The sequence below is a fragment of the Pseudomonas sp. GCM10022186 genome (assembly GCF_042656385.1).
Classification (GTDB): Bacteria; Pseudomonadota; Gammaproteobacteria; order Pseudomonadales; family Pseudomonadaceae; genus Metapseudomonas.
In genome coordinates, this window is sequence record NZ_JBHSOU010000044.1 from 1 (window position 1) to 115,343 (window position 115,343).

Sequence of the window (115,343 nt, forward strand, 5' to 3'; positions counted from 1 at the left end):
TGCATCATGGCCTTGACGTAGGCCTGCACGTCTTCCTTGAGCACACGACCGTGCGGGCCGGTGGCCGGAACGGCGGTCAGGTCGACGCCGAACTCACGGGCCAGTTGGCGGACCGCCGGACCGGCATGGACCTTGGCGCCGCTGGAGCGCTCCGGCACGCCGGGGCTGCCGGCGGCAGCGGCGGACAGTGCGGCAATGGCCTTGACCTCGGCGGCGGCGATCGGGTGGGCGCCTTCCGGGATGCGATGCACAGGCTGCTCTGCGGCGGGGGCGGCAGCCGGGGCAGCGGCCGGAGCACCGCCCGCCACCTTGAGCTTGAGGATCAGGTCGCCGGTGCCGACTTCGGCGTCCAGCTTGACCTCGACGCTCTCCACCACGCCGGCGGCGGGGGAGGGGATCTCCATGCTGGCCTTGTCGGATTCCAGGGTGATCAGCGACTGTTCGGCTTCGACGGTGTCGCCGGCCTTGACCAGTACTTCGATGACCTTGGCCTTGCCGGCCGAGCCGATGTCCGGAACCCGGACGTCCTGCACCGAAGCGGCAGCCGCGGGGGCAGGGGCCGCAGCGGGTGCGGCGGGTGCGGCGGGTGCGGCGGCGGAGGGCGGAGCGGCAGCGGGCGCGGCGGCCTGGGCGGCCGGAGCGGCGCCCGCGACGCGCAGCTTGAGGATCAGGTCGCCGGTGCCGACATCGGCATCCAGCTTGACCTCGACGCTCTCCACCACGCCGGCGGCGGGGGAGGGGATCTCCATGCTGGCCTTGTCCGACTCCAGGGTGATCAGCGACTGCTCGGCTTCGACAGTGTCGCCGGCCTTGACCAGTACTTCGATGACCTTGGCGGTACCGTCCGAGCCGATATCAGGCACGCGGATTTCCTGCACGCTGGAGGCCGCGGCCGCCGGGGCGGCAGCGGGAGCCGGCGCAGCGGCGGGCTTTTCTTCGGCCTTCGGCGCGGGAGCGGCGGCAGCAGCAGGGGCCGCAGCAGCGGCACCCTCGACGTCCAGTTCCAGCAGCTCGTCGCCTTCCTTCAGGTGGTCGCCCAGCTTGACCTTCAGGCTCTTGATCACACCGGCCATGGGCGCGGGGATCTCCATGCTGGCCTTGTCCGATTCCAGGGTCAGCAGGCTCTGGTCGGCCTCGATACGGTCGCCAACCTTGACGAACAGCTCGATCACTTCACCTTCGCCGCTGCCGATGTCGGGTACGCGAATCAATTCACTCACAATGCGTCTCCTTAGCAGTCCAGCGGGTTGCGTTTTTCAGGGTCGATACCGAACTTGGCGATGGCTTCCGCCACGACCTTGGGTTCGATCTCGCCGCGGTCCGCCAGGGCTTCCAGGGTCGCCAGGACTACCCAGTAACGGTCCACCTCGAAGAAGTGACGCAGTTTCTTGCGGGTGTCGCTGCGGCCGAAGCCGTCGGTGCCGAGGACCTTGTACTCCTTGCTCGGCACCCACTGGCGGATCTGGTCGGCGAACAGCTTGATGTAGTCGGTGGACGCCACGACCGGGCCCTTGCGACCGGCCAGGCACTGCTCGATGTAGGTCTGCTTGGGCTTCTGCTCCGGGTGCAGGCGGTTGTGACGCTCGACCGCCAGGCCTTCGCGGCGCAGTTCGTTGAAGCTGGTGACGCTCCAGACGTCGGCGCCGACGTTGAACTCCTCGCGGAGGATCTTCGCCGCTTCGCGGACTTCGCGCAGGATGGTGCCCGAGCCCAGCAGTTGCACGTGGTGCGCGGCTTCCTTCTTGTCCTCCTCGAGGAGGTACATGCCCTTGATGATGCCTTCCTCGGCACCGATCGGCAGGGCCGGCTGCTGGTAGGCCTCGTTCATCACGGTGATGTAGTAGAAGATGTTCTGCTGTTCTTCGGCCATCTGGCGGATGCCTTCACGCACGATCACCGCCAGCTCGTAGCCGTAGGTGGGGTCGTAGGTGCGGCAGTTGGGGATGGTGGCCGCCATGATGTGGCTGTGGCCGTCCTCGTGCTGCAGGCCTTCGCCGTTCAGGGTGGTACGGCCGGAGGTGCCGCCGATCAGGAAGCCGCGGGCACGGCTGTCGCCGGCCGCCCAGGCCAGGTCGCCGATTCGCTGGAAGCCGAACATCGAATAGAAGATGTAGAACGGCAGCATCGGCTGGTTGTGGTTGCTGTAGGAGGTGCCGGCGGCGATGAAGGAGGACATGGCGCCCGCTTCGTTGATGCCTTCCTCGAGGATCTGGCCCTTCTTGTCCTCGCGGTAGAACATCACCTGGTCCTTGTCGACGGGCTCGTAGAGCTGGCCGACCGAGGAGTAGATGCCGAGCTGGCGGAACATGCCTTCCATACCGAAGGTACGGGCCTCGTCCGGGATGATCGGGACGATGCGCTGGCCCAGTTCCTTGTCCTTGACCAGCTGCGCCAGGATGCGCACGAAGGCCATGGTGGTGGAGATTTCACGGTCGCCCGAGCCGTCGAGGATGGCTTTCAGGGTGTCCAGCGGCGGGGTCGGGATGCTGAAGCTGTTGGCGCGGCGCTGCGGCACGTAACCGCCCAGGGCGGCGCGGCGCTCGTGCAGGTACTTGTGCTCGGCGCTGCCCGGCTCGGGACGGTAGAACGGTAGTTTTTCCAGGTCTTCGTCCTTGACCGGGATGTCGAAGCGGTCGCGGAACTGCTTCAGGCTTTCAACGTCGACCTTCTTGACGTTGTGGGCGATGTTCTTCGCTTCGCCGGCGCCGGTGCCATAGCCCTTGATGGTCTTGGCCAGGACGACGGTGGGCTGGCCCTTGTGGTTGACCGCCTGGTGGTAGGCCGCATAGACCTTGTAGGGGTCGTGGCCGCCACGGTTGAGCTTCCAGATCTCGTCGTCGGAAAGGTCCTTGACCATTTCCTTGAGCTCCGGGCTGTTGAAGAAGTTCTCGCGGACGTACGCGCCGTCCTTGGCCTTGTAGTTCTGGTACTCGCCGTCGACTGCCTCGTCCATGCGGCGTTGCAGGGCGCCGTTGTTGTCCTTGGCGAACAGCGGATCCCAGAAACGGCCCCAGACCACCTTGTTGACGTTCCACTGGGCGCCGCGGAACACGCCTTCCAGTTCCTGGATGATCTTGCCGTTGCCGCGCACCGGGCCGTCGAGGCGCTGCAGGTTGCAGTTGATGACGAAGATCAGGTTGTCCAGCTTCTCGCGGCCGGCCAGGGAGATGGCGCCGAGGGATTCCGGCTCGTCGCACTCGCCGTCGCCCATGAAGCACCAGACCTTCTGCTTGCCGGCGGGGATGAAGCCGCGGCTTTCCAGGTACTTCATGAAGCGTGCCTGGTAGATGGCCTGGATCGGGCCGAGGCCCATGGACACGGTGGGGAACTGCCAGAAGTCCGGCATCAGCCAGGGGTGCGGATAGGAGGACAGGCCCTTGCCGTCCACTTCCTGGCGGAAGTTGGTCATCTGCTCTTCGCTGATGCGGCCTTCGAGGTAGGCGCGGGCGTAGATGCCGGGGGAAGCGTGGCCCTGGTAGAAGATCAGGTCGCCGCCGTGCTCCTCGGTGGGAGCCTGGAAGAAGTAGTTGAAGCCGATGTCGTAGAGGGTGGCCGAGGACGCGAAGCTGGAGATGTGGCCGCCCAGGTCCGGGTCGTGCAGGTTGGTGCGCATCACCATGGCCAGGGCGTTCCAGCGCACCATGGAGCGAATGCGGCGTTCCATGAACAGGTCGCCGGGCATGCGTGCTTCGTGGGTCACCGGGATGCTGTTGCGATACGGCGTGGTGATGGCGTAGGGCAGTTGGGTGCCGCTGCGGGTGGCCAGTTCACCCATGCGGGTCAGCAGGTAGTGCGCGCGGTCTTCGCCTTCTTTGTCGAGTACGGACTCCAGGGCGTCCAGCCATTCCTGGGTTTCGACGGTATCGAGGTCTTGCATGGCTTGCTCCAGGGCGGAAAGGCTTCCAGAATCGGATGCCAGTGGTCACGGCCGGCCTTATGGGGCGGCCGCGGCGAAATTCTTGTTACCGGGGGTAGAGCCGGGCTCGTGTAGTTTTACTACAAATCGACGAAGGTTTCAGCACTCTGGATACAATCTTTCGTAGTAAAACTACATACTGCGCGGCACAGTCGGCTGAAAGCCCCGTGTTAGAGCTGTTCCGCCACCGCTGTGCCAGCTGCGGACCCAGCCTTGGCCCGCAGCCCAGAAAGGATAGACCATGAGCCTGCCGCCGCTGGCCGCCCTGCCGGCCAACCTTCAGCCCAGCGCCGATAAGGCGCTGTCCGTCTTCCGCACCATCCTTGCCGAACGGATCCAGGACTTCGCCGCCTGGCCCGACGAACGGCAACGGGCCTTCGCCTGCGTCGCCGCCGCCAGCGATTTCGTCGCCGAACAGTCCCGGCGCGACCCGGCCATGCTGCTGGCGCTGGCCGCCACCGGTGAGCTGGAGCGCAGCCTGGCACCCGGCGAGCTGCGGGCGCAGGTCGCGGAGTTGCTCGAGGACTGTACCGAAGAAGACGATCTCGGCCGACGCCTGCGCCGTTACCGCAACCGCCAGCAGCTGCGCATCATCTGGCGCGACCTGACCCGGCAGGCCGATCTGGCGGAAACCTGCCGCGACCTCTCGGACCTGGCCGACGCCTGCATCGACCTGGCCTATCACTGGCTCTACAGCCGTCATTGCGCCCAGTTCGGCACGCCCATCGGCCGGCGTTCCGGCCAGCCGCAGCACCTGGTGGTGCTGGGCATGGGCAAGCTGGGCGCCTTCGAGCTGAACCTGTCCTCGGACATCGACCTGATCTTCGGTTACCCCGAAGGCGGCGAAACCGAAGGCGCCAAGCGTGCCCTGGACAACCAGGAATTCTTCACCCGCCTCGGCCAGCGGCTGATCAAGGCGCTGGACGCCATCACCGTGGACGGCTTCGTCTTCCGCGTGGACATGCGCCTGCGCCCTTATGGTTCCTCCGGCCCGCTGGTGTTCAGCTTCAACGCCCTGGAGCAGTACTACCAGGACCAGGGACGCGACTGGGAACGCTACGCCATGATCAAGGCGCGAGTGGTGGGCGGCGACCAGGCCGCCGGCGCCCAGTTGTTGCAGATGCTGCGTCCCTTCGTCTACCGCCGTTACCTGGACTTCTCCGCCATCGAGGCGTTGCGTTCGATGAAGCAACTGATCCAGCAGGAGGTGCGGCGCAAGGGCATGACCGAGAACGTCAAGCTCGGCTCCGGCGGCATTCGCGAAGTGGAGTTCATCGCCCAGGCCTTCCAGCTGATCCATGGCGGCCGCGACCTCAGCCTGCAGCAGCGGCCGCTGCTGACCGTCCTGGACACCCTCGAAGGCCAGGGCTACCTGCCGTCGCCGGTGGTGGCGGAACTGAAGGAGGGCTATGAGTTCCTTCGTTACACCGAGCACGCCCTGCAGGCCATCGCCGACCGCCAGACCCAGATGCTGCCGGACGGCGACCAGGACCGCGCCCGCGTGGCCTTCATCATGGGCTTCGCTGATTGGTCCTCCTTCCATGAGCGGCTGATGTACTGGCGCGGACGCGTCGAGTGGCACTTCCGGCAAGTGATCGCCGATCCGGACGAAGAGGAGGGCGGCGATGGCGAACGCTGCATCGGTGCCGAATGGCTGCCGCTCTGGGAAGAGGCCCTGGACGAGGAGAGCGCCTGCCGCCAGTTGGGCGAGGCCGGCTTTGTCGAGCCCGCCACCGCCTGGCGCCGGATCACCGACCTGCGCAACGGCCCCCAGGTGCGGGCCATGCAGCGCCTCGGGCGCGAGCGCCTGGATACTTTCATTCCGCGCCTCTTGAACATGACCGTGGAGCACGGCAACCCCGACCTGGTGCTGGAGCGGGTGCTGCCCATGGTGGAGAAGGTGGCGCGTCGTTCCGCCTACCTGGTGCTGCTGACCGAGAACCCCGGCGCCCTGCAGCGGCTGGTCGAGCTCTGTGCGGCCAGCCCCTGGATCGCCGAACAGATCACCCGCTTCCCGCTGCTGCTGGACGAGCTGCTCAACGAGGGGCGCCTCTACCGGCCGCCGCTGGCCCCCGAGCTGGCCGCCGAGCTGCGCGAGCGCCTCACCCGCATTCCCGAGGACGACCTGGAACAGCAGATGGAGGCCCTGCGCCACTTCAAGCTGGCCCACAGCCTGCGGGTGGCGGCTTCGGAGATCGCCGGTACCCTGCCGCTGATGAAGGTCAGCGACTACCTGACCTGGCTGGCCGAAGCCATCCTGGAGCAGGTGCTGGCGTTGTCCTGGCGCTACAACGTGGCCAAGTTCGGCACGCCGAAGCGCGCCGACGGTAGTCTCTGCGACCCGGATTTCATCATCGTCGGCTATGGCAAGGTGGGTGGCCTGGAGTTCGGCCATGGTTCGGACCTGGACCTGGTGTTCATCCATGACGGCGACCCCCAGGCCGAGACCGACGGCGCCAAGCCCATCGACGGCGCGCAGTTCTTCACCCGCCTGGGCCAGCGCATCATCCACTTGCTGACCACCCAGACCACTTCCGGTGCCCTCTACGAGGTGGACATGCGCCTGCGACCCTCGGGCGCCGCCGGCCTGCTGGTCAGCTCCCTGGGCGCCTTCCAGCGCTACCAGGAAAACGAAGCCTGGACCTGGGAGCACCAGGCGCTGGTGCGCGCACGGGTGCTGGTGGGCTCGCCGCGGGTCGCCAGCGCCTTCGAGCAGGTGCGCCTGGCGGTGCTGGGGCGCGAGCGCGACCTGCCCAAGCTGCGCGCCGAAGTGAGCGAGATGCGCGCCAAGATGCGCGACAACCTCGGCACCCGCGAAACCGCCGCCGGCACCGCGGCGAATGCCTTCGAGGCCGCGGCCTCCTTCGATCTGAAGCAGGATGCCGGCGGTATCGTCGATATCGAATTTATGGTGCAATATGCGGCCCTGGCCTGGTCGCGACAGCACCCCGAACTGGTGCGTTACACCGATAACATCCGCATTCTGGATGGCCTGGAGCAGGCGGGCCTGCTGTCCGGCGACGAGGTTCGCCTGCTGCAGGAAGCCTACAAAGCCTATCGTTCAGCGGCTCACCGCCAGGCCCTGCAGAAGCAGCCCGGGGTAGTGGGCGGGGACCAGTTCCACGCGGAGCGCCACGGCGTGCTGCGAATCTGGCGCGAGTTGGGCCTGAACTGACTCGACTGACTGAACCAATCGAATTCTTGAGGAGCTGGCAATATGTCGATGGCCGATCGTGATGGCGTGATCTGGTATGACGGCGAACTGGTGCCGTGGCGCGAGGCGAACACCCACGTCCTGACCCACACCCTGCATTACGGCATGGGCGTGTTCGAAGGCGTGCGCGCCTACAACACCCCGGACGGCACCGCCATCTTCCGCCTGCAGGCCCACACCGACCGCCTGTTCGACTCCGCCCACATCTTCAACATGGAGATCCCCTTCACCAAGGAGGAGATCAACGAGGCCCAGCGCGCCGCAGTGCGCGAGAACGGCCTGGAAAGCGCCTACCTGCGCCCGATGGTGTTCTTCGGCAGCGAGGGCATGGGCCTGCGTGCCTCCGGCCTGAAGGTCCACGTGATTGTCGCTGCCTGGCACTGGGGCGCCTACATGGGCGACGAAGCGCTGGAAGCCGGCATCAAGGTGCGCACCAGTTCCTTCACCCGGCACCACGTCAACATCTCCATGACCCGCGCCAAGGCCAACGGCAACTACATCAACTCGATGCTGGCCCTGCAGGAAGCCATTTCCGGCGGCGCCGACGAGGCCATGCTGCTGGATCCGGAAGGCTACGTGGCCGAGGGTTCGGGCGAAAACATCTTCCTGGTCAAGGACGGCGTGGTGTACACCCCGGAAGTGACGTCCTGCCTCAATGGCATCACCCGTAGCACCATCCTGACCCTGGCCGGCGAGCTGGGCATCAAGGTGGTGGAAAAGCGCATCACCCGTGACGAGGTGTACATCGCCGACGAGGCCTTCTTCACCGGCACCGCCGCCGAAGTCACCCCGATCCGCGAAGTGGACGGCCGCAAGATCGGCCTGGGCCGTCGCGGCCCGGTGACCGAGAAGCTGCAGCAAGCCTACTTCGACCTGGTGACCGGCAAGACCTCGGCCCACGCCGAGTGGCGCACCCTGGTCAAATAACCGCAGCCCGAAGCTGGAAGCTTGAGGCTGGAAGTGATGTCCGTCTTTGCTTCCAGCTTCCCGCTTCGAGCCTCCAGCTAAATGAAGATTCTGATCGTAGGACCCTCCTGGGTCGGCGACATGGTGATGGCGCAGACACTCTTCCAGTGCCTGAAAGCCCGCCATCCCGACTGCGAGATCGACGTGCTGGCGCCCGAGTGGAGCCGGCCGATCCTCGAACGCATGCCGGAAGTCCGCCAGGCGTTGAGTTTCCCCATCGGCCACGGCGTGCTGGATATCGCCACCCGGCGCAAGATCGGCAAGTCCCTGCTGGGGCGCTACGACCAGGCCATTCTCCTGCCCAACTCGCTGAAGTCGGCACTGGTGCCCTGGTTCGCGGATATCCCCAGGCGCACCGGCTGGAAAGGCGAGATGCGCTATGGCCTGCTGAACGACATCCGCATCCTCGACAAGCAGCGCTACCCGCTGATGATCGAGCGCTTCATGGCCCTGGCCTTCGAGCCCGGCGCCGAGTTGCCCGAGCCCTATCCGCGCCCCGCGCTGCGGATCGACCCGGCCAGCCGCGACGCCGCCCTGGCCAAGTTCGGTCTCGACCTGGACCGCCCGGTGCTGGCGCTGTGCCCCGGCGCCGAGTTCGGCGAGGCCAAGCGCTGGCCGGCCGAACACTACGCCAAGGTGGCGGAGATCAAGATCCGCGCGGGCTGGCAGGTCTGGCTGTTCGGCTCGAAGAACGACCATCCCGGTGGCGAAGACATCCGCTCGCGGCTGATTCCCGGCCTGCGCGAGGAGGTGACCAACCTCGCCGGCGAAACCAGCCTGGCCGAGGCCATCGACCTGCTGTCCTGCGCCAGCGCGGTGGTGTCCAACGACTCCGGCCTGATGCACGTGGCGGCCGCCCTGGCTCGCCCCCTGGTGGCGGTCTACGGCTCCACCTCGCCGCAGTTCACCCCGCCGCTGGCCGAACAGGTGGAGATCGTCCGCCTGGGCCTGGAGTGCAGCCCCTGCTTCGAGCGCACCTGCCGCTTCGGTCATTACAACTGCCTGCGCGAGCTCGAGCCGCGCCCGGTGATCGACGCCCTGGACCGCCTGGTGCCGGACCCGCTCGAACTGGTGGAGACTGATTGAGTGCGGGTACTGCTGATCAAGACTTCCTCCCTGGGCGATGTCATCCATACTCTGCCGGCGCTGACCGATGCCGCGCGGGCGATTCCCGGCATCCAGTTCGACTGGGTGGTGGAAGAGGGTTTCGCCGAGATCCCTGCCTGGCATCCGGCGGTGGCCCGGGTCATCCCGGTGGCCATCCGCCGCTGGCGCAAGAACCTCTGGCAGACCCTCAGGAACGGTGAGTGGCGCCGTTTCAAGCGGCGCTTGCGGGAAACCCGCTACGACCTGGTGATAGACGCCCAGGGCCTGTTGAAGAGTGCCCTGCTGACCCGTTACGCCAGGGCGCCGGTCGCTGGCCTGGATCGGGATTCGGCCCGCGAACCGCTGGCCAGCCGCTTCTACGACCGCCGCTACAAGGTGGCCTGGGGGCAGCACGCCGTCGAGCGGGTGCGCCAGTTGTTCGCCCAGGCCCTGGACTACCGCGTGCCCGAGGGCGTGGGGAATTACGGCCTGAACCGCGCCCAGTTGGCCGACAGCCAGGGTGGGGCGCCCTACCTGCTGTTCCTCCATGGCACCACCTGGGATACCAAGCACTGGCCGGAGAAGTACTGGCGCGAACTCACCGAGCGCGCCTGCGAGCACGGCTGGCACGTGCGCCTGCCTTGGGGCAACCCGGCGGAAAAGGCGCGGGCCGAACGCATCGCCGAGGGCTTGGAAAACGCCGCGGTGCTCCCCAGGTTATCCCTGGCAGGGATGGCCAAGGTGGTAGCCGGCGCCCGCGCCTGCGTGGCCGTGGATACCGGCCTCGGCCACCTGGCCGCCGCCCTGGATGTGCCCACCCTGTCGCTCTACGGGCCGACCAATCCGGGTTTCACCGGCGCCTATGGGCGGTCGCAGATCCACCTGGGCAGCGACTTCCCCTGCGCGCCCTGCCTGAAGAAGACCTGCGCCTACAAGCCGACGGCGGAGGATCGCCGCCTGTTCGACCTGGAACGCGAACAGCCGCTCTGTTTCACCCGGCTGAATCCGCAGCGTGTGGCGACCCAGTTGGAAGCCCTGCTGCTGACCGAGGATATCCACTGATGCAACTGGCATTCGTGCTCTACAAGTACTTCCCCTTCGGCGGCCTGCAGCGTGATTTCATGCGCATCGCCCTGGAGTGCCAGCGCCGTGGGCATGCCATTCGCGTCTACACCATGATCTGGGAAGGCGACATCCCGGAGGGGTTCGAAGTGCTGATCGCGCCGGTCAAGGCGCTGTTCAATCACAAGCGCAACGAGAAGTTCACCGCCTGGGTCGAGGCGGACCTGGCGCGTCGCCCGGTTGAGCGGGTGATCGGTTTCAACAAGATGCCCGGCCTGGACGTCTACTACGCCGCCGACCCGTGCTTCGAGGACAAGGCGCAAACCTTGCGCAACGGCCTGTACCGGCGCTGGGGCCGCTACAAGCATTTCTCCGACTACGAGCGCGCCGTGTTCGCCCCGGAATCTGCAACCTCGGTGCTGATGATTTCCGAGGTGCAGCAGCCCCTGTTCGTCAAGCACTACGCGACGCCAGAGCGGCGCTTCCACCTGCTGCCGCCGGGCATCGCCGCCGACCGCCGCGCCCCGGCCAATGCCGCGGAGATCCGCGCCGAGTTCCGCCGCGAATTCAAGCTGGGCGAGAACGAGCTGCTGCTGGTGCAGATCGGCTCCGGCTTCAAGACCAAGGGCCTGGATCGCAGCCTCAAGGCGGTGGCCGCGCTGCCCCGCGAGCTGAAGAAACGCACCCGGCTGATCGTCATCGGCCAGGACGACCCCAAGCCCTTCCTGCTGCAGATGAAGGCATTGGGCATTTCCGACCAGGTGGACATCCTCAAGGGCCGCAGCGATATCCCGCGGTTCCTGCTGGGCGCCGACCTGCTGATCCATCCTGCCTACAACGAGAACACCGGCACCGTACTGCTGGAAGCCCTGGTGGCGGGCCTGCCGGTGCTGGTCACCGATGTCTGCGGCTACGCCCACTACATCGCCGAAGCCGACAGCGGCCGCGTGGTGCCGAGCCCGTTCGACCAGGATGGGCTCAACCGCATGCTCGCGGAGATGCTCGCCGATCCGGCCAGCCGCTCCCGCTGGAGCGCCAACGGCCTGGCCTTCGCCGACAGCGCCGACCTTTACAGCATGCCGCAGCGCGCGGCCGACGTGATTCTCGCGGAGCGCCCATGAAACTCGTGCTGAAGGAACCCTTCGAGCGCCTCTGGGCCGGGCGTGATGCCTTCGCCGAGGTGGAGGCGCTGCAGGGCCAGGTGTATCGAGAGCTGGAGGGTCGCCGCACCTTGCGCACCGAAGTGGCGGGCCGGGGCTTTTTCGTCAAGATCCACCGTGGCATCGGCTGGGGCGAGATCGTCAAGAACCTGGTCACCGCCAAGGCGCCGGTGCTGGGAGCCGGCCAGGAATGGGCGGCCATCCAGCGCCTGCATCAGGCCGGCGTGCCGACCATGACGGCGGTGGCCTTCGGCGAGCGGGGCAGCAATCCCGCGCGCCAGCATTCCTTTATCGTCACCGAAGAACTGGCACCGACCATCAGCCTCGAGGACTTCTGCCTCGACTGGCCGCGCAACCCGCCGCCGGTACGCCTGAAGTGGGCGCTGATCGACGAGGTGGCGCGGATGACCGGGACCATGCACCGGGCCGGGGTCAACCATCGCGACTGCTACATCTGCCATTTCCTGCTGCACACCGCGCGACCGGTGAGCGCCGATGACTTCAAGCTGTCGCTGATCGACCTGCATCGCGCGCAGACCCGCGCGCACACGCCGAAGCGCTGGCGCGACAAGGACCTGGCCGGCCTCTACTTCTCGGCCCTGAACATAGGTCTGACCCGGCGCGACAAGCTGCGCTTCCTCAAGGCCTATTTCCGCCAGCCGCTGCGCCAGGTGCTGCACGAGGAAATCGGCCTGCTGGCCTGGCTGGAGCAGAAGGCCGCGCGGCTGATGTCGCGCTACGAGCGCAAGTACGCCGGGGGAGGGGAGGCGTGAGCCACTGGAAGCTGGCCGAAGGGCTGGATGCTGAAATCGCCGAGCTGTTCGGCGACCTCGACAAGGTGTTCGCGCTGCAGGGCGACTGGATCACCAGCGATCCGCTCTCCGAAGTGCTGCGGGTCGAGCACCGTGGCGTGCGCTACTACGTCAAGCGCTACTGGGCCGCGGGCAAGGGCTTGCGCCGCTGGCTCGGCCGGCCGCGGGTCAAGGCCGAGTGGCAGAACCTCAAGCATTTCGCCAAGTGGGGCATTCCCACCGCCCCCCTGGTGGGCTGGGGCCAGGAGCGCCGCGCCGGCGCCTTCCATCGCGGCGCACTGATCACCCGGGAACTCGAGGGCACGGTCGACCTGGCGGAAATGGCCAGGCAGGGCGATCCGCGCCTGGCCGACCCGCGTTGGGTCGACCGCGTCAGCCGGCAACTGGCGAAGGCCACCCGGCAGCTGCACCAGCACCACTTCGCCCATAACGACCTGAAGTGGCGCAACCTCCTGGTGGACGAAGCGGGTGCCCTGTTCCTGATCGACTGCCCGACCGGCACCTTCTGGTGGGGGCCTTTCCTGCACTACCGGGTGATCAAGGACCTGGCCTGCCTGGACAAGGTGGCCAAGTACCACCTCAGCCGCAGCCAGCGCCTGCGCTTCTACCTGCAATACCGGGATCGATCGCGCCTGCACGCCGGCGACAAGCGCCAGCTGCGGCAGATCCTGAAGTTCTTCGAGGGACGCGAATGAGCGACTTCATTGCCGAGGCGGATCGCGACATCCTCGCCCGCCACGGCCTGGACAGCTTCGACGCGCTCTGGGCCTTGCGCCTGGAAGCGGTGGATGAGCCCAATACCGGGCGTGGCGGCTGGAGCAGCGTGTTCCGCCTGGAGCTGGGCGAGGCCGCCTACTATCTCAAGCGGCAGAGCAACTTCCTCAGCCGCAGTCCGCTGCGGCCATTGGGCGAGCCCACCTTCGCCCGCGAGTTCCGCAATATCCGCCGCTATCAGGCGCTCGGGGTTCCCGCCCTGGAAGCGGCGTTCTTCGGGACTCGCCAGGTCGACGGCGAGCGCCGTGCCATCCTGGTGTCGCGGGCGCTGGACGGCTGGCGCGAGCTGGCTGGCTGGCTGGAAGGCTGGGCCGATCTGTCCGCCCGCTCGTGCTCGGCCATCATAGTCGCAGTCGCCGGCCTTGCCCGGCGCCTCCACGAAGCGGGCCAGGTGCATGGCTGCTTCTATCCCAAGCACGTTTTCCTGCGGGAAGGCGGCGTCGGCTTCGAGGCCTGCCTGATCGACCTGGAGAAGACCCGGCCCCTGCTGCTGGGGCGGCGCGACCGGGTCAAGGACCTGGAGGCCCTGGTGCGTCGCGCCGACGCCTGGGGCGAGGCCGAGGTGCGTGAACTGCTGGCCGCCTACCTGGAGCGCTCGCGCGATTCGGCCGAGGTGAACGACTGGCTGGCGCACCTGGTGCGTCGCCGTCGCAACAAGGAACGCAATCAATGACCCTGGCGGAACTGGCCCGGGCGGGCCGCAGCCCGCAACTGCCCATTCGACTGGATATCGCCGGCGGCCTCGAACTGCACAGCCTGCTGCGGGTGCTGCCCGGCCAGCGCTATGTGGGCGTAGCCCTTTGGCAGGGTCGCAAGGTCCTGGCCAAGCTGCTGGTGGGCGGCAAGGCCGAGCGGCATTTCCAGCGCGAACTGTCCGGCACCCGTGCCTTGCACGAGCAGGGCATCGCTTCCCCGGCGCTTCTGGCCGAGGGCAAGCTGGACGGGCAGGGTGGCTGGTTGCTGTTCGATTTCCTCGAAGGCGCCGAGAGCCTGTGGGACGCCTGGCGTCAGGTGGAGCGCGAGGCACCGCTGTCCGACGGGCAGCAGAGCGTGCTGGGCGAGGCCCTGGGGGCGATCGCCCGCCTGCACCTGGCGGGTCTGGCGCAGGAGGATCTGCATCTGGACAACCTGCTGCGCCACGGCGGCAGTCTGCAAGTGATCGACGGCGGTGGCATCCGCGCCGAAAGCCCGGGCAGGCCACTGTCGCGGGACAAGGTCATGGCCAATCTCGGCGTGTTCTTCGCCCAGCTGCCGGCGGAGTTGGACCCTTTCCTGGAAGAGCTGCTGGTGCATTACCTGCTGGTCAATGGCGAGCATGCCCTGCCGCTGGAGGCCCTGGAGAAGGAAATCGCCCGGGTGCGGCGCTGGCGCCTGGGCGATTACATGAAGAAGATCGCCCGCGACTGCAGCCTGTTCAGTGTCGTTCATGGGGCATTCGGCCTGCGTGCCGTGCGCCGGGATGCCGAAGCCGGGTTGGAAACTCTGCTGCAGGCGCCGGATACCGCCCTGGAAGGGGGGCGCTATCTGAAGCAGGGTGCTACCGCCACTGTGGCCGAAGTCACGGTCGCCGGCCGCCAGCTGCTGCTCAAACGCTACAACATCAAGGGCCTGCGCCACTGGCTGACGCGCTTCTGGCGCCCCAGCCGCGCCTGGCACAGCTGGTGCGAGGGCAATCGCCTGGAGTTCCTCGGCATCGCCACGCCGCGGCCGCTGGCCGTGCTGGAGCGGCGCTTCCTCTGGCTGCGCGGCCATGCCTACCTGATTACCGAATATCTCTCCGGGCAAGATATAATCGCGCGTTTTAAACCCTATCTGGACGACCCGGACGGGGCTGGAGCTCCACCGGAAGCCGAACTGCAGGCCCTCGACCGGCTGTTCGCCGCGCTGATCCGCGAGCGCATCAGCCATGGCGATCTCAAGGGCTTCAACCTGTTCTGGCAGGACGGCCGCTGGACCCTGATCGACCTCGATGCCGTGTGCCAGCATCGCAGCCGGCGCAGCTTCGCCCGGGCCTACGCCCGCGACCGCGCGCGCTTCCTGCGGAACTGGCCGGCCGAGTCGGCGCTGCACCAGCTACTGGATAAACGTTTACCGAAAGACAGCTTGAAGCCGGAAGCTTGAAGCTGGAAAAGAAAGCCCGCCGGGCTATGAACTGGACCACTGCTGTGGCTTAAAGCTTCGAGCTTCAAGCCTTCAGCTGCTTTTAAGAGGCTATATCTGTGGCATTGACGATTCTCGGCCTTTCCGGCGCCCTCAGCCATGATCCCTCCGCCGCGCTCTATATCGACGGCAAGCTGATCGCGGCCGCCGAAGAAGAGCGCTTCGTGCGCGACAAGCACGCGAAGAATCGCATGCCGTACGAGGCGGCCAAGTTCTGTCTGGAACAGGCCGGCATCAAGCCGTCCGACGTCGACGTGGTGGCCATTCCCTTCGCCCCCATCAGCCTGTTCGGCAAGGCCCGCTGGCAATACGCCAAGCGCTACTGGTACGCCCCGGACCGCGCCCTCGATGCCATCCTCATGGGCAACCGCCGCTACAAGCGCTACCGCAAGAAGATCGTCTGGTGCCTGGAGCAACTGGGCTTCGACGCCAAGAAGGTGAAGATCGAGCCGGTGGAACACCACCTGGCCCACGCCTCCAGCGCCTACCATTGCTCGGGCTTCAAGGAAAAGACCGCGATCCTCGGCATCGACGGCAAGGGCGAATACGCCACCACCTTCTTCGGCTGGGGCGAGAACGGCAAGATCCACAAGATCAAGGAATTCTACGATCCGGACTCCCTGGGCGGCCTCTACGGCGCCATCACCGAGTACCTCGGCTTCGAGATGCTCGACGGCGAGTTCAAGGTCATGGGCATGGCGCCCTACGGCGATGCCGCCAAGTACGATTTCTCGCGCCTGGCCAGGTTCGAGAACGGCGAGCTGATCATCAATACCGACTATGCCAACGTCATCGGCTTCCGCCGCTACAAGGAAAACGGCAAGGGCTACTACTTCTCGCCCAAGCTGATCGAGTGGCTGGGCCCGAAGCGCCAGGGCGATATCGCCGACGATCCGTACATCCACTATGCCGCCAGCATGCAGGCGCTGTTCGAGAAGTTGGCGCTGGAGATGATGGACTACTACCTCGGCGACATCATCCGCGAGACCGGCAAGATCGCCTTCGCCGGCGGCTGCGCGCTGAACGTCAAGCTGAACCAGAAGATCATCGCCCGCCCGGAAGTGAAGGAACTGTTCGTCCAGCCCGCCTCCGGCGACGCCGGTACCTCGGTGGGCGCCGCCGCTTACGTCTCGCACAAGCGCGGCGTGCCGGTGGAGAAGATGGAGCACGTCTACCTCGGCCCGTCCTTCAGCAACGAGGATGTGGTCGCCGCCTGCGCCAGGCACCCGAAGAAGCCGGTGTTCAAGCGCATCGACAATACCCCGCAGCGCATCGCCAGGATCATGGTCGACGGCAACCCGGTGGCCTGGTTCCAGGGCCGCATGGAGTTCGGTCCGCGCGCCCTCGGCGGCCGTTCCATCATCGGCTGCCCGAGCGTGGCCGGCGTGGCCGACCGCATCAACGAGCAGATCAAGTTCCGCGAGCGCTGGCGCCCCTTCTGCCCGTCGATGCTCGACACCGTGGCGCCGCAGATGCTCAAGGTCGATCACCCGTCGCCCTTCATGACCTTCACCTTCGAGGTCAACGAAGAGTGGAAGAACCGTGTGGGAGAAGTGGTGCACGAGGACGGTACCTCCCGCGCCCAGGTGCTGGAGCGCCGGCACAATCCACGCTGGTACGACCTGATGAAGGAGCTGGAGAACCTCACCGGCAACGGCGTATCGCTGAACACCTCGCTGAACCGCCGCGGCGAGCCGATGATCTGCTCGCCCACCGATGCCCTGAACATGTTCTACGGCTCGGACCTGCAGTACCTGATCATGGAAGACATCCTCGTCGTCAAGGAAGGCAAGGACTGGTATGACAATGTCGGCTAAGCCGCTGCTTAGCGTCGTCATCCCCACCTACAACTACGCGGGCGTGCTCCCGCGTGCCGTGGAGTCGGTGCTGGCCCAGGCCACCCCGGAGGTCGAACTCTGGGTGGTGGACGACGGTTCCACCGACGATACCCCGGCGGTCTTCGTTGCCCTGAGCCAGCGTTACGGCGATGCCTTCCAGGGCGTGCGCCAGGCCAACGCCGGCCCCTCGGCCGCGCGCAACAACGGCGTGCAGCTGGCCCAGGGGCGCTACGTGCTGCTGCTGGACGCCGACGACGAACTGGCCCCCGGCGTGCTGCCCGAGCTCTGCCAGCGCCTGCGCCAGCAACCGGATGTCGGCCTCTGGCTGGCCGGCCATGTGGCGGTCCAGCCCGACGGCCGCGAGCGCGGGCATCCCGCCAGCGCCGTGCCTGGCGAGCCCCTCCGGCGCCTGAAGGATTACCTGCTGGACAAGAAGATCGCCTTGAGCCACGGCGCCTGCGTCTTCCTGCGCGAGCTGCTGCTGGAGCGGCCCTATCCCGAACACCTGCGCCACAGCGAGGACATCCCGGTCTTCGCCTATTGCCTGACCCAGGGCGAGGTGGAAGTCCTCGACCTGATGCTGGCGCGCATCCACAAGCATCCCGGCAGCCTGCGGCATAACGCCGAAGCCGCCCGCAAGGTAGGCCTTGCCCTGGTGGATGAGGTCTTCCGCAAGCTGCCGGCCGGCCTGCAATCGCTCAAGTCCGCCTATCGTGCCCAGCGCTGCCTGTCGCTGTTCCGCACTTGCCTGCTGGCCGGCGAGCAGGACAGTGCCCGCGGTTACTACCGCGAGGCGCTGCGCACGGATTGGAAGGTGCTGTTCAAACTGTCCTACAGCCGCAAGGCCCTCAGGCTGTGGCTGAGCTGAAGCCGATGAAGGTACTGGCGCTCAGCTCCGCTGGGCGGGAACCCGACCTGTCCTGCGTCTACGAGCAGCTCGGCCAGGTCGTCGAGCTCGAGCTGCGGATCCTCGACAAGGAGCAGCAGCGCAACCTGCGCCGCTATCTGGCCGGGGTGGACCTGAGGCGCTACGACCGCCTGCTGCTCGACCTGCACTTCAAGAACATCCACCGCCAGGCCGCCTTCCTGCGCGGGGTCCCGGGGCTGCTGATCTACGAAGAGGATGCCTGCCAGAACTACCTGGACAACTCCCGCTGGCGCGGAAGATTCAGCCGCTTCTACCGGGCCCTGCCCAATGCCCGGGTGGTGGTGACCGGTGCCAGTGTCGCCGAGCGTCTGCGCCAGGAGGGCTTCAACGTCCACTTCGTGCCCAAGGGCTACGATCCGCGGACGATCTACTTCGAGGCCGCCGAGCGCGACATCGAGCTGGGATTCATCGGCCGGACCGCCAGTGCCGCCTACGCGGGACGGAAACAGCTGCTGGACCGGCTGGCAGCAGAGGAGCCCTTGCAGGTGCTGCGTACGGCACCTGGCGATCCCTACCGCGAAATGCTCAACCGCATCCGCTATTTCGTCAGTGCCGACGTGGGCCTCGGGGAATACATGGCCAAGAATTTCGAGGCCATGGCCTGTGGTTGTGTCCTGCTGGCCTGGCGTCAGGGCAGCGAGGAGCCGGCCATTGGCCTGGAGGACGGCACCCACCTCCTGCTGTATTCCAGCATCGACGAGTTGCGCGCGCACCTGGCCCGTCTTCGGGACGAGCCCGCACAGGCCAGTGCGATCGCCGAACGGGGCCGACGCTTCGTCGAAGAGCGCCTGGCCCATACGCGCCTCGCGGAGCGGTTGGTGGAGGTGCTGGAACAACCCTGGCCATCGGCGCCGGCGCCTTCCGCCTGGCGGGCGCTCTGGTCGCGGTTCTACCCATTCTGAGTAAAGGTCCATGACGTCGACGAGCAATCCCCAGCAGCCGCTGGTCAGCGTGATCATCGCTTCCTACAACCACGCCCCCTATATCGAGGCGAGCATCCTCAGCGTCCTGCAGCAGAGTTACCCCAACATCGAACTGCTGGTGGTGGATGACGGCTCCCGCGATGACAGCGTCGCCCGCATCGAGGCGCTGCAGAAGGTCCATGGCTTCGACTTCCGCGCGCAGGCCAACAAGGGGCTGTCGCGGACCCTGAACGAGACCATCGAGCGGGCCAGGGGCAGCCTGATCGCCCCCTTCGGCTCGGACGACATCATGCTGCCGGAGCGTATCGCCAGGCAGGTCGCCTACATGGAGGGCAAGCCCGAGGTGGGCATCTGCGCGGGGGATATCCAGACCATCGATGGGGATGGCAAACCCAGCGGCGACCCCCGTGGCCTTCCCTTGCGGCGCCTGGACTTCGAGGACGTGTTCCTCGATCGCAAGCCCGGCGCGCCGGCGCCCACGCTGCTGTTCCGCCGGGAGGCGCTGGAACGTGTCGGCGGGTTCGAGCCCGATGTCCGTCTGGAAGACCTGATGATCGAGCTGAAGATCACTCGCGCGGGCTACTTCATCGATATCCTGGGGGAGCCCCTGGCGCTCTACAGGGTGCATGAGAGCAACACCTACAAGAACTACCGTTTCATGGTGGACAACGTGCTGAAGACCTATGCGCGCTTCAGCGACCACCCCGCCTACCCCGAGGTCTGCGCGCGTTTCCGCAATTCGATGTTGCTCAAGTGTGCCCGCAAGGACAAGGAACTCGCCCGCGAGCTACTCGCTGGCCTGCCCATGAGCGCCTGGAACCGCAAGACCTTGCGGGCACTCTGGCGTCTGCTACTGCCCGCGTGAGCGGGCATAGTTCAGGAAGGACTGAAGGTCGTCGCTGCAGAGCTTACCGACAATCTGCCTGATTTCCGCTTCTGGCCATTCCCACCACTCTGTTTCCAGGAGTGCGCTTCTCGTATCCTCATCGAAGCGCCAACGGATATGCCGGGCCGGGTTGCCTGCCACCACAGAATAGGGAGGTACGTCGCGGCTGACCACGGCGCCGGCGGCAATTACCGCGCCATGCCCCACAGTCACGCCGGAGAGGATTGTACAGTTGGAGCAGAGCCAGACGTCGCTGCCGATCTCCACGTCTCCACGGGTCCCGCCAAAGTCACTGATATGGGACGCTTCCGGCAAGTAGGCAGGGAAGGGATAGCTGCTCACCCAGTCGACCCGGTGGCCGCCTCCGAGGAAGATCTGCACGTTGTCGGCAATGGAGCAGTAGCTGCCTATGCGCAGGGTGCTGCCTTCGTTCCAGTCATGCACCATGGGCATGCCGTAGGTTCCCAGCCCGATCTGGTAGCCAGGGTAGCGTTCCCGGAAGCGCATCTGGGGTCGATAGAAACGCGGTAGCTCAGGCTTGCCGCGCCAGTTCTTCCAGGCCTTGCGCAGCTTCTTCTCAAACCTTTTCAACCAGCTCATGGGGCTGCTTCTCGGTCTTTTTCTTGATTTCGGCCGCGAACATGAGGGCCATGGGAATCCAGATCAGGAACCAGTGCTCCTTCGGACGCGAAATGAAGGAGCCGCCTTCGGTCATGCTTGCCGCCAGACCGAATACCAGCAGACTAGAGATGATAGCGACCAGGGGATCCTTGCGGTTGCGCCAGGCGAAGCCGAACGCGAGACCGTAGAGTAGCAGCCAGAGGACCAGACCGATGGCTCCGCAGTAATAGAGCACCGCCAGCAGCATGTTGTGTGGATCAGCCATGGTGTAGTTGAGCGTGGCAATCCATATTTTCAATGGTGCGTCATAGCCGTGTCCCAACCAGGGCGCGTCGAGGATCAGTTGCCAGCTCTTCTCCCAGATTTCCGGTCGTGCAGACATCCCTCGAGAGGTGATCGCTTCGGGGTACAAGGCTAGCAGCAGGCCACCGGCCAGGATTCCAGTCACCAGTAGGGCCAGGCTGCGCTTGTTCCAGGTGACAATCATCAGCCACGCGCTGCACGCTACCAGCGCCATAAGGGGTGTTCGTGAGCCGGTCGCAATTGTCAGGGCACCGAGAACAGCCAGGGACAACAGGGCAGGCGGATCGAAGGGATTCCTGTTCACTATCCAACTCGCCACCCAGAATGCCATGAATACGCCGTACACGTGGGCGGTGAGCAGTGGATTGTACAAGGCGCCGTAGCCTGAGAACCGTAGGTAGGCGTATTCGCCTCTATGCAGGTAGAGCCCTAGAGATATCAGCGCAGCAAGCGCGGCAATGTATGCGCTGACTCGTAGGCTGATCATCAGCCGTTCAGGAGCCCGCAGTGCCAGCAGGCCGGCGGAGACGAAAAGGAGCAGCACGTAGAGTGGGCGTTTGACCAGGGAACCGAAGGGATCATCGGTGCTGGACCAGGCCAGTGTGGTGAGGGTGTAGACGCTGAACAGTGCAAAGACGACGAGCAGTGGCGAGCTGAACATCGTTCTCAAGTACCGGGGATGCAGCACCACCGCCAGGAGGGCCGGAGCGGCCAGCAGCGTGTAGTACAGCTTATGATAGTGCGGTCGTTCGCCAACCCAGAACATGCCGGTGAGCAGGACGAGCCAGCCCAGTGGCAGAACGTTCCTGATCAGCCAGTCCGAGGTGCGCTGCAGGCGGCCCGGTAGGTTGCTGATGGGAGCAGGGCGATTGCCGGGCAAGGCGGTCATAGAGCCTTCAGTCGCAGGGAAAAAGAGTTGCTTGCGCGCAGTTGCGAGGTGGCCAGATAAGCGTCGAAGAAATCCTGGCATTGGTCGGCGAGGAGCCAGTCTCGATCCTCGGCATAGCGGAGCAGGTGCTTGAAATTGCGCAGACGCTTGTTCTTGCCCAGGGCTGTTCCTTGGCCTTTCAGGTCAGCGATATCGATCAGGCCCAATTGGTCATCGGGAGTCAGCACGATGTTTCCCAGATGGAGGGAACGAAAGTAGATGCCCTGATCGTGAAGTCCTGCGACGAATGCCCCCAGGCGTTTGCGCAGCCCCTGCAGTTCGGGGTTGTCACTATTGCGGTAGAGGTGGCGCAGGGTTTCTCCAGGCAGGGGGGCATAGTGCACCAGGTCCCTGGACAAGCTGCTGACGCGGTAGACCCCGAGTACGCTTGGGCAGGGAACTTTGCGTGATTTGAGCAGATGGGCGTTGTCTGCGAAGCGCTGGGCATACGGGTAAAGCATGGCCGAGGAGAGGACACGTTTACGTCGGAAAAGCTTGAAGAAGCTGCCGTCTTTCAGTCGGAGCACCTTGTCTCCGTACTTGTCACGTTCCAGTACGGCGGCACTCGCGCTCAGCTTCAGATACATCTCGTGATCGAGTTCTTGCATCAATGGGCCTCGTGAATAGGCCGCGTATAGTACCCCACCTTGCCCGCCTGAATGGGGCAATTGGACGTTGTGTTACACTTCGCGCTCATTTTTGAGCACTGACCTCCATGAGTCCCAACGACCAGTCCCGGCCCTCCAGCCTCAAGATCTACTTCCGCCTGTTGGGCTACGTCAGACCCTATGTCGGCCTGTTCCTGATCAGCATCAGCGGCTACATCATCTTCGCCTCCACCCAGCCGATGCTGGCCGGCATCCTCAAGTATTTCGTCGACGGCCTGAGCAATCCGGATGCTGTCCTCTTCCCTGACGTTCCCTACCTGCGCGACCTGAAGCTGCTTCAGGCGGTACCGCTGCTGATCATCCTGATCGCCGCCTGGCAGGGACTGGGGTCCTACCTCGGCAACTACTTCCTGGCCAAGGTATCGCTGGGGTTGGTGCACGACCTGCGGCTCGCCCTCTTCGACAGCTTGCTGAGACTGCCCAACCGCTATTTCGACAGCCACAACTCGGGCCACCTGATCTCGCGCATCACCTTCAACGTGACCATGGTCACCGGCGCCGCGACCGACGCCATCAAGGTGGTGATACGCGAAGGCCTGACCGTGATCTTCCTGTTTGGCTACCTGTTGTGGATGAACTGGAAACTGACCCTGGTGATGGTGGCCATTCTGCCGCTGATCGCGCTGATGGTGAGCAGCGCCAGCAGGAAGTTCCGCAAACAGAGCAAGAAGATCCAGGTGGCCATGGGTGACGTGACCCACGTGGCTTCCGAAACCATCCAGGGCTATCGCGTGGTACGCAGCTTCGGCGGTGAGCCCTACGAGTCCGGTCGGTTCCAGACCGCCAGCCAGGACAACACCCGCAAGCAGCTGCGCATGACCAAGACCTCGGCCGTCTATACCCCGATGCTGCAGCTGGTGATCTACACCGCCATGGCCGCGCTGATGTTCCTGGTGCTGTTCCTGCGGGGCGACGCCAGTGCCGGCGACCTGGTGGCCTACATCACCGCCGCGGGTCTGTTGCCCAAGCCGATCCGCCAGTTGTCCGAGGTCAGCTCCACGGTGCAGCGCGGTGTGGCGGGTGCGGAAAGCATCTTCGAGCAGCTCGATGAAGCGCCTGAGGTGGATCATGGCACCCTCGAACGGGAGCGAGTGAGCGGGCGCCTGCAGGTGCGCAACCTGAGCTTCCAGTATCCCGGCACCGACAAGCCCGTTCTGCAGGACATCAGTTTCGAGGCCGAGCCGGGCCAGATGGTCGCCCTGGTGGGACGTTCCGGTAGCGGCAAGTCCACGCTGGCCAACCTGATTCCGCGCTTCTACCACCACGATCAGGGGCAGATCCTGCTGGATGGCGTGGATGTCGAGCAATATCGCCTGCGTAACCTGCGCCGCCATATCGCCCTGGTGACCCAGCAGGTGACCCTGTTCAACGATTCGGTGGCCAACAACATCGCCTATGGCGACCTCGCCGGCGCGCCGCGGGAAGACATCGAGAAGGCTGCCGAGGCCGCCTACGCCAAGGAGTTCGTCGACCGTCTGCCGCAAGGTTTCGACACCGAGGTGGGCGAGAACGGTGTGCTGCTGTCCGGTGGCCAGCGTCAGCGCCTCGCCATTGCCCGCGCGCTGTTGAAGAACGCCCCGGTACTGGTGCTGGACGAGGCCACCTCGGCACTCGATACCGAGTCCGAGCGGCACATCCAGGCGGCGCTGGATCGTGTGATGGATGGACGCACCACCCTGGTCATCGCCCACCGCCTCTCCACCATCGAGAAGGCGGACCTGATCCTGGTGATGGATCAGGGGCGGATCGTCGAGCGCGGCAGCCATGTCGAACTGCTGGCCATGAACGGCTACTACGCCCGACTCCACGCCAGCCAGTTCGAGGAGGAGGCCCAGCCGCAAGAGCTCTGAGCAGGGCTGGGCGCAGAGGGCCAACAAGGAAGGGCCGGGTATTGCCCCCGGCAGGGTAAGGATTTGCTCAACAGATTCAGGCTGTACCGTGAGCGTGGATGGGAGTCGATAGACGCCGCTTGTTATGCCGACGCCTGGGCGCGCTTCGGTGGCAGCGTCATCACCCACCCGCAGGTGGTCGAGCGGCTGTCCGCGCTGGCGGGAATACCGGTGCGCTATCTCGGCTACCGGGTGGCCGGTGAGATCCGGGCCGCCATTCCGACCTGGGGCAGGAGCCTGGCGCTGTCCCGCCGGGTGCTCAAGCGCAAGGGTATGCGCAATCTCTTCGACCTGGGCAATGCCGAAGTCATCCTGCCGGTTGCACCTGGGGCCGCGGTTCCGCTGCGCCATGAGGTGCGCTATCTCTCCGAGCTGAATCGGACCGGGTTCAGCGGCCAGCGCTTGCAGCGGGAACAGCTGGCGCTGGCCCGCCCGCCCGAGGAGCTGTCCAGGAAGTTCCGCTACAACCAGCGTCGCGAAGTGCGCCTGTTCGAGGAGGCGGGCGGCAAGGTCCGGCCGGTGGCGGACTATGCGCCCGACGAGCTGGCGATTGTCTACACGGAGCTGTTCGAGCGTCGCTGGGGCTTCGATGTGCCGGGCAAGCACAGGTTGGGCGAAGTCTTCGCGCTGCTGCGTGAGTTCCTCGGCGGCTCGCTGCTGCTGCTCGACGGTGCCCCTGTCGCCGTTCAGGTGCTGTTCAGGGTCGAGTCGCCAGAATGGCTCAGTTACGAGTACATCAACGGCGGAGTCGACCCGCGCGCGCATCACCTCAGTCCGGGCAGCGTACTCAGTTTCATCAATACCCAGGCTGCCTGGGAGGAAGCCCGAGCCGGGGGCAAGGCCCTGCGCTACTCCTTCGGTCGCGCCGACCGTGAATACAAGGATCGTTGGTGCAACAGAGTCGCTGCATTCCGGGTTTAAGTGGATGGAAACACGCAAACGGCAATTGCTGCGTCGGCACCGGCGCGGCAAGCGTCTGTTCATGCTCATGGCGCTGCTGGTCCTGGCCGCGCTCGACTGGTTCGGCAACTGGAACAGCCTGCCGGTACTGCTGGTGCTGGCCTGGATCGCCCATGAGGCCTGGTTCGCCGACCACCTCTTCTATTCGCCGCGGGCAGATTACCGCTATGCCTTCCCTGAATCCGCGCGCCCGATGTCGGGCGAACTCCGCGAGGGCCGGTTGCAACTCGACACCGCTGCGCCGGCGGAGGCTGCCGACACCCTGATCCTCGAAGTGGAAATCCGCAGCACCTGGCTGGGACGCTGGCTGGACCCCCATGTGCTGATCCGGGACGGCCAGCACCTCGATCGCCAGGATTTCGAGCGCGGCCTGCGCGGTCGGCGCTATCTCAATCTGTCAGGTCTGCTGCCCGCTGTGCGGGAGGGGCGCCTGCAGCTGTCCGGCCGATTCTGTCGGCTGCTGCCGGAGGTCCGCTTGCATGCCTTCGCCAACCCGGATTACGCGGCGCGGCGTGTCATGGTCATCGCGCCCCACGCGGACGATGCCGAACTGGCTGCCTTCGGCCTGTACAGCCGTTGCGCCCAGGCCTGCATCGTCACCCTGACCCAGGGCGAGATCGAGGCGTGGAATTACCGTCGGATGGGGCTCGACAGGGCGTCTGCCGCGCGCCTGAAGGGCCGGCTGCGTAGCTGGAGCAGCCTGGCCGTGCCGCTCTGGGGCGGAGTGCCGGCGACGCGTTGCGTGCAGCTGGGCTACTACTGCATGCGATTGACGGCCATGGCGGCCGAACCGGACAAGGCCTTCGCTTCGCTGGAGTCCGGCGATGCGGATATCCGCAGCGTGCGCCGCTTCAATCCCCTGCTCCTGCCGGGCGACCTCGACGGCGTGCCGAGCTGGAACAACCTGGTGGAGGACCTCGCCGCGCTGCTTCAACGCTGCCGCCCCGAGGTGGTGGTGCTGCCACATCCCGAGCTGGATCCGCACCCTGACCACGTCCAGGCCAGCAGGGCCCTGGCCGAGGCCGTCGAGCGAAGCGGCTGGCGGCCCGAGGTCCAGTTGCTCTATGCCAACCACCTCTACGACAACGACCGCTGGCCCATGGGGCCGGCGGGCAATGGCGTCGCCCTGCCGCCGTGTCTGGAGCCGCTCCCGGCCGACGGGTTGTGGAGTCCGCTGCTGAGCGAGTCCGCGCGCATGGACAAGGCCCAGGCGCTGGCCATGCAGCACGACCTGCAGGAGCCGCTGCCATTTCGGAAGCGCCTGCGCCGCATGATCCAGTGGCTGCTGGCCGGGCGGCGCTGGCCCGGGGTCGGCCAGGACGACTTCTTCCGCAAGGCGGTGCGTCGTCACGAGTTGTTCTGGGTACGTCCCGCGTCCGATCGGGAGCCTCGGGCCCACTGAGCTGCTATGGTATGATCCGCGCCGTTTTTGACGTCCGGAGACTCCATGAAGCTGTCCATGCCCCGATTCGATCAGGCCCCCGTTCTGGTGGTGGGCGACGTCATGCTCGACCGTTACTGGCATGGCGGGACCTCGCGCATTTCGCCCGAGGCACCGGTGCCCGTGGTCAAGGTGGAGCAGATCGAGGACCGTCCCGGCGGTGCCGCCAACGTGGCGCTGAACATCGCCGCCCTGGGCGCGCCGGCGAAGCTGGTGGGCATCACCGGTATCGACGAAGCGGCCGACAGCCTCACCGAACGCCTCAATGCCGCCGGCGTCGAGGTGCACTTCCAGCGTCTCGCCCAGCAGCCGACCATCGTCAAGCTGCGGGTCCTGAGCCGCCACCAGCAGTTGCTGCGCATGGACTTCGAGGAAGCCTTCGACACCGACGCCGCAGCCGTGGCCAAGGAAGTCGAGCGGCTGCTGTCCGGGGTCAAGGTGCTGGTGCTGTCCGATTACGGCAAGGGTGCGCTGAAGAACCACCAGGTGCTGATCCAGGCTGCCCGTCGCCGTGGCGTGCCGGTACTGGCCGATCCCAAGGGCCGGGATTTCAGCATCTATCGCGGCGCCAGCCTGATCACCCCGAACCTCAGCGAATTCGAGGCCATAGTCGGCCGCTGCGCCGACGAAGCCGAACTGGTGGCCAAGGGTGCCACCCTGATGCAGGAGCTGGAGCTGGGCGCGCTGCTGGTCACCCGCGGCGAACACGGCATGACCCTGCTGCGTCCCGGCCACCAGGCCCTTCACCTGCCCGCCCGCGCCCGCGAGGTATTCGACGTCACCGGTGCCGGTGATACCGTGATTTCCACCCTGGCCGCCGCCCTGGCCGCGGGCGAGGAGCTGCCCCAGTCCGTGGCCCTGGCCAACCTCGCCGCGGGCATCGTCGTCGGCAAGCTGGGCACCGCCGCCATCAGCGCTCCGGAACTGCGCCGCGCGGTGCAGCGCGAGCAGGGCTCCGAGCGCGGCGTGCTGAGCCTCGACCAGTTGCTGCTGGCCATCGAGGACGCCCGCGCCCATGGCGAGAAGATCGTCTTCACCAACGGCTGCTTCGATATCCTCCACGCCGGCCATGTGACCTACCTGGAGCAGGCGCGCGCCCAGGGCGACCGCCTGGTGCTGGCGGTCAACGACGACGCCTCGGTCAGCCGCCTGAAGGGGCCGGGCCGCCCGATCAACAGCGTCGAGCGACGCATGGCCGTGCTGGCCGGCCTGGGCGCCGTGGACTGGGTCGTCAGCTTCGCCGAGGACACGCCGGAGCGCCTGCTGTCCCAGGTCAAGCCCGATGTGCTGGTCAAGGGCGGCGACTACGGTATCGACCAGGTGGTCGGCGCCGATATCGTCCGCGCCTATGGCGGCGAGGTGAAGGTGCTCGGCCTGGTGGAGAACAGCTCCACCACGGCGATAGTCGAGAAGATCCGCAGCAAGTGATCCCCCCGCACTGGCAGCGCTGCCAGTCGCGCTTGTCGGCCCGGTCATAGGCGACCGGGCCGGCGCCGACCATCATCCCGGCATCCTCATCCTGCAGGAGTGCGATGCCGATGATCCCCAACGCACAGGGCCGCGCCCTGGCCGTGCTGAACCGCGTGGCGCAGGCCCATTGGCCCGATCGCCTGAAACTGCGCAAGGCCTTCGAGAAACTGCTCTACAGCGGTACCCGCGCCGGCTTTCGGCTGGCCGCACGGCGAGCGCGCAAGGCGTCGCGCCCTGGCCGAGCGGACGACCTGTTCGACCTTTCCCTCTCCGACGAGCAGCGGATGCTGGTGGACATGCTGGAATCCTTCGCCCTGGATACCCTGCGTCCGGCCGCCCATGAGGCGGATGCCCGAGGCGCGGTGCCCGCCGCGCTGCTCAACCAGGCCCATGGACTGGGGTTGGCCCATTATGGTGTCGGCGAGCGCCTCGGCGGCCTGGCCGGTGATCGCACCATCCTCACCAACGCGCTGATGGCCGAGGCCCTGGCCAAAGGGGACCTGAGCCTCGCCGCCGCCTTGCTGGCGCCGCTTTCGGCCGCCAACTGCATCCGCCGCTGGGCCTCGCCGGAGCAGCAGGCCGCCTGGCTACCCGCCTTCCTCGCCGCGGAGCCCGCACCACCCATGGCCATCGCCGTAAGCGAGCCGGCTCTGCTCTTCGATCCCCTCAAGCTGGACACTCGCGCGCGTCGCAAGGGACGTCACTACCTGCTGAACGGCGAGAAGTGCCTGGTCGTGAATGGCCTGGACGCCAGCCGCCTGCTCCTGGCTGCCGAGACCGGCGACGGACCGGCCCTGTTCATGGTCGAAGCTGGCAGCCAAGGCCTCGAGCTGCGTCCGGAGCCGGCCATGGGCCTGAAGGCCTGCGCCACGGCGCGAATCAGCCTGAGGGGCGTGAAAGTCTCGGCGGAGCATCGGCTGGCCGCCGTTGATTTCGACTACCAGGCATTCCTCGACCTCAGCCACCTGGCCTGGTGCGCCCTGGCCCTGGGCACGGCCCAGGCCGCGCTCGACCAGGTGATCGCCTACTGCAACCAGCGCACGGCCTTCGGCGAGCCCATCAGCCACCGCCAGGGCGTGGCTTTCCCGATCGCGGACATGGCCATCGAACTGGACGCCATGCGCCTGATGGTCTGGCGCGCCTGTTCCCGCGCCGACCGGGGCGAGGCGTTCCTGCGCGAAGCCTACCTGGCGCGCCTGTTCTGCGCCGAGAAGGCGATGAAGATCGGCACCGATGCCGTGCAATTGCTCGGCGGCCATGGTTTCACCCAGGAGCATCCGGTCGAACGCTGGTACCGCGACCTGCGCGCCATCGCCCTGGTCAGCGGTGGATTGCAACTCTGAGGAGAACGGCATGAACCTGGAAATCCCGAAGAAACTCCGCCTCCTGGGCGAACAGGCCCATCAGGTGGCCGCTCAGTACTTCCGACCGCTGTCGCGCAAGTACGACAAGGCCGAGCATGCCTATCCGCGCGAGCTGGACCTGCTCGCCGCCTTGCTGGATGGCATGAACGCCGGCTCCCCGGAAGCCGTCGGTGCCGGTTCGGCGAGCAAGCGCGGCCATGGGGCGGAGGAAGCTGTGCGCAACGGCGGCAACCTGTCGGCGCTGATCGGGGTGATGGAGCTCTGCTGGGGCGATGTCGGCCTGCTGCTGGCCATGCCGCGCCAGGGCCTGGGCAATGCCGCCATCGCCGCGGTGGCCAATGAAGAGCAGCTCGAGCGCCTTGGCGGCACCTGGGCCGCCATGGCCATCACCGAGCCCGGCTGCGGTTCCGACTCGGCGGCCATCCGCACCACGGCGGTGAAGGACGGTGACCACTACGTGCTCAACGGCGAGAAGATCTTCGTCACTTCCGGCGAACGCGCCGATGCGGTGGTGGTCTGGGCCACCCTGGATCGGGGCCTGGGGCGCGCCGCCATCAAGTCCTTCGTGGTCGAGAAGGGCACACCGGGCATGACCGTCACCCGCCTGGAGAAGAAGCTCGGCATCAAGGCCTCGGACACCGCCTCCATCAGTTTCAACGACTGCCGGGTGCCGGCCGCCAACCTGCTGGGCGATGCCGGGATCGATGTGCAGAAGGGCTTCGCCGGGGTCATGGAGACCTTCGACAACACCCGGCCACTGGTGGCCGGGATGGCGGTGGGGTTGGCCAAGGCGGCGCTGGACCGCACCCGTGAGCTGCTGGGCAAGGCCGGCTGCCGCTTCGACTACCGCACGCCGCTGCTGTCGGTGCGCCACGCCGAAGCCACGCTCCTGCGCCTCGAGGCCGAGTGGGAGGCCGCGCGCCTGCTGACCCTGAAGGCCGCCTGGATGGCCGACAACCGCGTGCCCAACTCCAAGGAGGCCTCCATCGCCAAGGCCAAGGCCGGGCGCGTGGCCAACGAGGTCACCCTGAAGTGCGTGGAGCTGGCCGGTACCCTGGGCTACGGCGAGGACGAACTGCTGGAGAAATGGGCGCGGGATTCGAAGATCCTCGACATCTTCGAAGGCACCCAGCAGATCCAGCTGCTGATCGTGGCGCGGCGGCTGCTGGGCAAGACCTCGAGCGAGCTCAGATGAGCCTGTCGGACCCGTTGCGCTCAGTCGCGTAGGGTGCGCCATGCGCACCAGACCGAGGTATCGGCGGACTCGGCGCATCGAGTTCGGTGCGCGCGGCGCACCCTACGGGAAGCTATCTTCCAGGGGCCCGAGGCCGCGCGTGAACATTTACTCCTGCCGGGGCGCCTTGCGCTCCCGGTGCTTCAGCCGGCCATCCGCTTTCCCATCGGTCGGGCCGTCCCCACTCGCGCCAGCCAGTCCCGCCAGCGCACGCGCTCGTCATGGACCAGCCAGCCGTCCTGCTCGGCGAAGCTCTCCGAGAGCCACAGGCCACGCGTGCTGGCGGCGCTGAATTCGCCATTGCGCAGGGTCAGTAATTCGCCGGTGGGCAGGCCCTGGTGCAGCGGTAGCAGATAGATGTCCGGCCGTCGCCGTTCCAGTTGGGCCACCAGTTCGCGGTCCTGCAGCACTTCGTCGACATGGAAGAGGCTGATCTGGTGGCAGTCCCGCGGCAGTTCCAGGCGCAGGTCGTAGACCAGTTGCAGGGACGCGGTGGGCAGGTGGACATAGGCCTCGGGCCGCTCCAGCAGGATCAGTTTGCCGTTGTGCACCGGCCGCGCCGCACCGGAGAGCGGGCTCAGGCGAAAGTGACTGGCCTCGCGGTAACGCAGCTGGCGCTGGTAGGGCGTTGGCAGCCAGGTGTCGGCGAAACGCCCGGCGAGCCAGCCTTCCGGCGTTTCGATCAGGCATTCCTCGGCCACTTCCTGGATGGCGGTGAGCAGCGGCAGGTTCAGCTCATGGGCCGGGACGTAGCCGGATATCAGCTTGAGCACGGTGTCGCCGCGGTCCTGCCGGCGCTGGCGCACCAGCAGCCAGTAGTCGCGGCCGTGCAGATTCAGGGTCAGGCGTACCGAGACGCCGAGGTTCGCCAGTTCCACGGCGAAGCGCCGGTTGTCGTTCACCTGCACCGGGCGGCGGCGCTCCAGCATCTGGGTGAAGTTCAGCGGCCGACCGAGGCTCTGGTAGCTCAGGGCCTCGGAGCTGGCTTCGACATGCAACGGAAGGGTCTTGAAAGCGCTGGGATCCTTGCGGGCGAGGATTCTCGGCATGTCCGCTCCTTCTGGTCTAGGGGCTCTAGCGATGACCCCCGATCACTGCGGCGGCCGTCGCGACATTATGGGACAGATGCAGCGGATTGATGGTCCCGATTATCGCGCTGGTCACCCCGGGATGACCGAAGATCAGTTCGAAGCTGGCGCGCACTGGGTCCACGCCCGTGCCCAGGCAGGCATGCCCGCTGGCCAGGCCTTTCTTGACCAGGATGCCCTTGTTCTGTTGCAGCGCGAAGTCCAGTACCGGTTTCTCGCCCTGCTCAACGAGGTTGTAGGTGACCATGGCGCAGTCGCCCTGCTCCAGGGCCAGCAGGCCGCCGTCCACTGTCTTGCCGGACAGGCCGTAGGCGCGGATCTTGCCGGCCTGCTTGAGTTCGGCCAGGGTCTCGTAGACGCCGCTGCGCTGGAGGATAGCCAGGTCGTTGCCGTCGGAATGCACCAGCACCAGGTCGATGTACTCGGTTTCCAGGCGTTTCAGGCTGCGTTCGACGGAGAATCGCGTATGTTCGGGGCTGAAGTCGAAGCGGGACAGGCCGTTCTCGAACTCTTCGCCCACCTTGCTGACGATCACCCAGTCCTGGCGCTGGCCGCGCAGCAGCGGGCCGAGGCGTTCCTCGCTGCGGCCGTAGGCCGGCGCGGTATCGATCAGGTTGATCCCCAGGTCGCGGGCCAGGGCCAGCAATTGGCGGGCTTCGAAGTCATCGGGAATGGTGAAGCCCGAGGGGTACTTCACCCCCTGGTCGCGGCCCAGCTTGACGGTGCCCAGGCCCAGTGGGGAGACCACCAGGCCGGTGTCGCCCAGGGGGCGGTGGAGCTCGTGCAGGCTGTTCATCCCAGCAGTTCCTCCCAGACGGGTTGCGCCACCGGCGGGCGGGGCAGGGGGGGCAGCGGCGGGTTCGCCGCCGGGCGCAGGCCGTCGCGCTCGAAGGCTGCCAGCACGCGGTCGGCGAAGTCCGGAGCCAGCGCCAGTTTGGTCGGCCAGCCCACCAGCAGGCGGCCCTGTTCGCTGAGGAAGGCGTTGTCCGGCCGCACCAGGCCGCTCTGGGCCGGTTCGGCGCGATCCACCCGCAGGGTGGCCCACTGGGCGGCGGACAGGTCGATCCAGGGCACCAGTTGGCGCAGTTCCTGTTCGGCGGCGGCGATCTGCTCCGCCTCGTTGCGGGCCACGCCCTCGGCTTCGGCCAGGTCGCCCCCCAGGTACCAGACCCACTGGCCGTCGGCGGCCGGATGGCTGGTGACGGTGATGCGCGGTTTCGGCCCGCCGCCCAGGCAGTGGGCGTAGAGCGGTTTCAGGCTGGGCGCCTTGAGCATCACCATGTGCAGCGGGCGGCGCTGCATGGCCGGCTGTTCGAGGCCGATCGCCCGCAGCAGGGACTCGTTGCCGGCGCCGGCGCTGAGGACGATGCGCTGGGCGCGTACCTCACGCCCGTCGATGCGCAGTCCGCTGAGCTGGCCGTCTTCGCGCAGGGGTTCGATCTCGCGGGCGGCCAGCAGGCCATCGCCGGCCAGCTCTGCCAGCCGGCCAATCAGGCTGGGCACGTCCAGCACCAGCTCGGCCAGGCGATAGACCTTGCCCTTGAACTTAGGGTGCTGCAGGGCCGGCGGCAGCGCCTCGCCCTTGACCTGGTCGACACGGCCACGCACCGCCTTGCTGGCGAAGAAACTGGTGAGGTTTCCGGCCAGGGTGCCGGGAGACCAGAGGTAGTGCGCATCGGACAGCAGGCGCACGCCGGACAGGTCCAGCTCGCCGCTGCCGGCCAGGGCCTCGCGCCAGCGGCGCGGCATGTCGGCGATGGCCTCGGAAGCGCCGGTCAGGGCACCGTGCAGGGCGTACTTGGCGCCACCGTGGATGATCCCCTGGGACTTCACGCTCTGCCCGCCACCCAGGCTGGCAGTCTCCACCAGCAGGGTGGCGAAGCCTTGCTTGCGCAGGCGGGCGTTGAGCCAGAGGCCGGCGATGCCGCCGCCCAGGATGAGCACATCGGTGGAAAGGGATTCGGCCATGGGTTGCAGGCGCCTTAGAAAAAAACAGGGGCGCAGTATAGCGCCCCCGTCGGTGCTGCTGCGGCAACAGGCCGCTCAATGCCCGGTGCTGCTGGAGAAGAGCTGGATCACCACCACGCCGGAGACGATCAGGCCCATGCCGAACATGGCCGGGGCGTCCAGCTTCTGCTGGTAGAGCACCAGGGCGGCGATGCTCACCAGGACGATGCCCAGGCCCGCCCAGATGGCGTAGGCGATGCCCACGGGAATACTGCGCACCACCATTGTCAGCATCCAGAAGGCGATGGCGTAGCCGCCGATCACCAGGATCAGGGGCAGGGGCTTGTTGAAGCCGTCGATGGCCTTCATCGAGGTGGTGGCGATGACTTCGGCGGCAATGGCGATGGCGAGATAGATGTAGCCGGTCATGGTCGGGCCTCCTGTGCGATGGGGTGGATTCTAAGAGTTCGGGCGATGGGATAAAGTCATTACCCATCTGTTTTTGAGATAGGTGGCCCGTCATGCAATGGAACCTGGAGCAGATCCGCCTGTTCGTCGGCGTGGCCGAAGGCCAGTCCTTTTCCGCGGTCGCGCGCCAGCTGCGTCGCGCCCAGTCGGCGGTGAGCAGCGGCATAGCCCTGCTGGAAGAGGACCTCGGGGTACAGCTGTTCGAGCGCAGCAGCGGACGCCAGCCGCGCCTCACGGAGGCGGGCACGGCGCTGCTGGAGGAGGCGCGCGAGGTGCTGCGCCAGTGCCAGCGCCTGGAGGGGCGGGCGCTGGGGTTGGCGCGGGGCGAGGAAGCGCGTCTGCGCCTGGCCCTGGACGAGGCCATGCCCTACCAGCCGGTGCTGGCCAGCCTGGAAGCGCTGGGGCGCGCCTTCCCGCTGCTGGAGGTGCAGCTGGCCAGCAGCGCCCAGGGCGACGTGGCGCGCAAGCTGCTGGAGCGCCGCGCCGACCTCGGCCTGCTGTTTCACCTCGAGGGCATGCCCGATGCCCTGGAACGCCAGCGCCTGGGCACCATCGAGATGGTCACGGTCTGCGGCGCCGGTCACCCACTCGCCGCGCAGTCCTACGCCGACCGCCATGAGCTGGCGCGCCATCGCCAGGTGCTCATGGCGCCCCAGGACAGCCACTACCCCGGCGGCGAGCAGATCGGTCCGCAGGTCTGGCGCGCCGACAGCTTCTACGTGATGGCCGAACTGCTGATGCGCGGCCTCGGCTGGGCCTGGCTGCCGCGCCATGTGGCCCAGTACCCGGGCTACCAGGGCCAACTGGTGGAGTTGCGCAGCGACTGGACGCCGCCCTCGCTGGTGGTGGAGCTGGTCTGCCGCCGCGACGAGGCCCTGGGGCCGGCGGCGCTCTGGCTGGCGGACAGCCTGGCCGAGCATCTGCAGGCCATGGGTTGAGCAGGGTGCCAATGGACAGCGAGTCAGGCTAAGCTCCGCGCCCATGAACCGTACCCTCTATACCCTGCTGTTCCATCTCGGCCTGCCGCTGGTGGCCCTGCGCCTGGCCTGGCGGGCCTGGCGCGCGCCGGCCTACGCGCGGCGCATTGGTGAGCGATTCGCCTTCGGCCTGCCGCCGCTAAAACCCGGCGGCATCTGGGTCCATGCCGTGTCGGTGGGCGAGAGCATCGCCGCCGCCCCCATGGTCCGCGCCCTGCTGGAGCGTCACCCGGACCTGCCGATCACCATCACCTGCATGACCCCCACCGGCTCGGAGCGCATCCAGGCCCTGTTCGGCGGGCGTGTCCAGCACTGCTACCTGCCCTATGACCTGCCCTGGGCGGCGGCGCGCTTCCTCGACCGTGCGCGGCCCCGGCTGGCGGTGATCATGGAGACCGAACTGTGGCCCAACCACATCCACCAGTGCGCCCGTCGCGGCATTCCGGTGGTACTGGCCAACGCCCGCCTGTCCGAGCGTTCGGCCCGGGGTTATGCGCGTTTCCACAAGCTCACCGCTCCCATGCTGGCGGAGCTGAGCTGGATCGCGGTGCAGACCGAGGCCGAGGCCGAGCGCTTCCGCAATCTGGGGGCCCGCTCCGAATGCGTGGGCGTGACCGGTTCGATCAAGTTCGACCTGCGCATCGATCCGGCCCTGCCGGCGCGTGCCGCCGAGCTGCGCGCGCAGTGGGGTGCCAGTTCACGTCCGGTGTGGATAGCCGCCAGCACCCATGCCGGGGAGGACGAGGTCATCCTCGCTGCCCACAAGAGCCTGCTGGCGCAGCGGCCCGATGCCTTGCTGATCCTGGTGCCGCGCCACCCGGAGCGCTTCGGTCCGGTGTTCGAACTCTGTCGCCGTGAAGGTCTGGCCACCGTGCGTCGTTCCACGGCCGCGCCGGTAACGGCGGCGGACTCGGTGCTGCTGGGTGACACCATGGGCGAGTTGCTGTTCCTCTATGCCCTGGCGGACATCGCCTTCGTCGGCGGCAGCCTGGTGCCCAATGGCGGTCACAATCTGCTGGAACCGGCGGCCCTGGGCAAACCGGTGCTCTCGGGGCCGCACCTGTTCAACTTCCTCGAGATCGCCGCGCGGTTGCGGGGCGCCGGGGCGCTGGCCGAGGTGGCCGATGCCGGGGAACTGGCCGAGCAGGTGGGCGGGCTCTGGGCCGAGCCGAAGCGCGCGGCCGCCATGCACGAGGCTGGTCTGGGCGTGCTCAGGGCCAACCAGGGGGCGCTGGAGCGGTTGCTGGGCGGGATTGCACGGTTGCTGGCATAGCAACTGGCGGGAATCTCATTTGTAGAAGAGGCGATTTCAATCGCCAAGGGTGGCGCAGCTACCCCAATGGGATTCCGCAGGGCAGACCTTCGGCCTGCTTGGCGAATGAATTCGCCCCTACAGGATGAGGCCCCATCAGGGGCTCAGAACGTCGGCGGGGTGATGACCCAGAGAATCAGCGCATCCTTCTCCCCCGGGTTGCCATAGCGGTGCGGCTCCTGGCTGGAGAAGCTGAAGCTGTCGCCTTCCTGCAGGCGGAAGTGGCGCTCGCCGACCCAGAGCTCGAATTCGCCGTTGAGCACATAGCCGGCCTCTTCGCCTTCGTGGCTGTAGCTCTCCTCGCTGTAGGTGCCGGGCGGGAAGCGCGAGTGGAGCATTTCCAGCTGGCGCAGCGGCTGCGGGCTGAGCAGTTCGTCGGTTATGCCGTCCTCGTAATGCAGGCTGGTACGCGCGTTGCGCCGCACCACGTAGCCACGGTCGGCGTCGCTGGTGGGGGCCTCGCTGGCGAAGAACCACTGGATGGTCACCCCCAGGCTGCGGGCGATATTGAACAGCGCCGGAATCGACGGATAGGCCAGGTTGCGTTCCAGCTGGCTGATGTAGCCGGCCGTGAGCTTGCTCTGCTCGGCCAGTTCGCTGAGGGTCATGCCCCGGCGTTTGCGCAGCGCGCGGATGCGTGTGCCGAGGAACTGGCTCTCGGCGCTGGCGTTCGGCGATGGCTGGCTGGGGCTCATGCTTCCCTCCATGGGACTTGGGATCGCGGCATTGTATTGCAGCCGCGATCACCGACGACACTCAGATGTCCCAGGCCACCTTCAGTCCTTCGTAGATGGCTTCCTCCACGGTGCGCGGCGCCAGGCAGTCGCCGATGCGGCGGAACTCCACCAGGCCTTCCAGTTCGGTGCCCAGCTCGTCCACCGGCTGGTGGCCCTGGCAGAGCACCAGGCTGTCCACCTCTTCGAACAGCATCGGCTCGCCGCAGGCGGCGTGCATCATATACACCGTGCTGTCGTCGCAGCCGTAGAGACGGGCATAGGGGATGACCTGGATACCCAGCTTGTGCAGCTCGCCGGCCATCTGGTCGCGCACATAGAGTGGCAGGCTTTCGCCGCAATGGGGGCCGTTCACCGCCAGGCGCACCTGGTGGCCATCGCGCGCCAGGCGTTCGGCGATGCCGGGAGCGATCCAGTCGCCGCGCCAATCGGTGACCAGCACCGAACGGCCCAGCCGGACCTCGTCCCGCAGTACCTGCCAGGCGTCCACCACCTGGAGTTCACCGCCGCGCTCGAAGGGCGGCCAGTAAGGTTTGGCTCCGGTGGCGAGGATCACCAGGTCGGGATGCTCCCGCTCCACCAGGGCGCGGTCGACCCGCACATTGCGCCGCACCGTCACGCCGGCCAGTTCCATCTCCCGCTGCAGGTTGGTGGCGGCGCCGCCGAACTCCGCGCGCCGGGGCAGTTGCTGGGCCAGCAGCACCTGACCACCGAGTTGGCCGCCGGCTTCGAACAGGGTCACCTCGTGGCCGCGCTGCGCTGCCACGGCGGCGGCCTTCATCCCTGCCGGACCGCCGCCCACCACCATCACCCGCTTGCGCCGGGCCGCCGGATTGGGCTGGCCGTAGGTCAGTTCGCGGCCGGTTTCCGGGTGCTGGATGCAGGAGATCGGATAGCCGCGGTGGAAGTGGCCGATGCAGGCCTGGTTGCAGGCGATGCAGGCGCGCACGTCGTCGCTGCGGCCGGCGGCGGCCTTGTTCGGCATCTGCGGGTCGCAGATCAGCGCGCGGGTCATGCCGCAGACGTCGGCCTGGCCACGGGCGAGGATGGTTTCGGCTTCCTGGGGCTGGTTGATCCGCCCGGTGACGAACAGCGGGATGTCCAGGCGCGCCTTGAAGCTGCCCGCCGTGGGGGCCAGGTAGGCGGCCTCGATGGCCATGGGCGGGACGATGTGGATGGCGCCGCCGAGGGAGGCGGAGGTGCCGGCCACCAGGTGCACGTAGTCCAGCTCGTTTTGCAGGGTCAGGACGGCGGCCAGGGATTCGTCCTCGGTCAGGCCCTCCGGATCGCGCTCGTCGGCGGAAATGCGCAGGCCGACGATGAAGTCCCGCGAACAGCTGGCGCGCACCGCCTGGATCACTTCGCGCAGGAAGCGCAGGCGCGCGTCGAGGTCGCCGTTGTAACCGTCGGTACGGCGATTCACCCGCGGGTTGAGGAATTGCGCCGGCAGGTAGCCATGGCTGGCGACTATCTCCACGCCATCCAGCCCGGCCTCGCAGAGGCGGCGGGCGGCGGCGCCGTAGCCGGCGACTATCTCGTCGATCATCGGCTGGTCCAGTGCACGCGGCATGACGCGGAAACGTTCATTGGGCGAGGCCGATGCGGACCAGGCCACCGCCAGCAGGCCATCGCTGGATTCCATGATCTCCCGCCCCGGATGGAAGACCTGCGACAGCACCAGGGTGCCTTCGGCATGGCAGGCCTCGGCCAGGCGCCGGTAGCCCTCGATGCAGGCGTCGTCGGTGGCCATCAGCACATGGGAGGTGTAGCGCGCGCTGTCGTGGACCCCGGCCACCTGCAGCACGATCAGGCCGACACCGCCCCGGGCGCGGGCGCGGTGGTAGGCGATGAGCTGCTCGTTGACCAGGTTGTCGGCGGGCATGGAAGTGTCGTGTCCGCTGGACATGATGCGGTTCTTCAGGCGTTTGCCGCGGATTTCCAGGGGCTCGAAGAGGTGCGGGAAGGCCGGCGTTGGCTGATGTGCAGTGGACATGGGGGCTCCTGTGGACCTGGTGGTCCCGCTTGTTCTTGTTGCGCCATGAAAATTTACCATCAGTAAAAAATCAACTTGTTTTTTTACTTGGTCCTGACTAGTTTCGAGTCAGCCCCGAGCAGGGCGCGCTTCATGACAACAACAAGAGGAGAAGCACCATGCGGCATTCGTTCGTCCCTCGCCTGAACATCGAGAACCTCCCTTCCATCGCGCCCTGGCTGGCCGGATTGGCCCTGGCCTCCACCCTGGGAGCCGCCCAGGCGGCGGACAGCATGGTGGTGGTGGGCTATGGCGGGGCAGGGCAGAAAGCCTTGAGCGACGCCTTCTTCAAACCCTTCGCCAAGGCCAGCGGTGCTTCCCTGGCGGAGGGCGAGTACAACGGCGAAATGGCGCGGATCAAGGTGATGGCCGATACCGGCAGCGTCGATTGGGACCTGGTGGAGATCGAGGCGCCGGACCTGGTGCGCGGTTGCGAGGAGGGCATGTTCGAGCGGCTCGACTGGCAGCGTATCGGTGGCGCCGACCAGTTGATCGCCGACGCGGCCCAGGAGTGCGGCTCGGCCACCATGGTCTGGAGCGTGGCCCTGGCCTATGACGCCGGCAAGCTGGCCGAGGCGCCGAAATCCTGGGCGGATTTCTGGGACGTCAAGCGCTTCCCCGGCAAGCGTGGCCTGCGCAAGCGCGCGGTGTACAACCTGGAGTTCGCGCTGCTGGCCGACGGGGTCAGGCGCGAGGATGTCTACAAGGTATTGGCCACGCCGGCCGGGGTGGAGCGCGCCTTCGCCAAGCTGGACCAGCTCAAGCCCCATATCCAGTGGTGGGAGGCGGGCGCCCAGCCGGTGCAGTGGCTGGCGGCCGGCGATGTGACCATGACCTCGGTCTACAGCGGCCGCATCGCCGCGGCCCACCAGGAGGGGCACAACTTCGCCGTGGTCTGGCCGGACAGCCTCTATGGCATGGACTACTGGGCCATCATCAAGGGCTCGAAGCATGTCGAGCGTGCCCACCAGCTGATCGCCTTCATCAACCAGGCGGAGAACCAGGCCGACTACGTCAAGCGCATTCCCTACGGGCCGGTCAACCAGCAGACCTTCGATCGTCTCGACCCGGCCCTGACCGGCTGGCTGCCCAGCGCGCCGCAGAACATCGCCCAGGCCTTGTCCATGGACGTGGAGTTCTGGACCGACCATGGCGAGGACCTGGAGCAGCGCTTCAACGCCTGGGCGGCGAAGTAGGAGCGAATTCATTCGCGATTGAGGCGTGGCACCGAGGATGTAGCTGTGCGAATGCGTTCGTAGGGTGGATCACGCTTCATCGATCCACCATCGGAGTCATGCCGAGCGCCGCTGGTGGATAGGAAAAGCGCTATCCATACGAAAACAAGAAGCCCGGCGTAGGTGCCGGGCTTTTCGTTTGCAGCGACCCTCAGTACTCCGGGTTGCCCTGCAGGCTGGCTTCCGCCGCCTTCGCCAGGTCCGGCGGGAGGAAGTCCTTGTCCGGGTCGTAGTCGGGCTTGAGGAACCCGGCCAGGGCCTCCAGGTCGCCCGGGCTCAGGGTGCCGGCGGCCTGCTTCAGGCGCAGGTTGTCGATGATGTAGTCGTAGCGCGCGTTGTTGTAGTCGCGCACCGAGCTGTACAGCTGGCGCTGGGCATCGAGCACGTCGACGATGTTGCGGGTGCCCACCTGGTAGCCGATCTCGGTGGCTTCCAGGGCGCTCTGGTTGGAGATGATCGACTGCTTGCGCGCCTTCACCTGCTCCACGTCGGTGTTCACCGCGCGGTGGAAGTTGCGGGTGTTCTGCACCACGGTGCGGCGCAGGCTTTCACGCTGCTGTTCGGTCTGGTTCAGGCGCTGGTACGACTCGCGCACCTGGGAGCTGGTCAGGCCGCCGCTGTAGATCGGGATGTTCAGCTGCAGGCCGATGCTGCGCTGTTCGACGTCACCGCTGAAGGGCGCCTGACCGACGTTGGAACCGGTGTTGCTGAAGCCGAGGCTGTCGTTGTCGCCTTTCTGGTAACTGGCCACCGCGTCCAGGGTCGGCGCATGGCCGGCCTTGCGCTGGCGCAGGGTGTCCTCGGCGGCATCGACGGCGTGGTTGGCCGCCTGCAGGTTGAGGTTCTGCTGGGCGGCGGTGTCGACCCAGGCCTTGGCGTCGTTGGGGGCGGGCACGACCACCGGGAGGGTGTGCAGGATGCCCTCGATCGAGGCGTATTCGCGGTTGGTCAGGGTCACCAGGGCCTGGAAGGCGTCTTCCACGTTGCGCTCGGCGATCATCCGGTTGGCGCGGGCGGTGTCATAGCCGGCCTGGGCTTCGAGCACGTCGGTCTTGTCCGATAGGCCGACGTCGAAACGCTCGTTGGCCTGGTCCAGTTGACGCTTGAAGGCCGCTTCCTCGGCCTTGGTCGAGGCCAGGTTGTCCTGGGCGCGCAGCACGGAGAAATAGGTTTCGGCGGTCTGCAGGATCAGGTTCTGCTGGGTCGCGGAGAAGTCCAGGGCGGCCTGCTCGGTGCTCGACTCGGCGGCCTTCAGCTGGAACCAGCGGTCGGCGCGGAAGATCGGCTGGCTCAGGGTCGCCTGGTAGGCGATGCCGCTGCGCGAGAAGGTCTCGGAGGGCTCGTCCAGCTTGGTGCGGGTGTCATTCGCCGTGGCGCCGCCATTGATCTGCGGCAGCAGACCGGAGCGCGCCTGGGGCACCGCTTCGCGCAGCGCTTCATAGTTGGCGCGGGCGGCGGCGAGGTCGGCGTTGTTGTCGACGGCGTCCTTGTAGACGGTCACGAGGTCCGTCTTGGCTGACAGGGGGGCATCTTCGGCCCAGGCGGTTCCGGCGAAGGCGGAAGCCACGGCGATGGCCAGCGAGAGTCTGCGCAGCATGATCAATCCTGGATTCTGGGGTGTCGGGCAAGGCTACGGGGCCGCTCGGGGCGGGTCAAGACGCCGCCTCGGCGGCCTCAGTGTAGTTTGCGGCAAGCTATGTTGCCTGCCTGCAACAATCGATTCCCGTTGGCAGCGGGTCGTCATTTCCCGACGAGGCGGTCACCTTATTCTGACCACCGGGTTGGTTTTCTCCGCCGAGCTTGTTTAGACTGCGCGAGTTCTTGTCGGGGTGCCTCGAGTCGGAGGCTGAGATCGGACAGTTCCGGATCCCGTTGAACCTGATCAGGTTAAGGCCTGCGTAGGGAACAAGATGTGCCTCCCAAGCCCGAAGTCCGGGAGGTCCCTCTCGGCACCGGTCCAGGTGCACTCTACCTTCAGGTTCGCTCCGACATCATCCCCAGGAGCCAGCCGATGACCGTAAAACAACAAAAGAACCTGAGTGAAAGCGCCCAGGTCGACCAGCAATCCATCCAGCCTTTCCCCCGTTCGCAGAAAGTCTATGTGCAGGGCTCCCGCCCGGACATCCGCGTGCCCATGCGCGAGATCAGCCTGGACGTGACCCCCACCGCCTTCGGCGGCGAGATCAACGCCCCGGTCACCGTCTATGACACCTCCGGCCCCTACACCGACCCGAATGTCAGCATCGATGTGCGCAAAGGCCTGGCCGACGTGCGCTCGCCCTGGATCGAGGACCGCGGCGACACCGAGCGCCTGCCGGGCCTGACCTCCGAGTTCGGCCAGCGCCGCCTGGCCGACGCCGAGCTGTCGGCCATGCGCTTCGCCCATGTGCGCAACCCGCGCAGAGCCCGCGCCGGCCAGAACGTCACGCAGATGCACTACGCCAAGAAGGGCATCATCACCCCCGAGATGGAATACGTCGCCATCCGCGAGAACATGAAGCTGGCCGAGGCACGCGCCGCCGGCCTGCTGAACGAGCAGCACCCGGGGCAGAGCTTCGGCGCCGCCATCCCGAAAGAGATCACCCCGGAGTTCGTCCGCGAGGAGATCGCCCGCGGCCGCGCCATCATCCCCGCCAACATCAACCATGTGGAACTGGAGCCGATGATCATCGGCCGCAACTTCCTGGTGAAGATCAACGGCAACATCGGCAACTCGGCCCTGGGCTCCTCCATCGAGGAAGAAGTGGCCAAGCTGACCTGGGGCATCCGCTGGGGCTCGGACACCGTAATGGACCTGTCCACCGGCAAGCACATCCATGAGACCCGCGAGTGGATCATCCGCAACTCGCCGGTACCGATCGGCACCGTGCCGGTCTACCAGGCCCTGGAGAAGGTCGGCGGCATCGCCGAGGACCTGACCTGGGAGCTGTTCCGCGACACCCTGGTCGAGCAGGCCGAGCAGGGCGTGGACTACTTCACCATCCATGCCGGCGTACTGCTGCGCTACGTGCCGCTGACCGCCAAGCGCGTCACCGGCATCGTCTCCCGCGGCGGCTCGATCATGGCCAAGTGGTGCCTGGCCCACCACAAGGAGAATTTCCTCTACACCCACTTCGAGGAAATCTGCGAAATCATGAAGGCCTACGACGTCAGCTTCTCGCTGGGCGACGGCCTGCGTCCGGGCTCCATCGCCGACGCCAACGACGCCGCGCAGTTCGGTGAGCTGGAAACCCTCGGCGAGCTGACCAAGATCGCCTGGAAGCACGACGTGCAGACCATGATCGAAGGCCCCGGCCATGTGCCCATGCACCTGATCAAGGAAAACATGGACAAGCAGCTGGAATGCTGCGACGAGGCGCCCTTCTACACCCTCGGCCCGCTGACCACCGACATCGCCCCCGGCTACGACCACATCACCTCCGGCATCGGCGCCGCCATGATCGGCTGGTTCGGTTGCGCCATGCTCTGCTACGTGACGCCGAAGGAGCACCTGGGCCTGCCGAACAAGGACGACGTGAAGACCGGCATCATCACCTACAAGATCGCCGCCCACGCCGCCGACCTCGCCAAGGGCCACCCGGGCGCGCAGATCCGCGACAACGCATTGTCCAAGGCACGCTTCGAGTTCCGCTGGGAAGACCAGTTCAACCTCGGCCTGGACCCGGACACCGCCCGCGCCTTCCACGACGAGACCCTGCCGAAGGACTCGGCCAAGGTGGCGCACTTCTGCTCCATGTGCGGGCCGAAGTTCTGCTCCATGAAGATCACCCAGGAAGTCCGCGACTATGCCAAGGAGAATGGCCTGACCGATGAGCAGAAGGCCATCGAGGCAGGCTTCGCCGAGCAGTCGGGGCGCTTCAAGGAAGAAGGTTCGGTGATCTACAAGCAGGTGTGAACGTCTGTAGCAAGACCGTGAACAGGCACTGACCTGTCACACCCACGCTGGAAGCCGGGCCCTGTGCCCGGCTTTCCGGTTTGTGGATAACCCGATAACAACAGTCCACAAGGACATCTGCCATCGTGAACACCCCGCCCAACTATTCGCCGTCCCTCCCGGTCGCCTTCGACCAGCGCGTTCTCGGCACGCGCGACCTGTTTTCCCTCTGGTTCTCCCTCGGTCTCGGCCTGATGGTGCTGCAGACCGGTGCCCTGCTGGCGCCGGGCCTGGGCGCCAGCGACGCGCTGCTGGCGATCCTCCTCGGCACCGGCGTCGGCGTGCTGCTGCTGGGTGGCGCCGCGATGATCGGCAGCGACACGGGCCTCGCCGCCATGGCCTCGCTCAAGCTCAGCCTGGGCTCGGCCGGTGCGGGCCTGCCGGCCTTCCTCAACCTGCTGCAACTGGTGGGCTGGGGCGCGTTCGAGATCATCGTGATGCGCGACGCCGCTGGCCTGTTGGTGGCGCGCGGCCTGGGGGAAGGCAGCCCGCTGACCTCGCCCACTCTCTGGACCCTGGTGTTCGGCGCCCTGGCCACCCTGCTGGCGGTGGCCGGCCCACTCGCCTTCGTGCGCCGCATCCTGCGCCGCTGGGGCATCTGGCTGCTGCTGGGCGCCTGCCTCTGGCTGACCTGGGACCTGTTGCACCGCGCGGACTTCGGGGCCCTGATGGCGCGCGCCGGTGACGGTTCCATGTCCTTCGCCCTGGGCTTCGACATCGCCATCGCCATGCCGCTGTCCTGGCTGCCGCTGATCGCCGACTACTCGCGTTTCGGCCGGCGTGGCGGCGGGGTCTTCGCAGGTTCGGCGCTGGGCTTTTTCATCGGTTGCCTGTGGCTGATGGGCCTGGGCGTGGCCTACACCCTGGCCTTCGCCGAGGGCAGTGATGCCAACGCCCTGCTGCTGGCCCTGGCGGGCGCCGGCATGGGCATCCCGCTGCTGCTGATCCTGCTGGACGAATCGGAGAAGGCCTTCGCCGATATCCACTCGGCGGCGGTCTCCAGCGGCATCCTGCTGCCGCTGAAGGTGGAGCAGCTGGCGCTGGTCATCGGTGTGCTCTGCACCCTGATCGCCTGGTTCGCGCCGCTGGCCGAGTACCAGAACTTCCTGCTGCTGATCGGTTCGGTGTTCGCGCCGCTGTTCGGCGTGGTGCTGGTGGATCACTTCATCCTGCGTCGCCGCCGTGCCGAGCTGGCGCCCCGTGTGGCGTTGCGCTGGGACACCCTGCTGGCCTGGGCCTGCGGCGTGGCGATCTACCACCTGCTGGCCAACCGTTGGCCGGAACTGGGCGCGACCCTGCCGGCGCTGCTGGCCGCGGGCGGCCTGCAGTTCCTGCTGGGGCGCTTCAGCCGCGCCCGGGGAAATACTGCGGCTTCAATATTCCGTTGAGTTGCGGGTAGGGGATGCGCAGCTCCGGGTGGCCGCTGGAATAGGGCGCGATGCTGTAGACGTCGTACTTGAGCAGCATGGCGCCGTAGCCCAGGCCGATGTTGGCGGTACGCTCGAAGGGCCAGGTCTTGATGAAGTCCGGGTCCTGGTCGAGCTTGTTGGTCGCCAGCCAGCGGCGGTGAGCCTGTTCGGCCACCTTCCAGAAGGCGTCTTCCTGGCCGGGCAGCAGCATGTCGCCCAGGCCCAGGGTCTTTTCCAGCTTGCGGTCGTAGTTGATGAAGCCGCGCCCGGGCATGCCGTGGGCACCGCCGGTGAAGAGGTAGCTGGACAGTTCGATGAGCACCAGCTTGTCGTGCTGCTCCAGCACCTTGGCCTGGAGGTAGCTGCTCCAGCCCGGACTGGCGCTGGCGAGGAAGTCCTTCTCGTAGGACTCGAGGGATGCCGGCAGCGGCGCGCCGGGGGAATCCTGGGTCATTTGCAGCAGGCGCCGCATGATCAGGGCGTTGAGCTCGGGCTCGCCGTCGAAACTGATGGTGTCGATGTTCACCAGCGGGCAGCTGTCGCCCTGGCAGCCCGGCTTGAGATGCTCCCAGGCGTGGCGCTGGGGTTCCAGCCTGTCGCTGCCGCCGGGCAGCATCTGGCAGGCACTGAGCAGGGCGCCGAGACTGGCGGTGGCGAGGAGTCTGGCGAGGGACTTCGGCTTCATCTTCAGGGGAGTTTCCGGAAAAGTGCAGGCTTCGACTGCCGCCGCAGCCATGAGTTCGGGCGCGACGCAGCGCTATTTCGCCGCGCATCTTCCCAGCCCGCGATCCATCTGCAAAGAGGCTGCGCAGCCCGTGGCCAAGGGGTAGGATGCGCGGATCGAAGCCTTCCGCAGCCAAGTGAGACCTTGCCATGACCGAATCCTTCAAGCCGGGCCCCGACGCTGTCGAGATGGTCGAGCGCGAGACCTGCTTCCAGGGTTTCTACCGCCTGGACCGCCTGAGCCTGCGCCATCGCCTGTTCTCCGGTGCCATGGGGCCGGTCATCCATCGGGAACTCTTCGTCCGTCATGATGCTGTCTGCGTGCTCCCCTACGATCCGCAGCGGGATGCGGTGGTGCTGATCGAACAGTTCCGCGTCGGCGCCCTCGGCAAGAGCGAAAACCCCTGGCTGCTGGAGCTGGTAGCCGGGTTGATCGACAAGGACGAGGAGCCGGAGGATGTCGCCCGTCGGGAAGCCGTCGAAGAGGCCGATCTGCAGTTGACTTCGCTATGGCCGATCACCACTTACTATCCTTCACCAGGGGGCTCCGACGAGCGTGTTCACCTGTTCCTCGGGCGCTGCGACAGCAGCGGCGCGGGCGGTGTCCACGGGCTGGCGGAGGAGGGCGAGGATATCCGCGTGCACGTATTGGCGCTGGAAGATGCCCTGGCCCTGATGCGTGAAGGGCGCCTGGATAACGCCGCGAGCATGCTGGCCCTGCAGTGGCTGGCACTGAATCGTACCGAAGTCAGGGGGTTGTGGACGTGAATCTGTTGCGCGATCGCTACCGGGTCGACCTTATCGGGCTGCAGGCAGCCTGTGAGGCGAACTACGCGCGCCTGATGCGTCTGCTCCCGCAGATGCGCGAGGTGCGCGGTTCCCGGCGCGTCGCGCTGAGCCAGGGCGAGCGCCTGCTCGGTGTGCTGGCCCTGGAAGTGGTCGAGGCCTGCCCCTACACCACCACCCTGCAGGTGCGCCAGGAGTACAGCCTGCCCTGGCTGCCGTCGCCGCAGCTGGAGGTGCGGGTCTACCATGACGCACGCATGGCCGAAGTGGTCGGTGCCGAGAATGCACGTCGCCTGCGCAGCGTGTATCCCTATCCCAACGCCGATATGCATCAGCCCGACGAGAAGAGCCAGCTCAACCTCTTCCTCGGCGAATGGTTGAGCCACTGCCTGGCCTGCGGTCACGAACTCGAACCCGTCGTCCTCTAGCCGGCTGCTGGCGATCGGCTTCCACCAACTGTGAACCATTCCCGTTTCGCGGGTTTACCCTTTGCGCGTGCAGCAACCATAATCTGGACATCCCGCCCAAGGAGAAGGCCTTGCCCAGACCACTCCCCCAAGCCGCTGACGAGTCGGTGCTGCTGGTGCAGCTCTCCGACAGCCACCTGTTCGCCGAGGCAGACGGCAAGTTGCTGGGTATGGATACCCGCGACAGCCTGCGGCAGGTGATCGAACAGGTGCTGCAGGAGCAGCCGCGTATCGACCTGGTGCTGGCTACCGGCGACCTCTCCCAGGACGGATCGGCCGATTCCTACAGGAGTTTCCGCGAGTTGGTCGGAGGCATTCCGGCGCCGGCCCGCTGGTTTCCCGGCAACCATGACGAAGTGCCGGTGATGCGCGAGGTCTGCGCCGCTACCGCCACCCTCGAGCCCATAGTCGACTTCCCCCGCTGGCGCCTGGTGCTGCTGGACTCCACCATAGCCGGCGCCGTGCCCGGCCATTTCCCCTCCGAGCAGCTGCAACTGCTGGAGCAGGCCCTGATCGGTGCCGGGGAGCGCCATGTGCTGGTCAGTTTCCACCACCATCCGGTGCCCATCGGCTGCGCCTGGATGGACCCCATCGGTGTGCGCAACAGTGACGCGCTGTTCGCCGTGCTGGATCGCTATCCGCGCGTACGTGCGTTGCTCTGGGGCCACGTCCACCAGGAGTTCGACCAGGTCCGCAAGGGCGTACGCCTGCTGGCGTCGCCTTCCACCTGCGTGCAGTTCGCGCCAGGCAGCGAGGACTTCTGCGTCAGCTGCGAAGCGCCGGGCTACCGCTGGTTGCGCCTGAACCCCGACGGCAGTCTGGACACCGGGGTTTCGCGGGTCACGGGCATCGACTTCGAAGTGGACTACGGCGTCAGGGGTTATTGACCTTCGCGCCGCGGCACGGCAAGAAGTACAACTTTCCCTCGATTTGCCAGGAAGCCGAGTGTCCAAGCCCCAGCCCAGCATCCTCTATATCCACGGTTTCAACAGCTCGCCCGCGTCCCACAAGGCGCGCCAGCTCAGCGCACTCATGCAGCGCCTGGGGCTGGCCGGGTGTCTGCGGGTGCCGGCACTGCACCATCATCCGCGCCAGGCCATGGTCCAGCTGGAGGCGGCCATCGCCGAGCTCGGGCGCCCAGTGCTGGTCGGCAGCTCCCTGGGCGGCTACTATGCGACCCACCTGGCCGAGCGCCACGGCCTGAAAGCCGTGCTGATCAACCCCGCGGTGGCCCCGCACCGGTTGTTCGATGGGCGGCTCGGCCCGCAGAAGAACTACTACAGCGACGAAACCTGGGAGCTGACGACGGAGCACGTGCAGGCGCTGGCCGAACTGGAAGTGCCGCCACCGCAGGATCCTGCCCGTTATCAGGTCTGGCTGCAGACGGCCGACGAAACCCTCGACTACCGTCAGGCGGAGCGCTACTACCGCGCCTGCGCCCTGCGCATCGAGGCCGGCGGCGACCATGGTTTCCAGAACTTCCCTGCCCATCTGCCCGCCTTGCTGGCCTTCGCCGGCTTTCCCGCGCAGCTGTGGCGTGACATCGACTTTTCCGACCTCTGACTGAAAGGGAATCCATGGCTACTTACAACGCGGATGCCATCGAAGTCCTCTCCGGCCTCGACCCGGTGCGCAAGCGCCCGGGCATGTACACCGACACCACCCGGCCCAACCACCTGGCCCAGGAAGTCATCGATAACAGCGTGGACGAGGCCCTGGCCGGCCACGCCAGGAGCGTGCAGGTGATCCTCCACGAGGACAATTCCCTGCAGGTGATCGACGACGGCCGCGGCATGCCGGTGGATATCCACCCCGAGGAAGGGGTGCCCGGCGTCGAGCTGATCCTCACCAAGCTGCATGCCGGCGGCAAGTTCTCCAACAAGAACTACCAGTTCTCCGGCGGCCTGCACGGTGTCGGCATCTCGGTGGTGAACGCCCTGTCCACCCGCGTCGAGGTACGGGTCAAGCGCGAGGGCAGCGAATACATGATGAGCTTCGCCGACGGCTTCAAGGCCAGCGAGCTGGAGGTCATCGGCACGGTCGGCAAGCGCAATACCGGCACCAGCGTGCACTTCTGGCCGGACGCCAAGTACTTCGACTCCCACAAGTTCTCCGTCAGCCGCCTCAAGCATGTGCTGAAAGCCAAGGCCGTGCTCTGCCCGGGCCTCTCGGTCAGCTTCGAGGACAAGGCCAGCGGCGAGCGCGTCGAGTGGCATTTCGAAGACGGCCTGCGTTCCTACCTGGTAGATGCGGTCAGCGAGTTCGAACGTCTGCCGAGCGAGCCGTTCTGCGGCAGCCTGGCCGGCAACAAGGAAGCGGTGGACTGGGCGCTGCTCTGGCTGCCCGAGGGGGGTGACAGCGTCCAGGAAAGCTACGTCAACCTGATCCCCACCGCCCAGGGCGGCACCCATGTAAACGGCCTGCGCCAGGGCCTGCTGGACGCCATGCGCGAGTTCTGCGAATTCCGCAACCTGCTGCCACGCGGGGTCAAGCTGGCCCCCGAGGACGTCTGGGAGCGCATCGCCTTCGTCCTCTCGATGAAGCTGCAGGAACCACAGTTCTCCGGCCAGACCAAGGAGCGCCTGTCCTCCCGCGAGGCGGCCGCCTTCGTTTCCGGCGTGGTCAAGGACGCCTTCAGCCTCTGGCTCAACGCCCACCCTGAAATGGGCATGCAGCTGGCCGAACTGGCCATCAGCAATGCCGGCCGTCGCCTCAAGGCGGGCAAGAAGGTCGAACGCAAGAAGATCACCCAGGGCCCGGCGCTGCCCGGCAAGCTGGCCGACTGTGCCGGCCAGGAACCCATGCGCGCCGAACTCTTCCTGGTGGAGGGCGATTCCGCCGGCGGTTCGGCCAAGCAGGCGCGGGACAAGGAGTTCCAGGCGATCATGCCGCTGCGCGGCAAGATCCTGAACACCTGGGAAGTGGACGGCGGCGAGGTGCTGGCATCCCAGGAAGTGCATGACATCGCGGTGGCCATCGGCGTCGATCCCGGCGCCCATGACCTGACCCAGCTGCGCTACGGCAAGATCTGCATCCTCGCCGACGCCGACTCCGACGGCCTGCACATCGCCACCCTGCTGTGCGCGCTGTTCGTCCGCCACTTCCGCCCCCTGGTGGAAGCGGGGCATGTCTACGTGGCGATGCCGCCGCTGTTCCGCATCGACCTGGGCAAGGAAATCTACTACGCCCTGGACGAAGCCGAGCGTGACGGCATCCTCGACCGCCTGGTGGCCGAGAAGAAGCGTGGCAAGCCACAGGTCACCCGCTTCAAGGGCCTGGGTGAGATGAATCCGCCGCAGCTGCGCGAAACCACCATGGACCCCAACACCCGTCGCCTGGTCCAGCTGACCCTGGAAGACACGGAGGGGACGGTGGAAATCATGGACATGCTGCTGGCCAAGAAGCGTGCCAGCGACCGCAAATCCTGGCTGGAGTCCAAGGGCAACCTGGCCGAGGTCATGGTGTGAGGGGAGCGCTGATCCTCCTCTCCCTGCTGTTCGCCGCGACGCTCCAGGCCGCCGACGATCCCGATCAGTTGCGCCTGGCCGCCGAGTACCCGGTGGACGGCATGCCCCAGGGCAACCTTTCCGGGCTGTCCCTGTGCAGCGGCGAGCTGCTGGCGGTGTCCGACCGGGTGGATAACCAGCTGTACCGGCTCAAGCCCATAGGCGGCGTGCTGCAGGCCCGGACCGAACCCTTCCTGGCCCCGCCGGCGCCGCCGAGCAACCTGCCCTGGGGTGTGCGTACGCGTGCCTGGGTCATCGGTCTGCTGCGGGGCAACGAGCTGGACTTCGAAGGCATCAGCTGCGATGCCGCCGGTAACCGCTACCTGGTCAGCGAAACCCATGCGGCGGTGCTGCAGGTGCCGCTGGCCGGCGAGCCCAACTGGCTGCTGCTGCCGGGCAGCCTGGTGCGCCAGGCCCGCGCCAGTGGCATGCTGCTGCACTTCAATGCGCTGCTGGAAGGCATCGCCATCGATCCCAAGGGCGAGCGGCTCTGGCTCGCCGCCGAGCGCGAGCGCCGCGGCCTGACGGTGCTGCACAAGCAGCAGTCCATCTGGCGCTGCAGCGGCAGTTGCGTGATCTTCAGCGAAGCCGGCACCGAGCGTCCGCCCGCCCCAGTCGGCAGCGAGCAGCAAATGCCGCGGGACTTCTCCGACGTCGCCTTCCTCGATGAAAAGCTCTTCACCCTGGAACGCCTGGCCCACCAGATCTGCCGGCGCAAGCCGAGCAACGGCGAGGTGGAACGCTGCTGGTCCTTTGCCGAGGAAGCCCTGGCCGATACCCGCCGCTACAGCGTGCCCTTCGGCGTGGCCGAAGCCCTGTCCATCGACGCCGAAGGTGCCTGGATCGGCCTCGACAACGGCGGCAAGGCCCGTGGCGACGGCGAGCGCCGTCCCATCGTCTGGCGCTTTTCCGCACCCAAGGGCGGCTGGGGCGCGAAATGACCACGCAAACGCCGGGCAAACGCGCGGGAAGGGTCATGCTGGTGCTCGCCTGGGGCGTCGGCCTGCTCCTGGCGACCCATTACTTCGGCGTCTGGGAAGATCGCCAGCGCAATCCCAATCGCGAACCCCAGTCGGTGCGCGGCGACGGCTACGTCGAAGTGCGCCTGGTCAGCAGCCGTCAGGGGCATTACCTGCTCGATGGCCGCATCGATGGCCAGGGCGTGACCTTCCTCCTCGACACCGGCGCCACCCAGGTGGCCGTTCCCGCCCGGCTGGCCGAACGTCTCGGCCTCGCGCCCGGCGCGCCGGTCACCCTGAGTACCGCCAACGGCCGCGTCACCGGCCAGCGCACCCAGCTGCAGGACCTGCGCCTGGGTGACATCCGCCTGTCCCGGGTGCCGGCCATCATAGTGCCGGGCATGGACGGCGATGAGGTGCTGCTCGGCATGAGCGCCCTCAAGCAACTCGAATTCACCCAGCGCGACGGCACCCTGGTGCTGCGCCAAGTCACTTCCCCGTGAGGCACGCATGAGCGAATCCCTCGATCTGAGCCTGGAAGGCGTTGAGCGCCGCTCCCTGGCCGACTTCACCGAACAGGCCTACCTCAATTACTCCATGTACGTGATCATGGACCGCGCCCTGCCGCATATCGGCGACGGCCTGAAGCCGGTTCAACGTCGTATCGTCTACGCCATGAGCGAGCTGGGCCTGGACGCCGACGCCAAGCACAAGAAATCCGCGCGTACCGTCGGCGACGTGCTCGGCAAGTTCCACCCCCACGGCGACTCGGCCTGCTACGAGGCCATGGTGTTGATGGCCCAGCCTTTCAGCTACCGCTACACCTTGGTGGACGGCCAGGGCAACTGGGGTGCCCCGGACGATCCCAAGTCCTTCGCCGCCATGCGTTATACCGAGGCGCGCCTGTCGCGCTATTCCGAGGTGCTGCTCTCCGAACTCGGCCAGGGCACCGTGGACTGGGTGCCGAACTTCGACGGCACCCTGAACGAGCCGGCGACCCTGCCGGCGCGCCTGCCCAACCTGCTGCTCAACGGCACCACCGGCATCGCCGTGGGCATGGCCACCGACGTGCCGCCGCACAACCTGCGGGAAGTCGCGGCCGCCTGCGTGCGCCTGCTGGACGAGCCGGGCGCCACCGTGGAACAGCTCTGCGAGCACATCCTCGGCCCGGACTTCCCCACCGAGGCGGAGGTGATCACCCCCCGCGCCGACCTGGTGAAGATCTACGAAAGCGGCCGCGGCTCGGTGCGCATGCGCGCGGTATACCGGGTGGAAGACGGCGACATCGTGGTCACCGCGCTGCCGCACCAGGTCTCCGGGGCCAAGGTGCTGGAGCAGATCGCCGGCCAGATGCAGGCCAAGAAGCTGCCGATGGTGGCCGACCTGCGCGACGAATCGGACCATGAGAACCCCACCCGTATCGTCATCATCCCGCGCTCCAACCGGGTGGATGCGGACGAACTGATGCAGCACCTGTTCGCCACCACCGACCTGGAGTCCAGCTACCGGGTCAACACCAATGTCATCGGCCTGGACGGCAAGCCCCAGGTCAAGGACCTGCGCACCCTGCTGAGCGAGTGGCTGACCTACCGCATCGGCACCGTGCGCCGTCGCCTGCAGTTCCGCCTGGACAAGGTGGAAAAGCGCCTGCACCTGCTGGACGGCTTGCTGATCGCCTTCCTCAACCTCGACGAGGTGATCCACATCATCCGCACCGAGGACCAGCCCAAGCCGGTGCTGATGGAACGTTTCAGCCTCACCGAGATCCAGGCCGACTACATTCTCGATACCCGTCTGCGTCAGCTGGCGCGCCTGGAAGAGATGAAGATCCGCGGCGAGCAGGAGGAGCTGCTCAAGGAGCAGAAGAAACTGCTGGCCCTGCTGGGCAGCGAGACCAAGCTGAAGAAGCTGGTGCGCGAGGAGCTGATCAAGGACGCCGAGACCTACGGCGACGACCGCCGCTCGCCGATCGTCGCCCGCGCCGAGGCCCGGGCCCTGTCGGAAACCGAGCTGATGCCCACCGAACCGGTGACCGTGGTGCTGTCCGAGAAGGGCTGGGTGCGCTGCGCCAAGGGCCACGACATCGATGCCGCCGCCCTGTCCTACAAGGCCGGTGACCTGTTCAAGGCCGCTGCGCCGGGGCGCTCGAACCAGTACGCGGTGTTCATCGATTCCACTGGCCGCAGCTACTCCCTGGCCGCTCACTCGCTGCCTTCGGCCCGTGGCCAGGGCGAGCCGCTCACCGGCAGGCTGACGCCGCCGCCGGGAGCCAGCTTCGAGTGCGTGCTGCTGCCCGAGGATGACGCCACCTATGTCATCGCGTCGGACGCCGGCTACGGTTTCGTGGTCAAGGGCGCCGACCTGCAGGCCAAGAACAAGGCGGGCAAGGCCCTGCTCAGCCTGCCCAATGGCGCCAAGGTGGTGTCCCCGCGGACGGTGCAGAACGTCGAAGAAGACTGGTTGGCGGCCGTGACCACGGAAGGCCGCCTGTTGCTGTTCAAGGTCGCCGACCTGCCGCAGCTGGCCAAAGGCAAGGGCAACAAGATCATCGGCATTCCCGGCGATCGTGTGGCCAGTCGCGAGGAATATCTCGCCGACCTGGCCGTTCTGCCGGCCGGTTCGACCCTGGTACTGCAGGCCGGCAAGCGCACCCTGTCGCTCAAGGCCGACGACCTGGAGCATTACAAGGGCGAGCGTGGACGCCGCGGCAACAAGCTGCCACGCGGCTTCCAGCGGGTCGATGCGCTGCTGGTGGAGGCGCTGGCCTGATGCTGGCGACAGTGAATTGACGTGGGGCTCTGGAGTCCTGCGCCACATTGACGGATGATATGTCCCCTCGCCACTGCCAATGATGGCGAGGACGAATGAATTCGACTGCAGGCTGCCCACAAGGCGGCCGTGGGTGATATTGATGACCGTGCGTTTTTCCCTGGCTTTGATGCTGGCAGGCTTCGTCGGCCTTGCTGGCTGCGTACATAGCCCCCCTGTTCCCATGTTCCAGCTGGACGCGGGCACCCCGGAGGTGCCGTCCAAGAAGGCTGGGATGCAGGTATTGCTTGGCCCGGTGACCGTGGCCGATTACCTGCAGCGTGAAACCCTCCTGCAACGCCAGCCCGACGGCACCCTGACCGCGGCTCCGGACGGTCGCTGGGCCGGCAGCCTGGCGGCGGATATCGACCAGGTGCTGCTGCGCCAGTTGTCCTGGCGCCTGGACAGCCAGCGCCTGGTACTGGCGCCCGGCAATCCCGGCTTCACCCCCGAGGTGCAGGTGCTGCTGACCATCAGCCGCCTGGACTCCGGCCCCCAGCGTTCGGCCGTGCTGGAGGCGCAGTGGCGCCTGCTGGACCGTGCCGGCCAGCTGCGTGACAGCCGCCTCGTGCGCCTTGAAGAACCACACACCGGTACCGCCGCCGACCAGGTGCGGGCCCAGAGCAAGCTGCTGCAGCAACTGGCCGAACAACTGGCCGCCGCGGTGAAGCCCCTGGAAGGTCAGCCGGTCACCGTCGAGGTGCCGCGCAAACCGGCCGCCCCCGCCGCCCCGGCCAAAGCCAAGGAGCCTCAGCCGCCAAAGATCCCCATGGCGGCCCCGGTGCGCACTGACGTGGAAGTGTTCCGCTTCTGATGATCGCCTGATCATGAAAAAAGCCCGCTTGATGCGGGCTTTTTTCTTTCCGTTCGCGGCTTTGTGCCGCCGCAAGCCGTTTGGGGGAGGTTCCATGTCAATCGGCGCCCAGGGTGGAAATCCCTTTGGGGATTTCCACACACCGGTGTCTTGCACGGCCTCGCTGGTGGATAGAAAAGCGCTATCCCCCTACACGGCCGACATGACACCGCCTTGTGGGCGAATTCATTCGCGAAGGCCGTGCAGCGGCGCCCATAGGCTGGCGTGTGCTTGCGTAGGGTGCGCCATGCGCACCGGCAGGTGTCGGCAGACTCGGTGCCAGTTCCTGGGCATCGAAATCGGCGCGCACGGCGCACCCTACGATCAACCTATCGGCTCAAATGGGTAGCCCGGAACTCGAACAGCCATGGAAAAGCCCGCATCCAGCGGGCTTCTTCGTCATGCAGAGGGTTCAATGCGCCCTGGCTTCGTGCATGCGTGCCAGTTGGCGTTCCAACAGCGAGGGGTAGGGCTCCAGCAGGCGCTCGACGCAGCAGGCGCCTTCCGGGCTGGTGATGGCGCGGATGCGCGCACGCTGGCGCACCAGCTCGTCTTCGGCGATGGCGCGCTCCACCAGCAGCAGGTTGCGGCTGTGCTGGCTCAGGGCCAGGGCGTTCTGGGTCGTGTCGTCGAGCAGCAGGTCGCCCTGGCCGAGGCCGGAGAGATCCTCACCCAGGGTCAGGCCCAGCTGCAGTTGCAGGGTGATGCCGCTGTCGGCGACCTCGATCTGCAGGGCGTGGCCCAGGGCGCGCATCAGCTCGCCACAGCAGAGGGCGTGGGTGAGGTAGTCCTCGCCGCTGTCATCGCTGTGGAAAAGCATCAGGCTGCTGCCGTCGTTGAGGGTCAGCAACTGGCCATGGTACAGGCGGGCGGCCTGGTCCAGGCAGTCGCGGTAGCGTTGCAGCAGGTCCATCAGCCGCGCCCGCGGCAAGCGGCGCAACTGGTCCTGGGCACCCAGCTGGATGGCCAGCACGGCACTGTTCCGGGGCTCTGCGGCGGCCACGGGCGCAGGGGCGGGGGTGGGCTCTTCGGCCATTTCCTCGCGCAGGTCGGCAAAGGGATCTTCCTCGTCCGGGGTGAACAGCCTGCTCGGGGCGTCTTCGTCGCCGTCGAAGCTGTCGTCACGCAGGTCGCGGACCTGGAAGCCGTCCTCTTCATCCTGCGGCTCGTCCTGTTCGAGTTCCTCCTGCTCGTCTTCCAGGAGGTCCTCGTCGGCCTCGGCGTAGTCCTCTTCCGGAATGGGCTCGGGCTCAGGCTTTTCCGGCACCAGGCGCGCCTGCAGCTGGCGCGCCAGGTCGCCGATCTCGTCCTGGCGGCCGGCGCCGGGGGCGGGGTCGTCCGGATCGCGCAGCCAGACCCGCAACTGCAGCAATGGCGTGGAAATATGGCGGCCGAGGCGCAGGCTCAGGGATAGCGTCAGGGCCAGCAGGATCAGGCTGAGCAGGCCCATGCTCTGCAGGCTGATGGTCATGGGCTGCTGGAACTGCTCCATGTCCAGGCTCAAACGCAAATGCCCGGCGATCACCTCCTGGAAGGTGATGGGCGTGGAAAACAGGCCCTCGGCCTCTCCCAGCAGGCCCTGTTTGGGGCGCGAGCCGGCTTCGGCGAGTATGCGGTTGTCCACGCTGTAGATCGCCGCGTGGGCCACCAGCGGGTTTTTCACCAGGTTGTTGAGCAGTACGTTGAGGCTGAGGATGTCGTTGGACACCAACAGCTCGGTGGCTGACGCAGCGGTCTGCGCGGTCAGGCTCTGGCCAAGGGCGTCGGCCTGCTGCTGCATGGCCTGCTTGAACTGCATGCCCATTACCCAGGCGTAGATCACCAGGGCCAGGGCCACCAGCAACAGGCTGTGGCTGGCGATGCGCAGGGCGATCGGCACACGCCGCTGGCGCAGGGCGTGGAAGATCAGCAGGAAGAAATTGTCGGGTTTGACAGGCGTGGGCCGGTTCACAGAGCGCGGCTCTTCTCGGACGAAATTGTGGCGCAGTATAGCGAGCGCCCCTTGCAGGGCAAAGCTCCGGGCATGCCGCTGGCGATCGGAAAGTGGGTAGAATGTGCGCCTTTTCATGCGCTGAGGGAGGTGCGCCTTGCGCGAGATTGTCCTGATCAACATCACTGGCGAGGACCGCCCGGGCCTTACCGCGGCCATTACCGGTGTGCTGGCCCAGGGGGGTGTGAACATTCTGGATATCGGCCAGGCGGTGATCCACGACACCCTGTCCTTCGGCATCCTGGTGGAGATTCCCGGCAGCGCCGAAGCCTCGTCCGTGCTCAAGGACGTGCTGTTCACCGCCTACAAGCTGGACCAGCAGGTGCGCTTCACCCCGGTGTCCGAGGCCGACTACCAGCAGTGGGTCGGCGGCCAGGGCAAGAGCCGTCACATCGTTACCCTGCTGACCCGCAAGGTGACCGCGGAGCAGCTGCAGCGGGTGAGCTCCATCACCGCGAAGTACGGTCTCAACATCGATCACATCGACCGTCTGTCGGGGCGTATGCCGCTGGACATGCCGGCCGACCAGGGCAAGGGCTGCATCGAGTTCTCGGTGCGTGGCGAACCGGCCGACCCGGTGGCCCTGCGCGCGGAGTTCCTCAGCGTGGCCCAGGAGCTGAACGTCGACATCGCCTTCCAGCGTGATTCGGTGTTCCGTCGCAACCGTCGCCTGGCGGTGTTCGACATGGACTCGACCCTGATCGAGGCCGAGGTGATCGACGAACTGGCCAAGGCGGCCGGCGTGGGCGACCAGGTCGCCGAGATCACCGAACGGGCCATGCGTGGCGAACTGGACTTCCGTGCCAGTTTCAAGGAGCGCCTGGGCCTGCTCAAGGGCTTGTCCGAGGACGTGCTGGAAGAGATCGGCGCCTCCCTGCGTCTTACCGAAGGGGCGGAAACCCTGTTCGCCGAGCTCAAGCGCCTGGGCTACAAGACCGCCATCCTCTCAGGCGGCTTCAGCTACTTCGCCAAGCAACTGCAGGCGAAGCTGGGCATCGACTACGTGTTCGCCAACGAGCTGCAGGTAGTCGACGGCAAGCTGACCGGCGTGGCCATCGAGCCCATAGTGGACGCCCAGCGCAAGGCCGATCTGCTGCGGGAGCTGGCCGAGAAGGAGGGCCTGCGCCTGGAGCAGACCATCGCCGTGGGTGACGGTGCCAATGACCTGCCGATGCTCGGCCTGGCCGGCCTGGGCGTGGCCTTCCGCGCCAAGCCGCTGGTCAAGCAGTCGGCCAAGCAGGCCATCTCCACCCTGGGCCTGGACGGCATTCTCTACCTGCTGGGCTTCCGTGATCGCGACGGTCAGGACTGATCGCCGCAGCGAAAACGAAAAAGCCGCCTTCGGGCGGCTTTTTCGTGGGTCGGTCGTGACGGGCAGGCGGCCCCTTTCGCGAATGAATTCGCTCCTACAGGCTATTCGTCGCCTGACGAGAAGTCGTAGTCCATGGCCTGGCTGGGGCCTTGCAGGTAGTAGCCCTGGATGTAGTTGACCCCGGCCTGCCAGAGGGTGGCCAGGACGCTGGCGGTCTCGACGAAGGGCACTATGGTCAGCTTGGCCTGGGCGTGCAGGCTGGCCAGCAGGGTCTTGAGGACTTCCTGGTTCTCCGCGCGGCCCAGGTCCTGGGTGAAGGAGCCATCCACCTTCACGAAGTCGATGGCCAGGTGCTTGAGGGTATTGAAGGGGTTGAGGGCGCAGCCGAACTGGCTCAGGGCCACCTGGCAGTGCAGCTCGGCAAGCCCCTGGGTCAGGACCTTGGCCTGTTTCAGGTAGGCGATGGCATCCGGTTCGCTGAACTGGAAGATCAGCGCGTCGGAAGGCAGCCGTGCCGCCTTCAGTGCCACGCTGAGCCAGGGCAGCAGGGTCTGGTCCTGCAGGCTGGCGCCGGAGAGGTGGACGAAGAGCCGGGTGTTGTGGCCCTTGGCGCGGTGTTCGGCGAGCAGCTTGATGGAGTTGAGGATCACCCAGCGGTCGATCTTTTCGGCCAGGCCGGCTTCCCGGGCGGCGTCGAGGAAATCGGCGGGGGGCACTTCCTCGCCCTGGGGGCTGAGCAGGCGCAGCAGCACTTCGTAGTGCTCGTAGCTGTCGCCGCGCAGGCTGATGATCGGCTGGAACAGCAAGCGGAAGCTGTTGTTCTCCAGGGCCTGCTGGACCATGGCCAGCAGATTGCCGCGGTTGGCCGCGGCGGCCAGTTCGTCGGCCGGGTCATAGAGCTTGAGGCCGTTCTGCTCGCCCAGTTCGTCCGCGCAGCGGTGGGCGCGATCCACCACGTCCTGGGCCTTGGGGGTGGTTTCGCTGAGACCGGCGACACCGATGCACAGGCTGACCTGCACCGTGCGGCTGCTGACGTCGAACAGATGGATGTCGATCTTCTTCAGCAGGCTCTGCAGGCCTTCTTCGGCCTGCTCCGGGGTGCGGTCCGCTTGCAGGACGCCGAAGACGTCGTCGCCGTAGCGGGCCAGTTGGGCCTCGCCGGCGAAGTGGGCGCGCAGCAGGTTGGCCAGGTCGGTGAGCAGCAGGTCGACGCCGGCGATGCCGATTTCGGCCAGCAGCCCGGAATAGCGGGCGACGCGGATGTAGGCGAGGCTCGACGGCTGTCCGGTCTTGACCGCGCGTTCGGCCGCGACATCGAGCAGCTCGTTGAAGTGGGAGCGGTTGAACAGGCCGGTGACCAGGTCCTGGCTGCTGATCTCGCGCAGCTTTTCTTCCAGCTCGGTGCTGTCGGACTCGGCGCGGATCACCACCTGGATGCAGGGTTCGCCATCGTAGGTCGCGGGGGAAAAGCCCATGCGCGCCTGGAAGGTCTGGCCGTCCACCTTGCAGCCGTTGCAAGTGAGCTCGCCATTGCCGTCGCCGTCGCGGTAGTTCTTCAGGAAGTCCTTGAAGCCTGCCTGGTCGGCGGCGGCGATCAGGTCGATCATCGGCATGCCTTCGAGTTCGTCGCCATCCTCGTAGCCGAACATCTCCACGTAGGCGCGGTTGGCATAGATGTGCATGCCGTCGTGGACGTAGGCGATGGCGTCCACCGAGCTGTCCAGCAGCAGCTGGCAGCGTTTCTCCGCCTCCCGCAGGCTGACCTCGGCGGCGCGCCGGGCGCGGCGTTGCTCCAGGTTGGCCAGCTCGCGGTTGGCCACCAGCACCAGACGTTCGTCCTCACCCTGGGGCAGGGCGTCCTGGGCACCCAGGGCCAGGGCCTCGGTGATCAGGTTGGAGTCGTTCTCCGGCACCAGCTGGATGAAGGGGATGTCCTTGGACTGGCGGCGGATGCTGTTGAGGGCTTCCCCCGGGCTCAGGTGCTCGCTGCTGGGAGCGGCGATCAGCAGATCCCAGCTCTGTTGCAGGGCTTCGCCCAGGTCGTCGGCGGACAGGATGCGGTGGACGCGGGTGGCGCGGCCGGCATTGCGGAACAGGCTGACCAGGCGCTCGGCTTCGTTCTGCGAGTCTTCCAGGATCAGCAGGCGGATCGTCTTCTTTTCGATGGCCATGGCCTGTACTTAGCGCGGAAGGAGCGCGAATAGGCGACGAATGGAGATGATTCGGGAATCTACAGTGACTTCCAGAGCGAGTCAAAATCTTCCTCGCCGCCTTGTGCCTGGCTTCCCGGACCTGTGACCGGTTTCCCCTCTGGCGGGGGCGATTGCTCGAAGATCCGGTACTCGAACTGGTTGAAACTGCCTGTGCTGGTCAGGCGCCGGGTCAGCACGGCGCGGTGTTCGTCACCCTGCAGGTTGATCTGCACCTTGTTGCCTTCCTGGAATGGCAGGCGCGGGGTGATCAGGGTCGCCGGGCGGGAAATGGCGGCTATGGCCGGCAACAGCAGGGCCCGCAGGTAATGACTGTTCTGTTCGCCCTTGCGCAGCAGGAGCACGCCGCAGGACTGCGCCTGGGGCGCCACCAGCTCGATGCCCATCTGCGTGCCGCCACCACGTACCTGGCGGATCCAGCGCACCACGGCGATGCTCCAGCCCTGGCCGGGCGCGTCCTGCACGCCGAGCAGCTCGCCGGCCTGCAGCTGGCTCGGGACGTCCTTCGGCCAGCTCAGGCAGTAGCCGCCGGGGCTGTGGTTGATCACCGCGACGGCGAAGGTCGGATAGCTTTCCGGCGCGGTGCTGGCCTGGACGGGCCGTGTATGGCTGTCGGCGACAGGGCGGGTGTACTCGATTTCCTCCAGGGGCACGCCGGATCGCCAGCCCTGGTTGGGCTGGGCGTCGAAGGCTTGGGCCCAGACATCCTGCGCCGGCTGCTTGGCGAGGGTGCCGAACACCGCCTGGCTGCTGTCCTGGGGTAGCTTGAGCAGTTCACCGAAGGGGCGGCTGCCAGCGAGGAAGAAGTGCAGCGCGCTCATGCCGATGCACAGGGTCAGCCGGCCTTGGCCGGGATTGCGCTGGAAGGTCCGCTCGGAAATGTCGCCCCAGGCCGAGGCCAGGTGCTGCAGCAGGTCGAGGCTCAGACCTTCGGGCAGCGGCAGGCGCGACCGGCTGTGCTGCTCGGGTGACAGCAGCAGGAACTCGCGGATAGCGTCCACCAGCGGCAGTGGGTCCAGGCCCAGCAGGGTGCGCGGTTCGACTTCATGGAACAGCGACTTGTAGCGCGGCGGGCCGTCCAGTTGTGGCGCCACGGCGAAGAGGCTGGAGGGCAGTTCGGCCGACTGCAGGTTCACCATCGCGCTCCAGCCTTCCAGCGCTTCCGCCAGGCGGGCGATACCGTTCTGGCGCATCTGGTTGCAGCGGGCGCAGCCCAGCAGCAGGGCGACCAGGTAGGTCTGCTCGGCGCTGAGGCCCTGGGTATGTCGGGCCAGCGGGTCGCGTACGGTTACGCCATGGAGCTGGCGGCTTCGCGCCAGTTGGTAGAGCTGGTGCATTTCCAGCCAGAGGCCTTCAGGCACCGGGCAATAGAGCTGGCTGGAGCGGATCAGCGAACCGTTGAGGCTGTGCAGTGCCCGTTGCAGGGCGATGGTGAGGACTTGCATGCGTTCGCGGTCACGGCCGGGACGCGGCGATTCCTGCACGATGATCAGCTTGTAGCCGATGGCCAGATGGTTCTGCAGGGCCTGGCAAAGATTGGCCACCTTGCGCGGCCGCTCGTCCAGGACAATGGACTGGCCGAGGAAGTGGCGCTCCAGATGCTGGCAGACGAAATGCACCTCCGGGCGTATCAGCTCCAGCAACTGCAGGCGGTTCTCGCTCGGGGTGACCAGCTGGTTCAGCTCTGCCAGGGCCTGGTACAGCTGGCGGGCGGTCTCGCCCAGGTTGGCCTTCGGCAGGTGCGAGATCCAGCGTTTCAGCTCGCGGGGAGTGGCGTCGCAGAAGGACAGGCTCTGCTTGCTCGGCGCGGGTACGCGCAATAGCAGGTGAGGGCTCTGATGGTCCATCTGGATCGGGTACTCCGGGGTGTCGTGTGTTGGCGTGGACAAGGTTTCAGCACTCTATCAGCATCCGTGCGCAGAGGCAGCTCATCCCTGACGGGGCTGTCGATGAGTCGGCAGCTCGCTGCCGCCACTGGCGCTTTGTTATCCGGCCCCGGCCGAGGGGCTCGGCCGGGGATCGTCGATCAGGCGTCCTTGGGCAGGGCCAGCAGCTGGCCCATGCGCACCTGGCTGCCGGGCCAGGCGCTGTCGGCCCAGCGCACCTGGTCCGGGCCGAAGAGGACGATGGCGGTGGAGCCCAGTTTGAAGCGGCCCAGCTCATCGCCTTTCTCCAGCTCGATGGGTGCGCGTGCCGCTTCGTCGTAGCTGAAGGTCTTCAGTTCGCGCCTGGGCGGCGTGACCAGGCCGGCCCAGACGGTCTCGATCGAGGCGACGATCATCGCCCCCACCAGGACCACGGCCATGGGGCCGCGCTCGGTGTCGAAGATGCACACCACCCGCTCGTTGCGGGCGAAGAGCTCGGGGACGTTCTCCGCGGTGCTCTGGTTCACCGAGAACAGTCGGCCGGGTACGTAGACCATCTCGCGCAGGGTGCCGCCCAGGGGCGCGTGCACCCGGTGGTAGTCCTTGGGCGAGAGGTAGACGGTGGCGAACTCGCCACCCATGAAGGGTGCCGCGCGCTCGGCGTCGCCACCCAGCAGCTCCAGCACGCTGAAGCTGTGCCCCTTGGCCTGGAAGCAGCGGCCGTGCTCGATCGGGCCGAGCTGGCTGATGGCGCCGTCGGCCGGGCAGAGAATGGCGCCGGGCGTCTCGTCCAGCGGCCGCGCGCCGGGTTTCAGGGCGCGGGTGAAAAAGGCGTTGAAGTGTTCGTAGGCGCTGACGTCCTCGACCAGCGCTTCACTCATGTCCACCTGGTAGCGCTTGGCGAACCAGGCGGTGAAGGCGTTCTTGAACCAGCGTACGCGGCATTCGGCGATGCAGCCGGCCGCGCGGGAAACCAGGTTATGGGGCAGCAGGTACTGGCCGATGAGGAAAAGGCGTTCTTTCATTGGGTTTCCTTGGCGGTGGGGCCTCAGAGTTCTACGGGGGTATCCGGATGGTTGCCCCACTCGGACCAGGAACCGGCGTAACCCTTGACCCGGGGATAGCCGAGAGCCTTGGCGACCAGGTAGGTGAAGCCCGAGCGGTGGTGGGTGTGGCAGTGGGTGACGATTTCCTTGTCCGGGGTGATGCCCAGGGACTGGAGTATTTCCGCCATGTCGGTGCGGATGCGCAGGGCGCGGGCCGGGTCCATGCCGGCGGTCCATTCGAAGTTGACCGCGCCGGGGATATGTCCGCCCTTGGCCGCCAGTACCTTGGTGCCGTTGTACTCGCCGGGGCCACGTGCGTCCCAGATCGCCAGGTCGGCGGCGCCGAGGCGGCCTTGCAGGTATTCGCGGGTGGCGGTGGGCTCGTCGTGCAGGGTCAGGTCGAGCGGGCCGCCGACCGGCGCGGGCACGGCTTCGCCGGTTTCGCGGCCTTCGGCCAGCCAGGCATGCAGGCCGCCGTTCAGGTAGTGGTAGTGCGGGTGGCCGATCACATCCAGCAGCCAGATGAAGCGCCCGGCCCAGCCGCCGCCTTCATCGTCGTACACCACATAGGTGGCATCGCTGCGGTGGCCGAGTTCGCCGAACAGCGCCTCGAGGTCGGCCTTGGCCGGCAGCAGGCCCGGGGCGGGCGGTTGGCCGAGCTGGGTGCGCTTCGGGTCGACGAAGCGGGCGCCCGGGATATGGCCGGCGGCGTAGCGGGCGGCGCTGGTGAGATCGACCAGGATCAGCGCGTCGTTACCCAGCAGGGGCGCCAGGTCAGCCGGCTCGATTACCAGCGGCAGGTTGGAGAAGGCGGACATGGAAGCCTCCATGGGCATTGGCAAAGTGGCGGATTGTAAACGGAAAGCCTAGCGGCCGCGTCTGGCGAAGCTCACCAGGGCCCGCTCGATGCACTGGGCGGTCTTGGCGAAGGCGCGCAGGCTGAGCTCGGCGAAGGGTGCCCCATCCTGGTCGGCCACCACCAGCATGGCCACGCGACCATTCACCGCCAGGGAGCGCAGCAGCAGGTGGTCGCCCGGGAACAGGCTCTTCAGCTGGCCCGGCAGCAGCGCCGAAAACTGCGCCATGTTGTCCGGACCCAGGCGCAATTGCGCGGGTTGGCTGAGCAGGCGGCGCAGCACCTGGCTCTGCATGGGATCGAGTTGCAGCCCATTGGCCTCCGTGGGCAGGCCGGCCTGTTGCCGGGCTTGCAGGCGGCTGTGGTCGCGGTCGGCCAGCAACACCAGTACCCGGCGCATGCCGCCGCTCTGCAGCGCATCGCGAGCGCAGGCGCTGAGTTGCACCACATTGGCGAAAGGACTGGGGGTGCGGATCAGTTCGGCGCAATGGCGGCGCCAGTCTTCCAGGGCCGCGGAGGTGGGAGCCGGCGCGGCGACCGGTTCGCGGCTCAGTCGATGCCGGTTCCAGGGCCAAAGCAGCGCCTGTGCCGGGTGCCACAGGTCGCCCCGGGCATGCAGGCGCCCGCTCTGTGCGGCCTGCTGATGTACCAGTTGCTGCAATTCGTCCAGCGGTACCTTCATGAACAGGCCGGTGAGGCGTTGCCAGCGCAGGCTGTGCCCGCCGCTCCAGCCCGCATGGGCGGAAATCGCCAGGCCGTTGGCCAGCAGGATCGTGTTGCCCGGCTGGGTCAGCCAGCGGCTCAGGCTGGGGTTGGCATCCAGTTGCTGCTGCTGGTGCAGCGGTTGTTCGTTGTGGCGGGCGATGTGCAGGGCCTTGACCAGCAGGCGGCGGTCGTCGTTCAGCAGGCGATAGCCCTGGATGATCCAGTCGGGCAGCTTCCAGTGTTCCGCCAGCGCCTGGCAAAGCCGCAGCAGGGGTACGCCAAGCAGTTCGCGTTCCACCTTGGCGGCCGGCTCGCCTTCGCCCAGCACGCGTTTCTCCCAGATGGCGAACAGCTCCGGGTGGCTCGCCAGCAACGGCCAGAGTGGCGAAAGGAACAGCAGGCTGCACCAGTGGATTTCCTGCCAGAGACGCGCCAGGCGGACGGCGAACAGGCCATTGGCCTGCTGGGCGGCGTGCTGGCCGATCAGCTGCAGCTGGCGCAGGGATTGGGGAATCTCCTGCTCGGCGACGGCGGGCAGGCGATTGAGCAGGATCTCCGCGCGCTTCAGGCCGAGGCGGCTGAGGGCGACCTCCAGGCTCTCCGCCGGACTGCTCAGCAGGTTGCCGGTCGCGTTGGCCTCCCGCAGCAGGCTGAGGGCGAGGGCGGGACTGTCCTGGGTCAGTTCCGCGATGTCGCGCAGAGAGCGGCGGTTGTCGCCCAGGGCGCGACGGACCCTTTCATGGGCGGCGGCGGGCACGGGCAGGCGCACCCCGTCGAGGTGCCTGATCCAGCCGTCGAGGCTACGTGGCATGGGCTTTGCGGTTGACATAGAAGGGCCGCCAATCTGGCTTTTCGCCTGAACAGGCTATAGTCTGGCGCATATTTTCCGATAATTAGAAGGGGCTCTTTCATAACCCTTTCTACTGACTCCTCCAATCTTCCTCCTATGGCAAAAATCCTCGGCATCATCGTCGTGTTCGCCAGCGTGCTCGGCGGCTACCTCCTGTCTCACGGCAAACTCGCCGCGCTGATCCAGCCTTTCGAAGTGATGATCATCGGCGGCGCCGCGCTGGGGGCCTTCCTCCAGGCCAACCCCGGCAGCACCACGATGGTGGTGTTCAAGAAGTCGCTGAAGATGTTCGGCTCGCGCTTCACCCACGGTTTCTACCTCGAAGTGCTGCGCCTGCTCTACGAGATCCTCAACAAGAGCCGCCGGGAAGGGATGATGGCCATCGAGGCCGATATCGAGGATGCCGCCGCCAGCCCGATCTTCAGCAAGTACCCCTCGATCCTCCGGGACGAGCGGATGACCGCCTATATCTGCGACTACCTGCGCATCATGTCCTCCGGCAACATGGCCCCCCACGAGCTGGAAGGCCTGTTCGACATGGAGCTGGCCAGCCTGAAGGAAGAGCTGGAGCACCCGTCCCACGCGGTCAACCGCATCGCTGACGGACTGCCGGGCTTCGGTATCGTCGCCGCGGTGCTGGGCATCGTGGTCACCATGGCCATGCTGGGCGAAGCCGAGCAGGCCGCCCTCGGCCAGCACGTGGGCGCGGCGCTGGTGGGGACATTCCTCGGCATCCTCGCGGCCTACGGCTTCTTCGGCCCGCTGGCGGTTTCCCTGGAGCATGATGCCCGCGAGGAGCTGAACGTGTTCGAGGCCATCAAGGCCTGCCTGGTGGCTTCGGCATCCGGGATGCCACCGTCCCTGGCGGTGGAGTTCGGCCGCAAGACGCTGTTCCCGGCGCACCGCCCGAGCTTCAGCGAACTGGAGCAGGCCGTACGCGGCAGCTGAAGGCTGAACCATGGAGAACAACCAGCCGATCATCGTCAAGCGGGTCAAGCGCTACGCAGCCGGCCATCACGGTGGCGCCTGGAAGATCGCCTTCGCGGACTTCGCCACGGCGATGATGGCGTTTTTCCTGGTGCTCTGGCTGATGTCCTCGGCCACGCCGGAGCAGAAGAAGGCCATCTCCGGCTACTTCAAGGACCCCATCGGCTTCACTGAAAGCGCCAGTCCCTACGTCATCGACCTCGGCGGCACGCCGACGCCGGCGCCCGACCGTACCCTCAATCCGGAATTGAAGGATGCCCCCGACTCCCAGGAGGCCGCGGTGGATTCGTCCGACAACCAGCAGGTGGACGCCAGCCAGGTGGAGACCCTGGCCGAACAGATCGAGCGGGAACGCCTGGAACTGTTGTTGCAGGAGCTGCAGAACAAGGTCGAAGAGAACCCCGAGCTGCGCAAGTTCAAGGACCAGATCCTCTTCGAGATCACCCAGGACGGCCTGCGTATCCAGATCATGGACGCCGCCAACCGGCCCATGTTCGACCTCGGTAGCGCACGCCTGCAGCCCTATTTCGAGGACATCCTGCTGATCCTCGCCGAGACCATCAAGGCGGTGCCGAACAAGATCAGCATCAGCGGCCATACCGACGCCAAGCCCTACTCCGGCGATGGCGAGTTCGGCAACTGGGAGCTGTCCGCCGGACGTGCCAACGCGGCGCGGCGCGCCCTGATCGCCGGCGGCTATCCGGAACAACAGGTGGCGCGGGTGGTGGGCTATGCCTCGTCGGCCCTGTTCGACCGCAAGGACCCCTTCAATCCGGTCAACCGCCGTATCGACATCATCGTCCTGACCAGGAAGGCCCAGCGCGCCATCGAGGGCGAGCAGGGCGAGGGCGACAAGCCCGCCGCTCCCGAGCCGGCTCCTGCCGTCGCGCCCCAGGCTCCCGCGGACGCCTCTACGGCTCCCGCACAACCGCGCGAGCTGCGGCAGAAGCTGAATATTTTCGAGGACGGTGCGCTGAAGCTGGATGAGCCCAATGGGCAGTGATCCGCACACGAACTAAAAGGCCACGCAATGCGTGGCCTTTCCGTTTCATGGGAGCTCGCGGGTAGGGTGCGCTGCGCGCACCAGCAACTCCGCGCAGGGTTTCCGGTGCGCGCAGCGCACTCTACGTGGAGTCGTTCCCCGCTTTCTGTCAGGCATGAAGCGCTCAGTACTCGTCCTGCGGCAGGCTGGCGAGGATATGCCGGTAGCTGGCCATGCGCTGCGGGTGCACGCGACCGTCTTCCAGGGCCTTGAGCAGCGCGCAGCCGGGCTCGCGATCGTGCTTGCAGTCGCGGAAGCGACAGGTGCCGAGCAGTTCGTTGAATTCGATGAAGCCCGCCTCGACGTCGTCGCGGCTGACATGGCCCAGGCCGAATTCGCGAATGCCGGGGGAGTCGATCAGCTCGCCGCCGCCGGGGAAGTGGAACAGGCGCGCCGTGGTGGTGGTGTGGGTGCCCTTGCCGGTGAGTTCGGAAAGGGCGCCGACCCGGGTGTCCACGCCCGGCAGCAGGCTGTTGACCAGGGACGACTTGCCCACCCCGGACTGGCCGACGAACACGCTGATATGCCCGTCGAGCCGTGCCATCAGGTCCTCCATGCCGCCGCCCTGGCGCGCCGAGACTTCCAGCAAGGGGTAGCCCAGCTGGCGGTAGATGCCGAGCAAGTCGTCGAGCATGGCGCTGTTCTGGTCGTCCACCAGGTCGGCCTTGTTCAGCAGCAGCAGGGGGTGGATGCCGGCGTGCTCGGCGGCCACCAGATAGCGGTCGATCAGGTTGGCATGGGGTTCGGGCAGCGGGGCGAAGACGATGACGATCTGGTCGACGTTGGCCGCCACCGGCTTGAGCACCCCGCGCATGTCCGGGCGGCACAGCTCCGAGCTGCGCGGCAGCTGCGCGACGATCACGCCGCTGCCCTGATTGCCGGCACGCCAGACCACGCGGTCGCCGGTGACCAGTGGCGGCAGGTTGGCGCGCAGGTGGCAGCGCATCACCTCGCCGACGTGCTCGCCCTCCAGGGCTTCCACCTCGACCTGGACGCCGAAGTGGGCGATCACCAGGCCGGTCTGCTCGGGGCCGAGGTCGCCACCCTCGAGTTCCTCGAGGGCGCGGGACTCCCGCTTGGCCGCGCGCGCCGCGCGCTCTTCCTGGATCTTCTCGATGCGCCAGCTCTGCCGGCGGGTCAGTTGGCGTTTGGCCATGGTGGGTCCGCTTGGAAAAAACCGCGCGAGTTTAGCACGCAGCCCGCAGCAGCAGGCTCTAAGCTAGAATGCGTGCCCCGCCCTGGAGACACGACATGCAGAACGCCTTGAACCTGATCTGGATCGATCTGGAAATGACCGGCCTGAACCCGGACACGGACGTCATCATCGAGATGGCCACCATAGTCACCGACAGTGAACTCAACGTGCTCGCCGAGGGGCCGGTCATCGCCATCCACCAGAGCGACGAGGTCCTCGCCGGGATGGACGAGTGGAATACCCGCCAGCACGGCCAGAGCGGCCTGACCCAGCGGGTGCGCGAGAGCCGCATCGGCACTGCCGAAGCCGAGGCCCAGACCCTGGCCTTCCTCGAGCAGTGGGTGCCCAAGGGCAAGTCGCCGATCTGCGGCAACAGCATCTGCCAGGACCGCCGCTTCCTCTATCGCCAGATGCCGCAGCTGGAGGCCTACTTCCACTACCGCAACCTGGATGTCTCCACTCTCAAGGAGCTGGCCGCGCGCTGGGCGCCGGCGGTACGCGACGGGGTGAAGAAAAGCAGCAGCCACCTGGCCATGGACGATATCCGCGATTCCATCGCCGAGCTGCGGCACTACCGCGAGCACTTCATCAAGGTCTGATTCAGCCCGCGCTTGCCCCGTGGCGGGCAAGCGCCCACTGCACATGCTCGCGCACCAGTGCCGACGGGTGCTCGCGGCGCAGGCGCAGGGCTTCCAGTACCGGAATGCTGGTCGGCGCATTGCCCAGGCCCACCGCCAGGTTGCGTAGCCAGCGCTCGTAGCCGGCGCGGCGCAGGGGCGAACCTTCCGTGCGGCTGAGGAACTCCTCTTCGCTCCAGCGGAACAGTTCGGCCAGCTCGGCGTTGTCCAGGCCGTGGCGTGGCTGGAAGTCGCCTTCGCCGGTTGTGCGGGCGAAGCGGTTCCAGGGGCAGACCATCTGGCAATCGTCACAGCCGAACACGCGGTTGCCGATCAGCGGCCGCAGCTCTTCGGGGATGCTGCCTTTGTACTCGATGGTCAGATAGGAGATGCAGCGCCGCGCATCCAGCTGATAGGGGCCGACGAAAGCGGCGGTGGGGCAGATGTCCAGGCAGGCCGAGCAGCGCCCGCAATGCTCGCTGCCATGGGGCTCGTCCACCGGCAGCGGCGCGTCGACGAACAGCTCGCCAAGGAAGAAGTAGCTGCCGGCCTTGCGATTGAGCACCAGGGTGTTCTTGCCGATCCAGCCCAGGCCCGCCTGTTCGGCGATGGCCTTCTCCAGTACCGGCGCGCTGTCGACGAAGGCGCGATAGCTGAAGGGGCCGATGGCTTTTTCGATGCGCTCGGCCAGGTGCTGCAGGCGCTTGCGGATCAGCTTGTGGTAGTCGCGGCCCAGGGCGTAGCGCGAGACGTAGGCCTTTTCCGGCTGGCCGAGGACCTTGGCCATGCGGGTGTCGCCGGGCAGGTAATCCATGCGCAGGGAAATCACCCGCAGCGTGCCGGGCACCAGCTCGTCCGGGTGTGAGCGCTTGCTGCCATGGGCGGCCATGTAGTCCATTTCGCCCTGGTGGCCAGCCTCCAGCCAGCGTTGCAGATGGGCTTCGTGCTCGCCGAGCTCGACGCCGGTGATGCCCACCTGCTGGAAACCCAGTTCGCGGCCCCAGTCCTTGATGGATTGTGCGAGCGCGGCGAGATCTTGCGTGGAAAGGGTCATGCTGGGGCGGGAAACCGGTGCTGAGGTGGATATAATTCTGCCAGACCTTGCAGCCGCAACCGAATCCGATGCTTCCTTCTCGCGACGACCTGCCACTTTCCCTGTATTCCGCCGCCCAGGTGCGCGACCTCGACGCCCGCCTGATCGCCGCCGGCACCCCGGGCTTCGAATTGATGCAACGCGCCGCCCATGCGGCCTGGCGCGCCCTGCGCCGGCGCTGGCCGGACGCCAGCTGTCTCAGCGTGCTGGCCGGGCGTGGCAACAACGCCGGCGACGGCTACCTGGTGGCGGCCCTGGCCCAGCGTGCTGGCTGGCGGGTAAGGGTGCTGGCGGTTGGCGCGGCCGATGCGTTGACCGGGGATGCGGCGCTGGCGCGGGACGAAGCCGTCGTTGCCGGCGTCGCCATCCAGCCCTGGAGCGAATGTGCCGCCCTGGAAGGCGTGGTGGTGGATGCCCTGCTCGGCACCGGGCTGTCGGGTGCGGTGCGCGAGCCCTATGCCCAGGCCATTCGCCTGCTCAATGCCTCCGGCCTGCCGGTGCTGGCCATCGATATCCCGTCCGGTCTCTGCGCCGACACCGGGCGTGTGCTGGGCGTCGCGGTGCGTGCGGATCTCACGGTGACCTTCATCGGCCTCAAGCTCGGCCTGTTCACCGCCGATGCGCCGGATCAGCTGGGCGAGCTGGTGTTCGACGACCTCCAGGCCGACCCGGTGCTCACCGCCGCCACCCCGCGAGTGGCCGAGCGTATGGCCGTCGGCAGCCTGCCGCGCCTGCCGCAACGTCCGCGCACCGCGCACAAGGGGCAGTTCGGCCACTTGCTGGTGGTGGGCGGCGATCGTGGTCTCGGTGGCGCCGCGCTGCTCGCGGCGGAAAGCGCCCTGCGCAGTGGTGCCGGGCTGGTGTCCCTGGCGACCCGGCCGGAACATGTGCCGGCCGCCTTGGCCCGGCGCCCGGAAGTGATGTGCGCCGGGGTGGCTTCCGCCAATCAATTGCTGGCCTTGGCGGAACGGGCCGATGTGCTGGTGGCGGGGCCGGGGCTGGGGCAGGGCGCCTGGGGGCGCAGCCTGCTCAGCGCGGTGGCCGGCCTCGCCGTGCCCCAGGTCTGGGATGCCGATGCGCTCAACCTGCTGGCCGTCGGGCAGGTCAGCCTGCCCGGCGCCTGCGTGATCACCCCGCACCCGGGCGAAGCGGCCCGCCTGCTGGGCATTCCCACCGCCGAGGTGCAGGCCGACCGGCCGCGCGCCGCCCTGGCCCTGGCGCGGAAATTCAATGCGGTCGCCCTGCTCAAGGGCGCCGGGAGTCTGGTGGCGGCCCCCGATGGGCGTCTGGCGCTCTGTGATCGTGGCCATCCGGTGATGGCCGGGGCCGGGCTCGGTGACGTGCTCGCCGGGCTCATCGGTGCCCTGCTGGCCCAGGGAATGGATGGCTTCGCCGCCACCTGCCTGGCCGTCTGGCTGCACGCCAATGCTGGCGAGAACCTGGCCCGGGAGGGCCGGGGGCTGGCGGCCAGTGACCTGATTCCGACCATTCGTCAGCTGCTCGAGGAGTTTGCGCCGTGCCTGAAGTGATCCTGCATGCCGAAGGCGAGGAGGCCATGCTGGCCCTCGGCGCTCGCCTGGCGACCCTGACCGCCGGACACGGCGTTCTGTACCTGCACGGGGACCTGGGGGCGGGCAAGACCACTCTATCTCGCGGCATCCTGCGGGGGCTGGGGCATGCGGGGGCAGTGAAGAGCCCGACCTTCACCCTGGTCGAGCCTTATGAGATAGGCGACAAGCGCGCCTTCCATTTCGATCTATACCGCCTGGCGGACCCGGAAGAACTGGAATTTCTGGGTATCCGCGACTACTTCGAAGGCGACGCCCTGTGCCTGATCGAGTGGCCCCAGCGGGGCGCAGGCATTTTGCCAAAGGCCGACCTGGACATTAACATTACGCCGCAAGCGGGCGGCCGTTCGCTGCGGTTGTCGCCACACACCGAGCGCGGCGAAGCATGGTGTGCCGCCCTGGCCATGGGAGCATGAAAACAAAGATGGGGTGGGGTATGCGCTCGCGCGCACTGTTTGCCGGGATTGGGATTCTGTTCGCGGCGTTCGCCGCTGATGTCCTGGCTGCCGCGGAGGTCCGCGGGGTGCGGCTCTGGCGTGCGCCGGACAACACCCGCCTGGTCTTCGACCTGTCCGGACCTGTCCAGCATTCCGTTTTCACCCTGACCGCGCCGAACCGTATCGTCATCGATATCAATGGCGCCCAGTTGGCCACCAAGCTGGAGCAGCTGTCCCTCAGCAATACGCCGATCACCTCCGTCCGTTCCGCCCAGCGCACCCCCACCGACCTGCGGGTGGTGATCGATGTGTCGGCCGCCGTGACGCCGAAGAGCTTCGCCCTGGCGCCCAACCAGCAGTACGGCAACCGCCTGGTGGTGGACCTGTTCGACCCGGAAGCCGCCGCCGTTGATGCCAGTGCCCCCCAGGTGGCCACGGCGCCGAGCGCGCCCCAGGTTCCCGTTACCCCGACCCAGCCGGCGCCCAGCAAGCTGCCGCCGGCGCCGGGCGGCAAGCGCGATATCGTCGTCGCCATCGACGCCGGCCACGGCGGCGAGGACCCCGGCGCCCTCGGGCCCAAGGGGCAGCACGAGAAAAACGTGACCCTGGCCATTGCCCGGGAGCTGCAGCGCCAGATCAGCCGGGAGAAAGGCTTCCGCGGCGAGTTGGTGCGGACCGGCGACTATTTCATCCCGCTGCGCAAGCGCACCGAGATCGCCCGCAAGAAGGGTGCCGACCTCTTCGTCTCCATTCATGCGGACGCCGCCCCCAGCCGCAGTGCCTTCGGCGCCTCGGTGTTCGCCCTGTCGGACCGCGGCGCCACTTCGGAAACCGCACGCTGGCTGGCCGACAACGAGAACCGTTCCGACCTGATCGGTGGCGTGGGCAGCGTCAGCCTGGACGACAAGGACCGCATGCTCGCCGGGGTGCTGCTGGACCTGTCGATGACCGCCACCATGTCCTCCAGCCTCAATGTCGGGCAGAAGGTGCTGTCCAACGTCGGCCGCGTCACCCCGCTGCACAAGCGCCGGGTGGAGCAGGCGGGCTTCATGGTGCTGAAGTCGCCGGATATTCCGTCGATCCTCGTTGAAACCGGGTTCATCTCCAATCATAACGAGTCCCAGAAGCTGGCGTCCCCGAGCCACCAGCAGGCGCTGGCGCGCTCTATCCAGACCGGCATCAAGCAGTTCTTCCAGCAGAACCCGCCGCCTGGCACCTACATCGCCTGGCTGCGTGACCAGGGCAAGATCGCCATCGGCCCGCGGGAGCATGTGGTCACTTCCGGCGAAAGCCTGGCGCTGATTGCCCAGCGCTATGAAGTGAGCATGGCCGCCCTGCGCAAGGCCAACTCCCTGGAAAACGACAGCATCAAGGTCGGCCAGACCCTGAACATCCCTGCCGCGACCCTGGCGGCCCAGCCATGAGTACGTTGCCGCGCATCCAGCTGCTGAGCCCGCGGTTGGCGAACCAGATCGCCGCCGGTGAGGTGGTCGAACGTCCGGCCTCGGTCATCAAGGAGCTGCTGGAGAACAGCCTGGATGCCGGTGCCCGGCGCATCGACGTCGAAGTGGAGCAGGGGGGTATCAAGTTGCTGCGGGTGCGGGACGACGGCGGTGGCATTCCTGCGGACGACCTGCCGCTGGCGCTCGCCCGCCACGCCACCAGCAAGATCCGTGACCTGGAAGACCTGGAACGGGTGATGAGCCTGGGTTTCCGCGGCGAGGCCCTGGCGTCCATCAGTTCGGTGGCGCGCCTGACCATGACCTCGCGCACCGCCGATGCGGACCAGGCCTGGCAGGTCGAGACCGAAGGGCGCGACATGGAGGCGCGAGTGCAGCCCGCCGCCCATCCCGTGGGCACCTCGGTGGAAGTGCGCGACCTGTTCTTCAACACCCCGGCGCGACGCAAGTTCCTGCGGGCGGAGAAGACCGAATTCGACCACCTGCAGGAAGTCATCAAGCGCCTGGCCCTGGCCCGCTTCGACGTGGCCTTTCACCTGCGCCACAACGGCAAGACCATCTTCGCCCTGCACGAAGCGCGCGACGCCATCGCCCGCGCCCGCCGAGTCGCCAGCGTTTGCGGCCCGGCCTTCCTGGAGCAGGCGCTGCCCATCGAGGTCGAGCGCAACGGCTTGCATCTCTGGGGCTGGGTCGGCCTGCCGACCTTCTCCCGCAGCCAGGCGGACCTGCAGTACTTCTATGTGAATGGCCGCATGGTGCGCGACAAGCTGGTCGCCCACGCCGTACGCCAGGCCTACCGGGATGTGCTGTACAACGGCCGACACCCCACCTTCGTGCTGTTCTTCGAGGTCGATCCGGCGGTGGTCGATGTCAACGTGCACCCGACCAAGCACGAGGTGCGCTTCCGCGACAGCCGCATGGTCCACGACTTCCTCTACGGAACCCTGCACCGCGCCCTGGGCGAAGTGCGTCCCGAGGATCAGCTGGCGGCGCCGGCGGCCACCGATGCCGTGGTGCGCCCGAGCGGTCTCGCCGCCGGCGAGTTCGGCGCCCAGGGTGAGATGAGCCTGGCTGCCAATGTGCTGGAACAGCCGGCGCCCGAGCCGGCGTGGCGCCCGCCGTCCGGCGGTTATCAGGCGCCGCGCCCGCAGCCCGCTGTCCCGCTCGCGGAAGCCCAGGGTGCCTACCGCGAGTTCTTTGCCCCGCTGCCCGCCGCCACCCCAGCTGCCCTGCCCGAAGCCCAGGGGGATGTGCCTCCGCTCGGTTATGCATTGGCTCAGCTGAAGGGGATCTACATCCTGGCCGAGAATGCCCAGGGCCTGGTGCTGGTGGACATGCACGCGGCCCATGAGCGCATTACCTATGAGCGTCTGAAAGTGGCGATGGCCAGCGAAGGCCTCAAGGGCCAGCCCTTGCTGGTGCCGGAATCCATCGCGGTCAGCCAGCGTGAGGCCGATTGCGCCGAGGAGCATGGCGAGTGGTTCCGTCGCCTGGGCTTCGAACTGCAGCGCCTCGGCCCGGAAACCCTGGCCATCCGTCAGATTCCCGCCCTGCTGAAACAGGCCGAGGCCTCCCAGCTGGTGCGCGACGTGCTTTCCGATCTGCTGGAGTACGGCACCAGTGACCGTATCCAGGCTCATCTGAACGAGCTGCTGGGGACCATGGCCTGCCACGGCGCGGTGCGTGCCAACCGCCGGCTGACCCAGCCGGAAATGAACGCCCTGCTGCGCGACATGGAGCACACCGAGCGCAGTGGCCAGTGCAACCATGGGCGCCCGACCTGGACACAGCTGGGCATGGATGACCTGGACAAGCTGTTCCTGCGCGGTCGGTAGGCGCTAAAGCCGATAAAAGCGCTTGAGGCTCGACGCTGGACGAAACAGTCTTTCGTCCAGCCTCCAGCCTCCAGCCTCCAGCCTCCAGCCTCCAGCCAGACTTTCGAGTTCGCCAATGTCCCGACTTCCTCCCGCCATCTTCCTGATGGGCCCCACGGCCGCCGGCAAGACCGACCTGGCCCTGGAACTGGCGCGAACCCTGCCTTGCGAGCTGATCAGCGTCGATTCGGCGCTCATCTATCGCGGCATGGACATCGGCACCGCCAAGCCGGACAAGGCCATCCTGGCCGAGTTTCCCCATCGACTGATCGATATCCGTGACCCGGCCGAGAGCTACTCCGCCGCGGAATTCCGCGCCGATGCCCTGGCCGCCATGGCGGAAATCACCGCCAAGGGGCGGATCCCGTTGCTGGTGGGCGGCACCATGCTTTATTACAAGGGGTTGCTGGAGGGGTTGGCGGACATGCCCAGCGCCGATCCGCAAGTGCGCGCCGAACTGGAGGCCCGGGCCGCTCGGGAAGGGTGGGATTCCCTGCACCGGGAGCTGGCGGCCGTGGACCCCGAGTCCGCGGCGCGCATCCATCCCAATGATCCCCAGCGCCTGACCCGTGCGCTGGAGGTCTACAAGGTCAGCGGGCTCAGCATGACGGCCCATCGCCAGCGCCAGGCCGCGCAAAATCTGGCCGGGAACGCGCAAGGTTCGGCGCATTTGCCGTATACTGTCGCGCACTTGGCCATCGCGCCGGCGCAGCGCCAGGTGTTGCACGAAAGAATTGCGCAACGTTTTCGCCTGATGCTGGAACAGGGCTTCATCGAAGAGGTCGAAGCGCTGCGCAGCAGAAGTGACTTGCATCCAGGGTTGCCGTCTATAAGGGCGGTCGGTTACCGCCAGGTCTGGGATTACCTGGATGGCGGGCTGACCCGGGCCGAGATGGAGGAGCGGGGCATCATCGCCACCCGCCAGCTCGCCAAACGACAGTTCACCTGGTTACGCAGTTGGTCCGACCTGTACTGGCTGGACAGCCTGGCTTGCGACAATCTGCCGCGTACCTTGAAATACCTGAAGTCGGTCTCCATATTGATCTGAGACCTCGCCGGTAACCGTCTATCCTTGGGGGTAGGGAGGTATTGGCTATTTTCCTTTCATTTGAATACTAAAACGATTGATCCCTAAAGGAGTGCGGCACATGTCAAAAGGGCATTCGCTACAAGACCCTTACCTCAATACCCTGCGTAAGGAGCGCGTACCGGTTTCCATCTACCTGGTCAACGGCATCAAGCTGCAGGGCCAGATCGAATCCTTCGACCAGTTCGTGATTCTGCTGAAGAACACTGTCAGCCAGATGGTCTACAAGCACGCTATTTCCACTGTTGTGCCGAGCCGTCCGGTACGCCTGCCCAGCGCTTCCGAGCAGGAGCAGCCTGAGCCGGGTAACGCCTAAATAGGAGACTGCTTTGTTTTTCGAACGCCCTGGTGGTGGTGAACGGGCCATCCTGGTTCATCTGGAAGGCCAAGATCCCGAGGCGCGCGAAGACCCGCAGGAGTTCCTGGAACTTGCACGTTCGGCCGGTGCGGATACGGTGGCGTTCGTCTCCGTTTCCCGTCACCAGCCAACGGCCAAGTACCTGATCGGCAGCGGCAAGGTCGACGAGCTTCATGACCTGGTCAAGGCCGAGAAGGCCGAACTGGTCATCTTCAATCACACCCTCACGCCGAGTCAGGAGCGCAACCTCGAGCGCGCCTTCGAGTGCCGGGTGCTCGACCGTACCGGACTGATTCTCGACATCTTCGCCCAGCGCGCCCGTACCCATGAGGGCAAGCTGCAGGTCGAACTGGCCCAGCTCAATCACATGAGCACGCGCCTGGTGCGGGGCTGGACTCACCTCGAGCGCCAGAAAGGCGGTATCGGCCTGCGTGGCCCGGGTGAAACCCAGCTGGAAACCGACCGCCGCCTGCTGCGTGTGCGGATCCGCCAGATCAAGCAGCGCCTGGAGAAGGTTCGCAGCCAGCGCGAGCAGGCACGCCGTGGGCGCAAGCGCGCGGATATCCCGGCGGTTTCCCTGGTCGGTTACACCAACGCCGGCAAGTCCACCCTGTTCAATGCCCTGACCACATCCGAGGTCTATGCGGCCGACCAGCTCTTCGCCACGCTCGATCCCACCCTGCGCCGGCTGGAGCTGGAAGACCTGGGGCCGATCGTGCTTGCCGACACCGTAGGTTTCATTCGCCATCTGCCGCACAAACTGGTGGAGGCCTTCCGGGCTACCCTTGAAGAATCCTCCAACGCCGACCTCCTGCTGCATGTGATCGACGCTCACGAGCCCGAGCGCATGGCGCAGATCGAGCAGGTGCTGGCGGTGCTGGGCGAGATTGGTGCCGAGGGCCTGCCGATGCTGGAGGTCTATAACAAGGTGGACCTGCTGGAAAACGTCGAGCCGCACATCCAGCGCGACGAGGACGGCAAGCCCGAGCGGGTCTGGCTTTCGGCGCGCGATGGTAGTGGCCTCGGGTTGCTGGAACAGGCGGTGGCCGAGTTGCTGGGCGAGGACCTGTTCGTCGGTACCTTGCGCCTGCCGCAGCGTTTCGGTCGGCTGCGGGCGCAGTTCTTCGCAATGGGTGCCGTGCAGACGGAAGAGCACAACGAGGTCGGCGACATCCTGTTGGCAGTGCGTTTGCCGCGCGTCGAACTGAACCGGCTCGTCAGCCGCGAGGGCTGGCAGCCGAGCGAGTTTCTCGAGCAACACACTTTGCAATAAAGCCCGTTTAGGTGATTTTGCGGCGGGCCGCGGGCTTGGGTAGCATGGGCGGGCGCGCCGTGGGCGCGTCTTCGCTTTATCAATATGGAGAGCGCTATGGCTTGGAACGAGCCGGGTGGCAATTCGAATAACCAGGACCCCTGGGGTGGGCGCCGTGGCGGCGACCGCAAAGGGCCACCGGACCTGGACGAAGCCTTCCGCAAGCTGCAGGACAGCCTGAACGGACTGTTCGGCAGCGGCAAGAAACGTGGCGGCGGCGACGAAGGCGGCGGCAGGTCGGGCGGCTTCGGCCTGCTCGGCATCGGCCTGGCCCTGCTTGCCGTGGTCTGGCTGTACAGTGCGGTCTATGTGGTGGACGAGCAGGAGCAGGCCGTGGTGCTGCGCTTCGGCAAGTACTACGAGACCGTCGGCCCCGGCCTGAACATCTACTTCCCGCCGATCGATCGCAAGTTCCAGGAGAACGTCACCCGCGAGCGGGCCTATAGCAAGCAGGGGCAGATGCTCACCGAGGACGAGAACATCGTCGAAGTGCCGCTCACCGTCCAGTACAAGATCAGCAACCTCCAGGACTTCGTGCTGAACGTCGATCAGCCCGAGGTCAGCCTGCAGCACGCCACCGAAAGCGCCCTGCGCCACGTGGTGGGTTCCACCGAGATGGACCAGGTGCTGACCGAGGGGCGCGAACTGATGGCCAGCGAGATCAAGGAGCGCCTGCAACGCTTCCTCGACAACTACCGCACCGGCATCACCGTCACCCAGGTCAACGTCCAGAGCGCGGCCGCACCCCGTGAAGTGCAGGAAGCCTTCGACGACGTGATCCGCGCCCGCGAAGACGAGCAGCGTGCCAAGAACCAGGCCGAGGCCTATGCCAACGCCGTGGTGCCCGAGGCCCGTGGCCAGGCCCAGCGCATCATCGAGGATGCCAACGGCTACCGCGACGAAGTCGTCGCCCGCGCCCAGGGTGAGGCTGACCGCTTCAGCAAGCTGCTCACCGAGTACCAGAAGGCGCCGGAAGTGACTCGCCAGCGCCTGTACCTCGAAACTATGCAGGAGGTACTGGCCAATACCAGCAAGGTTCTGGTGTCCGGCAAGGACGGCCAGAGCAACCTGCTCTACCTGCCGCTGGACAAGATGATCGACAGCCGCGGTGGCAGCCCCGCGCCGACGGCTCCGGCCGCATCGGCGGCCACCAGCGGCAGCGACCTCGGTTCGCGCGTCGCCACTGACTTGCAGCAGCGCAATTCGCGTTCCAGGGAGAGTCGCTGATGAGCAATAAATCGCTGTTTGCCCTGATCGGCGGCGTGGTGGTGGCTCTGCTTCTGTGGAGCAGCCTGTACATCGTGTCGCAGACCGAAAAGGCTGTCCTCCTGCAGTTCGGCCGTATTGTCGATGCTGACGTGCAGCCGGGCCTGCACTTCAAGATTCCCTACGTCAACCAGGTGCGCAAGTTCGACGCCCGGCTGCTGACACTGGATTCGCCGACCCAGCGCTTCCTCACCCTGGAGAAGAAGGCGGTGATGGTGGATGCCTATGCCAAATGGCGTGTGGCCGATGCCGAGCGTTTCTACACCGCGACTTCCGGCATGAAGCAGATCGCCGACGAGCGCCTGTCCCGTCGTCTCGAGGCGGGCCTGCGCGACCAGTTCGGCAAGCGCACCCTGCATGAGGTGGTATCCGGCGAGCGCGACGCGCTGATGGCCGACATCACCGCGGCCCTCAACCGCATGGCCAGCAAGGAGCTGGGCATCGAGGTGGTGGACGTGCGGGTGAAGGCCATCGACCTGCCGAAGGAAGTCAACCGCAGCGTGTTCGAGCGGATGAGTACCGAGCGTGAGCGCGAGGCTCGCGAACACCGCGCCAAGGGTTCGGAGCTGGCCGAGGGTATTCGTGCCGATGCCGACCGTCAGCGCCGCGTCCTGCTGGCCGAGGCCTATCGCGAGGCCGAGGAGACCCGCGGTGACGGCGACGCCAAGGCGGCCGGGATCTATGCCAAGGCGTACGGCCAGGACCAGGAGTTCTACGCCTTCTACCGTAGCCTCCAGGCCTACCGCGAAAGCTTCGCCAACAAGAGCGACGTGATGGTCCTGGATCCCAATAGCGAGTTCTTCCGCTATCTGGACAAGGCCGCACGCTGAGTCAGTCACCCCGGCGGACGCTCATCGTCCGCCGGGGTGACCGCCAGGGAAAACGTGTTATCATGGGTCAGCCGGGAAATCCCGGCTTTTTTGCGTCCGCGGGAATCATGTGGCAGGAACTCGGCGTTGCGTTTTGTCTGATGCTGGTGCTGGAAGGCATCCTGCCCTTCCTCTATCCGCGCCGTTGGCGCACCGCGGTGCTTGGGTTGGCGGAGTTCAAGGACCGCCATCTCCGCCTGATGGGCCTGTCCAGCATGTTGCTGGGGACCGGCCTCCTGTATCTGCTTCACTGATGGCTTGCCGCCCGGCTGAGAGGGGATTGGCGAAATGGCAACGGTAGATCGCTGGCTGCTGCCAGACGGTATCGAAGAAGTACTGCCGCCCGAGGCGGCACGCATCGAGGCAGTCCGCCGCCAGGTGCTGGATCTGTTCCAGCGTTGGGGCTACGACTTCGTGGTCACTCCGCATATCGAATATCTCGAGTCCCTGCTGACCGGTGCCGGTCAGGACCTCGACCTGCGTACCTTCAAGGTGACCGACCCGCAGTCGGGCCACCTGATGGGGTTCCGCGCCGATATCACGCCGCAAGTGGCGCGCATCGACGCCCATACCCTGCGTCGCGAAGGTCCCAATCGCCTGTGCTACGCCGGCAGCGTGCTGCACGCCCAGCCGCGTGCGTTGTCCACGTCGCGCAGCCCGATCCAGTTGGGCGCCGAGCTTTATGGCGACGCCAGCCCGGCCAGCGATGTGGAAGTCATCAGCCTGATGCTGGAAATGCTCGAGCTCGCCGCTGTGTCGGACGTGCACATGGACCTCGGTCATGTCGGTATCTATCGTGGCCTGGCCAAGGCCGCCGGCCTTTCCGGCGAGGTCGAGCGCAGCCTGTTCGACGCCCTGCAGCGCAAGGCGGTGGACGAGGTCGCCGAGCTCACCGAAGACCTGCCCCACGAACTGGCCTCCATGCTCCGCTCCCTGGCCGAACTCTGCGGTGGCCGCGAGGTGCTGGACCTGGCCCAGGGCGTGCTGATGGATGCGCCCACCGAGGTGCACCGCGCGCTGGATGAGCTGATCGCCATCGCCGATGCGCTGGAGTTGCGCTATCCCGAGCTGCCGCTCTACTTCGATCTTGGCGAGCTGCGCGGCTACCACTATCACACTGGCGTGGTGTTCGCCGCGTTCGTACCGGGCGTTGGCCAGTCCATCGCCCAGGGCGGCCGCTACGACGATATCGGCGCCGACTTCGGTCGTGCACGCCCCGCCACTGGTTTCTCCACCGACCTGAAGACCCTGGTCACCCTGGGCAGCATGGTGCTGGACCAGCCGGTGCCTGGCATCTGGGCGCCCGACAGCCACGATCCTTACCTCTGGTACGAGGTCAAGCGCCTGCGTGCCGACGGACAGCGCGTGGTGCAGGCCCTGCCGGGGCAGGAAGTGGCGAGCGCGCGGGAGGCCGATTGCGATCGCCAGCTGGTCCTGCGTGAGGGGCGCTGGCAGGTGGCGGCGTTTTCCTAGGAAGTGGTTTCATGGTCGGCTTCGATGGGCCGGCCACTAACGAGTTTCCGTGTTTTCCGCCGGTGTTCGCCGGCTTCGAGCTTCTGCGAAGAGGACAAGTGTTATGGGTAAGAATGTCGTAGTCCTGGGCACCCAGTGGGGTGATGAGGGTAAGGGCAAGATCGTCGATCTGCTGACCGACCAGGCTGCCGCCGTCGTCCGCTACCAGGGCGGCCACAACGCTGGCCACACCCTGGTGATCGACGGCGAGAAGACCGTGCTGCACCTGATCCCGTCCGGCATCCTGCGCGAGAACGTCGAGTGCCTGATCGGCAATGGCGTGGTGGTCGCGCCCGATGCGCTGATGCGCGAAATCACCAAGCTGGAAGAGAAGGGCGTGCCAGTGCGCGAGCGCCTGCGCATCAGCCCGGCCTGCACCCTGATCCTGCCGTACCACGTCGCCCTGGACCAGGCCCGCGAGAAGGCTCGTGGCGATGCCAAGATCGGCACCACCGGCCGCGGCATCGGCCCGGCCTACGAAGACAAGGTGGCCCGTCGCGGCCTGCGCATCGGCGACCTGTTCCACCGCGAGCGCTTCGCCGCCAAGCTGGGCGAACTGCTGGACTACCACAACTTCGTCCTGCAGAACTATTACAAGGAGCCGGCGGTCGACTTCCAGAAGACCCTGGACGAGGCGCTGGCCTATGCCGAGCTGCTCAAGCCGATGATGACCGACGTCGCCGCGCGTCTGCACCAGCTGCGCAAGCAGGGCGCCTACATCATGTTCGAAGGCGCCCAGGGCTCGCTGCTGGACATCGACCACGGCACCTATCCCTACGTCACCAGCTCCAACACCACCGCTGGCGGCACCGCCACCGGTTCCGGCTTCGGCCCGCTGTACCTGGACTACATCCTGGGTATCACCAAGGCCTACACCACCCGCGTGGGTTCCGGTCCCTTCCCCACCGAGCTGTTCGACGACACCGGTGCCTACCTGGCCAAGCGTGGCCACGAGTTCGGCTCCACCACCGGCCGCGCCCGCCGCTGCGGCTGGTTCGACGCCGTGATCCTGCGTCGCGCCATCGAGATCAACAGCATCTCCGGTCTCTGCCTGACCAAGCTGGACGTGCTCGACGGTCTGGAAACCATCCGTATCTGCACCGGCTACAAGGGTGCCAACGGCGAGCTGCTGGAAGACGCGCCGACCGACGCCGACAGCTACATCGGCCTGCAGCCGGTCTACGAGGAAATGCCGGGCTGGAGCGAATCCACCGTCGGCGCCAAGAGCCTGGAAGAACTGCCGGCCAACGCCCGCGCCTACATCAAGCGCGTGGAAGAGCTGGTGGGTGCGCCCATCGATATCATCTCCACCGGTCCGGACCGTAACGAGACGATCGTCCTGCGTCACCCCTACGCCTGAGTCGCCTGACTCCTCCCGAAGGGCCGCCCAGTGCGGCCCTTCGTCATTTTCCCCGCCCCGAAATCCGCGCTGCCGGTCGGCACGCACTTTGCTGGCACTTTAAAAATCCGAGTTGTTGCCGTTACAGCGGTAACGGTCGTAAAGGAGCCTCAAGTCGTGTCAGCCATCCTTTCCTTGTTGCAAAGTCGCCTGCTGCGTCCGGTCTTCATCGCCCTGGGGATTGCCCTGCTGGTCCAGGTGATGGTGGCCGTGGTCCTGACGCGGGGCACCGTGAATTCCCTGGTGGATGACCTGGGCGTGCGCCTGGGCGGCGATACCCAGCGCCTGGCGGGCGATCTGGAGTTGGCCGGGCAGGAGGTGTCCGGCAGCCTGAGTGCGCTCTCGACGAAGACCCGTGAGCGCCTGGGGGCAGCCCTCGGCGAGCGTCTCCAGCAGGAGCGTGGGCAGCTGCGCCAGACCCTGGAGCAGAATCTCAGGGAATCGGCCAATGACCAGGTCCAGCTGCTTGCCGCCGTGGCGCCGCGTGCCATGTGGGACAACGACGTGCCCACCCTCTCCGAGTTCGCCCGCCGTGCCCAGCGCAATCCCAATGTGCTTTTCGTCGTCTACGACGATGCCGGCGGCCAGCATCTGACCCGTTACCTCAATCGCGAGAATCCCCGGATCAAGGCGTTGCTGGCCAAGGGACAGGGCGAGCGGGCGCTGGACAAGGTGCTGAATGCTGCGGCCAGCGATCCGTCCGTCTACCTGGTCGAGGCCTCCATCAGTCCCAATGGCGTGGAAATCGGCAAGGTGCGCATGGGTGTTTCCACTGTCGCCGTGGAAGAACAGCTGAAAGCGCTGGATCAGCGCTTCTCCGCGCTGATCGCCAGTAGTGGGGAGCTGGTGGGCGAAAGCCTTTCCGGTGCGGCCAGTGAAAGCAGTGCCGCACTGACCGCGCGTCTGCAGTCGGCCCGCGAAGCCGCGGGCAGCATGAGCGCCGGTACCCGGCAGGCGGTGGAGGTGGCGGCGGGCGAACTGCGCTGGCGCATCGGCCTGGGCCTGGCGCTGGTCGGATTCGGCGTGCTGCTGGTGCTGGCCGTGGTCCTGGGGCGGCGGGTGGTTGTTCGCCTGCGTCTGTTGAGCGATGCCCTGAATGACCTGGCCGCTGGCGAGGGCGACCTGACGCGCCGGGTCAAGCTGGACAGTCGCGATGAGGTGGGCGAGATGGCGGCTGCTGTGAACCGTTTCGTCGACAAGCTGCAACCGATAGTGCGGGAAGCGGGCGATGTGGCGCAGCGCACCGGGGTGGAAATCGAGGCCTTGTCCCGGCGCAGCCAGTCCGCCGAGGCCGCGGCCCTGCGCCAGCGTAGCGAGGTGGAGGGCAGCCTGAGCGCGCTGGCCGACATGGTGTCCGAGGCTCGCTCCGAAAGTCAGGCGATGCAGGATGCCTTGCGCCAGGTGGGCGAGATCCGCCAGGCCGCCCAGGACAACGCGGCGATCGCGCGCAAGGTGGGTGGGCTGATCGAGGTCCTGGAGGAGCGGGTGCAGAACGGCTCCGAAGTGATCGAGCGGCTGGCGCGGCAGAGCGAGCAGATCGAGATGGTGCTGTCGGTCATCCATGGCATCGCCGAGCAGACCAACCTGTTGGCGCTGAATGCGGCAATCGAGGCTGCAAGGGCGGGGGAGAGCGGGCGCGGGTTTGCGGTAGTGGCTGACGAGGTGCGGGCGCTGGCCAGCAAGACCCAGCAGTCCACGGGGGATATCCAGGAGCATATCGTTGCCTTGCAGACCGGCGCGCGTGAGGCGGTGTCGGCGATTTCCCAGGCTCGCCAGCGAGCGGTGGAGGGGCTGGAGGCGCTGCGCGACAGCGAGCGGCTGCAGCAGGGCGTGCAGCAGGCGGTGGAGCAGGTGCATGGCGCGGTCCAGGCCGCGGCTCGTGCTGCGGAGCACCAGGCGGCAGGGGCCGATGGCGTGCGTGGCCGGGTGGATGTGATCCATGCGGAAGCCCGTCAGGCGGCCGAAGCCGTCGCGGCGACCGCCAGCAGTGGGCGCGTGCTGGCGGGTCTGGCCGATCAGCTGAAAGCCAGCCTGGGTCAGTTCAGGGCGTAGTCGAAGTGGGGTAGAGGGGCGGGGCGCAGGCTCGGCCCCTTGGTCCGGCGATGAACACGAGGAATGCGAAAGCCGGAAAGCACAAAGCCGAGCAGAGCTCGGCTTTGTTGAAGAGTGGTGCCCAGGAGAAGACTCGAACTTCCACGGTGTTGCCACCGCTAGGACCTGAACCTAGTGCGTCTACCAATTCCGCCACCTGGGCACATTGCGATGATCGCTCATCGACTTATACGGAATTCACCAGCATTAACCGATACGGAACCGTACTGTCCGTTTATTGCTAAACCGAGCTTTACAGCTCGGTTTTGAAAATGGTGCCCAGGAGAAGACTCGAACTTCCACGGTGTTGCCACCGCTAGGACCTGAACCTAGTGCGTCTACCAATTCCGCCACCTGGGCACTGGATGCGATGATTGCTCATCCGCTTCCTTCACAACGTCTCAGCGACGCTGTGGGCGCGAACTATACGAGCCGACTTTTGTGTTGTAAACCCCTGAACGCGAAAAAAATTATTCTTCGGCTGAAGCTGACCGATAATCGGAATTCGCGCTTCAATAGACACATGGCAAATCCCTCTATATGGATAAAAAGGTGATCACCCCCTGATGGCCGATTGGCAGAACCTCGATCCCGAGGCCGCTCGCGAGGCGGAAAAATACGAGAACCCCATTCCCAGCCGCGAGCTGATCCTGCAGCGCCTCGATGAGCGCGGCGCCCCGGCCAGCCGGGAACAACTGGTGGAAGAGTTCGGCCTGACCACCGATGAGCAGCTGGAAGCCCTGCGCCGCCGCCTCCGCGCCATGGAGCGCGATGGCCAGCTCATCTATACCCGTCGAGGCACCTATGCGCCCGTGGACAAGCTCGACCTGATCTGCGGCCGCATCAGCGGCCACCGCGACGGCTTCGGTTTCCTCATTCCCGACGACGGTAGCGACGACCTCTTCCTCAGTCCGGCGCAGATGCGCCTGGTGTTCGACGGCGATCGCGCCCTGGCGCGGGTCGCCGGCTTCGACCGCCGCGGCCGTCGCGAAGGCGCACTGGTGGAGATCATCGAGCGCGCCCACGAGACCCTGGTAGGGCGCTTCTTCGAGGAGAGCGGTATCGCCCGGGTGGTCGCCGACAATCCGAGGATCCAGCAGGAAGTCCTGGTGCCGGCCGGCAAGCAGGGCAAGGCCAGCCACGGCCAGTTCGTGCAGGTGAAGATCGAACAGTGGCCGAGCAACTTCCGTCTGGCCCAGGGCGAAGTGGTGGAAGTGCTTGGCGACTACATGGCGCCGGGCATGGAAATCGAAGTCGCCCTGCGCAGCTACGACATTCCCCATGAATGGCCCGCCGCCCTGGTCAAGGAAGCCGCCAAGCTCAAGCCCGAGGTGGCCGAGAAGGACAAGGAAAAGCGCATCGACCTGCGCGACCTGCCCCTGGTCACCATCGATGGAGAGGATGCCCGCGACTTCGATGACGCGGTCTACGCCGAGGCCCGCAAGGGTGGTGGCTGGCGCCTGATCGTGGCCATCGCCGACGTTTCCCACTATGTGAAGGTGGGTTCGGCGCTGGACGAGGAGGCGGCCAGTCGCGGCAACTCGGTGTACTTCCCGGAGAAGGTCATCCCGATGCTGCCGGAGGTGCTGTCCAATGGCCTCTGCTCGCTGAACCCGCTGGTGGATCGCCTGGCCATGGTCTGCGACATGACCATCTCCCGCGCCGGCAAGATGACCGGTTACGAGTTCTACGAGGCGGTGATCCATTCCCATGCGCGGCTCACCTACACCAAGGTCAGCCAGTTCCTGGAAACCCCGGAATCCACCGAGGCCAAGCTGTTCGCCGAGCAGTTGCCGCAGCTGGTCAAGCCGCTGCAGCAGCTCTACAAGCTCTACAAGGTGCTCCTGGCGGCGCGCCAGGTGCGCGGCGCCATCGATTTCGAGACCCAGGAGACGCGCATCGTCTTCAGCGCCGACCGCAAGATTTCCGAGATCCTGCCGACCCAGCGCAACGACGCCCACAAGCTGATCGAGGAATGCATGCTCTGCGCCAACGTGGCCACCGCGCGCTTCCTCACCCAGCATGAGATCCCGGCGCTCTACCGCGTTCACGAAGGCCCGCCCAGCGAGCGCCTGGACAAGCTGCGGCAATTCCTCGCCGAACTGGGGCTGTCCCTCAACCGCGGCAAGAACGAGCCGACGCCCAGCGACTACCAGGCGCTGCTGGAAAAGGTGCGCGAGCGGCCGGATTTCCACCTGATCCAGACAGTGATGCTGCGCTCCCTCAGCCAGGCGGTATACAGCCCGGAGAACGAGGGGCACTTCGGCCTCAATTACGATGCCTACACCCACTTCACCTCGCCCATCCGCCGCTACCCGGACCTGCTGGTGCATCGCGCCATCCGTGGCCTGATCCGTTCCAGGCGCGAGAGCGCCCACGTGCGTCGCGCCGGCGCGGCGAGCATGCCCAAGGCGCGCATCTACCCCTATGACGAGGCCCGCCTGTTCCAGCTCGGCGAACAGTGCTCGATGACCGAGCGTCGCGCCGACGAGGCCACCCGCGACGTCACCAACTGGCTGAAGTGCGAATACATGCGTGATCGCGTGGGTGAGACCTTCCCTGGCGTGATCTCGGCGGTGACCGGATTCGGCATCTTCGTCGAGCTGATCGACATCTATGTCGAAGGCCTGGTGCACGTCACCGCCTTGCCGGGGGACTACTACCACTTCGATCCGATTCACCATCGCCTGTCCGGCGAGCGCAGCGGCCGCAGCTTCCGCCTGGGCGACGAGGTGGAAGTGGTGGTGGCGCGGGTCGACCTGGACGAGCGCAAGATCGACTTCGAACTTTCCGAAAATGTCCTCACCGCTCCCGTAGGCCGCAAGCAGCGCGGCGCCGACAAGCCTGCGCCGGCCAAAGCCAAGGCCAAGGTCGCCGAGCCCAAGGTGGGCAAGGGGCGCAGTCGCGGCGCCAAGGCCGCCGCGCGTGCGGCCGCCCAGGAAAAACCCTGGCATGAGCCCCAGGCCGCGGTGGCGCCGCGTCGGCAGCGGGCCGGCAAGGTCCAGGCGTTGCCGGTCGTGCCGCCGGAAATGCTCGCCCAGGCCGAGGAGATGCTCGGCAACACCGATGTGAACAGGAGCCGCGCCATGAAGCAGGCCCTGCTCAACGAGGCCCGGCAGGGCGCCAAGGCCAGCAAGGGCACGCGCCCGGCGCAGAAGGCCCTGGAGCGGCCGGCCAAAGGCGATGGGAAGGCCGCCACCAAGCCGCCGAAGAAGAAAGCCAAGGCGGCCAAGGCCGCCAGCAAACCCTCGAAACACCGTAAAGGGCCGCCCAAACCCAAGGCGCCCGGTAGCAAGGTCAAGAAATGAGTCAGTTGGAAAAGGTTTACGGCGTGCATGCCGTGGAGGCGCTGCTGCGCCATCACCCCAAGCGCGTCAAGCAACTGTGGCTGGCGGAAAGCCGGCATGACCCGCGCGTCCAGGTTCTCCTCGACCTGGCCGGGCAGCACCGCATCGCAGTCGGGCACAAGGATCGCCATGAGCTGGACGAGTGGGCCGAAGGCGTCCACCAGGGCGTGGTGGCCGAGGTCAGCCCAAGCCAGGTCTGGGGCGAGAACATGCTCGACGAGCTGCTCGAGCGCACGTCCGGTGCGCCGCTGCTGCTGGCCCTGGACGGCGTCACCGACCCGCACAACCTCGGCGCCTGCCTGCGCACCGCCGATGCCGCCGGCGTGCTGGCGGTGATAGTGCCCAAGGACAAGTCCGCCACCCTCAACGCCACGGTGCGCAAGGTGGCCTGCGGCGCCGCGGAGGTCATGCCGCTGGTGGCGGTGACCAACCTCTCGCGTACCCTGGAGAAGCTGCAGAAGAAGGGCCTCTGGGTGGTCGGTACCGCTGGTGAGGCCGAGCAGGAGGTCTACGACCAGGACATGACCGGCCCCACCGTGCTGGTCATGGGCGCCGAAGGCAAGGGCATGCGTCGCCTGACCCGCGAGCATTGCGATTACCTGGTCAAGCTGCCCATGGCCGGCAGCGTCAGCAGCCTGAACGTCTCGGTGGCCACGGGGGTCTGCCTGTTCGAGGCGGTACGCCAAAGAAAACTGAAAGCCTGAAGCCTGAAGCTGGAAGCAAGCGCTTGACGGCGCACCGAAGCGCGCCCACACACTGGCTTCCAGCTTCCAGCTTCCAGCTTCCAGCTTCCAGCTTCCAGCTTCCAGCTTCCAGCTTCCAGCTTCCAGCTTCCAGCTTCCAGCTTCCAGCTTCCAGCTTCCAGCTTGTTCAAAATATCGCCAGATTTTCTTGCGCGGCCCCGGGGGCTTCAATAGAATGTCGCCCCTTGCCGTGGGGGCAGGCTCGCGCACGTCCCCGGCCCGGCAAGCCAAAACGAGATATTCACTCCTTGCCTGACCACGCTGTTGGCAGGCTACAACCCGTAAGGAGCATTTATGCGTCATTACGAAATCATCTTCCTGGTTCACCCGGACCAGAGCGAGCAGGTTGGCGGCATGGTCGAGCGCTACACCAAGCTCATCGAAGAAGACGGTGGCAAGGTTCACCGCCTGGAAGACTGGGGCCGTCGTCAGCTGGCCTACGCCATCAACAACGTTCACAAGGCTCACTACGTGATGCTGAACGTCGAGTGCAGCGGCAAGGCCCTGGCCGAGCTTGAAGACAACTTCCGCTACAACGACGCCGTCATCCGCAACCTGGTCATCCGTCGCGACGAAGCCATCACCGGCCAGTCCGAGATGCTCAAGGCCGAGGAAAACCGCAGCGAGCGCCGCGAGCGCCGTGAGCGCGTTGAGACTGACGCTGCCGCCGAAGGCGAAGACAGCGACAACGCTGACGAGTAATCCACGGATCTATTGAGGAGCCAAGTTCATGGCACGTTTCTTCCGTCGTCGTAAGTTCTGCCGTTTCACCGCTGAAGGCGTGAAAGAGATCGACTTCAAGGATCTCAACACCCTGAAGGCCTACATCTCCGAAACCGGCAAGATCGTTCCGAGCCGTATCACCGGCACCAAAGCCAAGTATCAGCGTCAGCTGGCCACCGCTATCAAGCGCGCCCGCTACCTGGCCCTGCTGCCCTACACCGACAGCCACGGCCGTTGATCTCGGTCGGTCGACCTAGGTAAGGGATAGATCGCAATGCGCGCTCTGGCTGAGTTCATCATGCGCGGTCGCACACAGGCCACCCTGGTGGTGGTGGGTGCGGCGGCCCTGCCGCTGATGTTCTGGCTGAGCGCAGCCGCCGGCAGCCTGGTGCTGCTGCGGCGTGGTATGAACGATGCTCTCGGCATTGTCGCCTGGGCCCTGTTGCCAGCCCTCGGCTGGTGGTACTTCGGCGAGCCGCGCACCCTGATGGTGCTGCTCGGCGCGCTGGGGTTGGCCCTGGTGCTGCGTTCCAGCGTGTCCTGGACGCGGGTGCTGATGATCAGCGTGGCGCTCGGGCTGTTCTACAGCCTGGTGCTGGGCGCGGTGTTCCGCGAGCCCATAGTCGCCATGGCGGGTGAGCTGCAGAAGCTCATGCCGCAGGTGATGGGGAACGTCTATTCGCAACTGGCGGATGACGAGCGAGCGCGTCTGGGAGCCATGGTCGCGCCGGTCCTGACCGGCCTGATCGCGGCGCTGCTGCAACTGGTCAGCGTGCTGAGCCTGATGCTCGGCCGCTACTGGCAGGCAGCCCTGTACAACCCCGGTGGCTTCGGCAGCGAGTTCCGCGCGCTGAGGCTGCCGCCGGCACTGGCTTTCGGCCTGCTGGCCGCCATGCTGCTGGGCCCGAACCTGGGGCTGGAGCTGGCGATGCTGACGCCGATCTGCAGCGTGCCGCTGGCGTTCGCCGGCCTGGCCCTGCTGCACGGTCTGGCGAAGCAGGGTGGGCTGGCCGGTTTCTGGCTGGTGGGGCTGTACGTGTCGCTGCTGCTGTTCATGCAACTGATCTATCCGTTGCTGGTGGTTCTGGCCATCGTCGACAGTCTGATTGATTTTCGCGGACGCAAGGCGCGCAAGAATGGCGCCGGCCCTGCGAACGGTGAAGGTTAAAAGTTAAGAGGTAAGACCCAAATGGAAGTCATCCTGCTGGAAAAAATCGCCAACCTGGGCAACCTGGGCGACAAGGTGAACGTAAAGGCCGGCTACGGCCGTAACTACCTGCTGCCGCAAGGCAAGGCCACCGCTGCTACCGCCGAGAACGTCGCTGCGTTCGAAGCCCGCCGCGCCGAGCTGGAAAAGCAGGCTGCCGACAAGAAGGCCAACGCCGAAGCTCGCGCTGCCCAGCTGTCCGAACTGGAAGTGAGCATCACTGCCAGCGCCGGCGACGAAGGCAAGCTGTTCGGTTCCATCGGCACCCACGACATCGCTGACGCCCTGACCGCCGCTGGCGTTCCGGTTGCCAAGGCTGAAGTCCGCCTGCCGAACGGCACCATCCGTCAAGTTGGCGAGTACGACGTTGCGCTGCACCTGCACACCGACGTCGAAGCTACCGTCAAGCTGATCGTGGTAGCCGCCTAAGCAAGCCGCCGAGCGGTCTTGCACTCAGGTGCCGGGCCGCTAACATCGGGCACGTCATCGCGAAAGCGGTGTCGTGCCCGATGTCTTTCCAGCCCAAGAATTTCCGAGCCCATGAACGATATCACCGTCCCGGAACAGTTCGACCTGCAAACCGCCGCCCTCAAGGTGCCACCGCACTCCATCGAGGCCGAGCAGGCCGTCCTCGGGGGCCTGATGCTGGACAACAACGCCTGGGAGCGTGTGCTTGACCAGGTGTCCGACGGCGACTTCTACCGCCACGATCATCGGCTGATCTTCCGCGCCATCTTCAAGCTGGCCGAACGCAACATGCCCTTCGACGTGGTCACCCTGTCCGAGCAACTGGACAAGGAAGGCCAACTGCCCCAGGTGGGCGGCCTGGCGTATCTCGGCGAACTGGCGAAGAACACGCCCTCGGTGGCCAACATCAAGGCCTATGCCCAGATCATTCGCGAGCGTGCCACCCTGCGCCAGTTGATCGGCATCAGCAACGAGATCGCCGACAGCGCCTACGCCCCCCAGGGCCGCACCGGCGAGGAGATCCTCGACGAGGCCGAGCGGCTGATCTTCCAGATCGCCGAAGCGCGCCCCAAGACCGGCGGCCCGGTGGGCATCAACGACATTCTGGTCAAGGCCATCGACCGCATCGACGAGCTGTTCAACAACGGCGATGCCATCACCGGCCTGTCCACCGGCTTCAACGACCTGGACACCCAGACCAGCGGCCTGCAGCCGGCCGACCTGATCATCGTTGCCGGCCGTCCGTCCATGGGCAAGACCACCTTCGCCATGAACCTGGTGGAAAACGCCCTGATGCGCAGCGACAAGGCGATCCTGGTGTATTCCCTGGAGATGCCTTCCGAATCCATCGTGATCCGTATGCTCGCGTCCCTCGGTCGCATCGACCAGACCAAGGTCCGCGCCGGCCGCCTGGACGACGACGACTGGCCGCGCCTGACCTCCGCGGTCAACCTGCTCAACGACCGCAAGCTGTTCATCGACGATACCGCCGGCATCTCCCCTTCCGAGATGCGCGCCCGCACCCGCCGCCTGGCCCGCGAACACGGCGAGATCGGCCTGATCATGGTCGACTACCTGCAGCTCATGCAGATTCCGGGCTCCAGCGGCGACAGCCGGGTCAACGAGATCTCCGAGATCTCCCGCTCGCTCAAGGCCCTGGCCAAGGAATTCAACTGCCCGGTAATCGCCCTGTCCCAGCTCAACCGTTCCCTGGAACAGCGCCCCAACAAGCGCCCGGTGAACTCCGACCTGCGCGAATCCGGGGCGATCGAGCAGGACGCCGACATCATCATGTTCGTGTACCGCGACGAGGTGTATCACCCCGAGACCGAGTACAAGGGCGTCGCCGAGATCATCATCGGCAAGCAGCGTAACGGTCCCATCGGCACCGTGCGCCTGGCCTTCCTCGGCAAGTACTCGCGCTTCGAGAACCTGGCGCCCGGCGCCTACAACTTCGAAGACGAATAAATAGGAAAGAGCCGATAAGAGCGCTGGAGGCTGGACGCTGAACGATCAAGGCTCCTCCAGCCTCCAGCCTCCAGCCTGATAGAATCTCCCATTCTTTCCGTGGAGTCTTTCATGCGCCCGCTGATCGCCGCCGTCGACCTTTCCGCCATCCGCCACAACTACGCCGTCGCCAAGCGCTGCGCGCCCGGCCGCCAGGCCTTCGCGGTGGTCAAGGCGAATGCCTACGGCCACGGTGTGCGCGAGGTGCTCGCCAGCCTGCGCGGCGAGGCGGACGGTTTTGCCGTGGCCTGCCTGGAAGAGGCCGCCGAAGTACGCGCCCTCGACGACGAGGCGCGGGTGCTGCTGCTGGAGGGCTGCTTCGAGCCGGCCGAATACCCCTTGGCGGCGCAGTTGGGGCTGGACCTGGTCATCCAGGGGCCGGAGCAGGCCGAGGCGCTGCTCACCGCTTCCCTGGCGCGGCCGCTGAACGTCTGGCTCAAGCTGGATTCCGGCATGCACCGCCTCGGTTTCACCCCGGAACAGCTGCGGCGCTGGCATGCCCGCCTGCGCGGCGCGACCCAGGTGGCCGAGCTCAACCTGATCAGCCACTTCGCCTGTGCCGACCTGCGCGGCCATGGCCTCAACGAGGTGCAACTGGAAAGCTTCCTCGACCTGCTGGACCTGGATTTCGACCAGCGCAGCCTGGCCAACTCGGCGGCCATCCTGACCATGCCCGCCGCCCACATGGATTGGCTGCGCCCCGGCATCATGCTCTACGGCGCCTCGCCCATTGCCGACCTCAGTGCCGCCGAGCTGGGCCTGAAACCGGCCATGAGCCTCAGCGCGCAGCTGATCGCCGTGCGCGAAATCGCGGCGGGGGAAACCGTGGGTTACGGCGCCACCTGGGAAGCCCCCCGGCCATCACGTATCGGCACCGTCAGCTGCGGCTACGCCGACGGCTACCCACGCCACGCGCCCAACGGTACTCCGGTGGTGGTCAATGGCCGCCGCGTGCCGCTGGCCGGTCGGGTGTCCATGGACATGCTGGCGGTGGACCTGAGCGACATGCCTGAGGCCCGCGTCGGCGACCCGGTGGAGCTCTGGGGCGCCCAGCTGTCGGTGGATGAGCTGGCCCAAGCCTGCGGCACCATCGGTTACGAGCTGCTCACCAAGGTTACCGCGCGGGTGCCAAGGCGCTACCTGGCTTGAGGCCCAGCCTGTGGGAGATTCCACATCATTCGGTGCGTAGGGTGGAAATCCCTTTGGGGATTTCCACCATCGGTGTCTTGCACGGCCTCGTTGGTGGATAGAAAAGCGTTATCCACCCTACACGGCTGGCCGCTTCTGCCTTTTCCTGCAGGGGTGAATTCATTCGCCAAGCAGACCGCAGTTCTGCCCTACAAGAGCCCGCTGCGAATCTTCAGCACATCCAGCTGCAGGCTGGCTTCGCTGGAGAGTTCGCCGTCCTCGCCGAATACCACCACATCCGAGCGGCCGCGGGCCTTGGCCTTGTAGAGCGCCTGGTCGGCGGTCTGGTAAAGCCCGGAGAAATGCCGGGCGTGTTGCGGGAACAAGGCCACGCCTATGCTGATGCTCACCGACAACTGCTCCGCGCCGTAGCACATGGGCGCAGCCAGCTCGTCCAGCAGGCGCCGGGCGAGGTCTCTGGCCTGGACCTCGGCGTCCCCTCCGCTGATCAGCACGGCGAACTCGTCGCCGCCCAGGCGCGCCACCGCATCGCCGCCGCGCACATGCTCGCGCAGGCGCTGGCCGATAGTGCGCAGCATCTCATCGCCCGCGTCGTGGCCGAAGCGATCGTTGATCGGCTTGAAGTGGTCGAGGTCGATCAACATCAGCGCCAGCTGTTCCTGGTGGCGCTTGGCATTGGCCAGCGCCGACTCGGTGCGTTCGATCAGGTAGCGGCGGTTGGGCAGCTCTGTCAGCGCGTCGTGGAAGGCCGCGTGCCGCAGTGCCCGCTCGCGCTCGCTGAGGCGCTGGTTGGCCGCGGCCAGCTCGGCGGTACGGGCGGTGACGGCGGCCTGCAGTTCGTCGGCGCTGGCCTGCATCTGTGCCAGGCGTGCGGCCTTCTCGCGATCGGCCTGCTCCAGGGCGGCGGCACGTTCCTGCTTGAGCATCTGGATGCGGTAGGCCAGGGCGAAGGAGAACAGGATGGACTCGGCCGCCACGGCGACGGGGAACATATAGGCGGTGAAGTTGATCGGCTGGATGATGCCGGCGGCGCGCATCACCAGTACCGCCGTGCTGATCAGGACGGTGCCGTAGCCGATCAGGTAGAAGCGCGCCGGGATGAAGCCCTGGCGCCAGCGGACCAGGGCGCTGATCAGGGCGGTGGGCACCGTCACTATGGGGGTGATGGCGATCAGGATGGCACCTTCGGCGCGCAAGCCGAAGACGTTGATCAGGATGGCGATGGCGTAGAGCACGCAGGCCACATTGAACAGGCGGTCGGCCCAGCGCAGGCCGCGGCGGGTGAACAGCAGCTCCTGGGTGAAACGCATCACGAAGATGCCCCAGAGCGCCGGCAGGGTGATGCGGTCCAGCCAGACCGGCACCGGCGCGTCTGGCCAGAAGTACTGGAAGCCGTGACCGGTCATGCTGAGGATGAACACCAGGGCCGAGGCGGTGGCCAGCACGTACCAGAGGTAGGCGGGGTCGCGCAGTGCCACCAGGATGAACAGGTTGTAGAGAAAGAGCGCCAGGATCACCCCGTAGACCAGGCCGAAGCCGAGGTTCTCGGTGGCCTTCAGCTCCTTGAGATCATCCAGCTGCCAGACCTTCAGCGGGAAGGAATTGCCTGCCGGGTCGTAGCTGCGAAAGTACAGGGTCAGGGGCTCCGTGCCGATCTCCGGCAGCTTGAACAGCATGCGCCGGTAGGAATAGTCACGGGTTTCGGCGAAGGGCCGGGCCTCGCTGGTTTCACGTCGGGTCCAGCCGCCATTGCCATCCGGCAGGAAGAGGCTGACCCGATAGACGGTGATGCCCGAGTTCTCCAGCCACCACTGGCGGGGAGCGTCCGCGGTGCGGCTGAGCTGCACCCGCACCCACCAGACGCTGCGGCTCTGGCCCACGCTGGCGCGGCCGTCCGCCGGGGCGAAGCCTTTCTGCACCGCGGGATTGGTCATGTCCAGGATATCGAGCTTGCCGTCCGGGTCCTCCAGCAGATCGATCTGTCCATTGAGCGGGGCGCCGCTGCTCCGCGGGGTCAGCTCGAACGCCGCCTGGGCTGGTGCGAGGGCACCCACCCAGCAGACGAGCAGGAAGAGGATCAGGCTTGGACGAGGCACCGCGCACGCTCCTTGTAAGTTATTTACTGCTGCGGCCTGGCGGTATGTGTCGGCAGGAGTATAGCGATCCGGAGAATTTGTGATCACTCTGGACGCAATTTGCGGCGGCGTTGTGTCCGGCCCCGCAGAAACCCAGCGCGGGCGTCGGATTTGTTCAAAATTTGTGCTATATTCCGCGCCCCTCGTGAAAGCCCGCTGGTCAAAAAATATGCAAGCCGCGAAGCCGCTGTTCGACTATCCGAAGTACTGGGCCGAATGTTTCGGTCCCGCACCCTTCCTGCCGATGAGCCGGGAAGAGATGGATCAGCTCGGCTGGGACTCCTGCGACATCATCATCGTGACCGGCGACGCCTACGTCGACCATCCGTCCTTCGGCATGGCCATCATCGGCCGCCTGCTGGAAGCCCAGGGCTTTCGCGTGGGCATCATCGCCCAGCCGGACTGGCGCTCGAAGGACGACTTCATGAAGCTCGGCGAGCCGAACCTGTTCTTCGGCGTGGCGGCGGGCAACATGGACTCCATGATCAACCGCTACACCGCGGACAAGAAGATCCGTTCCGACGACGCCTACACCCCCGGCGGCGTCGCTGGCAAGCGCCCGGACCGCGCCAGCCTGGTCTACAGCCAGCGCTGCAAGGAGGCCTACACCCATGTGCCGGTGATCCTCGGTGGCATCGAGGCGTCCCTGCGCCGCATCGCCCACTACGACTACTGGCAGGACAAGGTGCGCCGCTCCATCCTGATGGATGCCACCGCCGACATCCTGCTCTACGGCAACGCCGAGCGCGCCGTGGTGGAAATCGCCCAGCGCCTGTCCCGGGGCGAGACCATCGACAGCATCACCGACGTGCGCGGCACCGCCTTCATCCGCCGCGATACCCCGGCGGACTGGTTCGAGATCGACTCCACCCGCATCGACCGTCCGGGTCACATCGACAAGATCATCAACCCCTACGTCAACACCCAGGACCTCGCGGCCTGCGCCATCGAGCAGGAAAAAGGCCCGGTCGAAGACCCCAACGAGGCCAAGGTGGTGCAACTGCTGCCCAACCCGCGCCTGACCCGCGACAAGACCGTGATCCGCCTGCCGTCCTTCGAGAAGGTGCGCAACGACCCGGTGCTCTACGCCCACGCCAACCGCGTGCTGCACTTGGAGACCAACCCGGGCAACGCCCGTGCCCTGGTCCAGCGCCATGGCGATGTGGACGTCTGGTTCAACGCACCGCCCATCCCGATGACCACCGAGGAGATGGACTACGTCTTCGGCATGCCCTACGCCCGCGTTCCGCATCCGGCGTACGGCAAGGAGAAGATCCCGGCCTACGAGATGATCCGCTTCTCGGTGAACATCATGCGCGGCTGCTTCGGCGGCTGTACCTTCTGCTCCATCACCGAGCACGAGGGCCGGATCATCCAGAACCGCTCCCACGAGTCGATCCTGCGCGAGATCGAGGAGATGCGCGACAAGGTGCCCGGCTTCACCGGCGTGGTCTCCGACCTCGGCGGCCCCACGGCCAACATGTATCGCATCGCCTGCAAGAGCACCGAGATCGAGAAGCACTGCCGCAAGCCGTCCTGCGTATTCCCCGGCATCTGCGAGAACCTCAACACCGACCACAGCTCGCTGATCGAGCTGTACCGCAAGGCCCGCGCCCTGCCGGGGGTGAAGAAGATCCTCATCGCCTCCGGCCTGCGCTACGACCTGGCCGTGGAATCGCCCGAGTACGTCAAGGAACTGGTGACCCACCATGTCGGCGGCTACCTGAAGATCGCCCCGGAGCACACCGAGCGCGGCCCGCTGGACAAGATGATGAAGCCGGGCATCGGCAGCTACGACCGCTTCAAGCAGATGTTCGAGAAGTACTCGAAGGAAGCGGGCAAGGAACAGTACCTGATCCCGTACTTCATCGCCGCCCACCCCGGCACCACGGACGAGGACATGATGAACCTCGCCCTCTGGCTCAAGCGCAACGGCTTCCGCGCCGACCAGGTGCAGGCGTTCTACCCGTCGCCCATGGCCAGCGCCACCGCCATGTACCACTCGGGCAAGAACCCCCTGCGCAAGGTCACCTACAAGAGCGAGGGGGTGAAGATCGTCAAGAGCGAGGAGCAGCGTCGCCTGCACAAGGCCTTCCTGCGCTACCACGACCCGAAGAACTGGCCGCTGCTGCGCGAGGCCCTGGAACGCATGGGCCGCGGCGACCTGATCGGCAATGGCAAGCACCAGCTGATCCCGACCTACCAGCCGGCCAGCGACGAGTACCACAGCGCCCGCCGCAAGAACTCCACCCCGGCGGGCAGCAACAAGGTCGGCAAAGTACTGACCCAGCACACCGGCCTGCCGCCGCGGGCCAGCGACGGCAGCAAGCCCTGGGACAAGCGCGAGCAGGCCAAGGCCGCGGCCTTCGCTCGCAAGCAGGCGGAGAACAAGGCAGCCGCGGCGGAGAAGGGCGGCGGCAAGAAGAAGCCGGCCAAGCGGCCGGTGGCGCCGCGCTGATGGGAACGCCAGCCTCCGGGCTGGCGTTTTTGTTTGCGTTGGGCTGGGGCGCCGAATTTCCCCAAGAGCGTAGGAGGGGTGGAGCAACGCGATACCCATCGGAGTTCCGGGCTCGCATTTCCTTGTGGGGGCGAATGAATTTGTCCCCCACAGATAATCGCATTCCCATCGTTGGTGCTTATGACTAATCGGCCTAAGCAGCCCGGCAAGAATTCCCATCTCCTTCATCTTCCGCCGCTAGGCTTGAAATTCACCCGCAGGTAATTGCCGCCCGTGAACCATTTTTGTGCGGCGGCACCCCGCGGGCGCGAACGCGGCCCCCTTCCAGCGCAGGAGTAGGCCGAAATCAACGGTTCGGGGGCTGGCACAAGTCTTGCGCGGTTCCCGGCATCGCCCAGGCTCGCAGGAGGCACGCCGTGTCGATCCATGTCGCACTGCATCACGTCACCCACTATCGCTACGATCGCGAGGTCAACCTCGGTCCGCAGATCATCCGTCTGCGGCCGGCGCCCCACAGCCGCACGCGCATTCTCGGCTATTCCCTGAAGGTGGCGCCGGGCAAGCACTTCATCAACTGGCAGCAGGATCCCCAGGGCAACTACCTGGCGCGCCTGGTGTTCCCGGACAGGACCCGCGAGCTGAAGGTGGAGGTGGACCTGGTCGCCGAGATGGCGGTGTTCAACCCCTTCGATTTCTTCCTCGAGCCCTATGCCGAGCAGTTCCCCTTCGCCTACACCGCCGACGACCAGCGCGAGCTGGCGCCCTACCTCAGCCGCCTGCCGGCCACGCCGCTGTTCGCCGACTGCCTCTCGCGCATCGATCTCTCGCCCAGACGCAGCGTCGATTTCCTGGTGGCGCTGAACCAGCAGCTGTCGCGGGACATCCGTTACCTGATCCGCCTGGAGCCCGGCGTGCAGACCCCGGAAGAAAGCCTGGAAAAGGCCTCCGGTTCCTGCCGCGACTCGGCCTGGCTGCTGGTGCAACTGCTGCGTCACCTGGGCCTGGCGGCGCGCTTCGTTTCCGGTTACCTGATCCAGCTCACCGCCGACCAGAAGTCCCTGGACGGTCCCAGCGGCACCGAGGTGGATTTCACCGACCTGCACGCCTGGTGCGAGGTCTACCTGCCGGGCGCCGGCTGGGTCGGCCTGGACCCCACCTCCGGGCTGTTCGCCGGGGAGGGGCATGTGCCGCTGGCCTGCAGCCCGGAGCCGTCCTCGGCGGCGCCCATCAGCGGCGGAGTGGACGAAAGCGAGTGCGACTTCTCCCACGAGATGCGCGTCGAGCGGGTCTGGGAAGCACCACGGGTGACCAAGCCCTATAGCGAAGAACAGTGGCAGGCGATCCGCGAGCTGGGCATGCGCATCGACGCCGACCTGCTGGCCGGCGATGTGCGCCTGACCATGGGCGGCGAGCCCACCTTCATCGCCATCGACTACCCCGACGACCCCGAGTGGAACACCGCCGCCCTCGGCCCGAACAAGCGCCTGCTCGCCGCCGACCTGTTCCACCGCCTGCGCCGCCACTATGCGCCTCAGGGCCTGGTGCACTTCGGCCAGGGCAAGTGGTACCCCGGCGAGCAGCTGCCGCGCTGGTCGCTGAACTGCTACTGGCGCAAGGATGGCGAACCCATCTGGCAGGACCACGCCCTCTACGCCGATGAAGGCCGCGGCTACGGCGCTGACGCCCGCCTCGCGGCGCGCTTTCTCGACCGTGTGGCCGGGCGCCTGGGCGTCTCGGCGGAGCACCGGTTCCCGGCCTTCGAGGACTGGTTCTACTACCTCTGGCGCGAGCGCAAGCTGCCCGCCAACGTCACCCCGGAAGACGCCCGCCTGGCCGACCCGCTGGAACGCGAGCGGCTGCGGCGGATCTTCGAGCGTGGCCTGGGCGAGGTGGTGGGGCAGGTACTGCCGCTGGCGCGCAGCGCGGCGGGCGATGCCTGGGAGAGCGGCCGCTGGTACCTGCGCGATGAGCACTGCCGGCTGATCCCCGGCGACTCGCCGTTGGGCTACCGCCTGCCGCTGGACTCCCAGCCCTGGGCCAGCGAGGCCGACTACCCCTACGTGAACCCGGCCGACCCCAGCCAGGCCTTCCCGCCCCTGCGCCGTGCCGCGCTGATCCGCGAGCAGTTGCGGGGCGGCGCGCCCGGTGCCCGGGGCGATTCCCACGAGCCGGGCCTGCACCAGTCCGCCGCCGGCATCACCCGCACCGCCCTCTGCGCCGAGCCCCGCGAGGGCCGGCTCTACCTGTTCATGCCGCCGCTTTCCGAGCTGGAGGCCTACCTGGAGCTGGTGGCCGCCATCGAAGCCACCGCCGGCGAACTGGACTGCCCGGTGCTGCTGGAAGGCTACGAGCCGCCCGGCGACCCGCGCCTGGTGAACTTCCGCGTCACTCCCGACCCGGGGGTGATCGAGGTGAACATCCACCCTTCGGCCAGCTGGGACGAGCTGGTGGAGCGTACCGAGTTCCTCTACGAGGCAGCGCGGCAGAGCCGCTTGTCCAGCGAGAAGTTCATGGTGGACGGCCGCCACGTCGGCACCGGCGGCGGCAACCACTTCGTCCTCGGTGGCGCCACGCCGGCGGATTCGCCCTTCCTGCGCCGGCCGGACCTGCTGCGCAGCCTGATCAGCTACTGGCACAACCACCCGTCGCTGTCCTACCTGTTCTCCGGCCTGTTCATCGGGCCCACCTCCCAGGCGCCGAGGGTGGACGAGGCGCGCAACGACGCGCTCTACGAGCTGGAAATCGCCTTCCGCCAGATGCCCGAGCCCGGCGCCGACTGCCCGCCCTGGCTGGTGGACCGGCTGCTGCGCAACCTGCTGGTGGACGTCAGCGGCAACACCCACCGCGCCGAGTTCTGCATCGACAAGCTCTACTCGCCGGACAGCAGCACGGGGCGTCTCGGCCTGCTGGAACTGCGCGCCTTCGAGATGCCGCCCCATGCGCGCATGAGCCTGGCCCAGCAACTGCTGCTGCGCGGCCTGGTGGCGCGCTTCTGGGACGAGCCCTACACGCCGCCCAAGCTGGCGCGCTGGGGCACCGAACTGCACGACCGCTTCCTGCTGCCGCACTTCGTCCAGCAGGACTTCGAGGATGTGGTCCACGAGTTCAATGCCGCGGGCTACCCGCTGCGCGCCGAGTGGTTCGCCCCGCACTTCGAGTTCCGCTTCCCGAAATATGGTGACTTCTCGGTGAAGGGTATCGACCTGGAGCTGCGCCAGGCCCTGGAGCCCTGGCATGTGCTGGGCGAGGAGGGCGCCGCGGGCGTTACCGTGCGCTACGTGGATTCGTCCCTGGAGCGGGTGCAGCTGAAGGTCACCGGCATGGCGCCGGACCGCTACGTGGTCACCTGCAATGGGGTTCCGGTGCCGCTGCGCGCCACCGGCCAGGTCGGCGAATTCGTCGCCGGGGTGCGCTACCGTGCCTGGCAGCCGGCGTCCTGCCTGCAGCCGACCATCGGCGTGCAGGCACCGCTGGTGTTCGACATAGTCGATACCTGGATGCAGCGTTCCCTGGGCGGTTGCCAGTACCATGTGGCGCACCCCGGCGGGCGCAGCTACGACAGCTTCCCGGTGAACGCCTACGAGGCGGAAAGCCGGCGCCTGGCGCGCTTCTTCCGCCATGGGCATACCCCGGGCAAGCTGCAGGTCGGCGTACCGATGGTCGACGACGAACTGCCCATGACCCTGGACCTGCGCCGCCACTAGGCGGTGCGGGCGCGACCCGGCCCGCACTGCGGAGGCCGGGCGCCGCGTCGTCCGCTAAAGTTTCCCTGCCGACCCTCCGCCGAGCCTGCCGATGTCCGAGCTGCTAGCCCACTACCCCCTGACCGCCACGGCCTACCACGAACTGCTGGATGCCGAAGGCCGGGTGCGTCCGCACTGGCAGCGCCTGTTCCGGCGGCTGGAGCGCGCCACCCCGGCCCAGCTCAGGCAGCGCCAGGAGCTGCTGGCGCGGCAGATCCAGGAAAACGGGGTCACCTATAACGTCTACGCCGACCCCAAGGGCACCGACCGCCCCTGGGAGCTGGACCTCCTGCCCAACCTGCTCTCGGCCGAGGAGTGGCAGCCCATCGCCGCCGGTGTGGCCCAGCGCGCGCGCCTGCTCAATGGGGTTCTGGCCGACCTCTACGGCCCGCAGAACCTGCTGGCCGAAGGGCTGCTGCCCAGCGAACTGGTCTACGGCCATCCCAATTTCCTCTGGCCCTGCCAGGGCGTGCAGCCGCCCGGCGGCATCTTCCTGCACAGTTACGCGGTGGATCTGGCCCGCGATGCCGATGGCCGCTGGCACGTGCTGGCCGACCGCACCCAGGCACCCTCCGGTGCCGGCTACGCCCTGGAGAACCGGCAGATCGTCTCCCGTGCCCTGCCGGAGCTCTACCGCGACCTGCGGGTGCAGTACCTGGCGGGGTACTTCCGCACCCTGCAGGAGACCCTGATCCGCCAGGCTCCCAGCGACGGCGAGACGCCCCTGGTGGTGCTGCTCACCCCGGGGCGCTTCAACGAAACCTATTTCGAGCACCTGTACCTGGCACGCCAGCTCGGTTTCCCGCTGGTGGAAGGCCACGACCTGACGGTGCGCGACGCCGCCCTCTACCTCAAGACCCTGGGCGGGCTGAAGCGCGTCCACGCCGTGCTGCGCCGCCTCGACGACGACTACTGCGACCCGCTGGAGCTGCGCACCGATTCGGCCCTGGGCGTGCCCGGCCTGCTCGACGCCGTGCGTCACGGCCGGGTGCTGGTGGCCAACGCCCTGGGCAGCGGCGTGCTGGAATCCCCCGGCCTGCTCGGCTTCCTGCCGCGGGTCAGTCAGCGCCTGCTGGGCGAGGACCTGCTGCTGCCCACGGTGGGCACCTGGTGGTGCGGCCAGGGGCAGGGCCTGGGCAAGTCCCTGGAAGGCCTGGCCGGGATGGTGATCAAGCCCGCGTTCCCCTCCCAGAGCTTCGAGCCGCTGTTCGGCCATGCCTTGGAAAACGGTGCCCTGCTGGATCTGCGCAAGCGCCTCAAGGCCCACCCCCATGCCTATGTCGCCCAGCGCATGGCGCAGCTGTCCCAGGCACCGGTCTGGCAGGCTGATGGCGAACGCGGCGAGCTGCAGTCGCGGGCCATCGGCATGCGGGTGTTCGCCGTGGCCGGAAGTGACGGCAGCTATTGGGTGATGCCCGGCGGCCTGACGCGGGTGGCCTCGGCGGCGGACGCCGAGGTGGTGTCCATGCAGCGCGGCGGCGCCAGCAAGGACACCTGGGTGCTGGCCGACCTGCCGGTGGTGGGCGAGCCGCTGCGGCCGCGCACCCTCGGCGTGCGCGACCTGATCCGCCAGGACCCCTACCTGCCGTCGCGGGTGGTGGAAAACCTCTTCTGGTTCGGCCGCTACGGCGAGCGCTGCGACGATGGCGCGCGCCTGCTGCGGGTGGTGCTGTCGCGCTACGTGGATGCCGATGGTGACGAACAGGCGCTGCAATCGGCCCTGCAACTGGCCGGCGCCGTCGGGCTGGTGCCGCGTGGCGACGAACCGCTGGAGCAACGTTTGCTGGCGGCCCTGCTGGACGATGAGTGGCCGAGCAGCGTCAGCGCCAACCTGCGCCGCCTGCACTGGACGGCCGCCCAGGTGCGCGGCCGCCTGTCGCGGGAGAACTGGCACGCGGTGCTGGAGCTGCACCGCGAGGCCCAGGCCCTGGACCCGACCCGCACCGACCTGGGCGAGGCGCTGGAATTCCTCAACCGCCTGCTGATGTCCCTGGCGGCGTTGTCCGGCTTCGCCCTGGACGACATGACCCGCGACGACGGCTGGCGCTTCCTGATGATCGGCCGGCGCATCGAACGGGTGCAGTTCTATGCCGAAAGCATCGCCGGCTTTCTCGAGGGTGGTGCCGCCTGGGACCCGGTCGCCCTGGAATGGCTGCTGGAGCTGGGCAACAGCACCATCACCTACCGTTCGCGCTACCTGGCTTCGCCCCAACTGATCCCGGTGCTCGACCTGCTCCTGCTGCACGAGCAGAACCCCCACGCCCTGCGCTTCCAGTTGCAGGCCCTGGAGCGTTCCCTGGGGCGTCTGCACCTGGAGTTCGGCGCGCCCCAGGAACTGGTGCTGAGCGGCCTGATCGGACGTCTGCTGGCCTTCGACCTGGGGACCCTGGAAGATCCGCTGTTCGGCAGCGAAAGCCTGGCCGAGGTGCTCGCCGGGCTGGCCGGGCTGCTGCGGGAGATCGCGCAGAACGTCGGACAGGTCTCCGATCGCCTCGGATTGCGCTATTTTGCCCACGTCGACGACGTCAGCCAGCAAACGGTATCCACCTGATGCGTGCGCAAGCCCAGTCCATCGCCCCCGTCCAGGGTGCCCGCTACCAGGTGTTCCACGACACCCATTACCGCTATTCGGCGCCGGTTTCGCTGTCCCAGCAGCTGGCCCACCTGTGGCCGCGGGACTGCCCCTGGCAGCGCTGCAGCGGCCAGCAACTGCTGGTCAACCCCGAGCCGACGCTGCGCCAGGACCTCGCGGACGTATTCGGCAATCCCCTGACGCGCCTGGCCTTCGAGCGTCCCCACGACGAATTGCAGGTGAACACCCGCCTGCAGATCGAGGTGCTGCCCCACGGAGCGGCGGACCTGGCCGCCTCGCCACCCTGGGAGCAGGTGCCGGCGACCCTGGCCTTTTCCGCACGCGCCCTGTCGCCCATGGAGCTGGACGCCTGCCGCTACCGGGTGGAGTCGCCCTATGTGCGCATCAAGCGCCAGTTCGCCGAGTTCGCCAGCGGCTGCTTCCCCGCCGGGCGGCCGTTGCTGCTGGGAACGGCGGCGCTGATGGAGAAGATCTTCAGCGAGTTCGACTTCGATGCCGAAGCGACCCAGGTGGCGACGCCGCTGACCCAGGTGCTGGAGCGCCGTCGCGGCGTCTGCCAGGACTTCGCCCACCTGATGCTCGCCTGCCTGCGCTCCCGGGGGCTGGCGGCGCGCTACGTCAGCGGCTACCTGCTGACCCAGCCGCCCCCCGGCCAACCGCGCCTGATCGGCGCCGACGCCTCGCACGCCTGGGTGTCGGTCTACTGCCCGCACAATGGCTGGGTGGATTTCGACCCCACCAACAACATCCTGCCCAATCTGGAACACATCACCCTGGCCTGGGGGCGCGATTTCTCCGACGTCTCGCCCCTGCGCGGCGTCATCCTCGGCGGCGGCAGCCACGATCCCGAGGTGCGGGTTACCGTCATGCCGCTCTGGGAATTGGCGGTCTGACAAGACTGTAGGTTGGGCCAGGCAAGCACTTTGCGGGGGGCGTGCTAGCTTTTTCGGGGCCACTTTCTCTCCTGCAAGGTGCTCCGCCATGGATGAAACAACGATCGTCAATGTAGGGACCGAGAAGGTCAGCGCGTTCATGACCACCGTCATGCAGTACGCCACCACCTTCGGCGTCAAGATTCTCGCGGCCATCGCTTTCTGGGTGGTCGGCCGCTGGCTGATCAATTTCGCCGTCGGGCTGGTCCAGCGTTCGCTGGAGCGGCAGAAGGCGGACCCGACCGTGCTGCGCTACGTCGGCTCCTTCATCACCGTGACGCTGAACATCCTCCTGGTGGTGGGCATCCTCGGCTTTTTCGGCATCCAGACCACCAGCCTGGCGGCACTGATCGCGGCGGTCGGCCTGGCCATCGGCATGGCCTGGTCGGGGCTGCTGGCCAACCTGGCGGCAGGCGGCTTCATCATCGTCCTGCGCCCCTTCAAGGTCGGCGATTTCATCAGCGCGGGTGGAGTGACGGGGACGGTGAAGGAGATCGGCCTGTTCGGCACCACCATCAACACCCCGGACAACGTGATGACCCTGGTGGGCAACAACAAGATCTTCAGCGATACCATCCAGAACTACAGCGCCAACGCCTTCCGCCGCGTGGAGCTGAAGGCCCAGTTGTCCGGCGCGGCCGACTATCAGGCGGCTGTAGCCCTGCTCAAGCATCGCATCGCCGCCATCCCCAACGTGCTGGGCGACCCGCCGGTGGATGTGGAAATCCTCGAGTTCAACCTGGTGGGCCCGGTACTGGCGGTGCGGCCGTATTGCCACAATGACGACTACTGGCAGGTGTATTTCGACACCAACCGGGTGATCAAGGACGCCCTGGGCACCGATTTTCCGGCGCCCATGCCGGCGCAGACCATCATCGTGCAGCAACCGCAGGGGTAGACCGGTTTTCGCGGATGAGTTCGCGCCTACAAGTGCGTAGGGTGGACATCGCTTTTCATGTCCACCATCGCGGCCCGGGACCCGCCACGAATGGTGGACCGGTGAAGCGTGGTCCACCCTACGGATTTATCCCTTGACCAGGTGCAGGATGGGAAACTCCTTGCCCAGGGCGTCGACTTCCGAGCGGCCGGCCTGGACGAAGCCCATGCGCAGGAAGAAACCCACTGCCTGCGGGTTCTGTTCGTTCACATCGACCGTCCGGGCCCCACAGGCCAGGGCGTGCTCCAGCAGTGCGCGGCCGATGCCCCGGCCATGCTGCGCCGGGTCGACGAAGAGCATGTCCACCCGGTCTCCGGTCGTGCCGATGAAACCGGCGATGCGGCCTGCAGCGTCACGCAGACAGGCGAGCCGCATGGAGTCCAGATAGGCGTCGCGCACCAGGGGCTTGAAGAACTGGATGTCGTCCTCGCCGAAGAAGTGGTGGGTCGCGCGCACCGCGTCTTCCCAGACCTCCACCAGGCGCTGGCGGTCGGCAGGGGAGAGGGACGTCAGGGTTTCGATCGTTGCCATCATCGGTCACCAGTGGCGCAGGGCCTTGTTCCAATGATAGAGCAGGCGGGCAAAGGCCTTGTATCCCAGTTGCGCGAGGCCGTGGAGGATCGGCAGGGAAAACAGCCGGGCCTTCCATTCCTCCCCCGGCGAGTGGCGCCAGAGCACGATGAAGGCATCCACGCCCATGCGCTTGACGCCCTGTTCGTCCACCAGGTGCAGGCGTTCGCGGACATATTCCAGGTCTTCGCCGATTTCCTCGACCGCGGCGTTGTCCTGGTGGATGTCGGCCCATTCCACCCGACAGGCGGTGGTCTTGCCTTTCTGGCCCTCGATCCCGGCTTTGCATACCGGACAGGCGCTGTTGTAGTAGACCTTGATCCGCTCGTCGCCTGCCATGGGGCGCTCCTGATCCTGGGGTTGTCCCGGACAGTTTAGGGCCCGGGACGGCCGGCGATCAGTGGGGCTTGCGATCGACCCACTTGGGCGCGCTGCTGGGGCGCCAGGCTTCCAGGCGGTCGAGCAGGGTCTGGGGGTGCCCGCCGACCTGGAGCATGCCACGGTGCTGGTCGCGGACGAAGCGCTCCTCCACCAGGTGGTCGAGGAAGTCGGTGAGCTTGTCGTAGAAGCTGTTCACTTCCAGCAGGCCCAGGGGCTTGCTGTGGTAGCCCAGCTGGCCCCAGGTCCAGATCTCGAACAGCTCTTCCAGGGTGCCCAGGCCGCCGGGCAGGGCGATGAAGGCGTCGGACAGCTCGGCCATGCGCGCCTTGCGCGCGTGCATGCCGTCCACCACTTCCAGGCGGGTCAGGCCCTTGTGGCCGATTTCCGCGTCCATCAGGCTCTGCGGGATCACCCCGATGACTTCGCCGCCGGCGGCCAGGGCCGCGTCGGCCACGGTGCCCATCAGTCCAACCGCGCCGCCGCCGTAGACCAGGGTGATGCCGCGTTCTGCCAGAGTGTGGCCCAGGAGGGCGGCTGCTTCACGGTAAATCGGCTTGGCGCCGGGGCTGGCGCCGCAGAACACGCAGACGGAACGCAAAGGCATGGGGGACTCCGGGGGCGAAAAAGCGCGCAAGAGTACCGGCTTCGCCCCTCGGCTCCAAGCTGTGCGAGTGGTCAGCTTCCGAACGGTAGTCGGGCGGGGTCATTCGCTCGAGGCGCCGCAGGCCCCGGCGGCGTAGGCGGCGAGCAGGCTTTGCAGGAAGTTCATGGCACATCTCCTTGTCGATGGATGCCGCCATGCCAGGGCGGTGCCTGCCGGCCCGCCCGTTGATTGTGTCGATTGGTGCGATAGGTCAGATGGCCTTCAGCAGCTCCGCTGCCGTCATCCCCGACAGCCCCAGCAGGCACAGGCCGCAGGCCAGGTAGGTGAGGCGGTGCCAGAGGGTGGACGCGGCGCGGCGGAACCAGTCCACCAGGCCGGCGCAGATGAAGCACCAGAGCAGCGAGGAGAGCATGAAGCCGCCGAAGAACACCGCGAGATGCGTCGGTGTCGGTTCGGCCACGCCGACCGCCGCCATGGCCCCGCCCATGGCGGCCCAGTAGACGATGTTCTGCGGATTGGTCAGCGACAGTGCCGCGCCCGAGGCGAAGGCGCCGCCGCTGGCGCCGACGCTGCCCTCCTCGGCCGAGGGTTGTGGCGGGCGGTGGGCATCGCGCAGGGATTGCAGGCCGAGCCAGCCCAGGTAGAGGGCGCTGGCGATGGTCAGCGGGTAGCGTACGGCGGCGCTGTCCAGCAGCAGGGCGAGGCCGGTCAGGCCCAGCGCGGCCCAGGTGGCATCGCCAACCAGGGAGCCGATCTGCACCATCAGGGCGGGCTTGTAGCCGTCCCGCAGGCCGCGTCGCAGGGTTTCGCTGAAGACCGCGCCGGGCGCGGCATTGAACACGAATCCGAGAAGCATGGCGGCGATGAAGAAGGACAACATGGCGCGGAAATTCCTTGTAATCAGGGTTGCGGCCTGTTGCCGCAGGTCATGGGAACTCGCCGACGAATGGGGCAGTCTCTCGTCCTGGGCCTTTTGCCCTTACTGCCAAGGAGACTCCCATGATTCGCAAGCTCGTCGTTGCATCCGTGCTGGCCCTGGCCAGTGCACCTCTGCTGGCTGCTGAATGTACAGTGGAAGTGCAAGGTACTGACCAGATGACTTTCGATACCAAAGAGATCAAGGTCAGCAAAAGTTGCAAGACCTTCACCGTGAACCTCAAGCACTCCGGCAAGCTGGCCAAGAACGTGATGGGCCACAACTGGGTGCTGAGCAAGACCGCCGATGCCCCGGCCATCGCCACTGAAGGCATGACCGCCGGCCTCGACAAGGACTACCTCAAGGCCGAAGACCCGCGCATCATCGCCCACACCAAGATGATCGGCGGCGGCGAGAGCGCCAGCGTGACCTTCGAGGTGTCCAAGCTGGCCGCCGGTGAAAGCTACGAGTTCTTCTGCTCCTTCCCGGGGCACGTGTCGATGATGAAGGGTACCCTGGCCCTGGTCGACTGACCTCAGGCGAATACGAAAAGGCCGCTCCGTGTAGCGGCCTTTTTTTGTTTTGGCGACCAGATGCTGTAGGGGCGAATTCATTCGCCAAGCAGGCCGAAGGCGTGCCCAGCGGGGCCGAGGGGGCAGCTGCGCTTGAATTCGCCCCTACTGAAAGGCAGGCCGAGTTTATTCCGCTATAGCGCCTCCCGGTCCATCTGCTCCAGCATCCAGCGTACGAAGTCGCGCACCTTGGGCACTTCCGCGGCGTGCTCGGGGTAGGCCAGGTAGTAGGCGTTGCGGCTGGGCATGGGGTGGTCCCAGGGGATCACCAGCTTGCCTTCGGCCAGTTCCTCTTCCACCAGGAAGCGCGGCAGCAGGGCTACGCCGCAGCCGGCCTGGGCGGCGCGGATGCACATGTAGGAGGTGTCGAAGCGCGGCCCGTGGTAGCTGTGCTCGGTGTGCCGGTCCTGGCTCAGGAACCACTCGTGCCAGGCTTCGGGGCGGGTGGCGTTCTGCAGCAGTACCAGTTCGGTGAGCTGGGTCGGCTCGGTGAAGGGCTGTTCCGGCATCACGCCGGGGGCGCATACCGGCACCACTTCCTCGCTGAACAGGCGAATGCACTCGGCGCCGGGCAGGGCGCCATGGCCGAAATAGAAGGCCAGGTCGCAGCGGCCCTGGGCCAGGGCGTTGGGCTCCAGTTCGTTGCGCAGGTCCAGGTGGATGTTCGGGTGGCGCAGGCGCCAGCCCTTGAGGCGCGGGATCAGCCAGCGCGCGCCGAAGGTGGGTGGCGTGGCCACCCGCAGGACTTCCGTGTCGCCGCCATAGGACAGCATGTAGTGGGTGGACATCTCCACCTGGGCGAGGATCTTGCGTACTTCGGTCAGGTACAGCGAGCCCGCCGGAGTCAGCTGAAGGCGCCGGCGCACACGGCGGAACAACAGGTGCTGGAGCAGTTCCTCCAACTGCGCCACCTGCTTGCTCACTGCGCTCTGGGTGAGGCTCAACTCATCGGCGGCGCGGGTGAAACTCAGGTGCCGGGCCACCGCCTCGAAGCATTGCAGGGCGGTGATCGAAGGCATGTGGCGTTTGAGCATCGGGCTTCTCGAAAACGGTCCGGATCATGAAATAACGGAATGATATGTGTCGGAAAGGTCATTTGTTGGCAAGCCCTTTTCGCAGCTATTACTGGCTCTTTAAAACCTGGCCATGCGCGCGCATGCGAGTTCGATGCTGAAAACGAGCGTTTCGAGGCTGTCCATGATGCGGTATCGCCGACGCCCAGCCGCCCATGAGCAGGTTTTGCCCGATTCTGAAACAGGAGTAGCTCATGGTTGCCGCACTGCTTGACCGCCTCGGTGTCGATCCGTCCCTCTACCAGCAAGGCGATCATGCCGTTCATTCGCCCATCGACGGCAGCCGCATCGGAACCGTGCGCCTGGAAGGCCGCGCCGAAGTCGATCAGAAGATCGCCCGCGCCCTTGATGCCTTCCAGGCCTGGCGCAAGGTGCCGGCGCCGCGTCGCGGCGAGCTGATCCGCCAGTACGGCGAAGTGCTGCGCCAGTACAAGGTCGAACTGGGCGAGCTGGTGTCCCGGGAGGCCGGGAAGATCACCCAGGAAGGCCTGGGCGAAGTGCAGGAAATGATCGACATCTGCGACTTCGCAGTGGGCCTGTCGCGCCAGCTCTATGGCCTGACCATCGCTTCCGAGCGGCCCGGCCACCACATGCGCGAGACCTGGCATCCGCTGGGCGTGGTCGGGGTGATCAGCGCCTTCAACTTCCCGGTTGCCGTCTGGTCCTGGAACGCCGCGCTGGCGCTGGTCTGCGGCAATCCGGTGGTGTGGAAACCCTCGGAAAAGACCCCGCTCACCGCCTTGGCCTGCCAGGCGCTGTTCGAGCGAGTGGCGAAGAATTTCAGCGAAGCCCCGGCCCACCTCAGCCAGGTGGTGATCGGCGCCCGCGAAGCCGGCGAGGCCCTGGTGGACGACCCGCGCGTGGCGCTGGTCAGCGCCACCGGCAGCACCCGCATGGGCCGCGAAGTGGCGCCCCGGGTGGCGGCGCGCTTCGCCCGCAGCGTGCTGGAGCTGGGCGGCAACAACGCGATGATCCTCGCCCCCAGCGCCGACCTCGACCTGGCGGTACGCGCCATCCTCTTCAGCGCCGTCGGCACCGCCGGCCAGCGTTGCACCACCCTGCGCCGGCTGATCGCCCACGAGTCGGTCAAGGGCGAGATCATCGAACGCCTGAAAGCCGCCTATTCCAAGGTGCGCATCGGTCACCCGCTGGAGGGCAACCTGGTCGGTCCGCTGATCGACAAGCAGAGCTTCGACGGCATGCAGCGCGCCCTGGAGCAGGCCCGTGCCGAAGGCGGCAAGGTGTTCGGTGGCGAGCGTCAATTGGCCGAGCAATTCCCCAACGCCTACTACGTGTCCCCGGCCATCGTGGAAATGCCGGGCCAGAGCGCCGTGGTCTGCCACGAAACCTTCGCGCCGATCCTCTATGTGATCGGCTACAGCGATTTCGAGGCGGCCATCGCCCTGAACAATGCCGTGCCCCAGGGCCTGTCGTCCTGCGTGTTCACCACCGATGTGCGCGAAGCCGAGCTGTTCCAGTCGGCGGTGGGCAGCGACTGCGGCATCGCCAACGTCAACATCGGCCCGAGCGGCGCGGAAATCGGCGGCGCCTTCGGTGGCGAGAAGGAAACCGGTGGCGGCCGCGAGTCCGGCTCGGACGCCTGGAAGGCCTACATGCGCCGCCAGACCAATACCGTGAACTATTCCCACGAACTGCCGCTGGCCCAGGGCATCACCTTCGACTGAGCAAGGACTGCACTCGATGACCCTGCGCCAGGAATGCCTCTGGGAACATCTGACGCCCCGCCTGCCGGAAAGTCCCGTGCTCCATGGCGAAGTCAAGGTGGATGTGTGCGTGATCGGTGCCGGCTTCACCGGCCTTTGTGCCGCCCTGCATCTGCTGGAGGCGGGCAAGCGCGTCTGCCTGCTGGAGGCCCATACCGCCGGCCATGGCGGTTCCGGGCGCAATGTCGGCTTGGTCAACGCCGGTATGTGGATTGCGCCGGACGAGATCGAGGCCGGCCTCGGCCGCACGGTCGGCGAACGGCTCAACCGCACCCTGGGCGCTGCGCCGTCCCTGGTGTTCTCCCTGGTGGATCGCTACGGCATCGACTGCCAGCTGCGCCGCGAAGGCACCCTGCACATGGCCCACAACGCCCGTGGCCAGGCCGACCTCGCCAGCCGTTGCGAGCAGTGGCGGCGTCGTGGCGCGCCGGTGGAGCTGCTGACCGGCGCCGCCTGCCGCGAGGCCACCGGAACCGACCGGATCGCCGCTGCGCTGCTCGATCGCCGCGCCGGTACCCTCAACCCCATGGGCTACACCCGTGGCCTGGCCCGCGCGGTGAAATTCCTCGGCGGCCAGCTCTTCGAGCATTCGCCCGTGCAGCGCCTGGAACGCCAGGGCGCCAACTGGTGCGTGGTCACCGAACATGGCGCGGCCATCGCACCGCAGGTGGTGATCGCCTCCAACGCCTACACCGAAGGGGAGTGGACCGAGCTGCGCCG

The 115,343-nt window shown here is 66.6% G+C and carries 92 protein-coding genes, 2 tRNA genes, 2 pseudogenes and 1 riboswitch (1 of these 97 running past the window's edge); of the genes and pseudogenes, 67 read left to right on the plus strand and 29 right to left on the minus strand.

The window, feature by feature from the left end:
- Both ACFPU0_RS14775 and aceE read right to left on the minus strand, forming a co-directional pair.
- Positions 1-1,220: biotin/lipoyl-containing protein (locus ACFPU0_RS14775; RefSeq protein ID WP_377693848.1), on the minus strand; the 1,220-nt coding region annotated here is incomplete at its 3' end.
- Positions 1,221-1,231: 11 nt separating this feature from the next.
- Complete coding sequence (gene aceE / locus ACFPU0_RS14780) at positions 1,232-3,877, minus strand: pyruvate dehydrogenase (acetyl-transferring), homodimeric type (protein WP_377693849.1); 2,646 nt, start codon at positions 3,875-3,877, stop codon at positions 1,232-1,234.
- A gap of 280 nt (positions 3,878-4,157) precedes the next feature.
- Here aceE and glnE point away from each other — a divergent pair, with 280 nt between their 5' ends.
- From glnE to ACFPU0_RS14845, 13 genes are all read left to right on the plus strand, one after another.
- Complete coding sequence (gene glnE / locus ACFPU0_RS14785; protein WP_377693850.1) at positions 4,158-7,091, plus strand: bifunctional [glutamate--ammonia ligase]-adenylyl-L-tyrosine phosphorylase/[glutamate--ammonia-ligase] adenylyltransferase; 2,934 nt, start codon at positions 4,158-4,160, stop codon at positions 7,089-7,091.
- A 42-nt stretch (positions 7,092-7,133) separates the two neighbouring features.
- Complete coding sequence (locus ACFPU0_RS14790) at positions 7,134-8,057, plus strand: branched-chain amino acid transaminase (RefSeq protein WP_377693851.1); 924 nt, start codon at positions 7,134-7,136, stop codon at positions 8,055-8,057.
- An 81-nt stretch (positions 8,058-8,138) separates the two neighbouring features.
- On the plus strand, positions 8,139-9,182 hold the full coding sequence (gene waaF, locus ACFPU0_RS14795) for a lipopolysaccharide heptosyltransferase II (RefSeq protein ID WP_377693852.1): 1,044 nt from the start codon (positions 8,139-8,141) through the stop codon (positions 9,180-9,182).
- Complete coding sequence (waaC, locus tag ACFPU0_RS14800) at positions 9,183-10,244, plus strand: lipopolysaccharide heptosyltransferase I (RefSeq protein ID WP_377693854.1); 1,062 nt, start codon at positions 9,183-9,185, stop codon at positions 10,242-10,244.
- Complete coding sequence (locus ACFPU0_RS14805; protein ID WP_377693855.1) at positions 10,244-11,365, plus strand: glycosyltransferase family 4 protein; 1,122 nt, start codon at positions 10,244-10,246, stop codon at positions 11,363-11,365. Before waaC ends, ACFPU0_RS14805 begins: the two co-directional genes overlap by 1 nt.
- Entirely contained in the window at positions 11,362-12,177 is an 816-nt protein-coding gene (gene rfaP, locus ACFPU0_RS14810) for a lipopolysaccharide core heptose(I) kinase RfaP (protein WP_377693857.1), read from the plus strand. The genes ACFPU0_RS14805 and rfaP overlap by 4 nt, the downstream gene beginning before the upstream one ends.
- Positions 12,174-12,911 carry a lipopolysaccharide kinase InaA family protein gene (locus ACFPU0_RS14815; RefSeq protein ID WP_377693858.1) on the plus strand — a complete coding sequence of 246 codons (738 nt, stop codon included), beginning with the start codon at positions 12,174-12,176 and terminating at the stop codon, positions 12,909-12,911. The genes rfaP and ACFPU0_RS14815 overlap by 4 nt, the downstream gene beginning before the upstream one ends.
- Positions 12,908-13,663 (plus strand): lipopolysaccharide kinase InaA family protein, encoded by a 756-nt coding sequence (locus ACFPU0_RS14820; RefSeq protein ID WP_377693859.1) that lies wholly within the window; start codon positions 12,908-12,910, stop codon positions 13,661-13,663. The genes ACFPU0_RS14815 and ACFPU0_RS14820 overlap by 4 nt, the downstream gene beginning before the upstream one ends.
- Positions 13,660-15,111, plus strand: coding sequence for a lipopolysaccharide kinase InaA family protein (locus ACFPU0_RS14825; protein ID WP_377693860.1), 1,452 nt, complete (start codon positions 13,660-13,662; stop codon positions 15,109-15,111). The genes ACFPU0_RS14820 and ACFPU0_RS14825 overlap by 4 nt, the downstream gene beginning before the upstream one ends.
- 98 nt (positions 15,112-15,209) lie before the next feature.
- Positions 15,210-16,967, plus strand: coding sequence for a carbamoyltransferase (locus ACFPU0_RS14830; protein WP_377693861.1), 1,758 nt, complete (start codon positions 15,210-15,212; stop codon positions 16,965-16,967).
- The gene (locus tag ACFPU0_RS14835) at positions 16,957-17,856 is read left to right on the plus strand and encodes a glycosyltransferase family 2 protein (RefSeq protein ID WP_377693862.1); all 900 of its coding nucleotides are present in this window, start codon (positions 16,957-16,959) and stop codon (positions 17,854-17,856) included. Before ACFPU0_RS14830 ends, ACFPU0_RS14835 begins: the two co-directional genes overlap by 11 nt.
- Positions 17,844-18,818 (plus strand): glycosyltransferase family protein, encoded by a 975-nt coding sequence (locus ACFPU0_RS14840; protein WP_377693863.1) that lies wholly within the window; start codon positions 17,844-17,846, stop codon positions 18,816-18,818. Before ACFPU0_RS14835 ends, ACFPU0_RS14840 begins: the two co-directional genes overlap by 13 nt.
- A 10-nt stretch (positions 18,819-18,828) precedes the next feature.
- Positions 18,829-19,704, plus strand: a complete 876-nt coding sequence (locus ACFPU0_RS14845) for a glycosyltransferase family 2 protein (protein WP_377693864.1) — start codon at positions 18,829-18,831, stop codon at positions 19,702-19,704.
- On the opposite strand, the gene ACFPU0_RS14850 is transcribed toward ACFPU0_RS14845, so the two are convergent.
- From ACFPU0_RS14850 to ACFPU0_RS14860, 3 genes are read right to left on the minus strand one after another with little or no spacing between them, the layout of a single operon-like run.
- Entirely contained in the window at positions 19,690-20,325 is a 636-nt protein-coding gene (locus ACFPU0_RS14850) for a CatB-related O-acetyltransferase (RefSeq protein ID WP_377693865.1), read from the minus strand. The genes ACFPU0_RS14845 and ACFPU0_RS14850 overlap by 15 nt on opposite strands.
- Entirely contained in the window at positions 20,303-21,538 is a 1,236-nt protein-coding gene (locus ACFPU0_RS14855) for an O-antigen ligase family protein (protein ID WP_377693866.1), read from the minus strand. Before ACFPU0_RS14855 ends, ACFPU0_RS14850 begins: the two co-directional genes overlap by 23 nt.
- The gene (locus tag ACFPU0_RS14860; RefSeq protein ID WP_377693867.1) at positions 21,535-22,185 is read right to left on the minus strand and encodes a toluene tolerance protein; all 651 of its coding nucleotides are present in this window, start codon (positions 22,183-22,185) and stop codon (positions 21,535-21,537) included. The genes ACFPU0_RS14855 and ACFPU0_RS14860 overlap by 4 nt, the downstream gene beginning before the upstream one ends.
- A gap of 107 nt (positions 22,186-22,292) precedes the next feature.
- On the opposite strand from ACFPU0_RS14860, the gene msbA reads away from it, so the two are divergent.
- From msbA to ACFPU0_RS14890, 6 genes are all read left to right on the plus strand, one after another.
- Positions 22,293-24,095, plus strand: a complete 1,803-nt coding sequence (gene msbA, locus ACFPU0_RS14865; protein WP_377693868.1) for a lipid A export permease/ATP-binding protein MsbA — start codon at positions 22,293-22,295, stop codon at positions 24,093-24,095.
- 63 nt (positions 24,096-24,158) lie between these two features.
- The gene (locus ACFPU0_RS14870; RefSeq protein WP_377693869.1) at positions 24,159-25,055 is read left to right on the plus strand and encodes a GNAT family N-acetyltransferase; all 897 of its coding nucleotides are present in this window, start codon (positions 24,159-24,161) and stop codon (positions 25,053-25,055) included.
- 4 nt (positions 25,056-25,059) lie between these two features.
- On the plus strand, positions 25,060-26,496 hold the full coding sequence (locus ACFPU0_RS14875; protein ID WP_377693870.1) for a PIG-L deacetylase family protein: 1,437 nt from the start codon (positions 25,060-25,062) through the stop codon (positions 26,494-26,496).
- A gap of 45 nt (positions 26,497-26,541) precedes the next feature.
- Entirely contained in the window at positions 26,542-27,963 is a 1,422-nt protein-coding gene (gene hldE, locus ACFPU0_RS14880; protein WP_377693871.1) for a bifunctional D-glycero-beta-D-manno-heptose-7-phosphate kinase/D-glycero-beta-D-manno-heptose 1-phosphate adenylyltransferase HldE, read from the plus strand.
- Between the two features lie 110 nt (positions 27,964-28,073).
- Positions 28,074-29,348, plus strand: coding sequence for an acyl-CoA dehydrogenase family protein (locus ACFPU0_RS14885; protein WP_377693872.1), 1,275 nt, complete (start codon positions 28,074-28,076; stop codon positions 29,346-29,348).
- Between the two features lie 10 nt (positions 29,349-29,358).
- On the plus strand, positions 29,359-30,564 hold the full coding sequence (locus ACFPU0_RS14890; RefSeq protein ID WP_377693873.1) for an acyl-CoA dehydrogenase family protein: 1,206 nt from the start codon (positions 29,359-29,361) through the stop codon (positions 30,562-30,564).
- A 182-nt stretch (positions 30,565-30,746) separates the two neighbouring features.
- On the opposite strand, the gene ACFPU0_RS14895 is transcribed toward ACFPU0_RS14890, so the two are convergent.
- The 4 genes from ACFPU0_RS14895 to ACFPU0_RS14910 form a co-directional block, all read right to left on the minus strand.
- On the minus strand, positions 30,747-31,652 hold the full coding sequence (locus ACFPU0_RS14895) for a metal ABC transporter ATPase (protein WP_377693874.1): 906 nt from the start codon (positions 31,650-31,652) through the stop codon (positions 30,747-30,749).
- 25 nt (positions 31,653-31,677) lie between these two features.
- The gene (locus ACFPU0_RS14900) at positions 31,678-32,487 is read right to left on the minus strand and encodes an aldo/keto reductase (RefSeq protein WP_377693875.1); all 810 of its coding nucleotides are present in this window, start codon (positions 32,485-32,487) and stop codon (positions 31,678-31,680) included.
- Positions 32,484-33,659, minus strand: coding sequence for an NAD(P)/FAD-dependent oxidoreductase (locus ACFPU0_RS14905; protein WP_377693876.1), 1,176 nt, complete (start codon positions 33,657-33,659; stop codon positions 32,484-32,486). Before ACFPU0_RS14905 ends, ACFPU0_RS14900 begins: the two co-directional genes overlap by 4 nt.
- Positions 33,660-33,734: 75 nt before the next feature.
- Positions 33,735-34,067 carry a DMT family transporter gene (locus tag ACFPU0_RS14910; protein WP_377693877.1) on the minus strand — a complete coding sequence of 111 codons (333 nt, stop codon included), beginning with the start codon at positions 34,065-34,067 and terminating at the stop codon, positions 33,735-33,737.
- A 92-nt stretch (positions 34,068-34,159) separates the two neighbouring features.
- On the opposite strand from ACFPU0_RS14910, the gene ACFPU0_RS14915 reads away from it, so the two are divergent.
- The gene (locus tag ACFPU0_RS14915; RefSeq protein WP_377693879.1) at positions 34,160-35,044 is read left to right on the plus strand and encodes a LysR family transcriptional regulator; all 885 of its coding nucleotides are present in this window, start codon (positions 34,160-34,162) and stop codon (positions 35,042-35,044) included.
- 43 nt (positions 35,045-35,087) lie between these two features.
- Positions 35,088-36,356, plus strand: coding sequence for a lipid IV(A) 3-deoxy-D-manno-octulosonic acid transferase (gene waaA / locus ACFPU0_RS14920; RefSeq protein WP_377693880.1), 1,269 nt, complete (start codon positions 35,088-35,090; stop codon positions 36,354-36,356).
- Between the two features lie 143 nt (positions 36,357-36,499).
- On the opposite strand, the gene ACFPU0_RS14925 is transcribed toward waaA, so the two are convergent.
- Entirely contained in the window at positions 36,500-37,090 is a 591-nt protein-coding gene (locus ACFPU0_RS14925; RefSeq protein ID WP_377693881.1) for a cupin domain-containing protein, read from the minus strand.
- A gap of 61 nt (positions 37,091-37,151) precedes the next feature.
- Positions 37,152-39,122, minus strand: a complete 1,971-nt coding sequence (locus ACFPU0_RS14930; RefSeq protein WP_377693882.1) for an FAD-dependent oxidoreductase — start codon at positions 39,120-39,122, stop codon at positions 37,152-37,154.
- Between the two features lie 158 nt (positions 39,123-39,280).
- Between ACFPU0_RS14930 and ACFPU0_RS14935 the strand changes: the two genes are divergently transcribed.
- A complete protein-coding gene (locus ACFPU0_RS14935) occupies positions 39,281-40,357 on the plus strand; it encodes a polyamine ABC transporter substrate-binding protein (protein ID WP_377693883.1) in 1,077 nt (358 codons plus the stop codon).
- A gap of 190 nt (positions 40,358-40,547) precedes the next feature.
- Here ACFPU0_RS14935 and ACFPU0_RS14940 read toward each other — a convergent pair whose 3' ends face one another.
- Complete coding sequence (locus ACFPU0_RS14940; protein WP_377693885.1) at positions 40,548-41,993, minus strand: TolC family outer membrane protein; 1,446 nt, start codon at positions 41,991-41,993, stop codon at positions 40,548-40,550.
- Between the two features lie 218 nt (positions 41,994-42,211).
- Positions 42,212-42,318, plus strand: a riboswitch (TPP riboswitch).
- Between the two features lie 89 nt (positions 42,319-42,407).
- Between ACFPU0_RS14940 and thiC the strand changes: the two genes are divergently transcribed.
- Positions 42,408-44,291 (plus strand): phosphomethylpyrimidine synthase ThiC, encoded by a 1,884-nt coding sequence (gene thiC, locus ACFPU0_RS14945; protein ID WP_377693886.1) that lies wholly within the window; start codon positions 42,408-42,410, stop codon positions 44,289-44,291.
- 125 nt (positions 44,292-44,416) lie between these two features.
- Entirely contained in the window at positions 44,417-45,718 is a 1,302-nt protein-coding gene (gene cytX, locus ACFPU0_RS14950) for a putative hydroxymethylpyrimidine transporter CytX (RefSeq protein ID WP_377693887.1), read from the plus strand.
- Here the strand turns inward: cytX and ACFPU0_RS14955 are convergent.
- A complete protein-coding gene (locus ACFPU0_RS14955) occupies positions 45,675-46,424 on the minus strand; it encodes a DUF3298 and DUF4163 domain-containing protein (RefSeq protein WP_377693888.1) in 750 nt (249 codons plus the stop codon). The genes cytX and ACFPU0_RS14955 overlap by 44 nt on opposite strands.
- Positions 46,425-46,612: 188 nt before the next feature.
- Between ACFPU0_RS14955 and ACFPU0_RS14960 the strand changes: the two genes are divergently transcribed.
- From ACFPU0_RS14960 to ACFPU0_RS15000, 9 genes are all read left to right on the plus strand, one after another.
- On the plus strand, positions 46,613-47,230 hold the full coding sequence (locus ACFPU0_RS14960; RefSeq protein ID WP_377693889.1) for an NUDIX domain-containing protein: 618 nt from the start codon (positions 46,613-46,615) through the stop codon (positions 47,228-47,230).
- Positions 47,221-47,676 carry a DUF1249 domain-containing protein gene (locus ACFPU0_RS14965; RefSeq protein WP_377693890.1) on the plus strand — a complete coding sequence of 152 codons (456 nt, stop codon included), beginning with the start codon at positions 47,221-47,223 and terminating at the stop codon, positions 47,674-47,676. Before ACFPU0_RS14960 ends, ACFPU0_RS14965 begins: the two co-directional genes overlap by 10 nt.
- 110 nt (positions 47,677-47,786) lie before the next feature.
- Positions 47,787-48,602: a 3',5'-cyclic-AMP phosphodiesterase gene (gene cpdA / locus ACFPU0_RS14970; RefSeq protein WP_377693891.1), complete on the plus strand. Its 816-nt coding sequence runs from the start codon at positions 47,787-47,789 to the stop codon at positions 48,600-48,602.
- 58 nt (positions 48,603-48,660) lie between these two features.
- On the plus strand, positions 48,661-49,278 hold the full coding sequence (locus ACFPU0_RS14975; protein WP_377693892.1) for a YqiA/YcfP family alpha/beta fold hydrolase: 618 nt from the start codon (positions 48,661-48,663) through the stop codon (positions 49,276-49,278).
- A 14-nt stretch (positions 49,279-49,292) separates the two neighbouring features.
- Positions 49,293-51,182, plus strand: a complete 1,890-nt coding sequence (parE, locus tag ACFPU0_RS14980) for a DNA topoisomerase IV subunit B (RefSeq protein WP_377693893.1) — start codon at positions 49,293-49,295, stop codon at positions 51,180-51,182.
- Positions 51,179-52,162, plus strand: a complete 984-nt coding sequence (locus ACFPU0_RS14985; RefSeq protein ID WP_377693894.1) for an esterase-like activity of phytase family protein — start codon at positions 51,179-51,181, stop codon at positions 52,160-52,162. Before parE ends, ACFPU0_RS14985 begins: the two co-directional genes overlap by 4 nt.
- On the plus strand, positions 52,159-52,683 hold the full coding sequence (locus ACFPU0_RS14990) for a retropepsin-like aspartic protease family protein (protein ID WP_377693895.1): 525 nt from the start codon (positions 52,159-52,161) through the stop codon (positions 52,681-52,683). Before ACFPU0_RS14985 ends, ACFPU0_RS14990 begins: the two co-directional genes overlap by 4 nt.
- A 7-nt stretch (positions 52,684-52,690) precedes the next feature.
- The gene (gene parC, locus ACFPU0_RS14995; protein WP_377693896.1) at positions 52,691-54,949 is read left to right on the plus strand and encodes a DNA topoisomerase IV subunit A; all 2,259 of its coding nucleotides are present in this window, start codon (positions 52,691-52,693) and stop codon (positions 54,947-54,949) included.
- A 139-nt stretch (positions 54,950-55,088) separates the two neighbouring features.
- Positions 55,089-55,802, plus strand: a complete 714-nt coding sequence (locus ACFPU0_RS15000) for a PqiC family protein (protein ID WP_377694312.1) — start codon at positions 55,089-55,091, stop codon at positions 55,800-55,802.
- A gap of 451 nt (positions 55,803-56,253) precedes the next feature.
- On the opposite strand, the gene ACFPU0_RS15005 is transcribed toward ACFPU0_RS15000, so the two are convergent.
- A complete protein-coding gene (locus tag ACFPU0_RS15005; protein ID WP_377693897.1) occupies positions 56,254-57,792 on the minus strand; it encodes a histidine kinase in 1,539 nt (512 codons plus the stop codon).
- 136 nt (positions 57,793-57,928) lie between these two features.
- On the opposite strand from ACFPU0_RS15005, the gene serB reads away from it, so the two are divergent.
- The gene (gene serB / locus ACFPU0_RS15010) at positions 57,929-59,143 is read left to right on the plus strand and encodes a phosphoserine phosphatase SerB (RefSeq protein WP_377693898.1); all 1,215 of its coding nucleotides are present in this window, start codon (positions 57,929-57,931) and stop codon (positions 59,141-59,143) included.
- Between the two features lie 101 nt (positions 59,144-59,244).
- On the opposite strand, the gene ACFPU0_RS15015 is transcribed toward serB, so the two are convergent.
- The 5 genes from ACFPU0_RS15015 to ACFPU0_RS15035 all read right to left on the minus strand — a co-directional run bounded on the left by ACFPU0_RS15015 (position 59,245) and on the right by ACFPU0_RS15035 (position 66,654).
- Positions 59,245-61,314: an EAL domain-containing protein gene (locus ACFPU0_RS15015; protein ID WP_377693899.1), complete on the minus strand. Its 2,070-nt coding sequence runs from the start codon at positions 61,312-61,314 to the stop codon at positions 59,245-59,247.
- A 59-nt stretch (positions 61,315-61,373) separates the two neighbouring features.
- The gene (locus ACFPU0_RS15020; protein WP_377694314.1) at positions 61,374-63,200 is read right to left on the minus strand and encodes a molecular chaperone; all 1,827 of its coding nucleotides are present in this window, start codon (positions 63,198-63,200) and stop codon (positions 61,374-61,376) included.
- Between the two features lie 179 nt (positions 63,201-63,379).
- The gene (gene asd, locus ACFPU0_RS15025; protein ID WP_377693900.1) at positions 63,380-64,243 is read right to left on the minus strand and encodes an archaetidylserine decarboxylase; all 864 of its coding nucleotides are present in this window, start codon (positions 64,241-64,243) and stop codon (positions 63,380-63,382) included.
- Between the two features lie 23 nt (positions 64,244-64,266).
- Positions 64,267-65,082 (minus strand): thiosulfate sulfurtransferase, encoded by an 816-nt coding sequence (gene rhdA, locus ACFPU0_RS15030; protein ID WP_377693901.1) that lies wholly within the window; start codon positions 65,080-65,082, stop codon positions 64,267-64,269.
- Between the two features lie 48 nt (positions 65,083-65,130).
- Positions 65,131-66,654 carry an HDOD domain-containing protein gene (locus tag ACFPU0_RS15035; protein ID WP_377693902.1) on the minus strand — a complete coding sequence of 508 codons (1,524 nt, stop codon included), beginning with the start codon at positions 66,652-66,654 and terminating at the stop codon, positions 65,131-65,133.
- Between the two features lie 117 nt (positions 66,655-66,771).
- Here ACFPU0_RS15035 and motA point away from each other — a divergent pair, with 117 nt between their 5' ends.
- Positions 66,772-67,623 carry a flagellar motor stator protein MotA gene (motA, locus tag ACFPU0_RS15040; RefSeq protein ID WP_377693903.1) on the plus strand — a complete coding sequence of 284 codons (852 nt, stop codon included), beginning with the start codon at positions 66,772-66,774 and terminating at the stop codon, positions 67,621-67,623.
- Positions 67,624-67,633: 10 nt separating this feature from the next.
- Positions 67,634-68,665 carry a flagellar motor protein MotB gene (gene motB, locus ACFPU0_RS15045; RefSeq protein WP_377693904.1) on the plus strand — a complete coding sequence of 344 codons (1,032 nt, stop codon included), beginning with the start codon at positions 67,634-67,636 and terminating at the stop codon, positions 68,663-68,665.
- Between the two features lie 163 nt (positions 68,666-68,828).
- Here the strand turns inward: motB and rsgA are convergent, their stop codons facing one another.
- The gene (rsgA, locus tag ACFPU0_RS15050; protein WP_377693905.1) at positions 68,829-69,860 is read right to left on the minus strand and encodes a small ribosomal subunit biogenesis GTPase RsgA; all 1,032 of its coding nucleotides are present in this window, start codon (positions 69,858-69,860) and stop codon (positions 68,829-68,831) included.
- Between the two features lie 95 nt (positions 69,861-69,955).
- On the opposite strand from rsgA, the gene orn reads away from it, so the two are divergent.
- Positions 69,956-70,498: an oligoribonuclease gene (orn, locus tag ACFPU0_RS15055; protein WP_377693906.1), complete on the plus strand. Its 543-nt coding sequence runs from the start codon at positions 69,956-69,958 to the stop codon at positions 70,496-70,498.
- Position 70,499: 1 nt separating this feature from the next.
- On the opposite strand, the gene queG is transcribed toward orn, so the two are convergent.
- Complete coding sequence (queG, locus tag ACFPU0_RS15060) at positions 70,500-71,570, minus strand: tRNA epoxyqueuosine(34) reductase QueG (RefSeq protein ID WP_377693907.1); 1,071 nt, start codon at positions 71,568-71,570, stop codon at positions 70,500-70,502.
- 68 nt (positions 71,571-71,638) lie between these two features.
- Here queG and ACFPU0_RS15065 point away from each other — a divergent pair, with 68 nt between their 5' ends.
- The 14 genes and pseudogenes from ACFPU0_RS15065 (at position 71,639) to ACFPU0_RS15130 (ending at position 86,803) form a co-directional block, all read left to right on the plus strand.
- Positions 71,639-73,138 carry an NAD(P)H-hydrate dehydratase gene (locus ACFPU0_RS15065; RefSeq protein ID WP_377693908.1) on the plus strand — a complete coding sequence of 500 codons (1,500 nt, stop codon included), beginning with the start codon at positions 71,639-71,641 and terminating at the stop codon, positions 73,136-73,138.
- Positions 73,126-73,593, plus strand: a complete 468-nt coding sequence (gene tsaE / locus ACFPU0_RS15070) for a tRNA (adenosine(37)-N6)-threonylcarbamoyltransferase complex ATPase subunit type 1 TsaE (RefSeq protein ID WP_377693909.1) — start codon at positions 73,126-73,128, stop codon at positions 73,591-73,593. Before ACFPU0_RS15065 ends, tsaE begins: the two co-directional genes overlap by 13 nt.
- A gap of 8 nt (positions 73,594-73,601) precedes the next feature.
- Positions 73,602-75,038 carry an N-acetylmuramoyl-L-alanine amidase gene (locus tag ACFPU0_RS15075; RefSeq protein WP_377693911.1) on the plus strand — a complete coding sequence of 479 codons (1,437 nt, stop codon included), beginning with the start codon at positions 73,602-73,604 and terminating at the stop codon, positions 75,036-75,038.
- Positions 75,035-76,909: a DNA mismatch repair endonuclease MutL gene (gene mutL / locus ACFPU0_RS15080; RefSeq protein ID WP_377693912.1), complete on the plus strand. Its 1,875-nt coding sequence runs from the start codon at positions 75,035-75,037 to the stop codon at positions 76,907-76,909. Before ACFPU0_RS15075 ends, mutL begins: the two co-directional genes overlap by 4 nt.
- A gap of 115 nt (positions 76,910-77,024) precedes the next feature.
- The gene (gene miaA, locus ACFPU0_RS15085; RefSeq protein ID WP_377693914.1) at positions 77,025-77,996 is read left to right on the plus strand and encodes a tRNA (adenosine(37)-N6)-dimethylallyltransferase MiaA; all 972 of its coding nucleotides are present in this window, start codon (positions 77,025-77,027) and stop codon (positions 77,994-77,996) included.
- A gap of 100 nt (positions 77,997-78,096) precedes the next feature.
- Entirely contained in the window at positions 78,097-78,351 is a 255-nt protein-coding gene (gene hfq / locus ACFPU0_RS15090) for an RNA chaperone Hfq (RefSeq protein ID WP_003453015.1), read from the plus strand.
- Positions 78,352-78,364: 13 nt separating this feature from the next.
- A complete protein-coding gene (hflX, locus tag ACFPU0_RS15095; protein WP_377693916.1) occupies positions 78,365-79,666 on the plus strand; it encodes a ribosome rescue GTPase HflX in 1,302 nt (433 codons plus the stop codon).
- 96 nt (positions 79,667-79,762) lie between these two features.
- On the plus strand, positions 79,763-80,932 hold the full coding sequence (gene hflK / locus ACFPU0_RS15100; protein WP_377693917.1) for an FtsH protease activity modulator HflK: 1,170 nt from the start codon (positions 79,763-79,765) through the stop codon (positions 80,930-80,932).
- Positions 80,932-81,801 (plus strand): protease modulator HflC, encoded by an 870-nt coding sequence (gene hflC, locus ACFPU0_RS15105; RefSeq protein WP_377693918.1) that lies wholly within the window; start codon positions 80,932-80,934, stop codon positions 81,799-81,801. Before hflK ends, hflC begins: the two co-directional genes overlap by 1 nt.
- 107 nt (positions 81,802-81,908) lie before the next feature.
- Positions 81,909-82,094, plus strand: coding sequence for a DUF2065 domain-containing protein (locus ACFPU0_RS15110; protein WP_377694315.1), 186 nt, complete (start codon positions 81,909-81,911; stop codon positions 82,092-82,094).
- Between the two features lie 34 nt (positions 82,095-82,128).
- Positions 82,129-83,313, plus strand: coding sequence for an ATP phosphoribosyltransferase regulatory subunit (locus ACFPU0_RS15115; protein WP_377693919.1), 1,185 nt, complete (start codon positions 82,129-82,131; stop codon positions 83,311-83,313).
- Positions 83,314-83,416: 103 nt separating this feature from the next.
- A complete protein-coding gene (locus ACFPU0_RS15120) occupies positions 83,417-84,712 on the plus strand; it encodes an adenylosuccinate synthase (RefSeq protein ID WP_377693920.1) in 1,296 nt (431 codons plus the stop codon).
- A gap of 972 nt (positions 84,713-85,684) precedes the next feature.
- A pseudogene (locus ACFPU0_RS15125) lies at positions 85,685-85,945 on the plus strand (HAMP domain-containing protein); the annotation flags it as partial.
- Entirely contained in the window at positions 85,919-86,803 is an 885-nt protein-coding gene (locus ACFPU0_RS15130) for a methyl-accepting chemotaxis protein (RefSeq protein WP_377694316.1), read from the plus strand. The pseudogene ACFPU0_RS15125 and the gene ACFPU0_RS15130, both read left to right, overlap by 27 nt.
- Positions 86,804-86,918: 115 nt before the next feature.
- Here the strand turns inward: ACFPU0_RS15130 and ACFPU0_RS15135 are convergent.
- Together ACFPU0_RS15135 and ACFPU0_RS15140 are read right to left on the minus strand one after the other, a co-directional pair.
- Positions 86,919-87,005, minus strand: a tRNA-Leu gene (locus ACFPU0_RS15135).
- Between the two features lie 110 nt (positions 87,006-87,115).
- Positions 87,116-87,202, minus strand: a tRNA-Leu gene (locus ACFPU0_RS15140).
- A 206-nt stretch (positions 87,203-87,408) separates the two neighbouring features.
- Between ACFPU0_RS15140 and rnr the strand changes: the two genes are divergently transcribed.
- From rnr to alr, 8 genes are all read left to right on the plus strand, one after another.
- Positions 87,409-90,150 carry a ribonuclease R gene (gene rnr, locus ACFPU0_RS15145; protein WP_377693921.1) on the plus strand — a complete coding sequence of 914 codons (2,742 nt, stop codon included), beginning with the start codon at positions 87,409-87,411 and terminating at the stop codon, positions 90,148-90,150.
- Positions 90,147-90,893, plus strand: coding sequence for a 23S rRNA (guanosine(2251)-2'-O)-methyltransferase RlmB (rlmB, locus tag ACFPU0_RS15150; protein ID WP_377693922.1), 747 nt, complete (start codon positions 90,147-90,149; stop codon positions 90,891-90,893). Before rnr ends, rlmB begins: the two co-directional genes overlap by 4 nt.
- Positions 90,894-91,226: 333 nt before the next feature.
- Positions 91,227-91,634: a 30S ribosomal protein S6 gene (rpsF, locus tag ACFPU0_RS15155; RefSeq protein ID WP_271409455.1), complete on the plus strand. Its 408-nt coding sequence runs from the start codon at positions 91,227-91,229 to the stop codon at positions 91,632-91,634.
- A gap of 28 nt (positions 91,635-91,662) precedes the next feature.
- Positions 91,663-91,893, plus strand: coding sequence for a 30S ribosomal protein S18 (gene rpsR / locus ACFPU0_RS15160; RefSeq protein WP_003452992.1), 231 nt, complete (start codon positions 91,663-91,665; stop codon positions 91,891-91,893).
- A gap of 36 nt (positions 91,894-91,929) precedes the next feature.
- Entirely contained in the window at positions 91,930-92,823 is an 894-nt protein-coding gene (locus tag ACFPU0_RS15165) for a hypothetical protein (RefSeq protein WP_377693923.1), read from the plus strand.
- Positions 92,824-92,844: 21 nt separating this feature from the next.
- Positions 92,845-93,291: a 50S ribosomal protein L9 gene (gene rplI, locus ACFPU0_RS15170; RefSeq protein WP_377693924.1), complete on the plus strand. Its 447-nt coding sequence runs from the start codon at positions 92,845-92,847 to the stop codon at positions 93,289-93,291.
- Positions 93,292-93,402: 111 nt separating this feature from the next.
- Positions 93,403-94,797, plus strand: a complete 1,395-nt coding sequence (dnaB, locus tag ACFPU0_RS15175; protein ID WP_377693925.1) for a replicative DNA helicase — start codon at positions 93,403-93,405, stop codon at positions 94,795-94,797.
- 111 nt (positions 94,798-94,908) lie between these two features.
- Positions 94,909-95,985, plus strand: coding sequence for an alanine racemase (gene alr, locus ACFPU0_RS15180; protein WP_377693926.1), 1,077 nt, complete (start codon positions 94,909-94,911; stop codon positions 95,983-95,985).
- Between the two features lie 188 nt (positions 95,986-96,173).
- Here the strand turns inward: alr and ACFPU0_RS15185 are convergent, their stop codons facing one another.
- Positions 96,174-98,081, minus strand: coding sequence for a diguanylate cyclase domain-containing protein (locus tag ACFPU0_RS15185; RefSeq protein WP_377693927.1), 1,908 nt, complete (start codon positions 98,079-98,081; stop codon positions 96,174-96,176).
- 208 nt (positions 98,082-98,289) lie between these two features.
- On the opposite strand from ACFPU0_RS15185, the pseudogene ACFPU0_RS15190 reads away from it, so the two are divergent.
- The 5 genes and pseudogenes from ACFPU0_RS15190 to ACFPU0_RS15210 all read left to right on the plus strand — a co-directional run.
- Positions 98,290-100,531, plus strand: a pseudogene (locus tag ACFPU0_RS15190) (YgiQ family radical SAM protein); the annotation flags it as partial.
- Positions 100,532-100,994: 463 nt separating this feature from the next.
- On the plus strand, positions 100,995-104,282 hold the full coding sequence (locus ACFPU0_RS15195; RefSeq protein ID WP_377693928.1) for a DUF2126 domain-containing protein: 3,288 nt from the start codon (positions 100,995-100,997) through the stop codon (positions 104,280-104,282).
- A 91-nt stretch (positions 104,283-104,373) separates the two neighbouring features.
- Complete coding sequence (locus tag ACFPU0_RS15200; protein WP_377693929.1) at positions 104,374-106,872, plus strand: circularly permuted type 2 ATP-grasp protein; 2,499 nt, start codon at positions 104,374-104,376, stop codon at positions 106,870-106,872.
- Positions 106,872-107,807 carry a transglutaminase family protein gene (locus ACFPU0_RS15205; RefSeq protein WP_377693930.1) on the plus strand — a complete coding sequence of 312 codons (936 nt, stop codon included), beginning with the start codon at positions 106,872-106,874 and terminating at the stop codon, positions 107,805-107,807. Before ACFPU0_RS15200 ends, ACFPU0_RS15205 begins: the two co-directional genes overlap by 1 nt.
- 88 nt (positions 107,808-107,895) lie before the next feature.
- Positions 107,896-108,744 carry a mechanosensitive ion channel family protein gene (locus ACFPU0_RS15210; RefSeq protein ID WP_377693931.1) on the plus strand — a complete coding sequence of 283 codons (849 nt, stop codon included), beginning with the start codon at positions 107,896-107,898 and terminating at the stop codon, positions 108,742-108,744.
- A gap of 126 nt (positions 108,745-108,870) precedes the next feature.
- Here the strand turns inward: ACFPU0_RS15210 and ACFPU0_RS15215 are convergent, their stop codons facing one another.
- From ACFPU0_RS15215 to ACFPU0_RS15230, 4 genes are all read right to left on the minus strand, one after another.
- Positions 108,871-109,317, minus strand: coding sequence for a GNAT family N-acetyltransferase (locus ACFPU0_RS15215; RefSeq protein WP_377693932.1), 447 nt, complete (start codon positions 109,315-109,317; stop codon positions 108,871-108,873).
- Between the two features lie 3 nt (positions 109,318-109,320).
- On the minus strand, positions 109,321-109,692 hold the full coding sequence (locus tag ACFPU0_RS15220) for a thiol-disulfide oxidoreductase DCC family protein (RefSeq protein WP_377693933.1): 372 nt from the start codon (positions 109,690-109,692) through the stop codon (positions 109,321-109,323).
- Between the two features lie 58 nt (positions 109,693-109,750).
- On the minus strand, positions 109,751-110,338 hold the full coding sequence (locus ACFPU0_RS15225) for a TIGR00730 family Rossman fold protein (RefSeq protein WP_377693934.1): 588 nt from the start codon (positions 110,336-110,338) through the stop codon (positions 109,751-109,753).
- 250 nt (positions 110,339-110,588) lie between these two features.
- On the minus strand, positions 110,589-111,218 hold the full coding sequence (locus ACFPU0_RS15230; protein WP_377693935.1) for a LysE family transporter: 630 nt from the start codon (positions 111,216-111,218) through the stop codon (positions 110,589-110,591).
- Between the two features lie 119 nt (positions 111,219-111,337).
- Between ACFPU0_RS15230 and azu the strand changes: the two genes are divergently transcribed.
- Entirely contained in the window at positions 111,338-111,787 is a 450-nt protein-coding gene (azu, locus tag ACFPU0_RS15235) for an azurin (RefSeq protein ID WP_377693936.1), read from the plus strand.
- 173 nt (positions 111,788-111,960) lie between these two features.
- Here the strand turns inward: azu and ACFPU0_RS15240 are convergent, their stop codons facing one another.
- On the minus strand, positions 111,961-112,860 hold the full coding sequence (locus ACFPU0_RS15240) for a LysR substrate-binding domain-containing protein (protein WP_377693937.1): 900 nt from the start codon (positions 112,858-112,860) through the stop codon (positions 111,961-111,963).
- A gap of 233 nt (positions 112,861-113,093) precedes the next feature.
- Between ACFPU0_RS15240 and ACFPU0_RS15245 the strand changes: the two genes are divergently transcribed.
- Both ACFPU0_RS15245 and ACFPU0_RS15250 read left to right on the plus strand, forming a co-directional pair.
- Complete coding sequence (locus ACFPU0_RS15245) at positions 113,094-114,584, plus strand: aldehyde dehydrogenase family protein (protein ID WP_377693938.1); 1,491 nt, start codon at positions 113,094-113,096, stop codon at positions 114,582-114,584.
- 16 nt (positions 114,585-114,600) lie between these two features.
- On the plus strand, positions 114,601-115,343 hold the 5' portion of the coding sequence (locus ACFPU0_RS15250) for an NAD(P)/FAD-dependent oxidoreductase (protein ID WP_377693939.1). Its footprint extends 541 nt past the window's final position; the window shows 743 of its 1,284 coding nt (coding positions 1-743); it begins with the start codon at positions 114,601-114,603; its stop codon lies beyond the right edge, outside the window.

Excerpts from the sequence above, each read along its gene's own strand:
- aceE (WP_377693849.1), bottom strand. The coding sequence starts at position 3,877 with ATGCAAGACCTCGATACCGTCGAAACCCAGGAATGGCTGGACGCCCTG.
- glnE (WP_377693850.1), top strand. The coding sequence starts at position 4,158 with ATGAGCCTGCCGCCGCTGGCCGCCCTGCCGGCCAACCTTCAGCCCAGC.
- ACFPU0_RS14790 (WP_377693851.1), top strand. The coding sequence starts at position 7,134 with ATGTCGATGGCCGATCGTGATGGCGTGATCTGGTATGACGGCGAACTG.
- waaF (WP_377693852.1), top strand. The coding sequence starts at position 8,139 with ATGAAGATTCTGATCGTAGGACCCTCCTGGGTCGGCGACATGGTGATG.
- ACFPU0_RS14805 (WP_377693855.1), top strand. The coding sequence starts at position 10,244 with ATGCAACTGGCATTCGTGCTCTACAAGTACTTCCCCTTCGGCGGCCTG.
- rfaP (WP_377693857.1), top strand. The coding sequence starts at position 11,362 with ATGAAACTCGTGCTGAAGGAACCCTTCGAGCGCCTCTGGGCCGGGCGT.
- ACFPU0_RS14820 (WP_377693859.1), top strand. The coding sequence starts at position 12,908 with ATGAGCGACTTCATTGCCGAGGCGGATCGCGACATCCTCGCCCGCCAC.
- ACFPU0_RS14825 (WP_377693860.1), top strand. The coding sequence starts at position 13,660 with ATGACCCTGGCGGAACTGGCCCGGGCGGGCCGCAGCCCGCAACTGCCC.
- ACFPU0_RS14835 (WP_377693862.1), top strand. The coding sequence starts at position 16,957 with ATGTCGGCTAAGCCGCTGCTTAGCGTCGTCATCCCCACCTACAACTAC.
- ACFPU0_RS14845 (WP_377693864.1), top strand. The coding sequence starts at position 18,829 with ATGACGTCGACGAGCAATCCCCAGCAGCCGCTGGTCAGCGTGATCATC.
- ACFPU0_RS14850 (WP_377693865.1), bottom strand. The coding sequence starts at position 20,325 with ATGAGCTGGTTGAAAAGGTTTGAGAAGAAGCTGCGCAAGGCCTGGAAG.
- ACFPU0_RS14855 (WP_377693866.1), bottom strand. The coding sequence starts at position 21,538 with ATGACCGCCTTGCCCGGCAATCGCCCTGCTCCCATCAGCAACCTACCG.
- ACFPU0_RS14860 (WP_377693867.1), bottom strand. The coding sequence starts at position 22,185 with ATGCAAGAACTCGATCACGAGATGTATCTGAAGCTGAGCGCGAGTGCC.
- msbA (WP_377693868.1), top strand. The coding sequence starts at position 22,293 with ATGAGTCCCAACGACCAGTCCCGGCCCTCCAGCCTCAAGATCTACTTC.
- ACFPU0_RS14875 (WP_377693870.1), top strand. The coding sequence starts at position 25,060 with ATGGAAACACGCAAACGGCAATTGCTGCGTCGGCACCGGCGCGGCAAG.
- hldE (WP_377693871.1), top strand. The coding sequence starts at position 26,542 with ATGAAGCTGTCCATGCCCCGATTCGATCAGGCCCCCGTTCTGGTGGTG.
- ACFPU0_RS14885 (WP_377693872.1), top strand. The coding sequence starts at position 28,074 with ATGATCCCCAACGCACAGGGCCGCGCCCTGGCCGTGCTGAACCGCGTG.
- ACFPU0_RS14890 (WP_377693873.1), top strand. The coding sequence starts at position 29,359 with ATGAACCTGGAAATCCCGAAGAAACTCCGCCTCCTGGGCGAACAGGCC.
- ACFPU0_RS14895 (WP_377693874.1), bottom strand. The coding sequence starts at position 31,652 with ATGCCGAGAATCCTCGCCCGCAAGGATCCCAGCGCTTTCAAGACCCTT.
- ACFPU0_RS14900 (WP_377693875.1), bottom strand. The coding sequence starts at position 32,487 with ATGAACAGCCTGCACGAGCTCCACCGCCCCCTGGGCGACACCGGCCTG.
- ACFPU0_RS14905 (WP_377693876.1), bottom strand. The coding sequence starts at position 33,659 with ATGGCCGAATCCCTTTCCACCGATGTGCTCATCCTGGGCGGCGGCATC.
- ACFPU0_RS14910 (WP_377693877.1), bottom strand. The coding sequence starts at position 34,067 with ATGACCGGCTACATCTATCTCGCCATCGCCATTGCCGCCGAAGTCATC.
- ACFPU0_RS14915 (WP_377693879.1), top strand. The coding sequence starts at position 34,160 with ATGCAATGGAACCTGGAGCAGATCCGCCTGTTCGTCGGCGTGGCCGAA.
- waaA (WP_377693880.1), top strand. The coding sequence starts at position 35,088 with ATGAACCGTACCCTCTATACCCTGCTGTTCCATCTCGGCCTGCCGCTG.
- ACFPU0_RS14925 (WP_377693881.1), bottom strand. The coding sequence starts at position 37,090 with ATGAGCCCCAGCCAGCCATCGCCGAACGCCAGCGCCGAGAGCCAGTTC.
- ACFPU0_RS14930 (WP_377693882.1), bottom strand. The coding sequence starts at position 39,122 with ATGTCCACTGCACATCAGCCAACGCCGGCCTTCCCGCACCTCTTCGAG.
- ACFPU0_RS14935 (WP_377693883.1), top strand. The coding sequence starts at position 39,281 with ATGCGGCATTCGTTCGTCCCTCGCCTGAACATCGAGAACCTCCCTTCC.
- ACFPU0_RS14940 (WP_377693885.1), bottom strand. The coding sequence starts at position 41,993 with ATGCTGCGCAGACTCTCGCTGGCCATCGCCGTGGCTTCCGCCTTCGCC.
- thiC (WP_377693886.1), top strand. The coding sequence starts at position 42,408 with ATGACCGTAAAACAACAAAAGAACCTGAGTGAAAGCGCCCAGGTCGAC.
- ACFPU0_RS14955 (WP_377693888.1), bottom strand. The coding sequence starts at position 46,424 with ATGAAGCCGAAGTCCCTCGCCAGACTCCTCGCCACCGCCAGTCTCGGC.
- ACFPU0_RS14960 (WP_377693889.1), top strand. The coding sequence starts at position 46,613 with ATGACCGAATCCTTCAAGCCGGGCCCCGACGCTGTCGAGATGGTCGAG.
- parE (WP_377693893.1), top strand. The coding sequence starts at position 49,293 with ATGGCTACTTACAACGCGGATGCCATCGAAGTCCTCTCCGGCCTCGAC.
- ACFPU0_RS14990 (WP_377693895.1), top strand. The coding sequence starts at position 52,159 with ATGACCACGCAAACGCCGGGCAAACGCGCGGGAAGGGTCATGCTGGTG.
- parC (WP_377693896.1), top strand. The coding sequence starts at position 52,691 with ATGAGCGAATCCCTCGATCTGAGCCTGGAAGGCGTTGAGCGCCGCTCC.
- ACFPU0_RS15015 (WP_377693899.1), bottom strand. The coding sequence starts at position 61,314 with ATGGCCATCGAAAAGAAGACGATCCGCCTGCTGATCCTGGAAGACTCG.
- ACFPU0_RS15020 (WP_377694314.1), bottom strand. The coding sequence starts at position 63,200 with ATGGACCATCAGAGCCCTCACCTGCTATTGCGCGTACCCGCGCCGAGC.
- asd (WP_377693900.1), bottom strand. The coding sequence starts at position 64,243 with ATGAAAGAACGCCTTTTCCTCATCGGCCAGTACCTGCTGCCCCATAAC.
- rhdA (WP_377693901.1), bottom strand. The coding sequence starts at position 65,082 with ATGTCCGCCTTCTCCAACCTGCCGCTGGTAATCGAGCCGGCTGACCTG.
- ACFPU0_RS15035 (WP_377693902.1), bottom strand. The coding sequence starts at position 66,654 with ATGTCAACCGCAAAGCCCATGCCACGTAGCCTCGACGGCTGGATCAGG.
- motA (WP_377693903.1), top strand. The coding sequence starts at position 66,772 with ATGGCAAAAATCCTCGGCATCATCGTCGTGTTCGCCAGCGTGCTCGGC.
- motB (WP_377693904.1), top strand. The coding sequence starts at position 67,634 with ATGGAGAACAACCAGCCGATCATCGTCAAGCGGGTCAAGCGCTACGCA.
- rsgA (WP_377693905.1), bottom strand. The coding sequence starts at position 69,860 with ATGGCCAAACGCCAACTGACCCGCCGGCAGAGCTGGCGCATCGAGAAG.
- orn (WP_377693906.1), top strand. The coding sequence starts at position 69,956 with ATGCAGAACGCCTTGAACCTGATCTGGATCGATCTGGAAATGACCGGC.
- queG (WP_377693907.1), bottom strand. The coding sequence starts at position 71,570 with ATGACCCTTTCCACGCAAGATCTCGCCGCGCTCGCACAATCCATCAAG.
- ACFPU0_RS15065 (WP_377693908.1), top strand. The coding sequence starts at position 71,639 with ATGCTTCCTTCTCGCGACGACCTGCCACTTTCCCTGTATTCCGCCGCC.
- ACFPU0_RS15075 (WP_377693911.1), top strand. The coding sequence starts at position 73,602 with ATGGGGTGGGGTATGCGCTCGCGCGCACTGTTTGCCGGGATTGGGATT.
- mutL (WP_377693912.1), top strand. The coding sequence starts at position 75,035 with ATGAGTACGTTGCCGCGCATCCAGCTGCTGAGCCCGCGGTTGGCGAAC.
- miaA (WP_377693914.1), top strand. The coding sequence starts at position 77,025 with ATGTCCCGACTTCCTCCCGCCATCTTCCTGATGGGCCCCACGGCCGCC.
- hfq (WP_003453015.1), top strand. The coding sequence starts at position 78,097 with ATGTCAAAAGGGCATTCGCTACAAGACCCTTACCTCAATACCCTGCGT.
- hflK (WP_377693917.1), top strand. The coding sequence starts at position 79,763 with ATGGCTTGGAACGAGCCGGGTGGCAATTCGAATAACCAGGACCCCTGG.
- hflC (WP_377693918.1), top strand. The coding sequence starts at position 80,932 with ATGAGCAATAAATCGCTGTTTGCCCTGATCGGCGGCGTGGTGGTGGCT.
- ACFPU0_RS15110 (WP_377694315.1), top strand. The coding sequence starts at position 81,909 with ATGTGGCAGGAACTCGGCGTTGCGTTTTGTCTGATGCTGGTGCTGGAA.
- ACFPU0_RS15115 (WP_377693919.1), top strand. The coding sequence starts at position 82,129 with ATGGCAACGGTAGATCGCTGGCTGCTGCCAGACGGTATCGAAGAAGTA.
- ACFPU0_RS15120 (WP_377693920.1), top strand. The coding sequence starts at position 83,417 with ATGGGTAAGAATGTCGTAGTCCTGGGCACCCAGTGGGGTGATGAGGGT.
- ACFPU0_RS15130 (WP_377694316.1), top strand. The coding sequence starts at position 85,919 with ATGGCGGCTGCTGTGAACCGTTTCGTCGACAAGCTGCAACCGATAGTG.
- rnr (WP_377693921.1), top strand. The coding sequence starts at position 87,409 with ATGGCCGATTGGCAGAACCTCGATCCCGAGGCCGCTCGCGAGGCGGAA.
- rlmB (WP_377693922.1), top strand. The coding sequence starts at position 90,147 with ATGAGTCAGTTGGAAAAGGTTTACGGCGTGCATGCCGTGGAGGCGCTG.
- rpsF (WP_271409455.1), top strand. The coding sequence starts at position 91,227 with ATGCGTCATTACGAAATCATCTTCCTGGTTCACCCGGACCAGAGCGAG.
- rpsR (WP_003452992.1), top strand. The coding sequence starts at position 91,663 with ATGGCACGTTTCTTCCGTCGTCGTAAGTTCTGCCGTTTCACCGCTGAA.
- ACFPU0_RS15165 (WP_377693923.1), top strand. The coding sequence starts at position 91,930 with ATGCGCGCTCTGGCTGAGTTCATCATGCGCGGTCGCACACAGGCCACC.
- rplI (WP_377693924.1), top strand. The coding sequence starts at position 92,845 with ATGGAAGTCATCCTGCTGGAAAAAATCGCCAACCTGGGCAACCTGGGC.
- dnaB (WP_377693925.1), top strand. The coding sequence starts at position 93,403 with ATGAACGATATCACCGTCCCGGAACAGTTCGACCTGCAAACCGCCGCC.
- alr (WP_377693926.1), top strand. The coding sequence starts at position 94,909 with ATGCGCCCGCTGATCGCCGCCGTCGACCTTTCCGCCATCCGCCACAAC.
- ACFPU0_RS15200 (WP_377693929.1), top strand. The coding sequence starts at position 104,374 with ATGTCCGAGCTGCTAGCCCACTACCCCCTGACCGCCACGGCCTACCAC.
- ACFPU0_RS15205 (WP_377693930.1), top strand. The coding sequence starts at position 106,872 with ATGCGTGCGCAAGCCCAGTCCATCGCCCCCGTCCAGGGTGCCCGCTAC.
- ACFPU0_RS15210 (WP_377693931.1), top strand. The coding sequence starts at position 107,896 with ATGGATGAAACAACGATCGTCAATGTAGGGACCGAGAAGGTCAGCGCG.
- ACFPU0_RS15215 (WP_377693932.1), bottom strand. The coding sequence starts at position 109,317 with ATGATGGCAACGATCGAAACCCTGACGTCCCTCTCCCCTGCCGACCGC.
- ACFPU0_RS15220 (WP_377693933.1), bottom strand. The coding sequence starts at position 109,692 with ATGGCAGGCGACGAGCGGATCAAGGTCTACTACAACAGCGCCTGTCCG.
- ACFPU0_RS15225 (WP_377693934.1), bottom strand. The coding sequence starts at position 110,338 with ATGCCTTTGCGTTCCGTCTGCGTGTTCTGCGGCGCCAGCCCCGGCGCC.
- ACFPU0_RS15230 (WP_377693935.1), bottom strand. The coding sequence starts at position 111,218 with ATGTTGTCCTTCTTCATCGCCGCCATGCTTCTCGGATTCGTGTTCAAT.
- azu (WP_377693936.1), top strand. The coding sequence starts at position 111,338 with ATGATTCGCAAGCTCGTCGTTGCATCCGTGCTGGCCCTGGCCAGTGCA.
- ACFPU0_RS15240 (WP_377693937.1), bottom strand. The coding sequence starts at position 112,860 with ATGCTCAAACGCCACATGCCTTCGATCACCGCCCTGCAATGCTTCGAG.
- ACFPU0_RS15245 (WP_377693938.1), top strand. The coding sequence starts at position 113,094 with ATGGTTGCCGCACTGCTTGACCGCCTCGGTGTCGATCCGTCCCTCTAC.